The organism is Segatella oris (genome assembly GCF_900637655.1).
Taxonomy (GTDB): Bacteria; Bacteroidota; Bacteroidia; order Bacteroidales; family Bacteroidaceae; genus Prevotella; species Prevotella oris.
Map to the genome: position 1 here is coordinate 1,211,103 of NZ_LR134384.1, position 115,343 is coordinate 1,326,445.

General features: G+C 43.4%; 84 protein-coding genes, 6 tRNA genes, 3 rRNA genes and 1 pseudogene (2 of these 94 cut by a window edge). 63 read left to right on the top strand and 31 right to left on the bottom strand.

Annotated elements, in window-relative coordinates; translation table 11 throughout:
- From EL210_RS04890 to EL210_RS04905, 4 genes are all read right to left on the bottom strand, one after another.
- A protein-coding gene (locus EL210_RS04890; protein ID WP_018919837.1) for a hypothetical protein crosses the window boundary here: on the bottom strand, window positions 1-30 show its start. It extends 369 nt beyond the left edge of the window; the window shows 30 of its 399 coding nt (coding positions 1-30); it begins with the start codon at window positions 28-30; the stop codon falls past the left edge of the window.
- A gap of 61 nt (window positions 31-91) precedes the next feature.
- Window positions 92-910, bottom strand: coding sequence for a Cof-type HAD-IIB family hydrolase (locus EL210_RS04895; protein WP_025879616.1), 819 nt, complete (start codon window positions 908-910; stop codon window positions 92-94).
- 479 nt (window positions 911-1,389) lie between these two features.
- Window positions 1,390-1,623 carry a hypothetical protein gene (locus EL210_RS04900; protein ID WP_018919834.1) on the bottom strand — a complete coding sequence of 78 codons (234 nt, stop codon included), beginning with the start codon at window positions 1,621-1,623 and terminating at the stop codon, window positions 1,390-1,392.
- Between the two features lie 9 nt (window positions 1,624-1,632).
- The gene (locus EL210_RS04905) at window positions 1,633-1,869 is read right to left on the bottom strand and encodes a DUF3791 domain-containing protein (RefSeq protein WP_025879617.1); all 237 of its coding nucleotides are present in this window, start codon (window positions 1,867-1,869) and stop codon (window positions 1,633-1,635) included.
- 251 nt (window positions 1,870-2,120) lie between these two features.
- Between EL210_RS04905 and EL210_RS04910 the strand changes: the two genes are divergently transcribed.
- Window positions 2,121-3,302: a M12 family metallopeptidase gene (locus EL210_RS04910; RefSeq protein ID WP_018919832.1), complete on the top strand. Its 1,182-nt coding sequence runs from the start codon at window positions 2,121-2,123 to the stop codon at window positions 3,300-3,302.
- A gap of 6 nt (window positions 3,303-3,308) precedes the next feature.
- Complete coding sequence (locus EL210_RS04915; RefSeq protein WP_004371324.1) at window positions 3,309-3,665, top strand: DUF4377 domain-containing protein; 357 nt, start codon at window positions 3,309-3,311, stop codon at window positions 3,663-3,665.
- A 207-nt stretch (window positions 3,666-3,872) separates the two neighbouring features.
- Here the strand turns inward: EL210_RS04915 and EL210_RS04920 are convergent, their stop codons facing one another.
- From EL210_RS04920 to EL210_RS04945, 6 genes are all read right to left on the bottom strand, one after another.
- On the bottom strand, window positions 3,873-6,227 hold the full coding sequence (locus EL210_RS04920; protein ID WP_018919830.1) for a beta-galactosidase: 2,355 nt from the start codon (window positions 6,225-6,227) through the stop codon (window positions 3,873-3,875).
- Between the two features lie 2 nt (window positions 6,228-6,229).
- Window positions 6,230-7,789, bottom strand: coding sequence for a glycoside hydrolase (locus EL210_RS04925; RefSeq protein WP_018919829.1), 1,560 nt, complete (start codon window positions 7,787-7,789; stop codon window positions 6,230-6,232).
- A complete protein-coding gene (locus tag EL210_RS04930; protein ID WP_018919828.1) occupies window positions 7,786-9,531 on the bottom strand; it encodes a glycoside hydrolase in 1,746 nt (581 codons plus the stop codon). Before EL210_RS04930 ends, EL210_RS04925 begins: the two co-directional genes overlap by 4 nt.
- Before the next feature lie 109 nt (window positions 9,532-9,640).
- The gene (locus EL210_RS04935) at window positions 9,641-11,236 is read right to left on the bottom strand and encodes a RagB/SusD family nutrient uptake outer membrane protein (RefSeq protein ID WP_018919827.1); all 1,596 of its coding nucleotides are present in this window, start codon (window positions 11,234-11,236) and stop codon (window positions 9,641-9,643) included.
- Window positions 11,237-11,260: 24 nt separating this feature from the next.
- Window positions 11,261-14,284: a SusC/RagA family TonB-linked outer membrane protein gene (locus EL210_RS04940; protein ID WP_026285903.1), complete on the bottom strand. Its 3,024-nt coding sequence runs from the start codon at window positions 14,282-14,284 to the stop codon at window positions 11,261-11,263.
- Between the two features lie 32 nt (window positions 14,285-14,316).
- On the bottom strand, window positions 14,317-15,774 hold the full coding sequence (locus tag EL210_RS04945; protein WP_025879618.1) for a hypothetical protein: 1,458 nt from the start codon (window positions 15,772-15,774) through the stop codon (window positions 14,317-14,319).
- A 420-nt stretch (window positions 15,775-16,194) separates the two neighbouring features.
- On the opposite strand from EL210_RS04945, the gene EL210_RS04950 reads away from it, so the two are divergent.
- Window positions 16,195-20,217, top strand: a complete 4,023-nt coding sequence (locus EL210_RS04950) for a hybrid sensor histidine kinase/response regulator transcription factor (protein ID WP_018919824.1) — start codon at window positions 16,195-16,197, stop codon at window positions 20,215-20,217.
- A 33-nt stretch (window positions 20,218-20,250) separates the two neighbouring features.
- Here the strand turns inward: EL210_RS04950 and EL210_RS04955 are convergent, their stop codons facing one another.
- The 8 genes from EL210_RS04955 to EL210_RS04990 form a co-directional block, all read right to left on the bottom strand.
- Complete coding sequence (locus tag EL210_RS04955; RefSeq protein WP_018919823.1) at window positions 20,251-20,952, bottom strand: SIMPL domain-containing protein; 702 nt, start codon at window positions 20,950-20,952, stop codon at window positions 20,251-20,253.
- Window positions 20,953-21,147: 195 nt separating this feature from the next.
- Complete coding sequence (locus tag EL210_RS04960; protein ID WP_018919822.1) at window positions 21,148-22,035, bottom strand: DMT family transporter; 888 nt, start codon at window positions 22,033-22,035, stop codon at window positions 21,148-21,150.
- 24 nt (window positions 22,036-22,059) lie between these two features.
- Window positions 22,060-23,262: a hypothetical protein gene (locus EL210_RS04965; RefSeq protein ID WP_018919821.1), complete on the bottom strand. Its 1,203-nt coding sequence runs from the start codon at window positions 23,260-23,262 to the stop codon at window positions 22,060-22,062.
- Window positions 23,259-23,906, bottom strand: coding sequence for an ATP-binding cassette domain-containing protein (locus EL210_RS04970; protein WP_018919820.1), 648 nt, complete (start codon window positions 23,904-23,906; stop codon window positions 23,259-23,261). Before EL210_RS04970 ends, EL210_RS04965 begins: the two co-directional genes overlap by 4 nt.
- 5 nt (window positions 23,907-23,911) lie before the next feature.
- Window positions 23,912-25,255: a DUF4836 family protein gene (locus tag EL210_RS04975; RefSeq protein WP_018919819.1), complete on the bottom strand. Its 1,344-nt coding sequence runs from the start codon at window positions 25,253-25,255 to the stop codon at window positions 23,912-23,914.
- Window positions 25,252-25,974, bottom strand: coding sequence for a 16S rRNA (uracil(1498)-N(3))-methyltransferase (locus tag EL210_RS04980; RefSeq protein ID WP_018919818.1), 723 nt, complete (start codon window positions 25,972-25,974; stop codon window positions 25,252-25,254). Before EL210_RS04980 ends, EL210_RS04975 begins: the two co-directional genes overlap by 4 nt.
- Window positions 25,971-26,522 carry a bifunctional nuclease domain-containing protein gene (locus tag EL210_RS04985; RefSeq protein WP_018919817.1) on the bottom strand — a complete coding sequence of 184 codons (552 nt, stop codon included), beginning with the start codon at window positions 26,520-26,522 and terminating at the stop codon, window positions 25,971-25,973. Before EL210_RS04985 ends, EL210_RS04980 begins: the two co-directional genes overlap by 4 nt.
- On the bottom strand, window positions 26,522-27,766 hold the full coding sequence (locus tag EL210_RS04990; protein WP_018919816.1) for an MFS transporter: 1,245 nt from the start codon (window positions 27,764-27,766) through the stop codon (window positions 26,522-26,524). The genes EL210_RS04985 and EL210_RS04990 overlap by 1 nt, the downstream gene beginning before the upstream one ends.
- Window positions 27,767-28,654: 888 nt before the next feature.
- Here EL210_RS04990 and EL210_RS05000 point away from each other — a divergent pair.
- The 4 genes from EL210_RS05000 (at window position 28,655) to EL210_RS05015 (ending at window position 33,161) form a co-directional block, all read left to right on the top strand.
- A complete protein-coding gene (locus tag EL210_RS05000) occupies window positions 28,655-30,349 on the top strand; it encodes a sigma-70 family RNA polymerase sigma factor (protein WP_018919815.1) in 1,695 nt (564 codons plus the stop codon).
- A gap of 95 nt (window positions 30,350-30,444) precedes the next feature.
- Complete coding sequence (locus EL210_RS05005) at window positions 30,445-31,512, top strand: radical SAM protein (RefSeq protein WP_018919814.1); 1,068 nt, start codon at window positions 30,445-30,447, stop codon at window positions 31,510-31,512.
- 5 nt (window positions 31,513-31,517) lie between these two features.
- Window positions 31,518-32,582: a Gfo/Idh/MocA family protein gene (locus EL210_RS05010; protein WP_018919813.1), complete on the top strand. Its 1,065-nt coding sequence runs from the start codon at window positions 31,518-31,520 to the stop codon at window positions 32,580-32,582.
- Window positions 32,583-32,630: 48 nt separating this feature from the next.
- Window positions 32,631-33,161, top strand: a complete 531-nt coding sequence (locus tag EL210_RS05015) for a hypothetical protein (protein WP_025879619.1) — start codon at window positions 32,631-32,633, stop codon at window positions 33,159-33,161.
- A 70-nt stretch (window positions 33,162-33,231) separates the two neighbouring features.
- On the opposite strand, the pseudogene EL210_RS13765 reads toward EL210_RS05015, so the two are convergent.
- Both EL210_RS13765 and EL210_RS13535 read right to left on the bottom strand, forming a co-directional pair.
- A pseudogene (locus EL210_RS13765) lies at window positions 33,232-33,348 on the bottom strand (DNA-binding protein); the annotation flags it as partial.
- Between the two features lie 346 nt (window positions 33,349-33,694).
- A complete protein-coding gene (locus EL210_RS13535; protein ID WP_018919811.1) occupies window positions 33,695-33,844 on the bottom strand; it encodes a hypothetical protein in 150 nt (49 codons plus the stop codon).
- A gap of 500 nt (window positions 33,845-34,344) precedes the next feature.
- Between EL210_RS13535 and EL210_RS05035 the strand changes: the two genes are divergently transcribed.
- From EL210_RS05035 to rrf, 5 genes are all read left to right on the top strand, one after another.
- Window positions 34,345-35,876 (top strand): 16S ribosomal RNA (locus EL210_RS05035).
- 288 nt (window positions 35,877-36,164) lie between these two features.
- Window positions 36,165-36,238 (top strand) — tRNA-Ile (locus EL210_RS05040).
- Between the two features lie 150 nt (window positions 36,239-36,388).
- A tRNA-Ala gene (locus tag EL210_RS05045) sits at window positions 36,389-36,462 on the top strand.
- A 229-nt stretch (window positions 36,463-36,691) separates the two neighbouring features.
- Window positions 36,692-39,593 (top strand): 23S ribosomal RNA (locus EL210_RS05050).
- A 272-nt stretch (window positions 39,594-39,865) separates the two neighbouring features.
- A 5S ribosomal RNA gene (rrf, locus tag EL210_RS05055) occupies window positions 39,866-39,978 on the top strand.
- Together the 16S, 23S and 5S rRNA genes with 2 tRNA genes alongside form the textbook arrangement of a ribosomal RNA operon.
- Window positions 39,979-40,193: 215 nt before the next feature.
- On the opposite strand, the gene EL210_RS05060 is transcribed toward rrf, so the two are convergent.
- Window positions 40,194-40,613 carry a hypothetical protein gene (locus tag EL210_RS05060; protein ID WP_018920789.1) on the bottom strand — a complete coding sequence of 140 codons (420 nt, stop codon included), beginning with the start codon at window positions 40,611-40,613 and terminating at the stop codon, window positions 40,194-40,196.
- Window positions 40,614-40,750: 137 nt separating this feature from the next.
- Between EL210_RS05060 and EL210_RS05065 the strand changes: the two genes are divergently transcribed.
- Window positions 40,751-42,415: a glycosyltransferase gene (locus EL210_RS05065; protein ID WP_018920788.1), complete on the top strand. Its 1,665-nt coding sequence runs from the start codon at window positions 40,751-40,753 to the stop codon at window positions 42,413-42,415.
- Window positions 42,416-42,443: 28 nt separating this feature from the next.
- Window positions 42,444-45,005: an alpha-glucan family phosphorylase gene (gene glgP, locus EL210_RS05070; protein WP_018920787.1), complete on the top strand. Its 2,562-nt coding sequence runs from the start codon at window positions 42,444-42,446 to the stop codon at window positions 45,003-45,005.
- A gap of 664 nt (window positions 45,006-45,669) precedes the next feature.
- Here the strand turns inward: glgP and EL210_RS05075 are convergent.
- A complete protein-coding gene (locus EL210_RS05075) occupies window positions 45,670-46,608 on the bottom strand; it encodes a ribose-phosphate pyrophosphokinase (RefSeq protein ID WP_004378568.1) in 939 nt (312 codons plus the stop codon).
- Between the two features lie 342 nt (window positions 46,609-46,950).
- On the opposite strand from EL210_RS05075, the gene nspC reads away from it, so the two are divergent.
- The 9 genes from nspC (at window position 46,951) to EL210_RS05120 (ending at window position 51,659) form a co-directional block, all read left to right on the top strand.
- Window positions 46,951-48,114: a carboxynorspermidine decarboxylase gene (gene nspC, locus EL210_RS05080; protein WP_026285981.1), complete on the top strand. Its 1,164-nt coding sequence runs from the start codon at window positions 46,951-46,953 to the stop codon at window positions 48,112-48,114.
- Between the two features lie 111 nt (window positions 48,115-48,225).
- Window positions 48,226-48,298: transfer RNA gene (locus tag EL210_RS05085), tRNA-Gly, on the top strand.
- Window positions 48,299-48,342: 44 nt separating this feature from the next.
- Window positions 48,343-48,424 (top strand) — tRNA-Leu (locus EL210_RS05090).
- 27 nt (window positions 48,425-48,451) lie between these two features.
- Window positions 48,452-48,535 (top strand) — tRNA-Leu (locus EL210_RS05095).
- 28 nt (window positions 48,536-48,563) lie between these two features.
- Window positions 48,564-48,636 (top strand) — tRNA-Gly (locus EL210_RS05100).
- 28 nt (window positions 48,637-48,664) lie between these two features.
- Window positions 48,665-49,210 carry a hypothetical protein gene (locus EL210_RS05105; protein ID WP_004374058.1) on the top strand — a complete coding sequence of 182 codons (546 nt, stop codon included), beginning with the start codon at window positions 48,665-48,667 and terminating at the stop codon, window positions 49,208-49,210.
- A 52-nt stretch (window positions 49,211-49,262) separates the two neighbouring features.
- Entirely contained in the window at window positions 49,263-49,700 is a 438-nt protein-coding gene (locus tag EL210_RS05110) for a single-stranded DNA-binding protein (protein WP_018920785.1), read from the top strand.
- 95 nt (window positions 49,701-49,795) lie between these two features.
- A complete protein-coding gene (gene gldE / locus EL210_RS05115; RefSeq protein WP_018920784.1) occupies window positions 49,796-51,043 on the top strand; it encodes a gliding motility-associated protein GldE in 1,248 nt (415 codons plus the stop codon).
- Window positions 51,024-51,659: a 4'-phosphopantetheinyl transferase family protein gene (locus EL210_RS05120; protein WP_018920783.1), complete on the top strand. Its 636-nt coding sequence runs from the start codon at window positions 51,024-51,026 to the stop codon at window positions 51,657-51,659. The genes gldE and EL210_RS05120 overlap by 20 nt, the downstream gene beginning before the upstream one ends.
- 591 nt (window positions 51,660-52,250) lie before the next feature.
- Here EL210_RS05120 and EL210_RS05125 read toward each other — a convergent pair.
- Window positions 52,251-53,093 (bottom strand): patatin-like phospholipase family protein, encoded by an 843-nt coding sequence (locus EL210_RS05125; protein WP_018920782.1) that lies wholly within the window; start codon window positions 53,091-53,093, stop codon window positions 52,251-52,253.
- 105 nt (window positions 53,094-53,198) lie between these two features.
- Here EL210_RS05125 and EL210_RS05130 point away from each other — a divergent pair, with 105 nt between their 5' ends.
- The 4 genes from EL210_RS05130 (at window position 53,199) to EL210_RS05145 (ending at window position 59,678) form a co-directional block, all read left to right on the top strand.
- Window positions 53,199-54,599 carry an aminopeptidase P family protein gene (locus tag EL210_RS05130; protein ID WP_018920781.1) on the top strand — a complete coding sequence of 467 codons (1,401 nt, stop codon included), beginning with the start codon at window positions 53,199-53,201 and terminating at the stop codon, window positions 54,597-54,599.
- A 44-nt stretch (window positions 54,600-54,643) separates the two neighbouring features.
- Window positions 54,644-55,849 (top strand): C1 family peptidase, encoded by a 1,206-nt coding sequence (locus tag EL210_RS05135; RefSeq protein ID WP_026285980.1) that lies wholly within the window; start codon window positions 54,644-54,646, stop codon window positions 55,847-55,849.
- Between the two features lie 172 nt (window positions 55,850-56,021).
- Entirely contained in the window at window positions 56,022-57,776 is a 1,755-nt protein-coding gene (recJ, locus tag EL210_RS05140) for a single-stranded-DNA-specific exonuclease RecJ (RefSeq protein WP_018920779.1), read from the top strand.
- A 6-nt stretch (window positions 57,777-57,782) separates the two neighbouring features.
- Window positions 57,783-59,678, top strand: a complete 1,896-nt coding sequence (locus EL210_RS05145; RefSeq protein WP_018920778.1) for a RecQ family ATP-dependent DNA helicase — start codon at window positions 57,783-57,785, stop codon at window positions 59,676-59,678.
- A gap of 746 nt (window positions 59,679-60,424) precedes the next feature.
- Here the strand turns inward: EL210_RS05145 and EL210_RS05150 are convergent.
- The 4 genes from EL210_RS05150 to radA form a co-directional block, all read right to left on the bottom strand.
- The gene (locus tag EL210_RS05150) at window positions 60,425-61,972 is read right to left on the bottom strand and encodes a Gfo/Idh/MocA family protein (RefSeq protein WP_018920777.1); all 1,548 of its coding nucleotides are present in this window, start codon (window positions 61,970-61,972) and stop codon (window positions 60,425-60,427) included.
- A gap of 294 nt (window positions 61,973-62,266) precedes the next feature.
- Window positions 62,267-63,517: a phosphoglycerate kinase gene (locus EL210_RS05155; protein ID WP_004378557.1), complete on the bottom strand. Its 1,251-nt coding sequence runs from the start codon at window positions 63,515-63,517 to the stop codon at window positions 62,267-62,269.
- Between the two features lie 177 nt (window positions 63,518-63,694).
- A complete protein-coding gene (gene queC / locus EL210_RS05160) occupies window positions 63,695-64,348 on the bottom strand; it encodes a 7-cyano-7-deazaguanine synthase QueC (protein WP_018920774.1) in 654 nt (217 codons plus the stop codon).
- A gap of 17 nt (window positions 64,349-64,365) precedes the next feature.
- Window positions 64,366-65,748: a DNA repair protein RadA gene (gene radA / locus EL210_RS05165; protein ID WP_018920773.1), complete on the bottom strand. Its 1,383-nt coding sequence runs from the start codon at window positions 65,746-65,748 to the stop codon at window positions 64,366-64,368.
- A gap of 114 nt (window positions 65,749-65,862) precedes the next feature.
- Here radA and EL210_RS05170 point away from each other — a divergent pair, with 114 nt between their 5' ends.
- The 36 genes from EL210_RS05170 (at window position 65,863) to EL210_RS05350 (ending at window position 110,927) form a co-directional block, all read left to right on the top strand.
- Complete coding sequence (locus EL210_RS05170) at window positions 65,863-66,777, top strand: ABC transporter substrate-binding protein (protein ID WP_026285979.1); 915 nt, start codon at window positions 65,863-65,865, stop codon at window positions 66,775-66,777.
- A gap of 9 nt (window positions 66,778-66,786) precedes the next feature.
- A complete protein-coding gene (locus EL210_RS05175) occupies window positions 66,787-69,114 on the top strand; it encodes a tetratricopeptide repeat protein (protein WP_018920771.1) in 2,328 nt (775 codons plus the stop codon).
- 106 nt (window positions 69,115-69,220) lie between these two features.
- The gene (locus tag EL210_RS05180; protein ID WP_018920770.1) at window positions 69,221-69,718 is read left to right on the top strand and encodes a hypothetical protein; all 498 of its coding nucleotides are present in this window, start codon (window positions 69,221-69,223) and stop codon (window positions 69,716-69,718) included.
- 550 nt (window positions 69,719-70,268) lie between these two features.
- Window positions 70,269-72,083 carry an LTA synthase family protein gene (locus EL210_RS05185; protein WP_025879628.1) on the top strand — a complete coding sequence of 605 codons (1,815 nt, stop codon included), beginning with the start codon at window positions 70,269-70,271 and terminating at the stop codon, window positions 72,081-72,083.
- Window positions 72,080-72,757 (top strand): phosphatase PAP2 family protein, encoded by a 678-nt coding sequence (locus tag EL210_RS05190; protein WP_018920768.1) that lies wholly within the window; start codon window positions 72,080-72,082, stop codon window positions 72,755-72,757. Before EL210_RS05185 ends, EL210_RS05190 begins: the two co-directional genes overlap by 4 nt.
- Window positions 72,758-72,819: 62 nt before the next feature.
- Complete coding sequence (gene tsaA, locus EL210_RS05195) at window positions 72,820-73,503, top strand: tRNA (N6-threonylcarbamoyladenosine(37)-N6)-methyltransferase TrmO (RefSeq protein WP_018920767.1); 684 nt, start codon at window positions 72,820-72,822, stop codon at window positions 73,501-73,503.
- Between the two features lie 262 nt (window positions 73,504-73,765).
- Window positions 73,766-74,494, top strand: a complete 729-nt coding sequence (gene fabG / locus EL210_RS05200) for a 3-oxoacyl-ACP reductase FabG (protein ID WP_018920766.1) — start codon at window positions 73,766-73,768, stop codon at window positions 74,492-74,494.
- 55 nt (window positions 74,495-74,549) lie between these two features.
- Window positions 74,550-75,779, top strand: a complete 1,230-nt coding sequence (locus EL210_RS05205) for a beta-ketoacyl-[acyl-carrier-protein] synthase family protein (protein ID WP_018920765.1) — start codon at window positions 74,550-74,552, stop codon at window positions 75,777-75,779.
- A gap of 52 nt (window positions 75,780-75,831) precedes the next feature.
- Entirely contained in the window at window positions 75,832-76,395 is a 564-nt protein-coding gene (locus EL210_RS05210; protein ID WP_025879629.1) for a DUF4410 domain-containing protein, read from the top strand.
- 112 nt (window positions 76,396-76,507) lie between these two features.
- Window positions 76,508-76,957 (top strand): hypothetical protein, encoded by a 450-nt coding sequence (locus tag EL210_RS05215; RefSeq protein WP_018920763.1) that lies wholly within the window; start codon window positions 76,508-76,510, stop codon window positions 76,955-76,957.
- A gap of 2 nt (window positions 76,958-76,959) precedes the next feature.
- Complete coding sequence (locus EL210_RS05220; RefSeq protein ID WP_018920762.1) at window positions 76,960-78,054, top strand: methyltransferase; 1,095 nt, start codon at window positions 76,960-76,962, stop codon at window positions 78,052-78,054.
- 10 nt (window positions 78,055-78,064) lie between these two features.
- Window positions 78,065-78,307 carry an acyl carrier protein gene (locus EL210_RS05225; protein ID WP_018920761.1) on the top strand — a complete coding sequence of 81 codons (243 nt, stop codon included), beginning with the start codon at window positions 78,065-78,067 and terminating at the stop codon, window positions 78,305-78,307.
- Between the two features lie 22 nt (window positions 78,308-78,329).
- The gene (locus EL210_RS05230; protein ID WP_025879631.1) at window positions 78,330-79,169 is read left to right on the top strand and encodes an LpxL/LpxP family acyltransferase; all 840 of its coding nucleotides are present in this window, start codon (window positions 78,330-78,332) and stop codon (window positions 79,167-79,169) included.
- A gap of 7 nt (window positions 79,170-79,176) precedes the next feature.
- Window positions 79,177-79,650, top strand: a complete 474-nt coding sequence (locus EL210_RS05235; protein WP_018920759.1) for a pseudouridylate synthase — start codon at window positions 79,177-79,179, stop codon at window positions 79,648-79,650.
- A 37-nt stretch (window positions 79,651-79,687) separates the two neighbouring features.
- The gene (locus EL210_RS05240; protein ID WP_025879633.1) at window positions 79,688-80,119 is read left to right on the top strand and encodes an acyl-CoA thioesterase; all 432 of its coding nucleotides are present in this window, start codon (window positions 79,688-79,690) and stop codon (window positions 80,117-80,119) included.
- 23 nt (window positions 80,120-80,142) lie between these two features.
- Window positions 80,143-81,873, top strand: a complete 1,731-nt coding sequence (locus tag EL210_RS05245) for a beta-ketoacyl synthase N-terminal-like domain-containing protein (protein WP_018920757.1) — start codon at window positions 80,143-80,145, stop codon at window positions 81,871-81,873.
- 54 nt (window positions 81,874-81,927) lie between these two features.
- Complete coding sequence (locus EL210_RS05250; protein WP_004374107.1) at window positions 81,928-82,188, top strand: phosphopantetheine-binding protein; 261 nt, start codon at window positions 81,928-81,930, stop codon at window positions 82,186-82,188.
- A gap of 33 nt (window positions 82,189-82,221) precedes the next feature.
- Complete coding sequence (locus tag EL210_RS05255) at window positions 82,222-84,000, top strand: beta-ketoacyl-[acyl-carrier-protein] synthase family protein (protein ID WP_018920755.1); 1,779 nt, start codon at window positions 82,222-82,224, stop codon at window positions 83,998-84,000.
- Window positions 83,988-84,341 (top strand): EamA family transporter, encoded by a 354-nt coding sequence (locus tag EL210_RS05260; RefSeq protein WP_004378536.1) that lies wholly within the window; start codon window positions 83,988-83,990, stop codon window positions 84,339-84,341. The genes EL210_RS05255 and EL210_RS05260 overlap by 13 nt, the downstream gene beginning before the upstream one ends.
- 10 nt (window positions 84,342-84,351) lie before the next feature.
- Window positions 84,352-84,969 (top strand): LolA family protein, encoded by a 618-nt coding sequence (locus EL210_RS05265; RefSeq protein WP_025879634.1) that lies wholly within the window; start codon window positions 84,352-84,354, stop codon window positions 84,967-84,969.
- Window positions 84,944-85,423, top strand: a complete 480-nt coding sequence (locus EL210_RS05270) for a hypothetical protein (protein ID WP_004378534.1) — start codon at window positions 84,944-84,946, stop codon at window positions 85,421-85,423. Before EL210_RS05265 ends, EL210_RS05270 begins: the two co-directional genes overlap by 26 nt.
- On the top strand, window positions 85,407-85,802 hold the full coding sequence (locus EL210_RS05275) for a hotdog family protein (RefSeq protein ID WP_018920752.1): 396 nt from the start codon (window positions 85,407-85,409) through the stop codon (window positions 85,800-85,802). Before EL210_RS05270 ends, EL210_RS05275 begins: the two co-directional genes overlap by 17 nt.
- A 351-nt stretch (window positions 85,803-86,153) precedes the next feature.
- Window positions 86,154-87,731 (top strand): 1-acyl-sn-glycerol-3-phosphate acyltransferase, encoded by a 1,578-nt coding sequence (locus EL210_RS05285; protein WP_018920750.1) that lies wholly within the window; start codon window positions 86,154-86,156, stop codon window positions 87,729-87,731.
- Entirely contained in the window at window positions 87,728-89,209 is a 1,482-nt protein-coding gene (locus EL210_RS05290) for a phytoene desaturase family protein (RefSeq protein WP_018920749.1), read from the top strand. Before EL210_RS05285 ends, EL210_RS05290 begins: the two co-directional genes overlap by 4 nt.
- A gap of 17 nt (window positions 89,210-89,226) precedes the next feature.
- The gene (locus EL210_RS05295; RefSeq protein WP_018920748.1) at window positions 89,227-90,729 is read left to right on the top strand and encodes a phytoene desaturase family protein; all 1,503 of its coding nucleotides are present in this window, start codon (window positions 89,227-89,229) and stop codon (window positions 90,727-90,729) included.
- Window positions 90,722-91,609 carry an alpha/beta hydrolase gene (locus EL210_RS05300; protein ID WP_025879636.1) on the top strand — a complete coding sequence of 296 codons (888 nt, stop codon included), beginning with the start codon at window positions 90,722-90,724 and terminating at the stop codon, window positions 91,607-91,609. Before EL210_RS05295 ends, EL210_RS05300 begins: the two co-directional genes overlap by 8 nt.
- A 271-nt stretch (window positions 91,610-91,880) precedes the next feature.
- A complete protein-coding gene (locus EL210_RS13770) occupies window positions 91,881-92,252 on the top strand; it encodes a hypothetical protein (protein WP_018920745.1) in 372 nt (123 codons plus the stop codon).
- Window positions 92,253-92,370: 118 nt separating this feature from the next.
- Window positions 92,371-93,495, top strand: a complete 1,125-nt coding sequence (locus tag EL210_RS05310; protein WP_018920744.1) for a 1-acyl-sn-glycerol-3-phosphate acyltransferase — start codon at window positions 92,371-92,373, stop codon at window positions 93,493-93,495.
- Window position 93,496: 1 nt separating this feature from the next.
- Entirely contained in the window at window positions 93,497-97,021 is a 3,525-nt protein-coding gene (locus EL210_RS05315; protein WP_018920743.1) for an MMPL family transporter, read from the top strand.
- Between the two features lie 39 nt (window positions 97,022-97,060).
- Window positions 97,061-97,291, top strand: a complete 231-nt coding sequence (locus EL210_RS05320; RefSeq protein WP_018920742.1) for a phosphopantetheine-binding protein — start codon at window positions 97,061-97,063, stop codon at window positions 97,289-97,291.
- Window positions 97,281-98,630 (top strand): class I adenylate-forming enzyme family protein, encoded by a 1,350-nt coding sequence (locus tag EL210_RS05325; protein WP_018920741.1) that lies wholly within the window; start codon window positions 97,281-97,283, stop codon window positions 98,628-98,630. Before EL210_RS05320 ends, EL210_RS05325 begins: the two co-directional genes overlap by 11 nt.
- Window positions 98,631-99,097: 467 nt before the next feature.
- Window positions 99,098-103,045 carry a hybrid sensor histidine kinase/response regulator transcription factor gene (locus EL210_RS05330; protein ID WP_036889378.1) on the top strand — a complete coding sequence of 1,316 codons (3,948 nt, stop codon included), beginning with the start codon at window positions 99,098-99,100 and terminating at the stop codon, window positions 103,043-103,045.
- Between the two features lie 190 nt (window positions 103,046-103,235).
- Entirely contained in the window at window positions 103,236-106,334 is a 3,099-nt protein-coding gene (locus EL210_RS05335) for a SusC/RagA family TonB-linked outer membrane protein (protein WP_018920739.1), read from the top strand.
- 10 nt (window positions 106,335-106,344) lie between these two features.
- Window positions 106,345-108,012, top strand: coding sequence for a RagB/SusD family nutrient uptake outer membrane protein (locus tag EL210_RS05340; RefSeq protein WP_025879638.1), 1,668 nt, complete (start codon window positions 106,345-106,347; stop codon window positions 108,010-108,012).
- A gap of 27 nt (window positions 108,013-108,039) precedes the next feature.
- The gene (locus EL210_RS05345; RefSeq protein WP_025879639.1) at window positions 108,040-109,521 is read left to right on the top strand and encodes a hypothetical protein; all 1,482 of its coding nucleotides are present in this window, start codon (window positions 108,040-108,042) and stop codon (window positions 109,519-109,521) included.
- Window positions 109,522-109,529: 8 nt separating this feature from the next.
- Window positions 109,530-110,927 (top strand): aryl-sulfate sulfotransferase, encoded by a 1,398-nt coding sequence (locus EL210_RS05350; protein ID WP_025879640.1) that lies wholly within the window; start codon window positions 109,530-109,532, stop codon window positions 110,925-110,927.
- Between the two features lie 695 nt (window positions 110,928-111,622).
- Here the strand turns inward: EL210_RS05350 and EL210_RS05355 are convergent.
- From EL210_RS05355 to rpsA, 4 genes are all read right to left on the bottom strand, one after another.
- On the bottom strand, window positions 111,623-112,381 hold the full coding sequence (locus tag EL210_RS05355; protein ID WP_004374130.1) for an MBL fold metallo-hydrolase: 759 nt from the start codon (window positions 112,379-112,381) through the stop codon (window positions 111,623-111,625).
- Complete coding sequence (locus tag EL210_RS05360) at window positions 112,378-112,629, bottom strand: hypothetical protein (RefSeq protein WP_025879641.1); 252 nt, start codon at window positions 112,627-112,629, stop codon at window positions 112,378-112,380. Before EL210_RS05360 ends, EL210_RS05355 begins: the two co-directional genes overlap by 4 nt.
- A 231-nt stretch (window positions 112,630-112,860) precedes the next feature.
- Window positions 112,861-114,810 (bottom strand): transcription termination factor Rho, encoded by a 1,950-nt coding sequence (gene rho, locus EL210_RS05365; protein WP_004374132.1) that lies wholly within the window; start codon window positions 114,808-114,810, stop codon window positions 112,861-112,863.
- 161 nt (window positions 114,811-114,971) lie between these two features.
- Window positions 114,972-115,343: the final stretch of a 30S ribosomal protein S1 gene (gene rpsA, locus EL210_RS05370; RefSeq protein ID WP_004374133.1), read on the bottom strand. The gene runs 1,410 nt beyond the window's last position; the window shows 372 of its 1,782 coding nt (coding positions 1,411-1,782); its start codon lies off the right edge, out of view; the stop codon is at window positions 114,972-114,974.

The window sequence follows — 115,343 nt, forward strand, 5'->3', positions numbered from 1 at the left end:
GATTGCTGCGAGGATAATACTCTTCTTCATATGTTATCTTTTTAATGTTTATTTGACAAAAGTAGAAAATCCCCTTGATGTTTCCAAGCATTTAAGCCTTTTTTGCATCTCCTTTGATAATGCCATGGGCGATAAGGGCATTGCGTATGCCGTCATCATCAACAGAAGTGGTTACGTCATCAGCCACGTTTTTCACGCTTTCCCGGGCGTTTCCCATGGCTACGCCAATGCCGGCTTGTCGGATAATACTGATGTCGTTGCCTCCGTCACCAAAGGCCATGGTCTCGCTGATAGCCAATCCTTCATGGGCTGCTATGGCCAAAAGACCTTGTCCTTTGTCGGCTTTCACGTGTGTGATATCAGTGAAATCATCACACCACCGCCCTGAAATGCAGTGCTTTACCTTCGGCATAAGTTCTGCTTCCTGTGCTTCAGAGATGAAAGGAGTAAGCTGAAGTATGGGGTTCGCGAGTAACTCTTCTGCGGGTTTGTCGTAGTCAATGGTGTTGACTCCAAGCCCCTTTCGAAACACTTTGTCTACGATATCCTTGTAGTTGTAGATAGCAATGTCGTCAATTCCTACGACAACCACCGGCCGTTCCCAACGTAAGGCTGCATCAAGAATCTGTCGGACTTCGGGCATAGGGATATCATGACAGCAGACAACCTTGCGTTCTCCGTCGCGGTTGATGAAGCAAAAGGCGCCGTTGGCCGTGATATATCCGTCGATGAGATGGCTGATAGCACCGATGTTTGTGATAATCGAGACAGGGCGTCCTGTAGAGATATAGATGTTGATGCCCCTGGCTTTTGCCTCCGTGAGCGCATCAATGGTCGATTGGGGTATCGTGTGTGTGCGAAACGAAACCAATGTTCCGTCAACATCAAAGAATAGAGCTTTTATCATCATCAGTGCTTGAATGTTCACTGCAAAGATAGTGAAAGTTTCCTAAACCCATGATGATTGCCCTGTGAAATTATCCCTTAGGCGCATCAGTTTCTTTCTTTCAATCTCCCCATTCGACTCTTCTTTCGCGAAATCCCATGGCCCGGCACCACTGACAGTGTCTCTTTATGCCATGTAAATCCTAACGTGTTGAAAATCAACAGTATAGTACTTGTGTTCTCATTTGGGTCATTTCATCGTGCAATCTCAGTCACTTTGCCTTGTAATCTCAGTCAGATTACCGTGTAATATGAGGCATATTGCAAACCGTTCTCATAGCACTTTCATGGCTTTCTCAAAAAGACTGTTCATCATGAGGCTTGAAAGCATGAGAAAAGGAAACGTTTAATAGGATTTTCCTGCATACAGAAATAATCATTTTCCGTAGCTGATATGGATTTAATACAGGATATATTGCCAGACAGAGAGTTGCTGGAGAGTGGTTAACGGCGGTAGTCTCCGGTTGTCAATTCCTGCTGGAGATAGGAGTACACGTAGCCTGCACTCTGATAGAATAAGCCTGTTTGTTCGTCTTGAAGCCTGTTGAACGTGTCAGAGTTGTACAGTATGTCCACGGCTTCTTGTTGTGAAAAGTGCCAGTTTTGCATCAACAGACAGATGAGTTTGGCGCTTATGTCTTCTTTCATTATCTCTATTTGTCCTTCAGTCAGTGTCATGATAGAGTATCATTGTCTGTAGTTTTGCAGTCTTCCACCATTGCGCAGGCAGATAATGGATATATCGTGAATGGCGTCTTCGAATGATTGCGTGTGCAAGACATCATAGAATGAATAGAGATAATCCAGTCCTTTAAAGCGTTTCAGATAGTTGAAAGCCTGCTTTTGTCCAAGATTAAACTTCCTGGCAAACTCGCTAATGAAGGCTATGACGTATCTAATCTGATTTAATTCTTCCCTTGATATGGTTGCTTCTTTGTGTACTATTGGCAAATATAATGCTTTATTTTTTATGTAGCAAGCATTTGTATATTAAACTTTTGAAACCCGAATTTAGGAGTTACTGATTACTACAAGCTACTGTTTTAGTTATAGAAGTTCCTTGCATTTCAACTTATTTAAATTAACGTTAAAACATCTTTTTTTAACAAAAAAGTTTGCTTTAATCGTTTTTTTTGTATAATTTTGTATTGTTAATAATCTAAAATGAAAATAATATGAAGAAGCTGTTGATTTTATTCTTAGGAATAGTGATGTTCTGTTCTTGTAATAATGAGCAAGATTTTGCCACTCCTACAGTAGAGAAAACAAATTTCTACTCAGAGGGATATGTTCCAAAAGGAACTGTTTCCACCATTACGCTTAATAATGGGTTAAAGGTTTTTATGGATCAAGATAGTACATTTTTTGTAAATGATATCGTATTCCCAAGGAATTTAATAGACTCCCTCATGAACCATAAGGGAACAAGATCTTCTGTCATAGGCGACTATTTACATTTCTGGCCATATAATAAAGTCCCTTATGAAATTGAAGGTAACCTTGATAATTTAGATTTATCTATGATAAATGATGCTATGCAAACTATATCAGAAAACTGCTATATAACTTTTGTGAGAGCCTCTTCAAAAGATAGGCACAAAATAGTTATTAGAGTTGATAATGCTGCTGGCCTATATTCAGACTATATAGGAATGAACCCTAATGGATTTAATAGAATTCATTTAGAAAAATATAGATATATTAAAGGTAATGTAATTCATGAATTAATGCATTGTTTGGGTTTTTATCACGAGCAATGTAGAATGGATAGGGATGACTATATAACTATCCTTTGGGAAAATATGATTCCTACTTCGAATATTAGATACCAATACAAAAAGCGTGATAAAAATGGGTATGATTTGGGGACTTTGGATACGGAATCAATTATGATGTATGATAGTAAAGATGGAAGTAAAGATGGTAGTGATGTTATGTTATTAAAAAATGGGAAGTATATTGAAAAGCAAAGAGACCATCTTTCTGCAGGTGATATAGCAGGATTAAACTTTTTATATGGTCCTATAATAAATCTATCTGTGAAAATATCAAATGCAGATGATCCAAATAATGAAAGTCCTACTGATCATTATTATTGCTATACAAATACAATTTCATTTACATCAAAAGACGGTTTGACTCTAAAATTGAAATATCCGCGTCTCGTAGTTGCGAGATTTAATACAGAGAATCAAACAACAACGTCTGGTCCATTAAATACTGGGAGTGAACTTAAATATATCATAATTCCTGCAGATATAGATTATTATAAATTAGAAGACACATTTGAATCTATATCTTCAAGCCAAGCAGGAATAGAGCGACTTGAGCGTACGTGGTATTCAATTCTAAATTAAAAAAGTATGAAAAAATATTATTCCTTAGTATTGCTTTCGGTGATGATAGCTTTATTGTCAAGTGCATGTTCGTCTGATGACGAAGAAAAACAAGTTTTTACTGTGGCATCAAAGACTGTAGTTCTGCCCTATGGCGAGGGACAACCAACAAGGTTGTACTATGTAAAAACACCTTCAGGCAGCACTTGGAGTCCCACTTTCATTGAAAATCTGGACTATGAACCAGGTTATGAGTATGTTATTGAGGTGAAGGAAACTGGTTTCCGCACAGACTATATGGGCTATATCTGCCTGCGTGTGCTGTCGAAAACCAAGAAAGAATCAGAAGGATTGCCCAATATAATGCCGAAGAAGACCAACTGAGGAAACCATGATGTTAAGAAGGGAGATTGCAAAAGAGGCAGCTATTTCCCAGTCTTTGCACTTCGGTTGATATGAAAAGAGACTGGCTGATGACGGTTACCGTATGACCATTCTTTATAAACCAAAGGCAGGGTTGGCGTGGATGCGCCGACCCTGCCTTATCTGTAGGAAATCCTATAAGGGGCATATTACAGCCCAACTTGCTTGCTAATATACATAAATCTTATATCCTTTCATTGCTCCCGGAGTTTCTTTTTCGGTGCGAGAGAGGATTTGTAGCCCCGTGAGCGTTTGCACTTCACCAAGATCTATGACGAGCAAATGGGGGAAAGAGCTGCCTTCTTGTGTCTTCCAATACGTTGTTTCCTGTTGGTCAAAAGCCTTATCTCCCGTGTGATTACCGTCTTCTTCTTCACTGTCTGCATATTTTACAGACCACGAATCGCGTGAGATGCGGTAGTCTTCAGCATTGAGGGCGTAGAGTTCGGCTATGGCGACATAGTCTTTGTTGCCATGAACGTTCTGACATTCTATGGCGATGTAGCGGCCTTTGGCAGGGCAATCGAATTGTACGGTCTGGCAGAGGTCAGTAGCAACGAGTTCTCCTTGTGCCACAGGTTGGGCCGAGTTGAGGTCTGGGCGGTCACCTTGATTATTGTGTTTGTTGGTCTTTTCCAACTGCAGTTTATTCAGTTCAGGTTGGTCTTGTCCCCAAACAACGGGCGCTTTCGGGCCGACAATATCCATGACGATGATTTCATTGCGTCCTTTCTTCAGCCAGCAACCTGGAAGGTAGAGTGTCTGTTGAGGCCCGATACGCCAGAAGCGACCGAGCGCATGACCATTGACATAGACCTGACCTTTGCCCCATTGTTCAAGATTTAGGAACGTGTCGCCCACCTTTTTCAGGTCGAAGTAACCGCGATAATAGCCGATAGACTGCGAGGAAAAGTTGATAGGACTGAAGCAACGATAGGTTTCATTCAGTTTATCGAATGCATGTTGTGCGTTTTGATAGCTGTCGGGAATAGGTGCAATAACCCAGTTTTTGAGATTATAGGTTAGTTCGTGCCCATTCATTTCAGTGTGGATAGTCACACTTTCAGTGATACCCTTAAAGTCTTTTACGGCCCGTCCGAAGTTGATGCGCCCCATAGCTTCGATAAGAATGGTTAGTTTTGTCCCCTTTTTTACGGGTGGAAGCATGATGCTTTTCTCATTCTTGGTGCGGTCTATGGTACCGATGAGTTTGTTATCAATAAAGATTTGTGTATAATCGTGTGCTTCGTTGAGAGACAACCGACTTGACTTTTCAATTTGAGGAAGTTTGGTTTCGTAGAACATTGCCCCCCAACCAAGATTCATTTCCTCAAAACTCTTGATGTCATGGCTCATTGTTGGCATACTCATCCCTAAGTCAAGCGGGCAGAATTCGGTCAGTGTCATCTTCGGAATCGTGATGATTAGTGCTGCCGGTTTAGGCACCTTGGGAAGCGGTTTGCCTCCGTTGTACTTCTGCATTGTCTTGCGTAGTTCCCAAAACTTAGGCGTAGCATGGCCATATTCGTTGATAGGGGCATCGTAATCATAGGACGTAACGTCGGGTGCAAAGCCCGGACTGTTGGCTCCTGCCCAATGACCGAAGGAGGTTCCTCCGTGAGTCATGTAGAGCGAAAAGGAGATATTCTTGCTCAACATCTCGTCAATGCCTTCTACCATTGCCTTTGCCGGGCGCGTTTCATGACGTGCTCCCCACTTGTCAAACCAGCCACTCCAGAATTCAGAACACATCAGTGGGGCATCGGGGCGTAGCTCTTTGAGGCGCTTAAACTGTGCATCAATGTTTGAACCTGTGCCGAAATTCATCGTCCAGACCAAGTTGTCGAGTCCGTTGTTCTCGAAGTTGCTGGCCCAATCGCATTGAAACAGCGTTACTTTGTCGAAGCCCGAAGCCTTCACGATGTCGCGAATTTGGCTCACATATTTCTTGTTTACGCCGTAGGAACCATATTCATTCTCTACTTGCACCATGATGATTGGTCCACCATTTTGTATGGTCAGCGGGGCCAACTGGCGCCCCACTTCTGCCTCGAAAGCCTTTACACGTGCCATGAAATAAGGGTCGTCTTCGCGCAGTCGGATGTCTTTTTTCTTCAAGAGCCACCAGGGAAGTCCTCCCATTTCCCATTCAGCACACACGTAAGGACCAGGGCGCACGATGACATACATGCCGTTTTTCTGAGCTATACGACAGAAAGCAGCCACGTCATTGTTGCCCGTGAAGTCGAATTGTCCCTCTTGTTGTTCGTGGATATTCCAGAAGACATAGAGGCAAACGGTGTTCATGCCGAGCGATTTGCACATTTTAATGCGCTGTTCCCAGTAGGGACGCGAGATGCGGGGATAGTGAAGCTCGGCTGCTTTGACCACAAAAGGCTGCCCATTAAGCAGGAATGTGTTCTTGCCGACCGTGAAATCGCCACCGCGAGCCTGTGCCGTTAGCGTGGCAAGGCTTAGAACCAATGTGGCAATGATAGTTTTGATGTGAAACTTTCTGTTCATGTCTATGGTGTGATGAATGTCGTTATGGATTGCGGTTCGAGGGTGATATGGCCATTGGTGACACCTACAGGACGAAGATTTTCGCCTGTTACGTCTGATGTGCGATATTGTTTCCACGCAGGTTTTCTTTCGGGTAAGGGTAGGTTTATCGTGCGAGTGCCTTCTGAATAGTTGATAGCTACAACGACCCAACTGCCGTCTTGGTTCTTGTAGGCCGACAGCATAAGTCCGTAAGGTTCGGTGTCACCGTCCTTGATGAGGCTACCTTGTGTATCGAAAACCTGCATGTCGTAGCGTCTGGCACTAGGTCTGATGAAGCGGCTGTAGTTTCCCAAGGCCCAAAGAAGTTTGGAGTCAATGGCTTTTCCACTTTTCCAGCCGTCGTTGCTCAATACCCGAATGAGTCCGTCGCGATAGTCGCCACCGAGTGCTCTCCACCAAGACCAGCTCTCGGCATTGCCATAAACGAGGTCGTGATGAATGACACGAGCCACATAGAGCGCTGTGCGCATGGAATAATCAAAGTAATGTCCGCCACCTATTTCTTCGTCATTGTTCATGATACAAAGTTCTGTTTGCCAGTAGCGTAGTCCATAATGACGCAGTGTGTCACGTAATTCTTCACGAATACGGCGCATCTCTTTGACAGGTGTATTGGTCCAATAGCTGTGTGCCATGATAACATTTGGAATGCCATAGCAATCTCCGAGATAGGTTCGTGTACTGTCTTTTGAGAAGAAAGTGCGGATTTGATAGCCACGTTGCCAATCTGTTTCGTGCGTTCTCAAAAGGCATAAGAGGTTACTGCTTTCGTTGACCATAATCTTTGTTTGCAGGCGTTGACGTTTGAATTCCTTGCTGATTGCTTTGGCTAAACGTGCTACTTCGGCATTCGTGGCAGGTGAGCCTTCTTGCTTAGGTCCTATCCAATTCCAGTGTCCATCGGGTTCGTTGACAGGGCAAAGGTAGTCAAAATGGATGCTGTCATGCTGTTCAATACCTCGCATGACGTTAGCCGTGAAGCGTGCAACCTTGTTATATGCATCATCACGCAGATTGATAGTGCCCCCTCGCCCTGTGTTTGTGGCCCAACCGTTTTTCGTGAAATAAACAGGAACAGAGTTCATGAAAGCCAAGAAATGGGGTACACCACGCTCCTTGGCTAACTTGAGGAAGTTGCGTTGTCCCTGTTGTTTGGTCCAGTCATAAGTACCGTCAGGGCGTAGGAAACACTCCGTCCGTGTCGGTAGATTGATGTGTGAACTGTCACCTTGTTCCTCACTTCCTGCGCCAAGATTGAAGCGCCAGACTGACAATCCAATGCCACGTGGCTGACCGTTGGCATCATTTTGGGTACTGAAAAGCCAGTCGGCAATCTGTTCCTGCTGCTGTTTGGGCCACAATCCTACGTATTTCATGCTCCATGCGTCAGATGCTCCGAAGTGCATAATGGTCTGTTCGGGCCTGTCGGTCATGATACGATAGGTGGAAGTTTGCGCTGAAACTGCTTCATAAATACACAGGCTCAAAGTCCCTGCAAATATAAGTTTATGGATTTTCATTTGGAGATTTTTGTGCCGTTAATGATATATATGCCTTCGGGAAGTTTGTCAATATCGGCTGAAGAGTTTGCCGCCTTCTGACCACAGAGATTAAAAATGCCTTCCTGTTGAGCGGACTTGTCAGCTTGGATAGCTTTGACATTCATAGGAACTGACAGGTTGAATACTAATGTTACAACACTTCGAGGTTTGATAATATTGCGTGTCGTCAGATTGGTAAACGACAGGTCGGGCGTCAGGTTGTTGTCTTTGTCGGTGATGTATGCCTTGACAGAGCTGACATTCTGCACGAAGCTGTCGTTGTTCATCTTGATACCTTTGGCCACATTCTTCATGTTGACAAACACTGCAATTACTTCTTTGCCATTGGGAGAAAGGTAAGCACTGCCCATCAGGGAATTGATATCATCGGCTCCTGCAAGTGAGATACGGCGGTAACCTGGGCGGATGAAACGGCTGAAGTTGCCTAAAACCCACAGGTTAGGGGTTGCGGTGACAGTGCCACCATTCTTGATGTCACCGTAGCTTTCATATCCGTTATCGCCTGTAGCGTTGAGGCGAAGCAGTTCAAAACGGTTTTTCTGTGAGTAGCGTGATTGTGCCATGGCGGTCCAGTATGACCATGAAATCATGTTACCTTGTGTGAGTCCGATGTGTATCAGTTTACCCATAAAGAGGGCAATATCCATGTCTGAGGCAGCATCATATGACGAAGGGAAGCCTGTTTCTGTAGAAGGTTCGCGATCAAGCATACTCCATTCGGTCTGCATCAGCTGTAAACCATATTTTTGTGCAGCGGTCAAAGCCTTGGTTCGTGTCGTTATTAAAGCGTTGTTACTCCCAAAAGTCCAGTAGTCATGACCTGCAACAATTTTGGCAACATGGCTGAGATTGCCGATATAAGTATCGGCGTTGGCAGGATTCCAAAAGGCTTCTATCTGATTGGAAGCACGTCCGCCATAGTCGTTGGCGTGTTGATAAGTGCGGTTCCAAGAACTTGCTTCTGGAGTCATGATTAGTGTAGAGAGGTTGTGGTTTGAGAGTGATTTGTCGAGTTCACGTACCAACTTGCTGATTTCTTTGTTCTGCCAGGGCGAACCTTCCTGGCCATCTGTCCAGTTGAAAGCCGGCTCATTGACGGGTGAAATGTAAGTAATGGGATAACCTTTTGCGGTGAAATGCTCAGCACAAGTGGCCAGGAACTCGGCGAATTTATTATAGGCATCATCCTTCAGATTGGCGTTGGAAGCATTGTTCTTGTTGTTGGCGAGTCCATTCTTTGTCATGTATACGGGAGCGGAATTGGAGAAAAGTACGAAATGCTCGACATCATATTGCTTGGCCTGTTGCATGAAAAACTGCTGCCCTTGGGCCTTATTCCAATTGTAAGTACCATCGCTGTTGAGGTAACATTCAACACGTCTGCTCTCATCGGCAATATTACTTGCTACACCTTGTTCGGCACTTCCTGCACCAAGATTTATACGCCAGGCTGATAAGCCGATGCCTTTGGGTTTACCATCACTTTCAATATCTTTGCTGAAAAGCCATTCGGCAGCTTGTTTTTTCTGGATATCATTGAAATAACGTCCTACATATTCAGCAGTCCAACAATCGGATGCACCGAAGTCCGCAATAGTTTGATACTTTGTATTAGGGTTGATAGCAATGTTAAAAGTGGATTGAGCGTAGGATGATGTGATACAAGCCAGCGTTAAGGCATATAGATAGCATCTTCTCATATCTGTATTGTTTGGGTCTTAAAGACCTCTTCCAGCCCCTTGAAAGAGTTGTAATCATTATCTCTTTTTAAAAGGTAGGAAGAGGTATTTGGGATGAATTCGTTTATTCTTAGTTATATCCTGGGTTCTGCTTGATACTTCCTCCAGAAAGGATTATCTCTGAGTTTGGAATAGGGAAGAGTTCATCGCGCCCCTCTGTGAAGGCAGAACCTTCGCTGCTTGACTCATTCTGATTACTCTTTTCGTATTGATCGGTGCTGGTTTTCGTGTTGTAGATAACCCATGATCCGTTAGGTCCCATGACATTACAAATAGCTGCTTTACCATTATCATCTTTCCAGCGGCGCAGGTCGTAGAGTCGGTTGTTTTCGAAAGCTAATTCTAATCGGCGTTCTTTCCGAATAGCATCACGCAACAGTTTGCCTGTGGTAGTGACGTTAGCGAGGTTCACACGCTTGCGCACTTGGTTGAGTGCTTGCTGCGCTTCTGTGTCTTTGCCTAACTGATTCTCTACTTCTGCATACATCAACAGAATGTCGGCATAGCGTAACAGACGGTAGTTGAGGGCGACATGTGGTGCATCATAAGGTTTCACACGCTTTGCCATTGGAATGTAAAGCTTCATATTACAACGTGCACTCTTATGCTTTGAAGGTGTTATAATGTAGGGATTTGTAGCACTCCAAGTATTGTCATTGGGGACGTAAGTCTGATTATGATGCAGAATAGTCCACAGCAGACGGATATCGTCACCCTCATCTTTGAAAGCTTTTTCAAGATAACTTGAAGGCAATCCCCATGACCATCCTGAGTCATCACGTGAGCCTACAACAACTGAATAGCGTTGACCGAGATTGTAAGATATTTCGCCAGAGGTCTGGATTTCAAACAAAGACTCCTCGCTATTGTTATGATCCATGCTCCAAACATCACCGAAGTTAGGCAGCAACTTATATTCATTGCTGTTGATAACTGCCTGTAATTGGGCTTCCGCTTCCTTATACTTTTCCTGATAGAGATAGACTTTTGCTAATAAACCCTGGGCTGCTCCTTTGGTGGCACGCCCTATATCAGCACTGCTTTGAGCAGACCGTAGAGGTAGAACTGCTATGGCATCAAGCAGATCCTGCTCAATCATGGCATAGCTATCCGCTACAGATGCACGGGTAATTCCCTTGATTTCATTTGGCATCTTGAGTTCTTTTATCAATGGAACACCACCGAAATTGCGCACCAATTCAAAATATTGATAGGCACGGAGGAACTTGGCTTCGCCGAGGAGACGTTGTTTATAAGTCTCGTTGTTAAAGGTGAGTCCCGGTATCTTCTGAATGGCAATATTACATTGCAGGATGCCCTTATAACGGTATTGCCAGAAGTTTTGGCAGGCATTTCCTGCCTCAATGGTGTTGCCAGTGTACATGGTAAGGTGACGATAGTCGCCTGCATCTTGAGTTGTATTGCCCATCCATGCATCATCGGTACACATTTCAGAAGCATTGTAGAACTTGTAGATTTGCCACCAGTCGTCACAAGCGATACCCTGATAGCAGCCAATAACCTGCTTGGCACATTCTTCTTCAGTAGTGAAGTAATTGTCCATACCCTGCTGACCAAGGATCGGTTCTTCTAAAAAATCAGAGCAACTGGAAAGTGAAAAGGCACAGGCTGTTGCAAAAGTCAGCTCTAATATATATCTTTTCATATTGATTTCAATTTGTGTTAAAGGTTAGAAGTTCATGTTAATACCAATGAGGAAGGTACGCGGGTTGGGATAACCGGTCCAGTCTATACCTGCTTCGGTTACGCCACCCATAGAGGCTGTCTCTGGATCTGCACCTGTATACTTTGTCAATGTGAAGAGGTTCTGTGCACTTAATGTAACGCGCATTGTTACGTTCTTTATCACATTCTTGGGCAGTGTGTAGCCAATTTGTAGGAGTTTGCAGCGGAAATAAGAACCGTTTTCTACGAAGAAAGTTGATGGTTTGGTAAAGTTACCGTTGCTATCGTTGACACTTAGACGTGGAAACTCCGTGCTTGTGCCCTCACCATGCCATGCTTTGTCGAGTGTTCCGGCATAAACATTGGTGCCGTTTGTGCCGAAATAGCGCTCACGGTTGAGGTTATAGATGTCGTTTCCTAAGGTTCCATAGAATTGAGCGAGGATGTCGAAGCCCTTATATGCAGCATTGAGATTAAGACCAATCATTAAATCAGGGAATGGATTACCGATATATTGCTTGTCTTTCTCATTAATCTTGCCATCGTGGTTGATGTCTTTATAGCGAAAATCTCCAGGCTGTGCATTGGGTTGCATCGGTGTTCCGTGCTCGTCAGTGTAGGAAGTTACCTCGGTTTTGTTTTGGAAAATGCCATCAACGATATAGCCATAGAACTGTGAAATCAATTTCCCCTCTTCATTACGAATAACGAAGTCTCCATTTCTTCCACCTGTATAGATGTAGTTCCCATTCAAGTTAATGGCCTTGTTGCGCGTAGAACTGAGGTTCAAACCGACACCATAGTTGAGATCAGCCACCTGGTCTTGCCAGTTGATACCAAGTTCCCAACCCGTTGCTTTCATTGAACCGATATTCTCCCACATTTGCCCATTCCACATAGGATAGCCCAGAATAAGCAAGTTGTCTTTTTTCATGAGCATGTCATGACTCTTCTTGGTAAACCAGTCGGCAGTCACTTTAAGTCGGTTGTTGAGTAAAGACATGTCGAGACCGATGTTGTAATCTTCAACAGTTTCCCATTTCACATTGGCATTGCCGATAGAACCGATAGTAGAACCTATGGCGGTTGCTGCGTCACGTCCAAAGACATAGCGCGTCGTAGCAATGGAACTTGTATAGGCAGAATTGGATATATTCTGATTTCCAACCTTACCCCAACCGAGACGAAGCTTTAGGTCATCGAAGATATGCTGTTGTTTCATGAACTCCTCACCTGTTATGCGCCATGCTACGCTGACAGCTGGGAAGGTGGCATATTTGTTGCCAGTGGGAAATTTAGATGAACCATCACGACGCAGGGAAGCTGTCAGATAGTAGCGCTCATCGTAGTTATACATCACACGGCCAAGATATGAAATGAGTGAAGAATAAGCGTTGTTACCACTCACTTGCATATTGCTTGTACCTGCACTAACATAGCGCATGGTGGCTGTATTGGATGGAATTTCATCACGACTACCATCAAGATAGTAGTCTTGGAAACGTTCCATCGTGTAGCCCACCATGACATTGAGGTTGTGAACCTTGTTGAATGTCTTCATGTAAGTGAGCGTGTTGGTCCAGTTCCAATCTACCCAATTTTCCATTTTACGGCTTGCTTTGCTCTTTTCGGCTTGCTCAAGGTTGTCTATGAAGAAGTTCGGGGTATAGTTGTCGCTAAGACGAAAACGTGCATTTACACCGAACTGTGTCCGATAAGTAAGCCCTTCAATAGGACAGATTTGAAGATATGGTGTTGCTAATAGACCGTATTCATCAGAGTGAGCATCGAGTCTGTTCATCGAAGCTACAGGATTCCATTCCTGATTGTTGTTCGAACGGGCGTAGTTGCTATAGGGATTTGAGGTCCATGTGCTTTGCTCTCGCATGACAGGAGTAGTTGGATCCATGGCCATGATAGCTCCCATTAGATTTGGTGTGTCTATCCAATTCTCGTATTTTGGAGTGAAGTCTACGCCTGCTCTTACAATGTTATTAAACTTGTATTCCATAGAGAAGCGGGCAGTAAGTTTCTGCCATTCCCCCACTTTATACTGTGAGTTCTGACGGAAATAGCCGATACTTGCAGAATAAAGCAGTTTGTCATTACCACCTGTAAAGTCGACATTATAGTTCTGTTGAAGGGCTACATTGCGCAGTGTCTCATCCCACCAATCAGTACCTTGAGCGTCGGTGATATTTTCAATGCCATGATAATTTGCCGTTTGACCATCGTTGGTATAGCGGGTTTTGAATACCTTTTCAAATTCTGAGGCTTTTGCAATATCAGGCTTGCTCAGTGTCTGAAAACCTATTGTTGCAGATGCCGTGAACTTGGTTTCGCCCTTTGCTCCCTTCTTGGTGGTAATCAAAACGACACCGTTACTGGCACGTGTTCCATAGATAGCTGCCGCAGAAGCATCTTTCAATACCTGCATACTCTCAATGTCATTTTGGTTAAGAAAGTTGATATTCGTACCTACAGGCATGCCGTCAACAACGTAAAGAGGATCAGAACCATTAATCGTGCTGACACCACGAATAATAACACGAGGTGAAGCTCCAGGCGCTCCGGAGTTGCTAATCTGCACACCGTTGACCTGACCTTGCAGGGCATTCATCACATTACCTGTGCTCAGCTTCTCTAATTTGTCACCTTTTATAGCAGAAATACTGCTGGTGAGGTCGCCTTTTTTCACTGCACCGTAACCGATAACGACCACTTCGTTCAGGTCAGAGACAGCGTCTTTTAGCGTAATGTTCAGCGATGTGCGGCCGCCGAGAGCAATCTTTTGAGTGTTATACCCCACCATAGTAACTTCAATGGTGGCATTCTTATCGGCTGTTATAGCAAAGTTTCCGTCAATATCGGTAACTGCTCCGATAGATGTACCAGGTACTTTGACATAAGCACCAATCAGTGGTTCGTTGTCAGCAGAGGACATTACCTTGCCCGTAATCTTTACACTTTGAGCATGAAGGCTAAGTGCAAAGAGACTAACCAATAATATAAAGAAAGATCTTTTCATAAATTATAAACTGTGTTATTAGGTGTTTCGTTTTATTTCACGAGTGTGATACGGCTGCGCAGCAGGGCATAGTCGAACTCGAAGAGATAGGTTCCATCTTGTTTTGCAATAACGGCTTTCATGTTGTCACCGCCGTTCAGGACGTTTTTCTCATTCATTCCAGAGTTGTCAAAACGCCAGTATGGTTCGGGCCACCAGCCCCACCAGTGTGTCTGGGTAATGGTGAAGGCTATCTTTGTGCCTTTCTTGAGCTTCATTTCTGCATAGAGACGATAAGGATTGCCCTTGTCCTGCTTCAGTAAGAAGACGCCTGTGTTAGGATTAGTCACCCAATTCCCTACACCTGGAAGCCCTTCTCCTGCTAAACAAATCTGTGCCGGTTGTTCACCGGAACCGTCACCAAAGTCAACTTTCTTGCTGCCATCAAGCACCATGCTCGCTGTTGTTGGTGTCCAAGAATGGATGTCATAGTCTCCCGTAACGGTGTTGAAAGTAATCTCAATATAGCCCGTCTTGTCGAGAATGATAGGTTTTGCTACTGAAGGATTACTGGTCAGCAGTCCTGTTGCCGGGTCTTCACCGAAGCAGATAGGTTGGAAATCAGTCTTTTGTGGAATGAAACGGATAGGTGTTCCGACCTTACTATTATAATAATGTGCTTTATACTGATACTTTCCTGTGTGCTCAATGAGCATGGGAACACCATAGAGTGCAGTGCTGAGGTCGGCTGCATCATTCACATCGGCAAGGTAGAGTTTCTCGAAATCGGGTAGGTCACTCACCTTGATTTTGCTTGTTGTCGTAGTGGTATTACCCTCAGCATCTCCCACGGTAAGCGTCATGTCATAGCTTGCTTCATTTGCAGGAATATTGTATTCCTTCTGCAACTGATAGCTTTTTCCACTTATAGGAATGCTGTCATGAATGCTGAGTCCGGGAATAGAAACAAGGATGTAGCCCAAGTTCTTGTTGTCACTGACAGTGGTGTTTAACGACAACTTAGGATTTTGCAGCAGTACGGTCAGTTCTGAAGAAGGTACCGAAGTGAAGACCGGATTACTGAAGTCGCCGTTTGTGGTGACAGTCACGGTCTGCGTGGTAGTTCTTCCTCCCACGTCTTCTACGGTGATTTCAATGGGGAACGTGTCGTTTTCGCTCCATGCTTCATTGCCTGGATAGGCATAGCTGAGCTGGTATTCATGGAGCAAGGTGTCGGGATAGTAGGTCAGAAAGTCAATCGTCTTGTCGAGATAAAGGCTTTTGTTGACCAATCTGATAGATTTCAATCCGTCGGCATCATTAGCCACTCCCTTGATTGTGAAGCTGCGTCCGGGTTCGGTTTTAATACTTGTGGGATTTAATGTTAATGTTGGTGCTTTGCCGTCAACAGTAGGATAGTCGTCATCACTGCTGCAAGAGGTGAGACAAAGACCGGCAAATACCGTCAACATTGTTAGCAAAAGCCAACGTACACGAAATTTTGTTGTCATAGATAATAGGTTTGTTTTGATGGTTTATGTTATTATCTGCAAATTTAATCTTTTGTAACATATTTGCTATTCTCTAATCGTTCAAAATGATGTTCAAATCGTTCAATGGTGTATTTGAGTATCTTTTTGAACGTTTTCTTCTGTTCCAAGTGTAAAATAGATTATGTTGAACTTTTGTAGTTTGTGTCATTTTACCTCGTGATTTGACTCAGATTGCGTTATAACTTGACGCAGATTACGTCGTCATTTGACTCAGATTACAGCGTGATATGACGCAAATGAGAAACAAGAGTGAATGCCGTGGTGTTTCACTCTTTCTTTAGAGCAGGATTGAGGACAGGCTTTTTGCATGTATATCTGTTTTATTCTATGCTTGTTTTCATAAAAAAGTCATACCTTTGTTGCGCAATCCAATCTTCTATGATGAAAAGAACAATCTTATTTACCCTGTTGGTTTCATGCTTTTGGACTCACGCTTTGGCCCAGCGTTTCATGGTGAAATCACTTGATGTGACCAACGGACTCTCAAGCGACTACGTGATGCAGATGGCCATGGACAAGTATGGTTTCATCTGGGTTGCCACAGAAGAGGGGTTGAACCGCTTTGACGGATCGCGCTTTTTCAGTTATTATCATGTGAAAGATCGCAACAGCATCACGGCAAACGAATTGAACTGTCTGCTTGATGACCCACAGGAAAACAAGATGTGGATAGGGACTCAGCGTGAAGGACTTAATGTCTTCGACTACGACCGCGATGAGTTTTCATGCTATCAGCATCGTGCCAACGATCCTCATAGCCTTATCACAAACGACATTACTTCGCTATCGTTGGCCAAAGATAATAACCTTTGGCTCACAACTTATTGGGCAGGACTCGAATATTTCGACCGAAAAAGAGAGCGTTTCCACCATTTCAATCAGAAAACCGTACGAGGACTGGTTTCCAATCAGATGTGGACAGCTTTCGATGCAGGTAACGGAATGGTCTATGTGGGGCATGTGTATGATGGCCTTTCTGTCATTGATGTGAAGAGCCGTGCAGCCTATAATTATCGGCATGATGACCGAAATCCGCAGAGCATATCGGGCAATGAGGTGCATTGTGTCTTTCGGAGTGCAAACGGATTGATATGGGTGGGCACCAATAAGGGACTCGATCTTTTCGATCCGCTGCAGGGAAAATTCCACCATGTTGCCGATCCTCGTGGCACCACACGTCCCGTTTTCCAGATAAAGCAGATGTCGGACGGACGACTTTGGTTGGCTACCGAGTTGGGTGGTGTGGTCATTGTAGACATTCGCCAGTCGCTCGGTCAGTCGTTTGGAAACTTCAAGTTTGACTATATTTCAGAAGGAGAGGGTAACGGACATCTTGGTGGAAGCAGTGTGCGCTGCATGCTTGAAGACAGTTATCACAATGTGTGGTTAGGTCTTTATGGGGCCGGTATCGACTTCATCAGCCGAGAACAGCCTTTGTTTAAATTGGTCACTTACGGTCAGGTAGACCCTGTTTATCATCTTTCTACAAAGTCGGTAATGGGGCTGGCGGTTGATCATCACGGCTTGTTATGGGCAGGAACGGATGGTGACGGCCTGAACTTGTTTGATAAAGACATGGCGCGTGTGGCTGCTCCGATAGAACTTCCCGGTCGTTCGATACAGACAATCCATTGCGACAGCAGAGGAAATATATGGATAGGAGCCTTTTCTGACAATGCCTATGTCAAGAGTTCAGGTGGCAGTATGCGGAAAGTCTTTGATGAAATGCAGGATGTCCGCTGTTTCTTTGAAGACGGAATGCATATGTGGATAGGCACAAGCAAGGGACTTTATGTTGTTGATATCAACACGCAGAAAGTGATAAAGCATTATAATCTGAAGAATAATTTAGTTCGTTCTGTAGTCAAGGATCGTCTGGGACGTATGTGGATAGGTACTTTTGGCAGTGGACTGTTGGTCTATGACAGTCGGATGAGGCTCATCAGACAGCTGACGAAACCCAAGGGCTTCCCATCGAACACAGTGAATGCCGTTATTGCTGACCGACGCGGATGCATTTGGTGTGCTACGGGTGAGGGGCTTGTTTCCTTTCCTAAAGGTGATGTTCGTGCTTTCACTACCTATGCTGCGGCAAGCCGTTTGAACAATCTTCATATTCGGGCTGTTGCAGAAGATGAGCAGGGAAACCTTTGGGTGAGCACGAATAAGGGTATCAGTTGCATGAAACGGGGCAAGGATTATTTCGTCAACTATGACTACCGCGACAATGTAGCCATGGGAAACTACAATCCGGGGAGCGTAGCTGTCAGTGCTTCGGGCATGCTCTATTTCGGCAGTACGAAGGGACTCACCTGCTTTAATCCGCGGAATGTACTGGTCAGGCGACAGGCCCCGGAGGTGTTTGTGACTGCTGTGGATATCCCGTATGATGCAACTTTCATGAAAGACAGTACGCTGAACCTCATTGGAAAGCAGGAGGTAAGTCTGCAAAGTGACGAAAACACATTTACCGTACATTTCAATGTGCGCAACTATGCCTTGCTCGGGCGCATTGAATATGGCTATCGGCTCGTAGGATTGCAGAGCGAATGGCAGATTACGGAAGATAATAATATCACGTTCAGCGACCTTCCATATGGCAGCTATCGCCTTGAGGTGAAATGCCGATTGCACAATCAGGAGTGGGGACAGCAGTTGACTTCGTTAGAATTGACCGTCAATCCACCGCTTTGGCTCACATGGTGGGCAAAGCTCGTTTATGCGATGTTGGCGCTTATTCTTCTGTTCTTGGGCTTTCGTTTCTATATGCGGAAAATGCGACTCGAATATCTGCTTGCAGCCGAAAAGAAGAAACATGAGCATGAACAGGAACTCAATGATGAGCGTCTGCGCTTCTTTACGAACATCACACATGAACTCCGAACGCCGCTGACTCTGATTATCGGCCCTCTCGAAGACTTTGCCCGAAACAGCGAACTTAGCGATGGAATGCGGCATAAACTGCAAGTGATTGGCAACAGTGCACATCGATTACAGAAACTCATTGGTCAGATCCTGGAATTCAGGAAAACAGAGACTGACAACCGAAGGCTCTGTGTTGTCAGAGATGATATCGTCAGAACGGTGCATGAAGTGGAACTGAAATACGAGGAGTTGAATAGAAAGAATGCTGTGAAAATCCGTTTTGAAGCTCATGATAATTCCATTCTTGTTTATCATGATAAGGAGGTTGTAAACATCATTGTAGACAACTTGGTGTCGAATGCCATAAAATATACCGATCAAGGACGTATCACAGTGTCAGTAGATCGCGTGGAAACAGAGGGGAAGAAATATGTAGAAATTGGGGTTCATGACACTGGACACGGTATTTCGAAAGCTGCCTTGCCCCGCATCTTTGACCGTTTCTATCAGGAGAACGGTGCTCATCAAGCTTCAGGAACGGGCATAGGATTGGCTTTGGTGAAGAACCTTGTGGCCTTGCATGAAGCAGAGATCCTTGTGGATAGTGAAGTTGATAAAGGTTCTTCGTTTATCGTGCGTCTTCAGGAAGATGAAGTTTATCCGAATGCTTTGCATGGTGAAGTGCAGAAAGCGCCTCTTTCGGATGTTGAACCGAAAGAGGTTGCACAGCATGACGGGCGCGAAATCCTGCTTGTCGTTGAGGATAATCCTGACATCAGAACTTATATTGCCGATGTGTTTGCCAATGATTTCGATGTAAGGCAAGCTGCTGATGGGCAAGAGGGATTGCAGATGGCGTTGGAGATTATCCCTGATATGATTATTTCTGACGTCATGATGCCGAATATGGATGGTAACGAACTCTGTCGAAAAGTAAAGGAAAACGTGCGTACAAGTCATGTGCCAATCATCCTGCTTACGGCAAAAGACGGCAATGAGGCAAAGGAAGAAGGCTATGAGTCGGGGGCCGATTCTTACTTGACGAAGCCTTTCAGCAGTTCTTTATTAAGGACTCGTGTGCATAATTTGGTTGAGCAGCGGCAACGGCTGTTGGCTGTTTTCCGTGCTAAACCTGTAGCCGGGACTGACAGCCTGCAACAGAAACATGAACTTCTGATGCAGGCGATGGGAGAGAAAGACCGCGCTTTCCTTGACCGATTGAACCGACTGCTCGATGAGCACATCGGCGATGACCTTGATATCAGTCTTCTGACAGATGCTCTTAACATGAGCACTTCAACGCTTTATCGCAAGATGAAAGGTCTCACGGGAATTGGTACAAACGAGTATATCCGTCATTACCGAATGGAATATGCCGAACGTTTACTGCTCAATGAGAACTGTTCGGTAAGCGATGCAGCTTTCCGCGTTGGCATGAACAGTGTGAGTTATTTCCGAAAGAGTTTCAAGGAAGTGTTTGGAGACTACCCGACAGCGTATCTGAAGAAAATTAAAAAAGCCCCTCCGTTGAGTTGAAAACAAAAAGGAGAGACTGGAGTAAAGGGGCGTTTAGTCCTTCAGCGAATAGGTCACGGTGGTCACCACTCTCACTTTCTTGATATAAGGAGTGTTTGAATCGCGGTCTTCAATACTGAATTGGCCTTGGTCTGCACTCACGATTTTATCGAGTTTTGAATGGCTGTTCTTGGCAAATTGCTGCGCTGTAGTCTCTGCATTGGCGATAGCTTCCTGCATCATGCGGGGCTTCATGGCTTTGAACGAAACATATTCGTAGCTGATGTTGGTGTCGTAGTCGCCTGCAACAATGGCGATGCCCTGCTTCAACAGTTCGCCTTGACGCGCAATAATACCTCTTACGAGGTTCACATTGCGCGATGTAACCGTGATGACCAATGTTACATTATAGCGGTAGGGACGGTCGTTACTCGAATACTGTTCGGCGCTGAGGTCTATTACTTTTGGGGCATTGACCGTGATTTCTTCAGACCGTATACCATGACCGATGAGGAATTTCTTGATTTTCTGCTGTTTCATGGCTATGCGGTTATACAGTTCCGGCAGATCATCGCCAAGTTCTTTCGACACGATAGGCCATGTCACTTTATCTGCTGCAACTTCGCGTTCGGCCAATCCTTTCACACTCACCTTGCGGTCTTTATTAGCATAGTTGTCGATACCGCCTTTGATGAAAAGCCCCAATGCCATGATGCCCAAGGCAAGAATGGCTGCTGAAATAATTTTTGTTTTCATGTGATTGTAATCTTTAAAGATTGAGTTCTGAACTTTAATGTCTATGGTTAGTATGCTATTAAAACGTTGAGGAAGGAGCTTTTAGTATTTGAAGATTGAGATTTGAATATTGATTTTTATAATATGTGTTATTGCAGTGGAAGGATAGTAATCACCAAACTTCAATATTCAAACCTCAAAGTTCAAAGGAAAACATCAGATTCCTTTTGCTTGGTTGGATACATATACGCCCACAAGAATGAGCGCACTGCCCACGTAGGCCATGATTGTCATCGGCTCATCGAGGAATATTGCGCTGGCAATGACTGTCGTTATTGGGTTGAGATAGATGTAGTTGGAGGCTTTCATGGCTCCGATTTTGCGGATAACCCAGCTCCAAAGTGCAAAGCAGACGAATGATGCCACAAAGCCCAAGAAAAGCAGATTGAGCCAGATGGTGGGCTTAAGGAAATCGTGGAAAGGGAATGTCCATGGCTCTATGGCAAACATGGGAAGTATTGTTATGAGTCCATAGAAGAAAACTTTCCGCGTGATGAATACGGCACCATAGCGTGAGGAAGCCCGCTTCATCAGCAGACTATAGACCGCCCAGGCTATAGCAGACAACAAGGCAAGCAGGTCGCCAAGTGGATTGAGGTGGAGAACAAACTGGCCATTGAAGATAACTATGCCCACTCCGGCAAGTGCAATCAATGAACCCAGAACGAGCCGAGTGTCAGCTTTGACGCTTTTCACCATTGCGATAGCCATGCAGGTGGTGATAAGTGGTGCCGTGCAGCCAATGAATGACACGTTCGTTGTATAGCTCAGGGCCACAGCCATGTTTTCGGCTTGGAAGAAAAGTGAACCTCCTGTGATGCCGATAAGCACCATGAGGGCCTCGTCTTTCCAATGATTGCAGAACAAACGACGGGGAGAAATAAACCAAATACAGATGTAGGCAATAAGGAAACGCAAAAAGAATATCTCATGAGGTTTCAGACCTCCCATGATAAGATATTTCGTATTGATGAATGTGCCGCCCCAGCATAGTACGGTGATGATGCCGACAATATGTCCCCAAATCATTTTCTTGTCATTCATTTCTTTGTTGTTTAGATGATAGGTTTATTCTTTACGTTTCCAGATTTTCACAATTTTGTTGCGTATGACCACGAGGTTGCACAGACTTACAAGAACAAGAAGTGCAACGCCCAAGCCGAAAGCCGGGAGCATAGAGCCGTCTTCAATGTCGGGGAAGAGGGTTTCGATGATATCCATATAATAGTTGCGGACAAAGAAAAGCACGAGAAGCGCAATGAGCAGCACGGCAATGTTCAGGATGACAGTCAGCAGCTGATAGGGACGGGCCACCTGCGTGGGCTTATAACCAATGAGCAAGAGATTTTCAAGTTTGCTCGAGTTTTTCTGCACAAGCAGATAGATGCTAAGCATGAGAATATAGAAACTCAAGACAGAGATAATCAGTCCGACAATCATCACCATGGTTACCATCATACGAAGAAAGTAGGTTGTCTTCTCGGTATTCAGCTTGTCGTTCTCGATTTCATAGCCCTTACGGTCGAGATATTTCATAAACTGCCGGTCACCGGGATTGCTCATGTCTATGATCAGGCGTGTGGGGGCATGGACATCTCCTGGTGCATAGACCTCATTACTCCAGTCCATGAACGCTTGGGGGACAAGAATTGAACTCAATCGGTTGGAAAAACCGATGACTTTTCCTTTGAACTGCCCTTCCTTGTTGTGCCCATGAATGAATATCCGGAAGTCAATCATGCCCACAAGTCCCTCGCTGATTTTGGGCAGTGAATGGCTCTGGGCGAACCCAAAGTTATACATGGTCAAGTAAATGCGTGGCAGAATAATCGGCACAGTCCTGTCACCGGGGTTGTATTGCCAGTTGCTCAGTTTCGTGTCTACAAAAGCATTGGGAATGCTTTCGAAGCTGATTTCGCCGTTGTTGAGCACCGAAGTGCCGTTCACGCTCATGTTAGCATCAACCTTGTAGGCTGTTCCCGTGAACTTTCCCACACTGCTGACAAACGGTTGTTGGCTCAAATCATCAATCTCTTCATCCGTGAATGTGTTGCTGCGACCGCTGATAGTACTCGCTGTGCCTATCTTCTTGTTGACAATCAGAAAGTCGCTCTTCATGAAACTGTCTTCAGCGGTGAACACAGGAGCCACATCATTGTAGAACTGATAGCCTAACAGAACAATCAACATGCCGAAAAGATTGGCAAAGAAGAAGCCTGCAAACTGTGGAATGCTGATATGCTGACGCAGTAATTTCCAAACTAAAATCATAGCTTAAACGTCTTTTCGTATTCAAGGTTCATGTGTTTGCCGATGCTGGTCACAATCACTCCGGCTCCTTGCGCCTTGGCTTCGCGCATCATGATGTCGGCCATGATGCCGGCATTGGTGTCGTCAAGGTGGCTGATAGGCTCGTCGACAAGAATGAAATCAAAGGGTTGCACGAGTGCACGAAGCATGGCCACACGTTGCTGTTGACCAAACGACATGTGACCAATTTGGGCATTCAGCTTGTCGCCAATGCCCAACATGTCGAACCATTCCACAATCTGTTCTCGACTCTTGAAGCCTGTTATCTTGTTCTTAATCTCCACATTCTCCAATGCTGTGAGTTCAGGGAAGAGGCGAAGTTCCTGAAAGAGGTGGCTGATGTGGCGCTGGCGCAGCTCTACCCAGTCTCTCACTTTGAAGTTCATCGTGTCGTTTTCATCAAATATCACACGTCCGCTGTAGTCACGGCGATAGCCAATAACATAGCTGCAAAAGGTACTCTTGCCTTTTCCGGAGTCTGCTTCAACGAGGTAAAGATGTCCTTTTTTGAAGATAGCTTCCGTATTCCAGATCTCTGAATTCAGTTGATTGGCAAGCGAAGCAAATACCTTTGGAACAACAGAATTAAATCTTATGGTTTCCAATTTCTCTATTTTAAGGTATAAACAATCGTATTGATATTGCCGAAGACTGGCTTCAGCATTGTAGTTACGGCGCCTGCCTTGCCCTCTGACATGGCAGCCATGTTGATAATCATCACAAGTTTTTGACCTTTCACTTCTTTCTGAATGGCAGCATCAAGTTGCTCTTTGGCGGGGTAAATGGATCTCTCTGCCTCTTCCTTATCACTCCCGCTGAAGAACTGTTTGTCATTGCTGACGCCGAAGAAGAAAGTGGTTTTGTCGCTCGTATAATACCAGGCATTGGGTTTCCAATCAAGGATTCTCCCACCGGCAGGGCAACTTTGTTTCCAATAGTCAATGTCCTTGGTCCAGTTGGTGTCGGCCAATTGTGCCGTCATACTCATGGAAAGCCTGTCCGAACTATACGTAGGCGTGATGATTGCCATTTCACCGTTGATGCTTCGAATAATATTATCCATGTCAATGGCCGTGTTTATGCCTGTCAACAGTGCCTGAATGCCTTTGTTGGACTGCATGAGAGGCAGGAATTTCTGACCGTCGACATTGAGAAACATGCCCATCATGGCATCGCGAGGCATGGCTGAAATGTATTTGCCTTGAATGGGACGGTAAATCTTATGGGCAGCTTTCAAGGCTTCGTTCACACGGGAATTAAACGAGAAAGTCTCGCCATTGATGTGCATCACCTGTGCTTTGATATTCATTTCTGCAGCAATCAGCACCTGCGAAGCATCTGCTCCTTTGGGTGCTCCGAGTGTGAAAGGGGCAACAAACTGCTCGGGAAGTGCTGCAGCCTGGGCCACCATGCTCATCGGCGCATCAATAGAATCGAGCTTGGCATATAGTCTGCTGCTCATGATTCCTTCATTTTCGTCTTGTTTCAGATATTGAGATATCTGCTGTTGCAGGGCAGCCTGTGCGTCAGCTGTGGCAGGTCCCATTACGAGGAAAGCCTGGTCGCTCCAGCCTGCCACCCATGTGTCTTTCAAAACCGTGAAATGAAAGCCTCTTCTTTTCACCGGATTAGGACACAAGTCCTTAGCGGCGAGGCCTTTGAATGTCTCATCCAGTTCGTCAGCATCCTTTACTTTGGCACAGAGACCAAGGTTCCCGTCGGGCGATTCGAAAAGAAAAATCCTGTGACTGACATCAATACCGCTCTTGTTGGTATTCGTCATGTAGAGTAAAGTCTTGAGCACGGCCACATTGTTTACGCTACTCATTCGGGCAGGATCCATCGAAATAAGGGCTGTACTCTCGCCGGGAATGGCGTTCAGATAGCTGTTGTCGGTGCAGGCTGACAAGCAAATCAGCAACAGACCGACAAGCATATAACTTAGTTTCTTCATAATCTTAAAGAGATTTGTGCCATGGTGACGGCCATGAGTCCTGCCGTTTCAGTGCGCAGTCGGCTTTCTCCAAGCGAAATGCTTTCGTAGCCTTGCGCCATGGCTAATCGCACTTCGTCAATCGAAAAGTCACCTTCCGGCCCAACAAGCACTGTTATCTGCTCGTTCTTTTGGTCGTCTATGATTTCGTTGAAGAAGTCTTTCTTCTCTATTTCTTCATAGCAGTGGGCAATGAACTTGCGTCCTTCGCGTGGTCTTGTTATAAAATCCTTGAAGCTCTCAAGTGCATTCACCTGTGGCATCCACGGCTTGCGACTCTGCTTAGCCGCTGAAACGACAATCTTTTCGATGCGGTCAGCATGCAGCACTTTACGTTCAGAAAAGGCGCAATGCAGGAAACTCAACTCGTCAAAGCCTATTTCCGTGGCCTTTTCTGCAAGCCATTCCATGCGGTCTATGTTTTTGGTTGGGGCAATGGCCAAGTGGATATGTCCGCGCCAAGTCTTCTGTTGAGGCAGGTTCTCTTTGATAGTGTAGAGGCATTTCTTGTGGGTAGCCAGGCTCACTTCAGCATGATAGAAGTTTCCCTGGCCGTCCATCAGATACATGTCATCGCCATTTTGCAGTCTAAGCACGCGCAGAGCGTGGGTTGCCTCCTCTGCAGGAAGTTCATTTGTTGAGGCTGCATCGGGCACATAAAAATATCTTTCCTCTTTCATGCTTCCTTACTTTTGCGGCGTTTCAGCTCCTCGTTCAGGTATTCGGCCATTTTATAGTCCTCGTCTTTGATGCTCTTGTCGAGTGCCATTTGCAGCATCTCATCGGTCAGGGCATTGATAGGCAGTGACATTCGGTTGGTCTTTGCCGTGTCAAAGGGGGTAGACTGACTATTCATCAAGGCTTCGTCGATATAGATAGGCAGGTCGTTGGCCAATGCCATGAGCACGCCGTCACTGGCTCTGACGTTTGTCACGGCCTTGGTTTCATTGTCTATCAGCAATGTACGATATTGCCCATCAGTCAGGTTGAAGATATATACTTCAAGCATGTGTCCGGTCTCTTTCAGCAGTTTTCCCGTTGCTTCGGCAAGTAGTTTGTCTACTCCCGGGGCGTGGGCCATGCGAAGACCGAACGCTCTTATCATGTCTTCATCGCATGTGATGGAGATTTGGCGCGTCAAAGCCTCGTCGGTCAGCACGATAACCCCAATGCCCATCGTGCCGACTATTTCGGAAATATTGTTGAATTTCAGTCTGATTTTCCCCATTATTCTTTTGATTTAGTGCCCGGACGGAACATCAGTGCGAAGCTGACGCATACCAGAAGGGCATAGCTGGCAAAGGTGAACCAGCAGCTGGGCCACGTGGTTATGCCGGCAGTGGTGTGGCTATCGACGACCGCCTGTGCAGCAAATGAACCTACAGTTGCACCGATACCATTCGTCATGAGCATGAAAAGTCCTTGTGCACTGGAACGTATTGACGGGTCGGTAGCCTTGTCAACGAAGAGCGAACCAGAGATGTTGAAGAAGTCGAATGCCACGCCATAGATAATCATTGAAGTGATGAACATCCATACTCCACCGCCGGGATTGCCTAATCCGAGCAGTCCGAAACGCAGCACCCAAGCAAACATGGCGATGAGCATGACGTTCTTGATGCCATAACGCTTCATGAAGAACGGAATCATCAGAATGCAGAGGGTTTCGCTGATCTGTGAGATAGAGTAGAGGATGACGGGATATTTCACGCCGAACGTACCTGCATATTCAGGTATGCTCTTGAAACTTTCAATGAATGGAGTGGCAAAGCCATTGGTAATCTGCAGACTGACACCGAGCAACATGGAGAAGATGAAGAAGATAGCCATCTTCTTTTGCTTGAAAAGTGCAAAGGCCTTGAGGCCGAAAGCATCGACAAGACTCTTCTTCTGTCCTGTCTTGCAGACAGCGCATTTGGGCAGCGTGAAAGAGTAGAGAAACAACAGTATGCTCAGCACACCGCTCACAACGAATTGCATCTGCGTGCTCTTATAGCCCATGATGTCAACGAACCACATCGTGCAGATGAAGCCGATGGTTCCGAAAACGCGTATCGGAGGAAAGGCTTTCACGGTGTCGAGGCCTGCTTGGGTAAGTGCAGAGTAAGCCACAGAATTGGTCAATGCCAATGTAGGCATATAGAAAGCGACGCTCAAGGAATAGAGCAGGAACAGCGTGGTGAAGTTGGCATTGTGGCCGGCTTGATAGCCATACCAGGCTGTGCCAAACATGAATAGGCCGGCAAGCAGGTGGCAGAAGCCCATCAAGCGTTGTGCCTGTATCCATCGGTCGGCTATAATTCCCATAACAGCAGGCATAAATATAGAGACGATGCCTTGCACGGCATAGAATGTTCCGATATGCGTACCCATGCCAATGTTGCCCAAATAAATTCCCATGCAGGTAAGATAGGCTCCCCAGACGGCAAATTCCAGGAAGTTCATCACGGTTAGTCTGATTTTAAGATTCATCTTTTTCGGTTTTATTTTTGATTGCAAAGATAAGGTAAACGCGTGGAATAGCAAAACAAAAGGCTATTTTTCTTTGGTGTTCTCATTTGTCCGTCTTTCGCCTTTGATATCTTGCTGATGCTTCACGGCTTATGTTTGGAATTCCCGTCAGAGGTCTTCCCTGTTTGATGTCATTGCGGGTGGTTGTGTCTCCCGCTACTCCTTGGTTTTTAATCAGTTGCAGATTACATTGTAACTTGATGCAGATTGCGTTGTAACTTGATGCAGATTATCACGCAATCTGACGCAGATGACACGATAACTTGATGCAGATGACACGCTGTTTTGACGCAGGTTGCAATGCCCCTGCAGGTCAGTGGTGCTGGCAGTCCTTTTACTCTTATCGATTGTCGTGTGCCGTTTTCTGGATATGGGTAATCTTGTTATCGGCGAACTCCCTCCTTCAGGGGTATGATCTCAAAGTGTGTTTTTCATCAATGGACGATTGCAAGGCTATACCCCACTCTGTCCGCTTCCAATCATTATAGTCCTGTCTTTTCAGTTTGATAGCACAGAAGCTGTCTGTTCAGAAAGTACGTCTGTACATAACTATATTAAAGGATGATACGGTGAAAGAAGAAAATGTACTTTAGTTAATAAGAGGAAATTCCTGCTACTACTTAAAAACTACATATTACTTCTTTTTATAATCTTTCAATAAAAGCATACTATTTGTTATTATATTCGTATCTTTGTAAGGTGATTTTTAAAGTAGCGTAATGTGTCTGCATGTTTCTTCTTAAAGTTACTAAAGGTTAAAATAGAGAAAACCAATAAAAATAAGTGCAGTCTTTTAGAGTAAACAGACTCCTTTTAATAAAAAGGAGATGTTCCTTTGCTTAAAATAATATGATACAGATTGACGCTTGTAAAAATGGGGATAAGGAAGCCCTGGGAGAACTCTATACGACATACGCTAATAGACTTTTAGGCGTATGTCGGCATTATGTAAAAGATGATAATTCGGCTCACGATATTTTGCATGATGCATTTATTATAATCTTCATGTCTATCCAAGATTTGAAAGATGAATCAAAATTGGAAGGTTGGATGATAACAATCGTAAGAAATCTATCCTTAAAATATCTCCAAAACACAGAAAAAGAAGCCATACCCTTATCTTGCTTGAATATAGAAATTCAGGAAGCAGCATGTGAGGAACAGAAAAAGATAGAGTTGGAGCTATTGTTGTCAGCGATAGAGTCCTTACCAGAAGGGAATCGTGAAGTTTTCAAGCTCTCAGTCTTGGAAGGTCTTTCCCACAAGGAGATAGGAGAACAGCTCGGCATCAATCCGCACAGTTCTTCTTCCCAGTTGTTCAGGGCAAAGAAAACATTGCGTGCAATGTTGATTAACTATTGGATGCTCTTCTTGCTTCCAATTCTTATACCAGTTTATATATATATCGCTACGAGAGATAAAACTGTTGAGACTTCCGATAACGAACCTACTGCTACAAACACTCATAAGAATCAATCAAAATATGTTCAAAAAGGATTAGGAACTCTGAAGAAAGAAGAGTCAAGATATTCTACCTCGCCAAGTACCGCCAATAATGCAGGAAGAGGTTCTGCCAGTGAGATTGTCCCTGAAGGAAATATTGCTTGGCAAGTATCAACAGACAGTGCTATAACGGAACAACGAGCATTACCTTTTAATGTGGATTCCCTGCAAAAACATTTGGCTATAGGTATCGGAACAAACGATTCTTTATACTGCATTCCACAGATACCACAAGATAAGATGATAGCATCGAATGAAAGAATGAACTTCAACGTCTGCAATAAGAAGAAATATCCGTGGACATTCAATTTGGGTTATTCATCCAATGCAGGTGCAAATAGAGCCGTGTCGAATTTGGATTATCTGTCACTTGTAGATTACGCCAACGGTGGTGCGACAGCCAAACTTTACACTTGGGCTGATTTAGAGGATTATTATGCCCGGAATAATGCTTTGATGGATTCTGTCGAGAGAGCGAGAATGTCCTTGATACTGCGTGAACATCCAACAGATGACAACGGTTCATTGGGAGAGGTCGCACATCATTGTCGCCCTAAGACCTTTGGTCTTTCCATTAATAAGCAATTAAGTCCAAAATGGACTTTCGGGACAGGCATAACTTACACCAGACTAAAATCTGAATTTGAAAGTGAGTATAACAAGGCAAGACTGGTGAAAACCCAGAAAATAGATTATGTTGGCATACCATTGAAACTGACCTATCAAGTATGGTCAAAAGGACGGTTCAATGCATATATGACAGGTGGTATGGCATTTGAAATGCCTGTCCACAGTTCGCTTGAAAAGAAGTACATCATAACAGCCGACTCGTCGTACACGTTGAAGAGGGACATCAAGCCACGTTATCAGTGGTCTGTAAACTTAGGTGTCGGTGTGCAGTACAAGCTATTTAAGCCTTTCAGTCTATATCTGGAACCAAACATGTTCTACTATTTCAGAAATAGCAGTAACCTTGAGACTTACCGCACAGAGCATCCGTTCATCATAACGGTACCATTCGGATTGCGGCTTACTTGGTAAATGGAGATAATGAGTAAATAAAAAGTCATGAATACAGTGCAGTCTTTTAGTAGTTTTCTACTCTTAACAATAAAAGACAAAACTCAAAAGAAAGAATGTACAGTATTTATGACTACATCCACAATGGAATTGTATTTGTCAATAATGTAGTACGCAGACAGCACAAGGAACTCACATCCCTGATGATATATTCCACAACAAACTGTCAGTCTCGTTGCAAGCACTGTTCCATTTGGAAGAAACCTATAGAAAATCTCAGCTTAGATGACATCATCAAAATAATGAACAGCAAATGTGTAACAAAACGCACGATGGTCGGCTTGGAAGGGGGTGAGTTTATCCTCCATCCCGAAGCAGACAAGATATTAGGATGGTTTGATACTAACCACCCTAACTATACATTGCTGTCCAATTGCCTTGCAGTAGACAAGGTAATTTCTTCCGTAAAGAATCATCATCCCAAACATCTATACATATCACTTGACGGCAATAGAGAAACCTATCGCTATATGCGTGGGAGAGATGGATATGACAAGGTGATTAAGGTTATAGAAACATGTAAAGACATCGTACCAATCTCCCTAATGTTTTGTCTTTCTCCATGGAACTCGTTTGAGGATATGAGGCATGTCATAGATTGTGCCAAACAATATAACATTGATGTACGTATTGGCATTTACAGCACAATGTCATTCTTTGATACAACCAAAGATTTAATGGAATCCAATGATGCTGATTTCATCAGCCAGATACCCTCTTCCATACATCAAACATATGAGAACTTTGACTTTGTAGCTTTGTATGACGAGTGGAAGAATAATAGACTGAGACTGCGGTGTCATAGTATTTTCAGTGAATTGGTCATCCATTCTAATGGAGACGTTCCCTTGTGCCAAAACCTGGATGTGATATTAGGAAATATACATGAGAACACGTTTGACGAGATATTCAACTCAAAAGAGAGCTGCGAAGTCCAGTGTCAATACTCTAAAGCGTGTAATCAATGCTGGATTAACTATCATCGTAAATACGATATTATCCTGTTGAGAAATTTAGAAAGAATAATCCCCAAACGGCTGATAGAGTTGTTTTATGGGAAGTATCAATGGACTAGCAATAGGCAAACCACCTATAAGAAACATTTCAAGCAAATAAAAGCATAGCTAAAATGGGATATTTAGATAACATTATAGACAGATATAGGCGCATACGCAGCATGAGAGAACTGCAATATACCTACACACAGCAGTATGCTCTTGTGGGGTTTGGCAATCATTGTGCAAACAACCTGCTGCCCGTTATACAGTATCTTCAGCTGCCACTGAAATATATCTGCTGTACCTCTGAAAAGAAAGCTGAACTGATTTCTCAAAAGTACAAAGGAGTCAAAGGTACAACTTCTTTACAGGACATCCTGCTTGATGATACTATTTCGGGAGTCTTCGTGGCAGCTAATCCACATTCACATTTCCAGATTGCAACCGAAGTTATAAAAGCAGGTAAATCCTTATTTATAGAGAAACCACCCTGTGAGGATAAAAGAGAACTAAAGGCTTTGACCGATACTATCAAACTATATGGCTCACAACATATCGTTGTCGGACTGCAAAGACGTTTTGCCCCTGCCACTCAAATTCTGAAAAAGCGATTGAAAGGTGATAGCAAACGACATTACTATTATAGCTATCTGACTGGATTATATCCTGAAGGAGATACTTTGCTCGACCTGTTCATCCATCCTCTTGACTATGTAATATTCCTTTTTGGAGAGGCAAAGATAAAGAGTTTGGATGTCATTCGCAGTAGAGATGGTGCCCAAACTTTATTTCTTGTATTGGAGCACCAAGATATAACAGGCATGTTGGAACTATCAACAGATTATTCTTGGCAAGAAGCACAGGAACAGCTAAATGTCAGTACAGATAAAGGATTTTATGTGTTGGAAAAAATGGAGCGACTTGGTTTCACGCCGAGACGCTCTGCGGTGTTAGGGATTCCGTTGGAGAAAGTCTTTCCAAACAATGGAGCGACAATTTGTCTCTACGGAAGAAACAACTTTGTCCCAACTATTGGGAATAACCAAATCGTTTCACAAGGCTTCTTCTCTGAAATCAAGACTTTTGCCGACATGATTGAAAACAAACATGAGGCTAATTATGCTTTGGGCTTGGAAAGTGTTAATCATGTTTATTCGTTAATGACAGAAATACATAAATACACAAGCAAGAAATAATAGAAAATCACGTCTATATAAATAATAACATACTAAATCCATGTAATTATGAAAAAAATATTTTATAGTCTTCTGTGCATCATTGGACTGTCTGCATGTTCAACAGAGAATGCCATCCTTGATTCATTAAGAGTTTATGATATAGCAAATTCTACTTGCAAGTTAAGTCTCTCTCCAACAGAAACACGTCCTGATTTCTATGCAGAAAATAATGCTATGCCAGCAATATTAGGTATAGAGTTGGATAAAGACGGTATTGCCCAATGTATGTTGGAAGATGTGAAAGCTAACTGTGCCGTAAAAAATATTTATGTGAATATTGCTAATCAAGATAATCAAATTATCCTTGTCGTGTACCATAATATCCTTGATGCACTAGCCGATTGTATTTGCAAATACGATGTTCGTTTTAAGATGAGCAAATTGCCTCCTGGTAATTATAAACTAAAGGTTTACTATGCTAGACCAAATATGAAATATGATGAATCTAATATTGCATATAATGGACAAGTAAATATTGTTCAGAATAGAAAAGTCTCTGTAAAATTCAATCTAGAACCAGGTTTACCAGAGAATTAAAGCTGTAGGTATCTATTCAAAACATGGCACTTGGACTGGTATATATCAGATCAAGTGCCATGTAGTATTGTCAATATTCCAACCTCATTTTATCTTTTTCCCTGTAGCTCTTTTTTAGTATTCTCTCTAAATCCGACTCCTTATAGAGTATCTTTCCTGCAAACTGCGTGTAGGGGATAATACACCGATAAAAGATTATTATCTACTCAAAAATAACCTCCAGCGGCATCTTTTGGTCAAAAATATTCATTCTTCTAAAAGTTTATGGGAGAAAATTGAGAGGGTGGTAGGTTTTGCAGAGGTCTCATAATCATGTTTTTAACGGCTTAAGTGAATATTGTGGGACTCTGCCGTCGGGCATCGTCCCGTTAACAACTTTCTTCTATGTGCTGTTTTTACCTCTCTATTAGAGGTGTTTCTGGGTTCTATTGGCATCCATTGGAAGCCCTACTTAGAGTCCTTTTGTATTCCTATTGGGAAAGGTCGGGTATTCTCACTGGGAATACAACTGTCTTCCTGTTGAAAATGCTGTTTCAAGCCTCCCGTGGCTTATAGCTTACAATGCCTCGCTCGTTCTCGTTGTCTCCCTTGTCGAAAAATCCGTCCTTGGCTTGTCCGCCATCGCCAGGGTCTCCGTCTTGGTCGATGGGAAGAGATAGGCCGATGAAGTATTCAGACTTCATTTCCAATAAGCTGATGATGAGGTGGATTTATATTTGCTTTTTATTATATAATAATAAGGTATAAAAACTTTTAGTGTTGAGATTTGTAAGACAAAGTGAAATAAATTGAAGTTATTTCAAACATTTCTTTAAAAACATTTGGTGGTGAATGTTTTTTATGTTACCTTTGCACTCGCTTTTGAGAACTACGGTTCTCTCAGGCTTAGAAGAAGCGTTCTTTGAAAGGATTTACATAAACAGAGAAGTAGTACAAGAAGCAAGGCATGTAGTGATATGTGTCTTGGGTAGAATAAACGAACCGATCAATTCGAACAGTGAAGTGATAGGGAACGGGACAGTGAGTGATTGCTTTCTTGGTCCGTTGCTTTCTTGCTTTCAATTTGTTTTTTTACTATTAAATCAGGGAGATTCGTTCTGAACAGATTATTTAGGGTATGAGCTTGAAGCCGAGACAGTTCTGCTGTCTTTTCTTTTTGCTTTTTACCTGTCAAGCTTACTTTACAATGGAGAGTTTGATCCTGGCTCAGGATGAACGCTGGCTACAGGCTTAACACATGCAAGTCGAGGGGAAACGACGGGGAAGCTTGCTTCCCCGGGCGTCGACCGGCGCACGGGTGAGTAACGCGTATCCAACCTGCCTCTGACTGAGGGATAACCCGTCGAAAGTCGGCCTAATACCTCATGGCATCGTCTGCGGGCATCCAACGACGATTAAAGATTTCATCGGTCAGGGATGGGGATGCGTCTGATTAGCTTGTTGGCGGGGTAACGGCCCACCAAGGCGACGATCAGTAGGGGTTCTGAGAGGAAGGTCCCCCACATTGGAACTGAGACACGGTCCAAACTCCTACGGGAGGCAGCAGTGAGGAATATTGGTCAATGGGCGGAAGCCTGAACCAGCCAAGTAGCGTGCAGGAAGACGGCCCTATGGGTTGTAAACTGCTTTTATGCGGGGATAAAGTGAGGGACGTGTCCTTCATTGCAGGTACCGCATGAATAAGGACCGGCTAATTCCGTGCCAGCAGCCGCGGTAATACGGAAGGTCCGGGCGTTATCCGGATTTATTGGGTTTAAAGGGAGCGTAGGCCGTGGATTAAGCGTGTTGTGAAATGCAGGTGCTCAACGTCTGCACTGCAGCGCGAACTGGTCCACTTGAGTGTGCGCAACGCAGGCGGAATTCGTCGTGTAGCGGTGAAATGCTTAGATATGACGAAGAACTCCGATTGCGAAGGCAGCTTGCGGGAGCACAACTGACGCTGAAGCTCGAAAGTGCGGGTATCGAACAGGATTAGATACCCTGGTAGTCCGCACGGTAAACGATGGATGCCCGTTGTCAGGCTGTTTCAGCCTGGTGACCAAGCGAAAGCATTAAGCATCCCACCTGGGGAGTACGCCGGCAACGGTGAAACTCAAAGGAATTGACGGGGGCCCGCACAAGCGGAGGAACATGTGGTTTAATTCGATGATACGCGAGGAACCTTACCCGGGCTTGAATTGCAGACGAACGATTCAGAGATGATGAGGCCCTTCGGGGCGTCTGTGAAGGTGCTGCATGGTTGTCGTCAGCTCGTGCCGTGAGGTGTCGGCTTAAGTGCCATAACGAGCGCAACCCCTTTCTTCAGTTGCCATCAGGTGATGCTGGGCACTCTGGAGACACTGCCACCGCAAGGTGTGAGGAAGGTGGGGATGACGTCAAATCAGCACGGCCCTTACGTCCGGGGCTACACACGTGTTACAATGGCCGGTACAGAGAGTTGATTTTGTGCAAACACGATCTAATCCTTAAATCCGGTCCCAGTTCGGACTGGGGTCTGCAACCCGACCCCACGAAGCTGGATTCGCTAGTAATCGCGCATCAGCCATGGCGCGGTGAATACGTTCCCGGGCCTTGTACACACCGCCCGTCAAGCCATGAAAGCCGGGGGTGCCTGAAGTCTGTGACCGCAAGGAACGGCCTAGGGCAAAACCGGTGATTGGGGCTAAGTCGTAACAAGGTAGCCGTACCGGAAGGTGCGGCTGGAACACCTCCTTTCTGGAGACGGATTTCCTGCTGGTTGACGAGTTGACAGTAAACAAGTTGACGAGTTAACGGGTTACAAGTTGACAAGTCGACAAGTCAATAGTAATGACAATAGGGATAAATAAAAGAGAGATAGGCAAGGAATTCTGCCGTTCTTCTTGTACTGCCGCACCTGTTTTTTGATATAGAGAAAAAGGAAGCCGGGCTATCCAAGCCCAGGTCTTGGACAGCAGCCAACCGGGATTCATGAGCATGAGCATGGAAATGATAATTATGCATTGTGCATCATGAACAGACCACAGTCCTATAGCTCAGTTGGTCAGAGCGCCACACTGATAATGTGGAGGTCGGCAGTTCAAGTCTGCCTGGGACTACTTCTTTAATTCATAATTCATAATTAATAATGCATAATCCAAACTAAAATTTGAGTTTTGCTTATTAATGGAACCTTGAATGATGAACACTCCAATCAAATGGTAATCATAATTATGCATCATGCATTAATCATTATGAATTACTACCTTGGGGGATTAGCTCAGCTGGCTAGAGCACCTGCTTTGCAAGCAGGGGGTCAACGGTTCGAATCCGTTATTCTCCACAGATGGACATCACCGTGCATGCTGAAGCGTGCATTCTGAGGTTTCCATACGATCTTTGACATATTGACACAAGCAAAAACTGTAAAGTAAACTAAGTTCAGTCTTAGAAATCAAATCGCAAGATGCGATTTCACTTGACAGCTGAAAGTATGAGCTTCAGAAGGTGAAGCCGGAGGAAGGCAGAGCAATGTATGTTGCTTCTTGTATCCCCGCTTTATCCTTCATAAGAAGAAAGTAAGAAAGGGCGTATGGCGGATGCCTAGGCTCACAGAGGCGACGAAGGACGTGATAAGCTGCGATAAGCCCCGGGTAGATGCAAATAATCTCTGATCCGGGGATTTCCGAATGGGACAACCCGGCCGTCTGAAGGACGGTCACTCACGCTGAGCGTGGGAGCTAACGCAGGGAACTGAAACATCTTAGTACCTGCAGGAAAAGAAAATAAACAATGATTCCCCCAGTAGTGGCGAGCGAACGGGGAAGAGCCCAAACCGTGACTGTGGCAACGCAGCTGCGGGGTAGTAGGACCGCGACATTGTATGGATCGAGTGAAAAGAATCTTCTGGAAAGAAGAACCACAGAGGGTGAAAGTCCTGTATTTGAAGCAAGATTCGGCATAGCGGTATCCTGAGTAACGCGGAACACGAGTAATTCTGCGCGAATCCGCCGGGACCATCCGGTAAGGCTAAATACTCCTGTGAGACCGATAGTGAACCAGTACCGTGAGGGAAAGGTGAAAAGCACTTCGACAAGAAGAGTGAAACAGTTCCTGAAACCATACGCCTACAAGCGGTCGGAGCCGGTATATCCGGTGACGGCGTGCCTTTTGCATAATGAACCTACGAGTTACCATCTCTGGCAAGGTTAAGAGTAATGATGCTCCCAGCCGCAGTGAAAGCGAGCCTGAATAGGGCGTTTAAGTCAGAGGGGGTAGACGCGAAACCAAGTGATCTACACTTGACCAGGTTGAAGTTCCGGTAACACGGAATGGAGGACCGCACCGATAAGCGTTGAAAAGCTTCCGGATGAGTTGAGTGTAGGAGTGAAAGGCCAATCAAACTTGGAGATAGCTCGTACTCCCCGAAAGGCATTTAGGTGCCGCGTGTGGCGATCTCCGTGAGAGGTAGAGCGACCGATAGGTCAAGAGGGCTTCACCGCCTATCGAGACCTGACGAACTCCGAATGCTCACGGACTGCAGCCATGCAGTAAGGGGGCGGGTGCTAAGGTCCGTCCCCGAGAGGAGAAGAATCCAGACCGCCGTCTAAGGCCCCGAAATTCTGTCTGAGTTAGTCTAACGAAGTCCGGTCCCCATGACAGCTAGGATGTTGGCTTGGAAGCAGCCATTCATTCAAAGAGTGCGTAACAGCTCACTAGTCGAGGGTCCGGGCATGGATAATAATCGGGTATAAGTCAGATGCCGAAGGCGCGGGATAGCAATGTATATTGAAAGTATCGGTAGGGGAGCATACCATGTGCGCAGAATGGTGATGATGACAGATCCTGGAGCGCATGGTAAAGCAAATGTAGGTATAAGTAACGACAAGAGGGGTAAGATTCCCCTCCGCCGTAAGTCTAAGGTTTCCCGGGCAATGCCAATCATCCCGGGGTAAGTCGGGTCCTAAGTCTCAGCCGAATGGCGAGGGCGATGGCAGAAACGGTCAACATTCCGTTACTACCTTCAGGAGCGACGTGGAGACGGAGCAGTGACACTGCCGCGGGGCGACGGAAGTCCCCGTTGAAGAGCGTAGGCGTTGATCGGAGCAGGCAAATCCACTCCGAGAGCCGACCTTGACAGTACGGCCTCCCCCTCGGGGGAAGCTGACAGCGCAGGTAACCATACTCCCGAGAAAATCCGCTAAGCTTTATCCTGTAGGTACCCGTACCGCAATCCGACACAGGTAGACGGGTAGAACATACTGAGGCGTTGAGAGATTCATGGTTAAGGAACTAGGCAAACTGACCCCGTAACTTCGGGATAAGGGGTCCTCATAGCAATATGAGGCGCAGAGAATAGGTCCAGGCAACTGTTTAACAAAAACACAGGGCTGTGCAAACTCGAAAGATGACGTATACAGCCTGACACCTGCCCGGTGCCGGAAGGTTAAGAGGAGAGCTCATCCTTTAAGGTGAAGGTTTGAATTGAAGCCCCGGTAAACGGCGGCCGTAACTATAACGGTCCTAAGGTAGCGAAATTCCTTGTCGGGTAAGTTCCGACCTGCACGAATGGTGTAATGATCCGGACGCTGTCTCAACCATGATCTCAGTGAAATTGTAGTATCGGTGAAGATGCCGATTACCCGCGATGGGACGAAAAGACCCCGTGAACCTTTACTACAGCTTAGCATTGACCTCGGTCATCCGATGTGTAGGATAGGCCGGAGGCTTGAAGCGTGCGCCAGCATCTGTGGAGCCATCCTTGAAATACGGCCCTTTGGCTGTCTGAGGTCTAACCCGCGCGATTGCGGGGACACTGCTTGGTGGGTAGTTTGACTGGGGTGGTCGCCTCCAAAAGCGTAACGGAGGCTTCCAAAGGTGCCCTCGGGCCGATTGGTAACCGGCCTTACAGAGTGCAATGGCATAAGGGCGCTTGACTGGGAGGGAGACATCCCGAGCAGGCAGGAAACTGGGGCATAGTGATCCGGCGGACGTGTATGGAAACTCCGTCGCTCAAAGGATAAAAGGTACTCCGGGGATAACAGGCTGATCCCCCCCAAGAGCTCATATCGACGGGGTGGTTTGGCACCTCGATGTCGGCTCGTCACATCCTGGGGCTGGAGAAGGTCCCAAGGGTTGGGCTGTTCGCCCATTAAAGTGGCACGCGAGCTGGGTTCAGAACGTCGTGAGACAGTTCGGTCTCTATCTATCGTGGGCGCAGGAGTTTTGCGTGGTGCCGTCACTAGTACGAGAGGACCGTGACGGACAGACCTCCGGTTTACCGGTTGTGCCGCCAGGTGCACCGCCGGGTATCTGCGTCTGGACTGGATAAGCGCTGAAAGCATCTAAGTGCGAAGCCAGCCGCAAGATTAGAACTCCATTGAGGGTCGTTGCAGACGACGACGTTGATAGGGTGCAGGTGTAAAGACGGCGACGTCAAAGCCGAGCACTACTAATTGCCCGAGACTTTCTTCTTTCAGGCTCACGCTTTGAGCCGTTCAAGGCAATGGACTGAGAACATAGTCCTTTACAGCTTTGCTTGTGGAGATATTGTTAGTCAGTTAACAAGTAGACAGTGGACGAGTAAACGAGTTGATAGTTAATAGTTAACAAGTAGACGGTAGACGAGTAAACGAGTTGCTTGATAAAATATAGAAGCAATGGATAATAAGCAAGACAAATAACTTGTCAACCAGTCAACAGTCAACGCGTCAACTGAAACAGACTTGTCAACTGAAAACGAGACATCAGGTGGTTATTGCGGTGGGGTCCCACCTCTTCCCATTCCGAACAGAGAAGTTAAGCCCACTTGCGCCGATGGTACTGCAATGCAATGCGGGAGAGTAGGTAGCCGCCTCCTTTCAGCCGGAGCCCCGAGGATACAATATTCTCGGGGCTCCTTTTTTTGTGCCTGCCCCATTTTCCTGTAACTTTGTACCCTTATGTTTTCTCGATGTTCTTCATGTGAGAGGGAAGATCTATCCATGTCGTAAAGCCTTGCAATCTGCGTCAAGTTGCATGCTGTTCTGACGCAGATTGGAGTGTGATTTGACGCAGATTACATGGTGAAATCAGTTATTTTTTCTTCAGGATGAGGTGCTTAGGTATCTTCACCCACTTTCGGTTTACTGCAATTTTAATCGTACTTCCCTCTTTCTGCTGTAATTCATAGGTGCCGTCAGGGAGTTTCTTGAGGATAGCTTCAAGGTCTTCACTGCCATAGTCGTTGGTAATAGCGAGTTTGGCCGTGGTAGAATCTTTCAGTTCTGCACTTGTGAAAAGCCATTTTCGCACATCACGCTTTGCACCAAAGTAACCAGGAAGTTCGCCAAAAATCTCTTGACCAGGAACTTTGATGTTATTGTGATAAAAGTCCATCTCTATATATACCTGATACTCATCGTTATACAGATATCCTTTGAAAATGCTGTCTTTTTGAGCTTTTATTGTGAGAGCCGACAATAGGGTAAAAGCTATAATCAATGTCTTCTTCATATTTGTTCTTATGTTTGTTTTTTGCAAAGATATATTGTTTCATCAAGAAAAGCCTATATTTTTGCAAATATGAGCATGAATACTTGCTTTTTTTGGAATTTTATATTATCTTTGCCCTGCTATTATTAGTCTTTGTAATGGGTAAGAAGATGAAAGTTCCCAATTATATATTTGAATCAAGTTGGGAAGTATGTAACAAGGTTGGTGGTATTTACACCGTGTTATCAACACGCGCAAAAACTTTGCAGAACGAGATGAAGGATCATGTGATTTTCATTGGTCCGGATTGTTGGGGAAAGGCCAACAGTCCTTATTTTATAGAAGATTTGACTTTATTTTCAGATTGGCGCATAAAGGCCCAGGCTGAAGATGGATTGAAAGTGAAAGTTGGCCGTTGGGATATTCCGGGTCAGCCGATTGCTATTTTGGTTGATTTTCAATCTTATTTTGCCGTCAAAGACCAGATTTATGGTCAGTTGTGGGAGGACTTTAAGGTTGACAGTCTTCATGCCTATGGCGATTATGACGAAGCCAATATGTTCTCATATGCTGCAGCCAAGGTGGTAGAAAGCTTTTATCACCGCAACATAGACAAAGCGGCCAAGGTCATTTATCATGGTAATGAATGGATGACATGTCTTGGTTTACTCTATATCAGGAAACATGTTCCAGAGATTGCTACTATTTTTACGACTCATGCAACGAGCATAGGGCGTAGCATAGCAGGCAATAACAAGCCGCTTTATGAATATCTGTGGGCCTATAATGGTGACCAGATGGCAGCTGAACTCAATATGCAGAGCAAGCATTCCATTGAAAAGCAGGCCGCACATTTCGTAGACTGCTTTACTACTGTGAGTGATATTACGGCACGAGAATGCAAGGAACTTCTTGACAAACCTGTAGACTTTGTTCTTCCAAATGGTTTTGAGAACAACTTTGTGCCCAAGGGAGCTACTTTCACTGCTAAGCGTAAGCAGGCAAGAAAGACTTTGCTTCGCGTAGCTAATGCCTTGACTGGCGACCATTTTGATGACGAAACGCTGATTATTTCAACCAGCGGGCGTTATGAATTCCGCAACAAAGGCATTGATGTTTTTATAGAAGCTATGAATCAGTTGCGGTTTGCAGAAAGCCTCGATAAGCAGGTTGTTGCTTTCATAGAGGTGCCGGGCTGGGTGGCCGGGCCACGTGAAGACCTGCAGGAACGGCTGAAGAGTGGCCGTAACTTTGACAGTCCACTCCCTAATCCCATCTATACGCATGGGCTGCATGACCTTGACAGCGACCGCGTGCTGTGTATGATGAATGCTCTCGGTATGCACAATGAGAAGACCGACCGTGTGAAAATAATCTTCATCCCCTGCTATCTCACGGGCCAAGACGGTATTCTCAATCTTTCTTATTATGACGTTGTGTTAGGTAATGACCTTTGTGTCTATCCCTCTTATTATGAGCCGTGGGGCTATACTCCATTGGAGGCTGTGGCTTTCAAGGTTCCATGTATCACGACAGACCTTGCAGGATTTGGTCTTTGGGCCAATCAGGTGAAAGGCAGTTATAGTGAAATTGAAGATGGTGTGAAGGTCATTCATCGCACGGACTATAATTATCAGGAGGTGGCTGCAGCCATCAAAGATACTGTTGTCAAATATGCATCGCTCACGGATAAAGAAGTGAAATCTTGCCGAAGTCATGCCGACAACCTCTCTCGAAAAGCTTTATGGAGCAAGTTTATTGCTTATTATCATGAAGCTTATGATTTTGCTTTGCGTCATGCCGAAGCACGAATGGATAAATAATTTTTGAGATTTAAATAAATTGAGATTTATGAAAATTAAAGCTGATTACGTGAATACTCCTCAATGGAAGGAGTTGACTGTGAAGTCTCGACTTCCAGAGCAGTTGAAATGTCTCGACGAACTGGCACACAATCTATGGTGGGCTTGGGACTATGAGGCAAGAGATCTCTTCAAGAGTCTTGACGAAACTCTTTACGAAGAAGTGCTTCACAACCCTGTTGTGCTTCTTGAACGCTTGAGCTATGACCGCAAGGAAGCTATCGTAAAAGATAAGGCAATCATGAAGAAGGTAAAGGATGTCTATGCAAAGTTCCGCGCCTATATGGATGTGAAGCCCGATAAGAAACGTGCTTCTGTAGCCTATTTCTGTATGGAATTCGGTCTGAGTCAGGTGCTCAAGATTTATTCCGGTGGTCTTGGTATGCTTGCCGGTGACTATCTTAAAGAAGCTTCAGACAGCAATGTCGACATGTGTGCCGTAGGTTTCCTCTATCGTTATGGCTATTTCACCCAGAGCTTGAGCATGGATGGTCAGCAGATTGCAAAATATGATGCACAGAACTTCAACTCACTTCCTATAGAGCGTGTGCTTGATGAAAACGGTAATCCGGTGATTGTTGATGTTCCCTATACCAATTATCAGGTTCATGCTTATGTATGGCGTGCCAATGTCGGTCGTATCAGTCTTTATCTGTTGGATACCGATAACGAACTCAACTCTGAATTTGATAGGCCAATCACTCACAGCCTTTATGGTGGTGACTGGGAAAACCGACTGAAGCAGGAGATACTTCTCGGTATCGGAGGTATCCTGACTTTGAAGAAGTTGGGTATCAAGAAGGATATATATCATTGCAATGAGGGCCATGCTGCACTCTGCAACTTGCAGCGACTCTGTGACTATGTAGAGGGAGGACTCTCTTTCAATCAGGCTATGGAGCTTGTGCGTGCATCTTCACTCTACACGGTTCATACGCCGGTTCCTGCCGGTCATGATTATTTTGATGAGGCTCTTTTTGGTAAGTATATGGGTGGTTATCCTGAAAAACTCGGTATTTCTTGGGATGAACTCGTGGGTATGGGACGTCAGAACCCAGACGATCATGGTGAGCGTTTCTGCATGAGTACATTTGCTTGTAACACCTGTCAGGAGGTGAATGGTGTGAGCAAATTGCATGGTTGGGTCAGCCAGAAGATGTTTGCGCCATTGTGGAAAGGCTATTTCCCAGAGGAAAACCACGTTGGCTATGTGACCAATGGTGTACACTTCCCAACATGGGCAGCTACAGAATGGCGTCATATCTATGACAAGTATTTCGACAAGAACTTCATGAATGACCAGAGCAATGAAGAAATCTGGCATGCCATCAACAATGTTCCTGATGATGAAATCTGGGAAACACGTATGGCATTGAAGAAGAAGTTGGTTAACTATATCCGCGAGAAGTTCACTGAGTCATGGCTTCGCAATCAGGGAGATCCTGCTCGTGTGGTCTCACTCTTGCAGCGCATCAACCCCAATGCATTGATGATTGGTTTCTGCCGTCGCTTTGCAACCTATAAGCGTGCACATCTGTTGTTCACGGATATTGACCGTTTAGCAAAGATTGTCAATGATCCGGAACATCCGGTTCTGTTCTTCTTCTCAGGTAAAGCTCACCCTGCTGATGGTGCAGGTCAGGGCTTGATCAAGAAGATTTATGAAATCAGTCAGCGTCCGGAATTCCTTGGCAAGATTATCTTCCTTGAGGACTATGACATGCAGCTTGCGCGTCGTTTGGTTTCCGGTGTTGATATCTGGATGAATACTCCCACACGTCCGCTTGAGGCTTCTGGTACATCCGGTGAGAAAGCCGAGATGAATGGGGTTGTCAATCTCTCTGTACTTGACGGTTGGTGGGTTGAAGGATATCGTGAGGGTGCTGGTTGGGCATTGCCTGAAAAGCGCACTTATGAGAACCAGGCTTACCAGGATCAGCTTGATGCTGCTACTATCTATGGCCTGTTGGAGAACGATATCATCCCATTGTACTATAACCGTAACAAGAAAGGTTATAGCGAAGATTGGATCAAGGTGGTTAAGAACTCAATCTCAACCATTGCACCTCATTATACAATGAAGCGCCAGTTGGATGACTACTATGATAAGTTCTACAACAAGCAGGCACTCCGTTTCAAGAAACTTGCAGAGAAGGATTGCCGCTTGGCAAAGGATATTGCACAGTGGAAAGAAACTGTTGCTGAGCGTTGGGATGCAATCCATGTGGTCAGCAGGGATACTTCGCTGATTGATAATGGCGGGGAAACAGGAAAGAAGTACACAATGACCTATGTCATTGATGAGCAGGGACTCGATGATGCAGTCGGACTGGAGTTGGTTGTACTGAAGAACAATCTCGCCGGTGACGATCATGAGGTATATGCAGTTCATCCGTTCAAGATGAAGAGTCATGAGGGTAACCTCTATACTTTTGCAGCAACGATTGAACCGGATGAAGCAGGTGCATTCAGAAGCTGCGTGCGCATGTATCCGAAGAATGTCAACTTGGCTCATCGTCAAGACTTCTGCTATGTAAAGTGGCTTGACTGATTTGATTTGAAATCAGAATAAATTGTAACGGGAACAGGCTTATTGCCAGTTCCCGTTTTTTGCTGATATGATAGTCATAAAATGTAAATGAAATCCATATCCATGGTTTTATTTCCGAGAGGGAGGATTGAATTCTTCAGTATAATCAAATGTTTCAATGTGGAATTTATCCTTTGCCAAAATTAACTATAATTGCTCTCATGAAATTTATACATTTGCAATGATACACTTTCGAGCTCTAAATATTCAGTGTGTCTTTCGTAACTGTAATATATTGATGGTCATCGTGTTATATAGTTTGAAATGAACTGTGTTTCATTTTCATGTTGGAGGTGTTGCAACTTGGGTTGAATGAGCGTGTAATTAGCGTCATATTAGCGTGTAATCAGCGTCATAATGCGCGGTAAAGTGACTGAGATTGCAATGCGAGAAGATAGAAGCAGAGATGCTGATGTTGTGAAATGATATTGACATTTATCATAAATGAGGCTTTCTATCACTGGTGTTCATATTGTGAACAGATGAGACAGAAGTATTATGTTTGCAATAAAAAGTTTGGTCTTCAGTCGTAAATATGAAGTTAATTCAATTCTGATGAAAACGAATAAAGCGGGCAATTGCAATGCCTGCATTTGCCCGCTTGGTTTATTTTCTGTTCTCTTTTTTATACCAGATACTGTGATGAGATGCTCTCGTTATCCACTACACGACGGATAGTTTCGGCAAACATGTCGGCAACCGACAGCTGCTTGACCTTTGCACTGCGGTGAGAGTAGGGGATGGAATCTGTGAAAATGATTTCTTCGAGAGCCGAAGCTTGCACGCGTTCTGAAGCGGGACCACTCATGACACAGTGTGATGCGCAGGCCCGAACAGTCTTTGCACCAGCCTCTTTCATGATATCGGCAGCCTTGGTAATGGTGCCCGCTGTGTCAACCATATCGTCGATAATCACTACATTCTTGTCCTTTACGTCACCGATAATCTGCATGGTGGCTACAACGTTTGCACGGGCACGCGTCTTGTTGCAAAGCACAAGTGGGCATCCTAAATATTTAGCGTAGGTGTTGGCACGCTTCGAACCGCCTACATCAGGCGATGCAATCACGAGGTCTTTCAGGTGAAGACTCTGCAGATAAGGCAGGAGAACGCCTGAAGCATAGAGGTGGTCAACGGGAACATCAAAGAACCCTTGGATCTGATCGGCATGGAGATCCATCGTGATCAGTCGGTCGATGCCTGCCACACTCAGCAGGTCGGCAACGAGTTTAGCGCCAATGCTTACTCTCGGTTTGTCTTTACGATCTTGGCGTGCCCAGCCAAAATAAGGAACAACGGCGATGATGTGGCGTGCAGAAGCACGTTTGGCAGCATCTATCATCAATAAGAGTTCCATGAGATTGTCGGAATTTGGGAATGTACTCTGAACGAGGAATACGTCGCGTCCGCGGATAGATTCCTCATAAGATACGGCAAACTCTCCGTCGGAGAACTTGGTTACAACCAGATTTCCTAATGGACAGTCCAAACTGGCACAAATCTTTTCTGCAAGGTATCGTGTGTTTGTACCTGAGAAAACCAAAAAAGAGTTCTTTTCACTCATTTCTAATAGTGTTTTATATTGATATGTTAACGTCTGTCAGATAAGACCTGATGTGAGTAATTACTTCTTATGGGATTGATTTCGAAGCGTAATAATGAGTGCTGACATGTTGGGAATAAAGCAGACAAGACTGTTTTCTGAAGATGCAGAAAGCCAAATTCCTCGTAGGAAAGTGAGGACGGTCTTTTGTCTTTATTCACGTGGAATGCAGATTTCATCAACATGATTAGCTTCATTGCGTTTCGACTTTGATGCTGCAAATGTATGAAAATTCTGCCAAACAAGCAATTATATCATCGTAAAAAGTTACCTTTGCACCTGGAATTTTAATTTTAATCAATGATGAAATTGAACCTCGAAACGTTTTCAGGCATCAGCCAACCGATATATATTCTTGAGGAGGCACGGCTGCGTCGCAATCTTAATCTCATTGCAAATGTAGCACGTGAGGCTGATGTGGAGATTATCCTTGCGTTCAAGGCTTATGCACTTTGGAAGACTTTCCCCATTTTCCGCGAGTATATTCATGCTACAACGGCAAGTTCTCTCTCTGAGGCTCGGTTGGCACTTGAGGAATTTGGCAGTAAGGCGCACACGTTCTCACCTGCTTATACCGATGATGAAATTGACGAGATAGCCCGCTGTTCGAGTCATTTGCAGTTCAATTCGCTTACTCAATATGCGCGTTATCATGAGCGTGCACGCAAGGTGAACCCTACGATTAGTTATGGGCTGCGTGTCAACCCCGAGTATTCGGAAGTGGGAACCGACCTTTATAATCCCTGTGCTCCGGGTACAAGGTTTGGTATCAGTGCCGATAAAATGCCCGAAATGCTGCCTGATGACATTGAAGGTTTCCATTGTCATTGCCATTGTGAGAGTGGAGCTGACGTGTTTGAGCGTACATTAAGGCATATAGAAAATAAGTTCTCGCGTTGGTTTCCACAACTGAAATGGATTAATTTTGGTGGTGGCCATCTGATGACACGTCATGACTATGACACGCCGTTGCTCGTAGATACATTGCAGAAATTCCATATGCGCTATCCTTGGTTGAAAGTGATTTTAGAGCCGGGAAGTGCTTTTGCCTGGCAGACGGGACCCTTGGTGAGCCAAGTTGTAGATGTAGTTGAAGATCATGGTATCAAGACCGCCATTCTGAATGTCAGCTTCACATGCCATATGCCCGACTGCTTGGAGATGCCTTATAACCCAGCTGTGCGTGGAAGTGAATATATAGAAGCTGACGACAAGAGTTCTCCTTATATATATAGGCTTGGAGGAAACTCGTGTCTCAGTGGTGATTTCATGGGTTATTGGAAGTTTGATCATGCCTTGCAGGTAGGAGAAAACGTGATTTTCGAAGACATGTTGCATTACACAACAGTAAAAACCAATATGTTTAACGGTATCTCTCATCCCGCCATTGGACTTGCCAAACTTGATGGAACACTTGAGGTGTTGCGTAAATATGGTTATGAAGACTATCGTGATAGAATGGATTGAACGTGAAATCTGATTTTTTCTTCAAAAAAACAAAGCAAAAGTTTGCAGGTTAAAAAAAAAGCCTTACCTTTGCAACCGCATTTAGCGAAATGTTCCTTGCAAAGGATAATTGCGGAAATAGCTCAGTTGGTAGAGCACAACCTTGCCAAGGTTGGGGTCGCGGGTCCGAGTCCCGTTTTCCGCTCAACATTCTGAATACACCATTAAGAAGGTTTTTTTCCTTCGCTTGCCCAGGTGGCGGAATTGGTAGACGCGCACGTTTCAGGTGCGTGTGTTTCACGACGTGCAGGTTCGAGTCCTGTTCTGGGCACTTTTATTCAGAATGCTTTTACATGTTGGAGAGGTGGCGGAATTGGTAGACGCGCTACTTTGAGGGGGTAGTGTCAATTGTGACGTGGGAGTTCGAGTCTCCTCCTCTTCACATCGTAATAAATGTTTTTTATTTCTCTGCGGAAATAGCTCAGTTGGTAGAGCACGACCTTGCCAAGGTCGGGGTCGCGGGTTCGAGTCCCGTTTTCCGCTCTTTCTTCTAAGGGAAACATACACATCAATGAATTTATATTTAAGATATTTTGATCGCGAGACGCTGGTTTCAAACGTGGAAGAGGCGCTTGATTTTCTGAGTTCTATTCCAGAGATAGGTCTGAATCCTGATTTGGAAGCAGATATTCGGGATTATGTTGCCAGTGATGTTTGCTATCCGAAGCGCTATAAAGTGCGTCAGCGTGTTTATTTTATTATCATCAAGACTATGGCTACCACCATGGAAGATTTCAAGGATAAGAAGGCTGTTCGTCAGATGTCTCCGGTTGTTGACAAGCATGATTTGGCTGCTTCGACGATGACACGGCTTACAGAAATGCAGCCCGGATGGTATGAAGGAACGCTCGATTTCAAGCGCGTTGTGATGATTCCTGCTACAGGTAAGCATGAATACAGAGATACTCATTTCGTTGCCCAGTGTAAAGCCAACTCCGGACAGGACTGCTATGCACGCATCGTTGAATATCTGCGCAGCCGTGTTGACGGTCGTTCTCAGTTCCCCTCTGCCAAGGGAAAGAATTTCCATTTCAAGTATCTTGGCATGTGGAAATAGGCTATAAGTATAGAGAGTATTGTATAATATCATCAATAATCCATTTTGAACGATGAATAAGGTAATGCTTATCGGCAATGTCGGGAAAGAACCTGATGTACGTTATTACGACCACGATCAGGCTGTAGCCCAGTTTCCATTGGCTACGACAGAGCGTGGTTATACGCTTCAGAATGGAACCAAAGTGCCTGATCATACCGATTGGCACACGATAATGGTGTGGCGTGGCTTGGCTAAGATAGTGGAGAAGTATGTTCATAAGGGCGACAAACTCTACATTGAAGGCCGTATCCGTTACCGCACTTATGACGACCAAAAAGGTCAGCGCCGTTATGTTACGGAGGTTTTGGCTGAAAATATAGAACTACTCACACCTAAGTCGGAAGGCAATGACAATGTTGCCACGTCGCAGTCTGCCCAGTCACAGACACAGAAGACAAATCAGTGTGAGACAACAGTAGCGGAGGAAGACGACGCCTTACCGTTTTAAGAAGTAAAAAACATCAACTTTTGGATATCACCTCTTTTATTGAAACTTTTTCAGATGTAAGTTTTCAATCGCCTTCGATTGGAGTCATCTTGTGCATGCTATTGGCGGCAGTATTGTTGTTACTGTCAGGTTTTGCCAGTGGTTCAGAAATCGCATTTTTCAGTCTTTCGCCTACAGACATTGCTGAACTCGACCCCGAGCACAATGCGAAAGACCAAAACATAGACCTTCTTTGCACTGACAGTGAGCGTACGCTTGCTACGATTTTGATTACCAACAACTTTGTCAATGTGACCATTATCATGCTGTGCAACTTCATTTTTGCTTCGATGATTAAGTTCGGTCCTAAGGCGGTATGGCTTGAATTCCTTAGTCTTACGGTGTTGTTGACATTCTTACTCTTGCTTTTCGGCGAGATTATGCCCAAGGTCTACAGTCGGCAAAATTCATTGAAGTTCTGTCGTTTCGCTGTCGGTGGTGTGCTTTTCCTGCGCAAACTGTTCTGGCCTTTTGAGACAGTGTTAATCAAGAGCGGTGTCTTTGCGGAGAAAGTAGTGCAGAAAAAGAACCGCCAGCTGAGTGTTGATGACCTTGAACAGGCGCTTGAACTTACCGACAAGGAAGATATCAAAGACGAGCAGAGCATGCTTCAAGGCATTATCCGCTTTGGTGATGAGACGGCCAAAGAGGTCATGACCTCGCGTCAAGACATTGTAAATCTTGACATTCGAAGCAGTTTTACAGAGGTTTTGAAGTGCGTAATTGATAATAATTACAGCCGAATACCTATCTATCAAGACAATACCGATAATATCCGAGGTATCCTTTACATCAAAGATTTGCTTCCTCATCTGTCGAAATCTGCTGCATTCCGCTGGCAGAGTCTCATCCGGGCACCTTATTTCGTGCCCGAAACCAAGAAGATAGACGACTTGTTGCGTGAGTTCCAGGAGAACAAGGTGCATATTGCCATTGTCGTAGATGAATATGGAGGCACAAGCGGATTGATTACCTTGGAAGATATTCTGGAAGAGATTGTCGGCGAAATCAACGATGAATATGATGAAGAAGAGAAGTTCTATTCGAAACTCAACTATAACACTTATGTCTTCAAGGGTAAGGTATTGCTGACTGATTTCTGTAAGATCCTCAATATTGACGATGATGAATTTGCCGATGTAGAGGGTGATGCTGACTCTCTGGCAGGTTTACTTTTAGAGTTGAAAGGCGATTTCCCGAGTGCTCATGAGAAGATAGAGTTCAAGAATTTCACGTTTGAAATTCTCTCTATTGAGGAGCGCCGCATTGCCAAGGTGAAAGTGATTGTTCATCCAAAATCTTGATTCCGTGCCACTGTTGTCTGTTAGAAATCTTGCGCCCGATGTTCGGTTGGGCATATGGAAGATAGAGGAAACCGTAGAAAATTTCCTCTCTTCATCGCCGCAGCTCATTGCCGTTTACCGACAGGAGATTGCTGCTTACAAGAGCCATACACGCCAGTTAGAAGAACTGGCGGTTTATTCTTTGTTGTGGAAAATGGCAGGTAGTCCGTTGACGATTACGCATAACGCGGTCGGAAAACCATTTGTGAATGGCTGGCACATCAGTATCAGTCATACGAAAGGCTATGCAGCCGTTATTATTTCGCCAACCGTAGAGGTGGCTATTGACATTGAGTATCGCAGCAATTGCGTCAACAGAGTTGCCAATCGCTTCATACGTTCAGATGAAGAAGCGCCAGACATTATCGGTCAGTTAATTAACTGGTGTGCCAAGGAAACGCTCTATAAATACTGTTCTACACAAAATCTCCAGTATTTTGAAATGAAAGTAGCATCTTCAGACCATCCTCCTTTGGTGCGTTATGTTGATAATTTGAGAGCTGCAACACGACATGAATTTGCTTATGAAGTAACAGAAGATTATGTGATGACCTATATTGTGGGAGAGAAAGAATAGGCTTCATAGGCTCTGATTTTAACAAAACTACTTGATATAATTCTACATAGTGAATTATAGTTTAATCCTTTTCAAATTTATTTATAATTGCCTTCAAAATACTCGTAAATTTGAAATGCAATCTTTCCTCACTCTAAATATGTACTGTTTTTTAATGGTTTGTAATGTGTTGGCTGTCAATATGTTATGAAATTCATGCTGAAAGATGACGTCGAATAACGTTGAGAAATCATGCGATTTGCGTCAAATTACGCTGCAATTTGCATCTGGTTACGCTGTGTTTTGATGCAAATAGTGCGATGATTAGCGTCAGATTGCAGTGGAAGATGATAAAAATGGAGGCATCGAAGCCATAAAATGGTTTTGCACAGGCGCGGAAAGCATGTTTTAATTTCTATTTGGTGGAGCCACGAAGTGTTAAAAACGACCAACAATTTTTACAGAAAGTTTGAGCTATGTTGTGCTTACATAGATATTCAGGCATGTTGTAAGGGAAAGAAATCTTATGATATACATTGTTTGTCATGGCTATTGGCAAGAGCTATAGACAAGCGTAAAACCTTTCAGGATCGGGTAGGGCAGGCATTTCTTTCAGCCATTCTCAACAGCAAACTTCTCTCCAATAGCAAATCCCTCTTCGTAAAGTCGCTCAAGTTTCTCGACATCATTCTCTATTCTTCCCACTTCCATGGGACGCATAGGACGGATGCAAGTGATTTTACCTTCGGCTTCCAACCGGTCGATGAGGTCTATCTGTTGGTTATAGACAACATGACGGTGGCTCAGTGCTACGCGTAATCGAGGGTAGTTCTTATAGATGAAGGCCGGCACTTTGCGGTCTTTGCCCGTGTCGCGCCAGCCCTTGTTACGCGTCAGGATAACGACATTGTGCTCGTGTCCGGTCTCTATAGCACGGTTAATCGGTATGCTGTCGATGATGCCTCCATCGAGCATGGGAATGCCGTCAACGGTAACAATCTTGCTCACGTATGGCAGGCTGCTTGATGCCCTGACGATATCGAGCGAGCGTTGGCGGTCAGAAGTTTCGCTGAGATACATGGCCTTGCCTGTCAGACAGTTGGTGGTGACCATCTCAAAGTCCTTGGCATGTTTGAAATATTCATCGAAATCAAACGGTAAGAGTTGGTTGGGAAACTTGTCATAAAGCAGCTCACGGTCGAAAATGCAGCCTTGAGTGACGAGGTGGCGTATGCCAATATACTTGTAACGGGCCAGATAATCAATGTTGGAAATACGTGCGCGACGTGGCTGTCTGCTCACATAGCTCATGCCATTGCAGGCTCCGGCCGACACAGCTACGATGTATCTGAAATAGAGGTCATGCTTCATGAAGGCATCAAGCACACCACTTGTGAACACCCCACGCATGCCTCCGCCTTCAAGAACAAGTCCCGTTTTGCCATTAATTTTCATGTTTTACTGATAATTTTTCACCAAATTGCTTAATTTTCTTGCAAAGATAGCGTTTTTTAATCAGAAATATGTAACTTTGTAGGCAAATTAGAAACAAAACAGAATATGTTTGATACAGCTACATATATACGTCGCCGCAATGAACTTAAGAAGCTCGTTAAGGAAGGTATTATTATCTTGTTTGGAAATAATGAGTCGCCGGCCAACTTTCCTAACAACGGATATTATCCTTTCCGTCAAGACTCCTCGTTCCTGTATTACTTTGGACTTCAACGGGATGGTCTTGTCGGTATCATTGATATTGACAATGATAAGGACATCTTGGTTGGCAATGATATCGACATTGAAGACATCGTATGGTACGGCTCAGTGGAGAGTATGACAGAAATGATGCAGCGGTGTGGTGCGCAGGAAACGCTGCCGATGAAAGCCTTGAAGACCATTTGTAACGAGGCATTGAGCAAGCATCGCAAGATACATTTCCTACCGCCATATCGTCATGACATCAAAATTCAGGTGTTTGACCTGTTGGGTGTTCATCCTATCCAGCAGAAAGAAGCTGCCAGTATGGAACTAATCAAGGCTGTTGTCAAAATGCGTTCGGCGAAAGAACAGCAGGAAATCGAGGAACTCGAGCGTGCTGCCGTCATCGGTTATAAGATGCATACTACGGCAATGCGACTGACAAAGCCCGGTGTAACTGAGAAGTTTGTAAGCGGACAAGTTGACGGTATAGCGCATTCCTATGGTGCTATGGTCAGCTTCCCGACAATCTATACACAGCATGGAGAAATCCTTCATGGTGCACCTTCAATGAACAAGCTTGAAGAGGGACGTTTAGTGCTCTGCGATGCAGGCGGTGAAACCCTCAATAACTATTGTAGTGACAATACGCGTACGATGCCGGTCAACGGCAAGTTTACACAGCGTCAGCTTGAGATTTATTCTATTGTTGAGGCCTGCCATGACTATACTTTGGAGTTGGCTAAGCCCGGTGTGAAATATGCCGATGTGCATTTCGCCATTTGTAGACTGATGTTCGATCGCCTGAAAGAGCTGGGGCTTGCCAAGGGTAACACTGAAGAGGCGGTGAAAGCCGGTGCACATGCAATGTTCCTTCCTCATGGATTGGGCCACATGATGGGTATGGATGTCCACGATATGGAGAACCTTGACCAGATAAATGTGGGCTTTGATGAAGAAACAAGACCTAATTTGGAGCAGTTTGGAACAAATTGTCTGCGCATGGGACGCCGTTTGGAAGAAGGCTTTGTTGTTACGGATGAACCGGGAATTTATTTCATTCCGGCCCTTATTGATGAGTGGAAAGCAAAGAAACATTGTGCAGAATACCTCAATTTTGATAAGCTCGAAACCTATAAGGACTTTGGAGGTATCCGTATTGAAGACGATGTTTTGATAACGAAAGACGGCTGTCGATTTATTGGCAAAGACCGTATTCCATATCATCCGAAAGATGTAGAGGCTTTCATGGCCAACAATTGAGAATGTAAGAAAAGATAGTAGTAACAACATTATAATTGATTTAGATGAGAAAGTATTTAGTAATGGCGCTTCTTGCCGTGGTGGTATTAGGCGCTAATGCAGAAGAGAAGAAAGAACAGAAGAGTAATGCGAATAAGCCAGTGTTCACCACTGTAAAGGAGAATAAGATTACAAGTATAAAGAATCAGAGCCGTAGCGGTACATGCTGGGACTATTCTACACTGAGTTTTCTTGAGTCAGAAATCTTGAAGAAAACGGGTAAGACGTATGATTTGTGTGAGGCTTTCGTAGCAAATAAGACCTATCTTGACCGTGCCGTTCAAGTGGTACGCCTGCATGGTGACTGCCAGTTTGCGCAGGGAGGAAGTGCATATGATCCGATTTATTGTCTGAAGCATTATGGCATCTGCCCTGAAGATGCAATGCCACTGCCAGGTACACTCTATGGAGATTCACTCAATAACTTCAACGAGTTCTTTGATGTAATGACGCCATATGTACAAGCTATTGCCAAATCAAAGACCGATAAGCTTTCTACACAGTGGAAAGTGGCATTGCAGGGTATCCTTGATGCCTATCTCGGTAAATGCCCGGAGAAGTTCACCTATCAGGGAAAGACCTATACTCCGCAAACCTTTGCACAGAGTCTCGGCATTGATGCAGATGATTATGTAAGTTTCACCAGTTATACTCACCACCCATTCTGGACTTCATTTGCTGTTGAAGTGCAGGATAACTGGCGTAATCCACTCACATGGAATGTTCCACTTGACGACATGATGCGCATTATTGATAATGCCATTATGAATGGTTATACGGTAGCATGGGGTGGGGATGTTTCAGAAGAGGGCTTCACTCGCACGGGTTTGGCTTATTCCGTTGACGCTAAGAAAGCACAAAGTCTGAGCGGTAGTGATATGGCTCGCTGGTTGAAACTCACCAAGACAGAGAAGAAGAACGTGCTTGATTCATTAGGTTGCAAGGTTCCTGAGGTTCAGGCAACACAGAAATTGCGTCAGGAACGCTTTGATAATTGGGAGTTGACCGATGATCATGGAATGCTCATTTATGGTATTGCCAAGGATCAGAACGGCAAGGAATATTATATGGTAAAGAACTCTTGGGGGGAGACTGGCGACTACAAAGGTATCTGGTATATGACAAAGAACTTTATTGCCAATAACACAATGGACTTTGTTGTCAATAAAAATGCTGTCCCAAAAGACATTCGTAAAAAGCTCGGTATCTAAGTTTTAGAACCGCTCAAATATGAAAGCACAATCAGAAAAAAAACTTCTGGTTGTGCTTTTTTATTGTTTTTATTTTGTATCTTTGGGCACGGATTGTTGTAACCAAGCATGAAAAATCCGCTCGTATGCGTTTTCGCATACCGGAACTCAGAAGAAAATAAAAATGATATAAATGCATTTTAAATGGAATTACGAACCACCTACACCAGAAGAAAGGCAAGCAGCAGATGAGCTTGGAGGCAAGTTGGCGATCAATCCCATACTTGCACAACTGCTTATTCGGCGTGGCATAAAGACCGAGTCGGCTGCCAAGCGGTTCTTCCGTCCGCAATTAGCCGATCTCATTAATCCGTTCTTGATGAAAGATATGGATGTTGCTGTAGATCGACTCAATGATGCTATGGGGCGCAAGGAGCGTATCTTGGTTTATGGAGATTATGATGTCGATGGCTGTACGGCCGTGGCTTTGGTGTATAAGTTTCTTCAACAGTTCTATTCAAACATTGACTATTATATCCCTGATCGTTATGATGAAGGCTACGGGGTGAGTGAGAAAGGAATAGGATATGCGAAGCAAACGGGTGTCAAACTCATTATTATCCTTGATTGTGGCATTAAAGCTATCAAGGAAATAGAACTTGCCAAGTCGCTTGGTATAGACTTTATTATCTGCGATCATCATGTTCCTGATGAGCAGATGCCGCCGGCTGTGGCCATTCTTAATCCCAAACGGGAAGATGACAGCTTCCCTTTCAAGCATCTTTGTGGCTGTGGTGTAGGCTTCAAGTTCATGCAGGGGTGGGCCAAGAACAATGGCATTCCGTTCTCACGGCTTATTCCCTTACTTGATTTCTGTGCGGTTTCCATTGCTGCAGACCTTGTTCCTGTGACCGAAGAGAACCGTATTCTTGCCTTCCATGGACTGAAACAGCTCAATCAGAACCCAAGTATTGGCCTGAAAGCTATTATTGATATCTGTGGTCTGAATGGTCGGGATTTGTCGATGAGTGACATCATTTTCAAGATAGGGCCACGCATCAATGCATCCGGTCGTATGGAGAATGGCAAGGAAAGTGTTGACTTATTGGTAGAAAAAGACTATAATATAGCACTTCGCAAGGCCAAGCATATTGACGAATACAATGAGCAACGCAAGGATATTGATAAGCAGATGACCGAGGAAGCCAATGTTATCGTGGCGAAACTCGAAAGCCAGAAGTATCATTCCAGCATTGTGTTGTATGATGAAAACTGGAAAAAGGGAGTTATTGGCATTGTGGCTTCTCGTCTCACTGAAATCTATTTTCGCCCTACAGTGGTGCTTACACGTGATGGAGATCTTGCAACCGGTTCGGCCCGTAGCGTCACAGGCTTTGATGTCTACGCTGCTATCAAACACTGTCGTGACCTATTGATGAACTTCGGAGGCCACACTTATGCAGCCGGTCTGACGCTCCGTTGGGATGATATTCCTCTGTTTCGTAAGAGGTTTCAGCAGTATGTGGAAGACCATATAGCGCCCGAACAGACAGAAGCCACTATTCATCTTGATGCCCAACTTGATTTCAAAGACATTACCAAGAAGCTTTATAACGACTTGAAACGCTTTGCTCCCTTTGGACCTGAATGCACAAAACCGCTCTTTTTCACACAAGGTGTCTATGATTATGGCACGAGTAAGGTTGTCGGTCGTGAGCAGGAGCATATCAAACTTGAGCTTGTTGACTCTAAATCCAGCAATGTTGTCAATGGCATAGCCTTTGGTCAGAGTGCTTCTGCGCGTTATATCAAGAGCAAACGCTCGTTTGATATCGCTTATACTATTGAAGCCAATGTGTTCAAGCACAATCAGGTGCAGTTGCAGATTGAGGATATCCGTCCCGGGGAAGAGCATGAAAGCAAGGGCTTGGTGACAGAAGAAGAATAAGCAAGCATGGAATATCGGCAGATATTACAGCAATATTGGGGGTATCCCGACTTTCGTGGTATTCAGGAAAACATCATCAGGAGTATCGGCGAAGGTAGGGATACACTTGGTCTGATGCCGACCGGTGGAGGAAAATCCATTACGTTCCAGGTGCCGGCTTTAGCCAAAGAAGGGGTCTGCATCGTAGTTACGCCATTGATTGCATTGATGAAAGACCAGGTAGATCACCTCTTGGAGCGGGGCATCAAGGCTGCTGCCATCTATTCTGGAATGACGCGTCAGGAGATTATCAAGACTTTGGAGAATGCTGTTTTCGGTGGTCTGAAACTGCTCTATATCTCTCCCGAACGCCTTTCCTCCGAACTGTTCATAGCAAAGTTCCGCCATATGAACGTGAGTTTCATCACAGTTGACGAGGCACATTGTATCAGTCAGTGGGGCTATGACTTTCGTCCTTCCTACCTTCATATTGCAGAAATCCGCAAACTTAAACCCGAAGTGCCCGTTCTTGCACTGACGGCTACGGCCACACTGAACGTGATTGATGATATTCAGGAGCGTCTGAATTTTAAGCAGAAAAACGTCTTTCGCATGAGTTTTGAGCGAAAGAACCTCAGTTATGTAGTCCGACAGGCTTCGGATAAGGAAGCAGAATTAGTGCACATTCTCAATATTGTCAAGGGCAGTGCCATTGTTTATGTGCGTAGCCGTAAGCGTACAAAGGAGGTTTCTCAACTGCTCAACAAGAACAATATCAAGGCAACTTATTATCATGCAGGCTTGGAACATTTCACGAAAGATATCCGTCAGCAGGAGTGGCAGCGTGATGAAATACGCGTAATGGTAGCAACAAACGCTTTCGGAATGGGCATAGACAAGCCTGACGTGCGTATGGTTGTCCACATGGACTGCCCTGATTCCCTCGAAGCCTACTTCCAGGAAGCGGGCCGCGGAGGTCGGGACGGGCAGAAATCCTATGCAGTTTTGCTCTATAATTCCTCTGATGCACGCAAACTTCACAAGCGTATTGGCGACAATTTCCCAGAGAAAGACTATATAAGGAAAGTCTACGACTCACTTGCTTACTTCTATCAGATAGGGGTAGGCAGCGGAGTTGGGCACACGTTTACATTCAATATCGTAGATTTTTGCAGTGCCTTTCATCTTTCGATGATGTTGGTTGATGCTGCACTTCATATTATTGAACGCCTCGGTTATATCGTTTATGAGAATGATCCCAACAACAGTGCGCGGCTGATGTTCCTGCTGTCACGCAGTCAGCTCTATCTGCTCGACAATTTGAGTCCGATGGAAGATGTTGTCATTGATACCTTGTTGCGTCTTTATGGAGGGCTGTTCAACGATTATGTCTATATTGATGAACAACTCATTGCATATAAGGCCGATCTCACGCAGCAGCAGGTTTATTTGGTATTGAAGAACCTCAGTGCACGCCATATCCTGCATTTCATCCCACAACGTAAGATGCCTTATGTCAGTTTTCTGCGTGACCGTGTCGATGGGGAACTGTTGGTTATCAGTCGGGAGGTCTACGAAGACCGTAAAACGGAATTTGAAAAGCGCATTCAATCCGTTGTCTCCTATGCTGAAAATGATAGGATTTGCCGTAGTCGTCAACTGCTCCGTTACTTCGGTGAAAAGGATTCTGAAGATTGTCGGCATTGTGATGTGTGCCTCGAAAAGACTACAGATCAGACCCATGAGGGTAGAGTGGAACCTTGCAGACAGGCTGTTCTCGATTTCTTGGCAGACAGGAAAAGACACCTCCTTGCTGAACTTGATACGCTGAATTTGCCTGAAAGACAATTAGATGAGGCGCTTGAATATCTTATTCAGGAGGAAGAAATAAGATTAGAAGGCAGTTATATCTGGAAAGAATAATTCACATGTCCGTTCCAAATGATGTTGAAGATTAGTTTGCTTGTCGCTACTTTGTTTTTGTTGATGAACATTACAGGATATCAAGAGAAACCAACGGTATTCACAATCATACCATTTTAGGATGTAATCTCCGTTTTGCTTTTTAACAATAGGTCTTAAACTGGCTACATATAGTGGCATATATTAAACTATAATCTCACTTTTCAGAAAATACATTACAATTGCTTTCTCAAAACTCGCGTATTTGAAATATCTTCTCGCTCGGCTCAAAATAAGTGCTGTTTTAGGGTAGTTTGTAATTCGTTGTTAGTCAGATAGTTGTGAAATTTGCTTCGAAATTCATTGCAAAATGACATGAAAAAATGATGTGAAATGCCTTATTTCAGCCCGTTGTTTGTATGATTTCACCATGCGTTTTCATGCAGTTTATCGTGTAAAGTGCCTCATATTAGAAGCTGAGATGTCTCAAATTGCCAATAAAAATGGTTGAAATTGTGAATTTACTTCTATTTCGTGGGAGTTTTTTCTCCAGAAGGTGAACTTTTGAGAAGTTAAATTCAGGGTAGCAATCTTTACAGGACAGGAGTGTCGTATTTCTCTATTTATTTACGAACTTCCTGTGACTTTGGTTTGTTGATGGGATTATCTCTTTATGTTTGGAGAAGCAGTGCATCAATCTATGGACTGATTATTGATACACTGCTCATATCCTTTTATGGAGGAGAACCCATGCGAAGTTCTGCTTATTACTTCTTCTTTGCAGTCTTGTCAAACTTCGCCCAGAATTTCTTTCCTTGTTCTTTAAGTTTCAGTGTGAATGCTGCTGCATCTTCAGCTGCTTGCTTTTCGTCTTCTGCATTAGCATATGCGTGACGGAAACCATGCGTCTTGTTCCACTCACCACGCGTGAAGTCGGGCACTTCCACGGGGATGTTTCCATTGTCCATAGATATAGTTCCCAATTCAGCCAAGCAGCACCATTCTGCCAAGTCATAGACATCAATATCCAATGGCAGACCATTTTGCAGACAATAGACCAAGCGTGAATCCATGATGAAGTCCATACCGCCATGTCCACCGACTTCTTTAGCCTCTTTTTCATACTTGAGGACAATCGGACTTTCATATTTTTCGACCAGCGCCTGCGCGTCTTTTTTTGAAAGATATGAGTGTCCGGAGAGGTCATCTGCAGATGGGGTGACTCCTGCATTTGAGAGTTCTTTGGATGAAAGTGCAAAGCCTTCGAAGGGATATTTGTTGGCAAAGCCCTTGGTTCCCGTAAGTTGATACATTCGGTTATAAGGCTGCGGAGTCATTACGTTGTGGATGATTTCAATGACTTTTCCATTCTCTGTGCTGATGAGTGTGGTTGTCTGGTCACCATTACGAAAGTCTTTACATTCTTCTCCTGACATCTTTTCAACATGTTTCTTGCCGTTTACCGACTTGGTATCCATGGCAATAAGGGTTTTCATTCGGTCTCCTCTGTGGATATCCAACACTTGAGCTACCGGGCCTAAACCATGAGTAGCATAGAGGTCTCCACGGAATTTCTGGTTGTATTCCAATCTCCAACCTAATTTATCTTGGTCATTTTGTTTCCAATAAGCTTTCCAGAAAGGCGTCAGGTCGTGACGATATGCCCCCTGAACATAAAGGATTTCACCGAAAACTCCCTTTTGTGCCATGTTCAAGGCGTTGAGTTCAAAGAAGTCATAACAGCAGTTTTCCAACATCATGCAGTGTAGACGCTTCTGTTCAGAAAGGTCGATGAGCTGCCAAATCTCTGACATATTCATGGCTGCGGGAACTTCAATGGCCACATGTTTACCATTGGTCATGGCTTCGCGTGCTACCAGAAAATGATGTTTCCAGTCGGGAGCTATATAAACAAGGTCTATGTCCTTGCGCTTGCACAGCTGCTTATAGCCATCTTCACCCGCGTAGATTTCAGCTGCCGGCATGCTCGCTTTGCGCAGATACTCCTGGCATCTCTCGGCTCTGTTGCGTTCATGATCGCACAGTGCAACGACCTGAATACCTGGTATATGCGTCCAACGTTCGACGGCATCATGGCCTCGCATGCCCAAGCCTACAAAGGCAACGCGCACAACTTTCATCTTTGGAGTAGTAAGGTGAAGTGCACTTTGCTGTCCGGGTAGGCGATTTGGAACTTCTGTTACGGCCTTTCCATTCTTGATTTTGTATGGCCAATTGAATTGAGCTGATACAGTTGAGGGGTAGATTACACTGCCAAGCAGACAGACAGTCGTTAATAATGTTTTGAAATTCATGTTTTTTCGATATTTGTTTACAGTTAACTTTGGGTTTCCCAATGAAATGGTTATGTTTTTGAATATAGGTTTTCTCACTATAATGATAAGTCTGATGAGAGTTGGGCAGAATGCCCTATAACACTTATACAAGTCTGTTTATAGCTTATAGATTATTGAAGCTTAAACAAAAAGAACTATACCTAACGCTGTTCTTGAGTGTTGATATAGTTCTTTTTGCGTATTTCTAAGGGCTGAAAACAACTGAAAAGTGGTTCCAAACCCTCTGATAATGATTTCGTTTTCGGTTCAGGATTATTCGCCTTCAATAGCTGCTACGCCGGGAAGAACCTTGCCTTCGATAGCTTCAAGCAGGGCACCGCCACCGGTAGAAATATACGAAACCTGGTCGGCCAAGCCAAACTTATTGACACAAGCAACGGAGTCGCCGCCACCAATCAAAGAGAATGCACCCTCTTTGGTTGCTGCTGCAACAGCTTCAGCAATAGCCTTTGAACCACCAGTGAAGTTATCAAACTCGAATACTCCGGCCGGGCCATTCCATAAAATGGTCTTAGAACCCTTGATAGCATCCGCGAAAGCCTTGCGTGTTTCAGGGCCTGCGTCCATGCCTTCCCAGCCATCTGGAATGTCATTGGATGGGCAAACCTTCTGGTTGGCATCGTTCTTGAAGTCGTCTGCAATAATAGAATCCGTACCAAGAACTAACTTTACATTGTTTTCCTTGGCTTTCTTGATAACGTCTAAAGCAACATCAAGTTTGTCATCTTCACAGATACTCTTGCCAATCTTGCCACCTTGTGCCTTGGCAAATGTATAGGTCATGCCACCACATAGAATGAGATTGTCGACTTTGCCAAGCAAGTTTTCGATGATACCAATCTTGGTAGAAACCTTAGAACCACCCATGATGGCAGTGAAAGGACGCTTAATATTATTGAGAACAGCATCAACAGCCTTTACTTCTTTCTCCATCAAGTAGCCCAACATCTTGTGATCTTTATCAAAGAAATCAGCGATAACAGCAGTTGAAGCGTGCTTGCGGTGAGCCGTACCGAAGGCATCCATCACGTAGCAGTCAGCGTAAGAAGCCAACTTCTTGGCAAATTCTTTCTGACGAACTTTCATTTCTTTCTTGGCTTCATCATATTCAGGAGTGCCCTTTTCTACGCCTACTGGTTTGCCTTCCTCTTCAGGATAGAAGCGTAGATTCTCTAACAACAGAGCTTCACCCGGCTTCAGTGCTGCAACTTCTGCATCTGCATTGGCACAGTCTTTGGCAAATTTAACGTCTACACCTAATGCGTCAGAAACGTTCTTTACAATCTGAGAGAGTGAGAGTTCCGGCTTTACTTTGCCTTTAGGTTTCCCCATGTGACTCATCATGATGAGTGCGCCACCGTCGGCTAATACCTTCTTCAAAGTAGGAAGGGCACCACGGATGCGGGTGTCATCTGTTACGTTACCTTTCTCATCCAAAGGGACATTGAAGTCCACACGAACGATTGCCTTCTTGCCGGCAAAGTTGAATTGTTCGATTGTCATTTTGTCTTTATGTTTTAAGTTAATATTGTTTATCTTTCTTTCTACAAAGATACACTTTTCCATGCACAACAGAAAATCATTCATGAAGAATTAAGAGATTTTCGTACATGATATGCCTGAACTGCTATATGCAGTTGACAATTTCCTTTATTCAAAGGACTTTAGCGCAGGAGAAGACTATTCTTCGTACTCCGTTGCATCTTTAATACCTGCTTCTGCCAAGGCTTCTTTGCGTTCGACACATGTCCCACATTTGCCACAATGCTTGTCACCACCTTTGTAGCAGCTCCATGTTTCGGTATAGTCGAGGCCAAGCTTCTTGCCGATACGGGCGATATCGCCTTTTGTGATATTGGTATAAGGTGCTTCAACATGGGCATTGACAAAGGTGCCGGCATAGGCCGCAGCATCTATGGCCTTGATGAATTCGGGGCGACAGTCAGGATAAATAGTGTGATCTCCGCCGTGATTGGCTATTAAAACCTTTTTAAGATTGTTGCTTTCTGCAATGCCAATGGCGATAGAAAGCATGATACCGTTGCGGAAAGGAACTACTGTTGACTTCATGTTGTCATCGGCATAGTGTCCTTCGGGAATGGCTTCAGCACCTTCAAGCAGTGAACTTTTGAAATATCGGTGCATGAAATCAAGATTAATCGTGATGTGTTTGATGCCTAACCGCCTGCAATGCATTTCGGCAAGTGGTATCTCTTTGGCGTTATGATTACTGCCGTAGTCGAAACTGATGCCGAGCGCTATCTCGTCTTTCTTGTCATAAAGCAGCGTGATGCTGTCCATACCGCCACTGACAATGATTACAGAATCTTTCATTTCTATTTGTTTTTATATTATCCGAATAATGTTCTCAAGGCCTCTTCTACCTTTCTTACAGGGTGGAGTTCTATCTTGTATTTGCGTTTGTCGAAACCTTTGAGGTTATGAGCTGGTATAATCATGTGGGCAAAACCTAACTTCTCGGCCTCTGCAATGCGCTGTTCTATACGGTTGACAGGGCGCACTTCGCCGCTTAGTCCTACTTCTCCCGCCATACACCAGCCTGCTTCAATAGCCGTATCAACATTGCTTGACAACACTGCTGCTATCACACTGAGGTCCATGGCAAGGTCGGTGACGCGTAGTCCTCCTGCAATATTGATGAAAACATCCTTTTGCATGAGTTTGAACCCTACGCGTTTTTCAAGTACGGCAAGCAGCATGTTGAGGCGCCGTTGGTCAAATCCTGTGGCCGAACGCTGTGGAGTTCCATAGGCCGCTGAAGACACCAAGGCTTGTGTTTCAACCAAGAAAGGACGCACTCCTTCTATGGCAGAAGAGATGGCTACACCTGAAAGTCCTTCATGATCTTGGCTTAACAACAGTTCTGAAGGATTGGAAACCTGACGCAATCCATTCTGTTGCATCTCATAGATACCAAGTTCCGAAGTGCTTCCAAAACGGTTCTTGATAGACCGAAGAATACGATACATGTAGTGTTGGTCACCTTCAAATTGGATAACGGTATCGACAATATGTTCCAATATCTTTGGCCCTGCCAGCGTTCCTTCCTTATTAATGTGCCCAATTAGAATGACGGGAATACCACTTGTCTTTGCAAAACGCAGCAAGGCAGCAGCACATTCGCGCACTTGAGTAATGCTTCCGGGAGAACTTTCAACGTCCGAAGTGGAAATGGTCTGTATGGAATCGATGACAACTAATTCGGGTTTTACCTCTTTTATATTGTCAAAGATGCTTTCAAGTGAGGTTTCACAGAGTATCATTACCTCACTGTTGCCCCCGATACGCTCTGCTCTCATCTTGATTTGGTGGGCACTTTCTTCACCGCTTACATAGAGAATGCGGCGTTCGTTCATGTGAAGAATGGTCTGAAGAGTAAGCGTACTCTTGCCTATTCCTGGCTCACCGCCTAATAGAACGATGCTTCCCGGCACTAATCCACCACCGAGAACACGGTTCAATTCGTCATCGTGCATGTCGATTCGTGGCTCATCTTTGGCCGATATCTCATGCAGGAAGAGAGGCTTGTTCTTATTCGTTATGCTGCTTCTGACGGCATGTGCTGCATTTTTTGCAGCCATAGAACCCGTGTCATTGGCAATACGTATCTCCTTAAAAGTGTTCCATTGGCCGCAACTTGGACATTTCCCAATCCATTTGGCAGACTCTTGTCCACAGTTACTACATACATATGCAATTTTATCTTTGGCCATTTCTTGGTTTGATTTTATCTGATAACCCTACAAAAGTAGTAATAAATTCTATAGTTACAAAATTATTTGTTACTTTTGCATGGTTTAGAAACGGATAGAAAATGCGGTTGAATAATGAGATTTCCGAATTATAAAGTACTTCTTTTCGCCTTGTTTTTGCTCGTTGTTGCCTGTGGACGGTCTTACGAAGAGCAAAGAAGAATGTCACGTGCAGAGCGCTATCGTCTCTTTCGTGAAGACTCCTTGGCTTTGAAAATAGCTGTGATGCCCACGCTTGATTGTCTTCCTTTGTATTTGATGAAAGACCATCAGCTTTATGATACAGCGCAATTGGATTTGCGTTTGAAGTTCTTTACGGCACAAATGGACTGTGACACCGCTCTGCTGAACAGGCGCGTAGAGGGTTCAATCAGCGACCTTGTGCGTACTGAACGCATGAAGAAACGCGGCCTACAGCTTGATTATCTCACGGCCACCAATGCCTATTGGCAACTTTATTCCAATCGGAAAGCCCGTTTAAAACATCTCAATCAACTTGGTGATAAGATGATAGCCATGACGCGTTTCTCGGCAACCGATTATCTAACCGACCTCACCCTTGATACTGTCAAGACGCGGGCACGGGTCTATCGGGTACAACTCAATAATGTCTTTATACGTCTTGACATGCTGCTCAACAATGAGATTGATGCCCTTTGGCTCACGGAACCTCAGGCCACAAAAGCCCGAATACTCGATAATCCGATGTTACGCGACAGCCGAGATTTCAGGCTTTCGCTCGGTGTATTGGCCTTGCGACATGCTGGAGTGGCTGATAAACGGCGCAAAATGCAGTTGAATGCGTTTGTCAAGGCTTACAATGCAGCTTGCGATTCTATCAATCAGAACGGCCTACAGCATTATGCTGATTTGTTGAGGAAGTATTGCAAGGCCGACGATAAGACCATTACAGCATTACCGAAATTGCGTTTCCAACACATCACTGCACCGAAACCGAGTGATATCCGTGCAGCAAAATCTTTCGAATAACCCCTCATCATGCATCCAACCTCACCTGAACTACAGCCTGTCTGGTCACAGCTTCTCGAACAGCAGAACCTGCCTTTGGCATTGAAGACACTTCGGCAATTCCTCAATGAAAAGGGAATACCGCAGTTTGATGCCCGTCTTGATGATATCATGTCAAGCTATCAGCTCATGAAAGACTATATGTTGCGTGGCTATCAAGACCCTATGCGCCCACAACTTTATCATTCCATGTTGCAGCAGCTCTATGCGGTGGCTTTTGATGTGCGGCTTCGTTTGGCTGTTATCAAAGGGGGCTATCATGGTCTGGCAGAGTTAAGTGCACGCAGAATTGATTTGAGCAATAAAGAGGTAAGGCTGCAACTTGAGGGGTATGTGCAGGATTTGGCGATGCTTTCTTTGGAGCCTGAGGGCATACGTAAGGAGAAAGAGCATTATCTCCGCCGTCAGCACCAACACTATCTATCCTCTGTTTTCGATGCCATTGTGGTTTCCTACTATTGGAACGAGGCTGTCTATGATGCCTTGTTGAAGTTGTTTTGCAGTCCGATGGTTGACACCTTTGATAGCCAGACACTGCTTTCTGCCGTGACACTCAGTGGCATGAACGGTTTTGATCCGTTGCGTTTCAAACTCTTGTTAGAGGTGTGGCAACAGACCGAAGCCGATGAAGAACTGCGCCAACGTGCATTCGTGGGGTGGGTGTTGTTGGCTTCTTCTGATGGAATGCAGCTTTTCGAAACCTCTGCCAAGCTATTGAAAGAGACGGTTGAGGCCCCGGATGCTGATGCTTTGCGTCGCAACCTGTATGCACTGCAATGCCAGATATTCTTTTGCAGCAACGCGCGACGCGACAATGAAAAGATGCAGAAAGACATCATTCCCACGCTGATGAAAGGGCAACAGCTGCATTTCAACCGCTTTGGAATAGAGGAAAAAGAGGAAGATACCTTAGAGGATATTCTGCATCCCGACAAGGCAGAGCAGGAAATGGAGCGTGCAGAAGAGAGCATAAACCGCATGATGGAAATGCAGAAGCAAGGTGCCGACATCTATTTCGGCGGTTTTTCACAGATGAAACGCTTTCCTTTCTTCTCGTCGGTCAGCAATTGGTTTGTGCCTTTCTCCAAGCAGAACCCTGACATGGAAGCAGTGTTAAACCAATTGGGCAACGCTAAAATCGTTGATATCATGCTCAACGGGAGTCCTTTCTGCAATTCTGATAAATATTCCTTTGGCTTTGCAATCAAGTCTGTCTACGCCCAGTTGCCTGCCAATGTGCGTGAGATGATGAATTCGGCCGATGGCATGATGTTGCGTCCAAGCTATGAAGATGCGGACAAACCTGCCTATAAGCGCTTGCAATATCTGCAAGACCTTTATCGGTTTTTCGAACTGAATGCTTATCGTGAAGAATTTAGAAATCCCTTTTGGAACGATTGTTCTGCAGAGCAAAATGACCAGTTCTTCCTGCATAGAGCCCTTTCTTTCTCAGCTTTCCACAAGGAAATCATCGCGTTGATGGCCTTTGCCGTGAAACGGAAAGAATGGAAATTCTTGCGTCAGTTGTATGAACGTTACCCTTTGTCGGAGACCGAGATACACCAGATGTTGGCTTCAGACAGTGAACGCCTGTTGCGCTATTACCGTCTGCAATACACGCTTTTCAATCATTTCCACGAAGAAAAGAAGGCTTTTGCCGCAAGCCGTACGGTGATTGTTGTCGGCCTGTTACGCCATGAAGAAAGCGGAGTGGGGGTGGAAAGTCTGGAGTTTGACGATGAAACAGGCCTGCCCACGCTATCCGACAAGCTTCTGAAATTGGATAATGCCAACGAGAAAGAACTGCGCAGTTACGCAGCTTCAGCATTGCGCTACGGTAGGTTTGATGAGGCTAACCGGGCCTATCAGTATCTCTATGCCATGAAAGATGACAAGCGTTTCCTTTGGTATCAGTCATTGGCTTTAATGAACATGGGGCAGTTGGACGATGCGCTTAAGCTGCTCTATCCCCTCGATATGGAGGACGAGAATGTGTCGGTGAAGCGTACGATAGCCTGGATTTTGTTGTTGCAATGCAAGCCCATGCAGGCCGAACGCTATTATGATGCTATTCTTTCCACACAGGAAGTTATTGATGAAGACTATGTGAATGCAGGTTACAGCAAATGGTTACAGAACAAAAACAATGAGGCAGTGATTCTCTTCAAGAGCTGGGTTTCACGTCATTCTGACGAGAAAATCTCCTCTGTTTTCGTGCAAGACCGTCAGTTGTTGATGGATAATGGCATCACGGCGATTGACAGAATGCTGATGGAAGACATGGTTGAAACCTCGTGATGTGTAGGTATTCGCTTCCCTTGTTATCGTTTTTTATCGTGCTTTCCACTTGATTTTTCAGTAAGAAATCTCTGTAAAAAGTAATTTCAATCCATCGTATTCATACATGAAAAGACTCACTGACTTTTATCATAGCCTGCCTATTGTAAGGAATAATAAGGGAAACAGGAGCACTTCGCATGCCTACTTCAACTTTGAAGGAAAGCGATATACGATTGCCATAGACAGCAGTTCGGTGCAACCGCTTATTACGTTGAAAGCTCATCTGTCTGAAGAAACCTTCTATAGGATACTTTGTGACAATGATTTATTGATTGACAACAATCCTTATGGCATAGAATATTATGGCTATGAGCCGGTATTTAAGGCCGAAAAGAAAGATTACAGGAGTGGTGATGTGCACTATATTCTTATTCAAAATCTTGTGTTTATTGTCACGTTTGGTAAGGAAATGCTGCATGTAGAAAGTGTTTATCGCTTGGCTGATGACGAGATGCCAGCCCCCGAAGATAATCGGAAAATCTGGCAGAAAACCATAGCTTTCCTCATAATCATGTGCATGGTATATCTCTTTCTGCATTATTTGACAGCGCATTTCTGGTAGAATGGAAGAATAGTTCTTTGGTAAGCAATTCTCAATAAAGCGTATGAAACAGGGAGCCTGTTGTGCATTTTAGTTTGACAACGTACAGTTCTTTGGAGTCAGCCAGCATTCTTTTTCCCCTGTTTTTCTGTGAGGTTCCAACTTGTTTTGTCCTTAATGGTTATCTGTTTTGACGAGACTTGTTTTCTTTTTTCAAAACCATTGGGAATGGCTTTGTAATTCGTTGAATGACAACAGATTGGAAGTGTGTTTCTGACTTGCGTCAGATGAGCGTGTGATTAGCGTCAGAATGCGGGCTGATCTGCGTCAAGTTACACGCTCATCTGACGCAAGTGAAAAGCATGTTTGCAGCATGTTGAAAAGCAATGTGAATAGCGTGGTGATTTCCTCCTTGTTCAGACAGCGTTTCGGTTGTGGCTGTTCAGCTCTGCTGCAGCATGGGGAAACGGCAATGTTAATCTATATAAAAAAGCAGCCCGCAACGTGTTATGTTTGTCATTTTATGTATCTTTGCACATCAAACTTATGGAATATTGTTGTCTGAAAGGTGATGCTTCTAAATAGTTTAAGATTTTTTGCAGTCTACATATTATGGGCACTGTTGTTCGTTTTACAGAAACCGTGCTTTATGTTGTACCACCATGCGTTGTTCAAGCAAAGCAGTTTGGCTGACTTTTGGCAAGTGATGGTGCATGGTTTACCCCTTGATTTCTCTGTGGCCGGCTATTTCTCAGCCTTTCCCGGCATATTGATATTGACAGAGATTTGGTATCGGGGACGCATCATAAAGTGGTTTTATAAAGGCTATACAGCCGTGGCTGCACTGATTTTCTCCATGACATTTGGCCTCAATCTCGTGCTTTACGGCTATTGGGGCTTCCCGCTTGACTCCACACCGATATATTATTTCTTCTCCTCTCCGGCCAGTGCTTTGGCCAGTGTCAGCATGTGGATAGTCATCGGGGGCGTGCTCGTTGTCTTGCTTCTTGCTGTGGGCATCTATCTGTTGATGCAGCGAATGGAGAAGAAATTGAATTCACTTTCTGCGCCAAATCATCATCGCATCTGGAGCACATTTTGTCAGGTTGTTCTGTTAGGCCTGTTGTTTATCCCCATTCGTGGGGGCATAAAGGTATCGACAATGAATGTCGGTGAGGCTTATTTCAGTAAGGACATGCGGTTGAACCATGCTGCGGTGAACCCCGTTTTCAGTTTGATAGAGAGCTTCTCCAAGCAGGTTGATTTTGCTTCTCAATACCGTTTTATGAGCGAAAAAGAAGCAGCAGAGGTGGTTGGTCCAATGCTTTACACGGAGAGTGACAGCGTCATGCAGTTGATAACCACGAAGCATCCCGATGTGTATATTGTCATTCTGGAAAGTTTCTCGCGTGAGCTGATGAAGACAAATGCTGTCCCGAATATGAACAGATTAGCCAAGGAAGGCGTTTTCTTCAATCATTTCTATGCCAATAGTTTCCGTACAGACCGTGGCACACTGGCAATATTGAGTGGCTATCCCGCCCAACCGACGACAAGTTTGATGAAGTTAACCCGAAAAACCAATCATCTCCCGTCGATTGCAGGCATGCTGAACAAGAGCGGATATGGGTTGAAATACTACTACGGTGGAGACATTGACTTCACTAATCTGCGTGGTTATCTGATGGGAATGGGCTTCACCGACCATGTGTCTGATGAGGATTTTCCACATGAAGACCGTCGGAGCAAATGGGGAGTACCCGATCATCTGTTGTTTGAAAAGGTGCAGAACGACCTGAAAGAAAAGCCTGGAAAGCCGATGATGCGCATCATACAGACGAGCAGTTCGCATGAACCTTTCGATGTGCCTTACCACCACTTGCAGGATAAAGTGCTGAATGCTTTTGCCTATACTGATGCTTGTGTGGGGCGTTTTGTAGATTATCTGAAACGCAGTGGGCGCTGGAAACGCTCGTTGATTATCCTGATACCCGACCATTTGGGCTGTTATCCTGAGGATATAAGTGAGTTCAAAGTGGAACGTTATCAAATTCCAATGATTTGGTTAGGCGGTGTAGTGAAGGCTCCTTATGTCGTAGAAAGCTATGGCTCTCAGCACGATTTGGCTGCTACATTGTTGGGGCAGTTGGGGATATCTCATGCCTCTTTCATCTTCAGTAAGGACATGCTTGACAGTCGGGCACCTCATTTTGCTTTCTTTACTTACCCTGATTTATGGGGAATGGCAACCGAAGAGCAACAGATGATTTATGATAATGTTGCCGGAAAGACGGTACTTAGTCGTGGAAAACGCGGGCGCTCGACCATGGAAAAACAGGGAAAGGCGTATCTTCAGGAACTCTATAATGATATAGCCCGCCGATGATGACCGAACTGACTGATTTACTTTCTATGCTGAAAGCCATGGACACCATGGCGTTTCTGACAGTGAACAGTCATCATAATGCCTATTTCGACAGTGTGATGTGGTTGGTCAGTGGAAAGCTGATATGGGTTCCCATGTATGTTTCTCTGTTTTTTGTGCTCCTGAAGAATTATTCCTACAAGGTGGTTTTCGCTATTCTTCTGGCCATAGGAGTTGTTATCTTGTTCACGGATAGCTTCACTGCGCAGGTTATTCGGCCGTGGGTGTGTCGACTTCGACCAAGTAATTTGGATAATCCTATGTCGAGTATGGTACATATTGTGGATGGTTATCGGGGAGGAGCTTATGGTTTTCCGTCCAATCATGCAAGCAACACATGGGGCTTGGCATTCTTTATCACCTTCCTGTTCAGACGCTATAAGCTGACGTTTTTCTTCTTCCTATGGGCATTGTTGGTATGTTACAGCCGAATGTACTTAGGTGTTCATTACTTTGGCGACCTTTTGATTGGAGGGCTGTTGGCTTTGGCAGGAGCTTCTACTGTTTTCTATGTGTTCAGAAAAGTGAGTGGAGACACTCGACTTCAAAAGGTGAAATTCATTTATTGGCCAGTGTGGATAGGAGTTGCAACCTTTTTAGTTATCATGGTTTCTTCCATATTTTATCGTGTATGACGGTAGGGAAGATAGTCAGATATCGACAGTTCGGATTTGTTTTTAAACGTTAGTTTCAGCCTATGAAGATAGAACCAATAGCAGTTTTTCATTCCCCTTTCAATTCCAAGTTTGGCATTCCGAAGCAGAGCGGTATTGTGGAGGCATTGAAAGGCGAGATAGTTTTTCTTCCAGCCTACCGCAATCCAGATGCCTTGCGCGGATTAGAGGCGTTTGATTATCTATGGCTTATCTGGGAATTCAGTGCCAACAGGCATCATGCCAACAGTCTGATGGTGCGTCCGCCACGCTTGGGAGGCAATGAGAAAGTAGGCGTGTTTGCGAGTAGGAGTCCGTTTCGTCCCAATGGTCTTGGTCTCTCTTCGGTCAAGATAGAAACGATAGAATGGGAGACAAGTCGTGGCCCGATAATCCATGTTTTGGGTGCAGATCTCATGGATGCCACCCCGATTTACGATATCAAGCCTTATATCACTTATGCTGATGCCCATGTTGATGCATGCTGTGGCTTTGTAGATAGGTACCAATGGAAGCGGTTAGACGTGGTCATTGGTAGCGAAGCACAGGATTTCCTCTTGTCACATGGTTTTGATGCAGCACGTATTGATGAACTCAAAAGCATCTTGGCAGAAGATCCGCGCCCCCAGTATCAAGATGATCCGGATAAGATCTATGGAATGCCTTTCGCAGGGATAGACGTTCATTTCCAAGTAAAAGGCAATGTCTTGACAGTTTTAGCCGTGTGAAATACTGTTGTTTGGTTATTGCAACCTTGATGTTTTCCAATGGTATTAAGTGAAGGTGAATTACTGTCCTATGATAAAAAGTAATGTAGTAAAATTCAAAAGGCTATCTCAATACGTTCCTCTAAATAATAAAATAGGTGTAGAGGGGTGTCTTTTTTCTTTCGCTTATCCGTGTTTTAAAAAATATTTTATATCTTTGCAAGATAATAACGGTTGCTACATTCCGTTAAACTGATTTGACTAATTATTTACTCCAATTAATATGAAATATGCGTTAATAACAGGAGCCTCACGGGGAATAGGCCGTGCAGTTGCTTTACATTTGGCAAGGAACTACTCTGTTATTATTAACTACCAATCAAATACAGCATGCGCTCAGGAAGTGAAACAAGAAATAGAAGCCCACGGAGGGCGGGCTGAACTCCTGCCTTTTGATGTTTCAGATCCTAAAGCTATTGAAGCTGCCATAGACCAATGGGAGACGGCACATCCTGAAGAATTCATTTCGGTTTTGGTGAACAATGCCGGTATTCGGCGGGACAATGTGATGTTTATGATGTCGAATGACGACTGGCATAGCGTGCTTGACACAAATATGAATGGCTTCTTTTATATCACCCGCAGGCTTCTGAAGCACATGATGCCCCGCAAACACGGTGGAAGAATCATCAATATGGCTTCGCTTTCGGGATTGAAGGGAATGCCCGGCCAAGTGAATTACAGTGCTGCCAAGGCTGCATTGATAGGGGCAACAAAGGCTTTGGCGCAGGAAGTTGCACCGCGTAAGATTACGGTTAATGCTGTTGCGCCTGGTTTTATACAGACAGATATGACCAAGGAATTGCCGGAAGACGAACTGAAAAAACTTGTTCCTGTTGGCCGTTTTGGTAAGCCGGAAGAGGTTGCTGCCGTTGTGGGCTTCCTTGCTTCGGATGAAGCTGCATACATAACAGGTGAGGTCATCAGTGTGAATGGTGGACTCTATACGTAATTTTATTTTATGATAAGAAACCATTTTATCGGATCAAGATACAATATATAAAGGAATGGAAAGAAGAGTTGTTGTAACGGGCATGGGAATTTGGTCATGTCTCGGCACAGATATAGAAACAGTAAAACAATCACTATACGAAGGAAAATCGGGCATCGGCATACAGCCAGAACGTTTGGAATATGGCTATCGTTCGGCCTTGACAGGTATTGTTGAAGAACCTGTTATTACGAAAAAGATGCTTGATCGTCACACTCGTGCCGGTATGCCAGAGGAAGCAAGATATGCTTATATGTCAAGTTTGCAGGCTTTTGCCCAGGCAAATATCTCTGATGAATATCTTCGTGAGCATGAAGTAGGCTGTATCTTTGGTAATGATTCCTCTGCTCAACCAGTTATTGAAGCTTCGAAGATTATGGATGAAAAGCATGATTCTGCCATGTTGGGTTATGGACTTATCTTCCAGTCGATGAATTCTACGGTGAATATGAACCTCAGCACAATCTTTCATTTGCGTGGTGTGAATTTCACAATCAGTGCAGCTTGCGCCAGCGGTAGTCATTCCATAGGATTGGGCTTTATGTTGATAAAGCAAGGTTTGCAGGACATGGTGCTGTGTGGTGGTGCTCAGGAAACAAATTATTATTCCATGGCTTCATTCGATGCTTTAGGGGCTTTCTCTATTCGAATGGACGAACCCACCAAGGCGAGTAGACCGTTTGACAGAGACCGTGACGGCTTGATACCGAGTGGTGGTGCTGCTTCATTGGTGTTGGAAGACTATGAACATGCAAAGGCACGTGGTGCAAACATCCTTGCCGAAGTTGTCGGTTACGGTTTCTCAAGCAATGGAGGTGGCATCAGTCAACCTTCAGATGACGGCAGTGTTATAGCCATGACACGTGCATTGGAGATGTCGGATGTGGAAGCCGATGATATTGATTACATCAATGCACATGCTACAAGTACTCATCAAGGTGACATGTATGAGGCCATGGCCCTTAATCGAATGTTTGAAGGTAAGCATGCCCTTATCTCTTCAACCAAGAGTATGACAGGACATGAATGCTGGATGGCTGGTGCTTCTGAAGCTGTATATAGTATTCTGATGATGCAGAATAATTTCGTTGCTCCGAATATTAACTTTGAAAATCCCGATGAATATTCTGAGAAGATGAACCTTGCTACGGCAACCGTAGAGACTGAAGTAAACACGGTGTTGAGTAACAGTTTCGGTTTTGGTGGAACGAATTCAGCTTTGGTTTTGAAGAAATTCAAAGGGTAGAAATTGAGAAAAGTATTTTTAAAATAAAGTATTAACTAATAATTCTTGTATTATGAAAAGAATAGTATTGCTTCTTTCTTTTGTGATGTTCTGCGTAGTAAGTATGTTTGCAAAGGCTGATGTGACATTGCAGAGTGGTTCACTTTCCAAGCTTAAGGCCTCTAAAGCCAAGGTTTATGTGGTTTGGGATTATACGCATGCAACTTTGGAAGGCAAGAATGTGAAGGAGTTCTTGAAAGAAAAAGGAGCTGATTGGGAGCGGGATTATAAAGCGGAACTTCAGCGTGCTGAAAAGAATTTTATGGATCGTTTCAATGAAAAAACCAAGAGTGTAACTGTTACTGATAAGAAAAGTGAAGCAGAATACACAGTTGTCATTGAGGTGAAAGACTTCCATTACGGTAGTACGGGCGTTTCTGTTATGATAGGTTTTGGTGCAGGTGATGCGCATATGAATGCCTTGATGAATTTCTATGAAAAAAGCGTTAAGGAACCATTCGCTGTCATTGATGTAGACGGTGTTGCCGGTGCAGGCTATGGCAATGAGAAGCGTCGTGTAGAAACTTATCGGGAATTGGCAGAACAGGTCACTAAACTGATTAAGAAAGCTAAGTAAGCACAAGGTCTTTTTTGAGTAAAAAGAAGATAGAAAAGAAATTAATTGAAATCTCGGCAGTATGAAAAAGTACATAATTGTCTTATGTTGTCTGGTGTTTTCACTATCAACAATGGCTCAGAAGCTTGAGCAAGGTTCTCTTGCTTTGTTGAATAATGTGGGAAAAGCGAATTTCCAGATAGAGTTTCTTTCTATCCATGGAATGACAGAAAACGATTTTAGCAAGTATGAGGCAGACTGGGAAACCGATAAACTTACAGTTGTTGCCATTTTTACTGATTATGCAAACCGAAAGTTAAAGGGAAAATTGCTCTTGGGTAATTTCCCTAAAGAAAAATATACAGTAAAAGCAATCGTGAATGAGATTAATCAGAAAGGCAATTATGATTGTGACATTGTAGTCCTTGGTTCTAATAAGCAGGTGATTGCTAAGATTACCGGTGTTCGTGCAAAAGGTGGTGTTTGGGGAACCAAACTCAACTTGATAAAGGATGGTGCAGAGAATACAGGAAAGAAGTTTGGAGAGATACTCAAGTCAGAATTGGCAAAATCAAAGAAATAACAATGAACCTTTTTCAATCAGAAAGTGACAGGTATACTCAAGAACAGCTATCTGCTCGGGAAGCACAACGTCTTGCCGAGTATATAGCTTGGGGACCTGTTATCTTTCAGGTATCTCGTCTTATGGTTAAGTGGGGGATACTGGAGGCATTGCGTGACAGTATAGAGGGCTTGACTTTGAAGGAATTGAAAAAGCAGACAGCTCTTTCAGAGTATGCTTTGAAAATATTGTTGGAAGCATCGTTGAGTGCTGGTACGGTATTGATAAATAAAGATACAAACCGCTATACGATATCCAAGACAGGGTGGTTTCTGCTCAATGATCCTGCCACTCGCGTCAATATGGATTTCAACCATGATGTAAACTATCGTGGTATGTTCTATCTTGAGGAAGCACTTAACGAGGGGAAACCTGCAGGTCTGAAGACTCTCGGTGATTGGCCGACTATTTATGAAGGCCTGTCAAAGTTGGATAAGCAGGTGCAAGACAGTTGGTTTGGCTTTGACCATTTTTATAGTGATCATTCTTTTGACGAAGCATTGGATATAGTCTTCAGTAAGAAACCGAAAAGCCTAATGGATGTTGGTGGAAACACAGGGCGTTTTGCATTGCGTTGTGTGGGATATAATCCTAAAGTAAATGTCACGATAGTGGATCTTCCAGGTCAGATAGGTATGATGCAGAAGAATATAGAGGGGAAAGAAGGAGCAGACCGTATCTGTGGATTCCCAACGGATATTCTTGATAAACACTCTGGCTTACCACAAGGGACTTGGGATGCAATTTGGATGAGCCAGTTCTTGGATTGTTTCTCAGAAAAGGAAATTTATAGTATTCTCTCCCGTGCAGCAAAGGTGATGAATGTAGGCACGACGCTGTATATCATGGAAACATTCTGGGATCGACAGAAGTATGAACCGGCATCCCTTTGTCTTACTATGACGAGTGTTTACTTTACGGCCATGGCAAATGGGAATAGCAAGATGTATCACTCTGATGATATGATTAAGCAAATTGACCGTGCAGGACTGAAAGTTGTTGCCACTCATGATAGTATAGGCCAAGGACATACGATATTAGAAGTAAAATTAAAATAAATTAATAGTAATGGAAAGAAAAGAAATTGAAGAGAAAGTAAGAAACTTCCTCATTGAGGATTTGGAAATTGAGGAAGAAAATATTGCCCCAGAAGCAAAGTTGAAGGACGATTTAGGTATTGATAGCCTCGACTTTGTGGATATAGTAGTTATCGTAGAGAAGAATTTTGGCTTTAAGATTAAGCCAGAAGAAATGCAGGGTATCGTTACTTTGTCACAGTTCTGCGATTATATCGAGAGTAAGATTGGCTAATACAACTTTTGGCACAGGTTGGATGCATAGATCATTAATTTGGTCTTTGCGGTGGATAGACGTGCGATTACTTTATGTGTTTACTTCACTATTCGTAATGCCAGTTTGTCTGCTGTTGAATACCAACCATAGCCGAACACATGCTTATCGTTATTTTCATCATCGATTAGGATATGGAAGGTTGCGTGCTGCATGGAATACATACATCAATCATTGTCTGTTCAGTCAGATAGTTGTTGATCGTTTTGCTGTCTTTGCAGGCAAACATTTCAAAGTAGAGATAGAAGGGTATGATCAGTTTCTTCGTTTAGAAGCGCAGGAGAAAGGCTTTTTAGTCTTTAGTTCTCATGTGGGATGTTATGAAGTCGCAGGCTATTCTTTGACTTCAAAACTCAAGCGTTTCAATGCTTTAGTGTTTGGGGGAGAGAAAGCTGCAGTCATGGAGGGACGTCAGGAGGTCTTGGAACAGCATAATATCCGAATGATTCCTGTAAAAGAAGATATGAGTCATCTCTTTTTAGTGAATGAAGCCATTGATAATAATGAGATTGTCAGCATGCCCGCAGACCGTATTGTTGGTTCAACGAAAGCTGTAACATCTTGTTTTTTAGGTGCACCAGCACGATTTCCTGCTGGTCCGCTTTCCGTTGCGACGATGAAAGGTTTAGATGTCTTGGCGGTCAATGTGGTGAAGGTTGCTTCAAAGCGCTATAAAGTGGTTGCCACAACACTGTCATACGATAAGGATGCTCCGCGAAAGGAACAGATGCAGCAACTATCAGATAGTTATGTGGCTGAACTTGAAAGAATCGTTCGTCGATATCCTTCACAATGGTTTAATTTCTATGACTTTTGGTCATAGATGAAGCATGAACGCTATGATTAAATTTGATGTAGAAAACCCGTCTGAGACTGATCTCCGTGCAATAGATATACATGAACTCTTGCCACAGCAGGAGCCTTTTGTCATGATTGGCTCATTGGTGTATTTCGACAAGACATTAATAGTTACAGAGACAAAGGTTCAACGTGATAATATCTTTGTGGATGGAAATCGTTTCTCGGCTTCTGGTTTAATGGAGAATATTGCTCAAACTTGTGCTGCTCGTATTGGATATGTCAATAAGTTTATCTTAAAGAAAGGCATTCAGTTAGGGTTTATTGGAGGGGTGCGTAATTTTGAAGTGATAGCATTACCTATTATCGGCGATGTAATAACAACTCGAGTTGAAGTGAAGGAAGAGGTTTTTGGCATGACCTTGGCAGAAGCTACGATTGTGTGTGGTGACAAGGTGTTGGTGACATCAGAGATAAAAATAGCCATAAAAGAGCATAATGAATAGAAAAGTTGAATAAAGTTGTAAAATATCCAGCATTAAGATGATAGAATTAAGGGCATCGAAAGAGTTTACAATCCGGTTCAGTGAGGTTGATTCCATGAATGTAGTATGGCATGGTTCTTATCCACTTTATTTCGAAGATGCACGTGAAGTCTTTGGAAAGAAATACGGATTGGAATATATGAGCTTTTTCGATAATGGATATTTTGCTCCTTTGGTAGAACTCACATTTCATTACAAGAAGCCTATAAAATATGGTATGACACCACGTATAGATATTATCTATCGTCCAACGGAGGCTGCAAAAATAGTTTTTGATTATGAGATACATGATACGGAAGATGATAGCTTGATAGCAACAGGCCATTCTGTACAAGTCTTTATGGATCTTAACTATCAATTAGTTTGGGATAATCCTCCTTTCTATCAGCAGTGGAAAGAGCGGTGGAAACAAGTGGAGGCAAGGAAATGAGAGCTAAAATGAAACAAAACGTAATGGTTTCCGTGTTAGCAGATAATGTCATTTCTCCATTGGGCGAGACATCAGAGGAGAATTATCAGGCTGTGAAAGAGGGGAAGTCTGCTATCCATGCTTATGCTCCTATGACTGCAGGTATACCTAATGGTTTTGTTGCATCTTTATTATCTTCAGACTTTGAAGAGCTTGCTTTTCGATCTGCACAAAAAGCAATAGATGCTTCTGGAATAAATATAAGTAGTACGCGCACTGTTTTTATTCTGAGTTCTACGAAAGGATCAATAGAGAAATTAGGTCAGACAGATGACGATAAACTTTATCTTGGTAATATTGCGCAACGCATTGCTACACGATTAGGTATACAGTTGAGTCCTATTGTCGTGTGTAATGCATGTATATCAGGGTTGGCAGCAATGATTTTAGCTTCGCGTCTATTGGTCTCTAAAAAATATGATTATGCGGTCGTTTGCGGAGGAGATTGTCCTGGTCGTTTTATTATTTCAGGTTTTCAGTCATTGAATGCTATGTCTGCTTTTTCTTGCCAGCCATTTGATATTGAGCGGCAAGGACTTAATTTAGGTGAAGCTGCAGCAACCGTTGTTTTGGGGCGTGAGATTACAACAAAGTCGGTCAATAATGGTTGCAGAAGGCAAGTGTGGCAGATAGGTCATGGCTACATCAAGAATGATGCATATCATATCAGTGCTCCGTCAAAGACTGCAGAGGGGTTGTATGAAGCATTACTGGAAACAAAGAATGGAATTGATAAAAGGAATATTGCTTTTATCAATGCACACGGTACGGCTACATTGTTCAATGACCAGATGGAGGCTATTGCCATTCATCGGGCAGAATTACAGGATATCCCAGTCAATGCATTGAAAGGTTATGTAGGCCATACGTTAGGTGCAGCTGGTATAATGGAAACCATTCTTTGTATGAAGTCTATTGATGACCATACTATTCTTGGTACACGAGGGTATGAGGAAATGGGAGTCTCCGGTAAAGTACAACTATCTTCGAAACATCAACCAACAAACAAAACATCTTTTATCAAGCTGTTGTCGGGGTTTGGCGGTTGTAATGCTGCGCTCTATGCCCAGTCTGTAGGAATAAAACCTCAAGAGTTTAGTGATAGTAAAACGAATGGTGGTGGGTCTGCTAATATTTCATATAGTGTAAAGAAGAAACATCGGGTGCATATTACTCCACAAGGTATATGGCTTGATAATAAAGAGTTTATAATTGATAAAGAAATCACTCAGAATGGTTTACTTACTGCGCTTTATAAGCAGATAATAGGTAACTATCCAAAATATTATAAAATGGATGGGCTTTGCCGTTTAGGTTTTGTTGCTTCAGAATTATTGTTAAAAGCAGAAAGGGATAAAGGCTCATTTACTGAAGATACAAACAAGACGAGAGCAATAGTTTTTTTCAATCGTTCGTCATCAATAGCTTCAGATAAGAAATATTTGGCTTCAATAGTAGAGAAAGATAATTATTTTCCCAGTCCTTCTGTTTTTGTTTATACATTACCGAATATTGTTACAGGTGAGATTGCTATCCGTAATGGTTATCATGGAGAAACCTCTTTTTATATTCTGCCTCATAAGAATGAGCTCTTGATGCAAGATATTATAGAAACAACTTTTATGGACGAACAGACCACTTCTGTATTGACGGGTTGGCTTGATTATGAAGATAGTGAACATTTTGAAGCAGATTTGTACATTGCTTATAAATAAAATGTTTAAGACTGAAATAAGATTAAAAAAATAATATTGCATAAAATAATAGTTATGATGGAAGAGTTAATTAAAGAACTAAAGGAAGAGATTATCAAGGTATTAAATCTCGAAGAGATGACACCGGAAGATATTGATGAAAATGATGCTCTCTTCGGTGATGGCTTGGGCTTGGATTCAATTGATGCATTAGAATTAATTGTCCTTATGGAGAAGAAATATGGTATTAAATTGGCTAATCCAGCAGAAGGAAAGAAGATCTTTACGAGCATTGCAACTATTGCTGATTTTGTGAGCAAGAACAGAAAGAAATAATATCTTTTCTTTATTAAAGTGTGAACGGATAAGATGAACATAGCAATCACAGGAGAAGGCATTATCTCTGCTATTGGTCTGAACAAGCAAGAGGTGCTACAATCATTGCTTGAGAAGCGGAGTGGGATAGGAGAAATGAAGTTTCTTCAATCAACTCATCATGAATTGCCTGTTGGAGAAGTTGGTCTGTCAAATGAACAGATGAAAGGAATACTTGGTATTCCTGTGTCTCAGATGATGAGCCGTACAGCTCTGATGGGTATCATTGCCATACAACAGGCTTTAGAGGATGCTGATATTAAGATTGCTGACATCTTAGAAAGGAAAAAGAATGGTTCTCCTTTACGTATTGTCCTCATCTCTGGTACAACAGTAGGAGGTATGGATCTTACAGAACTTTGTTTTGATGATCTTGATAAAGCAGATTTAGAATTCTTAAAGCATCATGACAGTGGAAGCTGTACAAACTTTATGGCTGATTACTTTGGAATCTTTACTGAAGTAACAACGCTGTCTACTGCGTGCTCATCGGCTGCCAATGCCATAATGTTTGGTGCGCGACTCCTGAAAGCTGGGGCTGCAGATATTGTCGTTGCAGGAGGAACTGAAGCTTTAACTCGTTTTCATCTCAATGGCTTTAATTCTTTGATGATACTCGATCATCATCGTTGTCGTCCGTTTGATAATACACGAGAGGGACTGAATTTAGGCGAAGGAGCAGCCTTTGTAGTTTTAGAATCTCAGGAGATGGCTACTCGTAGAGGAGTGGTTCCACATGCTTATCTAACAGGGTATGGGAATGCCTGCGATGCTTTCCATCAAACGGCCTCGTCAAATGACGGAGAAGGCGCGGTACTTTCAATGGAGTTAGCCTTAGAAATGACGCATTTGACTCCCAAAGATATCCAATATGTAAACGCGCATGGCACTGGAACGCCTAATAATGATGAGAGTGAGAGCGTTGCATTACAGAGAGTTTTCGGTGAGAATATGCCGTTGGTGTCCAGCACAAAGTCATTTACCGGTCATACAACAAGTGCATCTGGCGGTATAGAGACCGTTATTTGTATCTTAGCAATGCAACATAATTTTGTTCCAGCAAACTTGGGTTGGAACTGTCAGATGGCAAATGGCATTACTCCTACACTCGGAGTAGAGAATATCCACTTAGAACATATACTCTGTAATTCGTTTGGTTTTGGAGGCAATGATACCTCTTTGGTGATTTCAGCACATCCTGTTGAGGAAACTTCTGAACGAGAAGGCTGCGGAAAAGAGATTAAAGTTCTCTCTCATGTAGAAATGACCTCAGAGGCAGAGCTTGAAAATATTCGCAAATATGTTAAGCCTTTGGAAGCCCGTCGCTTAGGAAAAATCATGAAGGGCTCGCTTCTTGCATCTTTAGAGGCATTGGCTCAGGCTGGTATTGAAAAGCCAGATGCTATTATTACTGGTACGACGTATGGGTGTCTGGAGAATAGTGAACGGCTGTTAGAACAGTTAAAAGAAGAGGGAGAAGTTATGCTGAAACCCACCTATTTCATGCAAAGTACTCATAATACGATAGGAAGTAATATCGCTATCAAGACTCATTGTCATGGTTATAATGCTACATATACTCAAGGGATGCAATCTTTGAAATGGGCAATGCGTGATGCAGAATTACTCTTACAGAGTGGGAAGGTGAAAACCGTTCTTGTTGGTTGTCATGATGAGAGTACACCTCTTTTTAATTCTTTATTAAAGCGTATCGGACTTGCAGCAGAGCCTGCCATACATTCAATTGCAACGGTTTTGTCATGTGGAGAGTAATCATATTAGCAATCATCCAAAGTTCACTTTTGGCAGGAGGACAGGTGTTCTTGAAGTTTGCACTTCAGAAGATGCTTCCCTTTGGTTGGACACGAGCGTTTTGGTTTAGCTTACTGCTTAACTGGCAATTTGCATGTAGTGGTTTGTTTTTCGGGGCGAGTTCTATCCTTTGGATGTATATAGTGAAGCATTATCCATTGAGCGTAGCTTATCCGATGATTAGTTTGAGTTATGTGTTTGGGCTTATAGCAGCAATACTCTTTTTCCATGAGTCTGTATCAATGATGAAGTGGGTGGGAGTAAGCCTTATTATTTTAGGTTGCTGTTTAATAGCCAAGTAAAAGATGTAAAATGAAAAAGTTATTGTTATTTTTTATGGTTTTGTGTATAGCTAATGCCAATGCACAAAGTTTTAATGAGACTACTGTCAGGCAGCAGATAGAGAACGCTGCTGCAAATATGAAGACAATGCAATGTGATTTTGTGCAGACGAAGACACTCCGCATGCTTAATGATAAAATGGTGTCACGAGGCAAAATGTATTACCAACAAAGTGATAAACTTCGTTGGGAATATACTTCTCCTTATTCATACACCTTTATATTGAATGATTCAAAGGTCCTTATAAGTAAAGGTAAACGTAATGATGTCATTAATGTAGAGCAAAGCAAGTTTTTCAAGGAGATTGCGCGCATCATGATGAATAGCGTCGTAGGCAAATGCTTGAATGATAAGAAAGATTTTAAGGTAAGTCTTTCTGCAACACCGACAGAATACATTGCAACACTTTTTCCACAACAGAAACAGATGCAACAGATGTTTCAGAAGATAATCCTTCATTTTAACAGACAGCGAGCTATGGTTGCAAAGGTTGAACTTGTTGAGAAGCGTGGTGACCATACTGTTATTGAGATGAAAAACGTAAAAGTTAACAGTCCAATTAATGCAAAGGTTTTTACTATCAATTAGTATTCTCCTACTCTCTCTATCTTCTATGGTAGTGAGGGCACAGGAGTTTGTTGCGTCAGATCAGCAACCTTTACGGGATAGTATAGGTTGTAAGATGAAATATGCTACTACCATAGAGATGTCAAAGGGATATCTCAGTGGTATATCTGTGGTGGTAAGGGAAACTGATGTGTATCGTGGTGTGATATTTAATGAGTTTGGAATTACAGCATTAGAGTTTACATATCACCCTTCTGCAAAGAAAGTAAAGTTGGTGCAAGTTATAAAGATGCTTGACAAGTGGTATATCCGCCGCGTGCTCAAAAAAGATTTGCAGTGTGTGATAGAAAACTTACTGAAAGGAATTTCAACATATGAAGATGGGAAATACCATATTAAGTATGTGTTCTCATTGATGCATGACAGTGATAAACCTAAAGTAACGGAGGAAAACGCGAATGCAACTGAAGAATAATATCTATAAGATAATTGGTAAGGAAGACGAAAGCGGTGTCGTTGATTATACAATTCAACTCATTCCTTCTTGTTTTATCTATCAGGCTCATTTCCCTGGTGAACCTATCACTCCTGGTGTTTGTATTGTTCAGATTGGCAAAGAACTTATTGAAGAATTGTTGGCAGAACAAACATCAAAGCCTCAGACGTTGGAAATTATCAAGGTGAAGAATGTGAAATTTCTTTCTGTGATTTCTCCAAATGAAACGAAACAACTTGTTTATCAAGTTAAGAAAATGGACTTGTCAGAGGATGGAACGAAGGTTGAAGCGCAGGTGGTAGTACTTTCTGAGCACAAAACGATGGCTAAGATTTCTTTAGTGATGCAATGCGTATGATGAATGTGGATATAAAAGAACTATTGCTGTCCGGTAAAAACAGATTGGATGTCTGCAATCCGTTTGTCTATAAGCAATACAAACACTTTTACTCTGTGGGGGCTTGCATTTCACCAAGTATTAAAAAATGGTATCATCGTCTCGTCTCGGCATTGGGAAATCTCGGAAAACGGAAAAATGGGGCTTCGGGGCATCCCGAAAGGTTGAAATTCAGAAAAACAATGTTTCGGGATGTCCCGACGAGTTGTTTTCTTGAAAAATGAGCTGTCGGGGAGTCCCGAAACTCGAAAAATCTGAAAAACAGGTTTTCGGGGAGTCCCGAAACATATTTATCACTTAAATTGCAGACTTATGGAAATCAGAACAATCCAAAAAGACAGGAAAGAGGGTGCGTCAAAGTTTAATCTTCGACATACCCTTTTATACGCGGGAAAGGGTTTGCCGGACAGCAATATAAAAGAACAGTTAAGGCGCAGGTCTATCTGTGTTGTTATTCCTACTTACAATAATGGGGGAACCATAAAAGCTGTAGTCGAGAAAACTCTTTGCTACTGCGATGATGTTATTGTTGTTGCAGATGGTTGTACGGATAATACCATGGATATACTACATGGAATTGCTCATATTACAATTGTTTCATATCCGCAAAATAAAGGTAAAGGCCATGCCTTGAAAATGGGATTTAGGAAAGCATTGGAGGCAGGATTTTCTTATGCAATTACTCTTGACGGAGATGGGCAGCATTATCCTGAAGATATCTTACTGTTCTTAAAAGCCAATCAGGAATTTCCTCAATCATTGATTATTGGCAATAGGCAGTTAGAAGGTGCGGATCGTTCTGGAGGAAGTAAGTTTGCAAATCAGTTCTCTAATTTTTGGTTTTATGTGCAAACGGGTAGGGCATTAAAAGATACGCAAACAGGATATCGTCTTTATCCTTTGCGAAAGTTGCATGGATTATCATTGCTCACTTCACGTTATGAGGCAGAGTTGGAGTTGCTTGTTTTTGCATCGTGGCACGGTGTGAAAATTGTTTCTGTTCCTGTTGGAGTTTATTATCCTCCGCGTGCAGAGCGCGTAAGTCATTTCAGACCGGGTGTGGACTTTGCGAGAATAAGTATGCTTAATACTGTATTATGCATTTTGGCTGTTGTTTATGGTATGCCTTTACGTTTAGGTAGACTGTTTATGTTATTCCTGCGAACGGCTTATTCCTTATTATTCTTTCTTTTTTTTACGTTGGTAATCTTTACGCCCTTTGTTTGGATTTACACGAGGTTTGGAAAGATGACCGAGAAGAAGAGGTATCGTCTTCACCTGCTTATTTATCATGCATCCCGATTTGTGATGATACATCATGGTATACCAGGAACAAAGTTTCACTACAAGATGCCTGATGGCTTGGATTTTAACACCCCCCGAATTATTATCTGTAATCATCAGTCTCATCTTGATTTGATGTGTCAGTTGGTTTTCACACCGAAAATAGTTTTCCTTACCAATGCCTGGGTTTGGAATAATCCATTTTATGGTTCTCTTATCCGCAATGCAGAATATCTGCCGGTTAAAGAGGGAATAGAAGAGATTATGCCTCATCTACGTTCGCTTATAGAGCGTGGTTACAGTATAGCAGTTTATCCGGAAGGCACGCGGTCTAAGGATTGCAGGATAGGGCGGTTTCATCAAGGAGCTTTCTATTTGGCAAAAGAGTTTAATTTAGAGGTCCTCCCAATGTATCTTTATGGACCAGGAAAAATACTTCCTAAGACAAGTTATCATTTACATAAAGGAACATTCTGTATAGAGGTGGATAAACCTTTAACACAGAATGAACTTTCTGCAATGGGTGATTTGAAGAAACAAGCTTCAACGATGCGTAGGCGATATATACAGAAATATGAAGAGATAGCTAACAGATTGGAACAATGATAAAGCAAGAGAAGGTTGTTATTATAGGTAGTGGTCTTGGCGGTTTATCGTCTGGTGTAATCTTGGCAAAGAACGGCTACGATGTAACTGTATTGGAACAAGGAAATCAGATTGGTGGATGCTTGCAGTGCTTTACACGTCATGGTGCAAAGTTTGAAACAGGCATGCATTTCATTGGAAGTGCTGCACCTGGCCAGACCTTGAATAAGTTGATGAAATATTTAGAGATAGATGAGGAAGTGACACTTTCACAACTTGATTCTCAAGGATATGATGTTGTGGCTTTAGGTGGGAAGCAATATCAGTTTGCTAATGGAAAAGAAGCTTTTGTTAAGAAGATGTCTGAATATTTTCCAGATCAACATGCCAACTTGGTGAAGTATTGTGATTTGGTTGAAGATATAGCCAATGCATCTTCCTTGCATTCCCTAAAGTATGCCGAGTCTGATGCAGCGCTTAATATGGAGTATCAGTTGCGGTCTATCAATGAAGTAATAGATGAGATTATCACCAATCCCACTTTAGCTAAAGTGCTGGTTGGAAATCTCCCTCTTTATGCAGCAGAGAAGGATAAGACTCCTTTCTCCACACATGCCTTTATCATGGATTTCTATAATCAGAGTGCGTTTCGGGTAAAGGGCGGTAGTGATAAGATTGCTTTTGCATTGACTGATACCATCAAGCGTTATGGTGGGGAAGTGCTAACGAGGAAGAAGGTAACTAAGATTATTTGTGATGAAAGTCATGCGGTTGGCGTTGAAGTGAGTAATGAAGAGGTCATACCTTGTAATATTGTCATTTCTGACACACATCCAATGCGTACATTGGAGATGCTTGATACAAAATTAATTCGTCCTGCTTTTCGTAAAAGAATCAATAATATTCCGCAAACCGTAGGAGGCTTTTCTGTTTATTTGCATTTCAAGGACAAGACTGTTCCTTATCTTAATTATAACTATTATGGTTATCAGTATGAAAGTCCTTGGGATTGTGAAAAGTATACAGAAGAGAGTTGGCCTAAGGGGTTTCTCTATATGCATTTTTGTCCAGACGATGATACACAATATGCTTCCACGGGCGTCATCCTTTCGTATATGCAGATGTCTGATGTAGAAAAATGGAGAGGAACTTCTGTTGGTAAGCGGGGGAAAGCGTATGAAGAATTTAAGAAAGCAAAAGCAGAAAAACTTCTAAGCGTGTTGGAGATGCATTTCCCTGGGATACGTTCAAAAATTCAAACCTATTACACTTCAACCCCTCTTACGTATCTTGATTATACAGGAACAGAAGGAGGCTCTATGTATGGTAATGCTAAGGATATCAACTTGGGGAGTGCCTGCAGGGTTCCACAACGGACAAAGGTTCCCAATGTTTATCTTACAGGGCAGAATATCAATTCGCATGGTATGTTAGGTGTCTTGGTGGGTGCAATTGTTACCTGTAGTGAATTATTGTCAGCAAAGACAATCTATGAATAGATAAAGGAGGCAAATAAATGAGAACAGCAGTAATCATAGGTGGCGGATTAGGTGGTTTATTTACTGGAGCAATACTGTCCAAAGAGGGTTTTAAGGTTACGGTCTTGGAGAAGAATACAACAGTAGGTGGCGGCCTGCAGAACTTCAAGCGTTTTGGCTTGAAATTCGATACAGGGATGCATGTTATTGGGGGAATGCGTCCTGGAGGCAACATCTATCGTATCTGTCAGTATTTAGGTATAGTAGACAAGGTGTCATTGATGAACGTCGATGACGAATGTACCGATAGTTTGTATTTCGCAGAAGATAAGCATACTTATCATATACAAAAGGGGAGGGAGGGATTTGTAAACTCTCTGGCAGAGCATTTCCCTAACGAAAAAGAAAATCTTAAAGCTTATGTAGATGCCGTATTTGGTCTTGTAGATGAGATAAGTCTATTTCATCTTCGTCCATCTTCTGACATGCTGACTACGCACTCGGATAATTTCATGATAGCGGCAGATGCTTTCATTGCAAAGTATATCAAAGATCCTAAACTTCGCAGTGTTGTTGCTTACATGAATCCCCTCTATGGTGGACGGGGAGATGAAAGTCCTGCCTTTGTCCATGCTATTATCAGTTCGCTTTATATGCAGGGGGCAAGTCGATTTGTTGGCGGGAGTGATAAGTTTGCCGACTTGTTGGTTTCTGTCATCGAGTCGGCTGGTGGAACAATCCATAAAAACGAAGGTGTTGAGTGGGGCGAAGTAAACAATCGTCATATAGATTTCGTAAGGACCAATAAGAATAATCAGTATCAAGCCGATTACTATATCTCGGCAATTCATCCATGTGCTTTGTTAAAGCTCTTGCCAGAGAGGGCTTTCCCAAAAGCTTATCGTACAAGGCTTGATTCTATTCCAAATTCTTATTCTGCTTTTTCTGTATATATCAAGTTGAAGCCCGATACCTTCCCCTATATCAATCACTCTGAATATTATATGACGAGGTATGATGAGATATGGAATTTTGGAAAGCCAGATAAACAATGGCCTTTAGGATTTCTCTTTATGACTCCTCCGGAAGAACATCAAGGCCCTTATAGCACCAAGGCTTTGATAACAGCTCCTATGTTGTACGAAGATGTGGCACAATGGGAGGATACTAAGGTGGGCAGGCGTGGTGCCGATTATGAAACTTGGAAAGAAGAGAAGTCTCAATTGCTGTTAAACAAAGTAGAAGAGTTTCATCCCGGTTTCAAAGCTTGTATTGATGAGATAAATACGGCTACACCTCTCACCATTCGTGACTTCTACGGAGCGAAAGAGGGCACGATGTGTGGCTTTAGTAAAGACTATAAGAACATGGTCGCCTCTCAGCTTCCTGTGGTTACAAAGGTTGATAATCTTTTGCTGACAGGGCAGAATAATAACCTTCCGGGCTTCTGTGGTGTTCCGCTCACAGCAATCAATACTGTTGAGGCAATCTTGGGAAGAAATTATATTGTGAATAAGATAAACGCTATAGTCAATGAATAGGAAACGTTATGTGATATTATTCTTTCTTTGTCTTAGGCTGTTGTTCGTTGATGCACAGAACAACGGCGTAAGTGTTAATATCTGGCAGGGGACAGGCATCAGAAAGGCTGTTCCACTGACTCCTTATTTGGCAGAGGGGAATAATAATGCTGCTGTCATTGTCTGCCCGGGAGGAAGTTATTTTTGGCATGACATGGAAGCCGAAGGAAGAACAGTAGGGAAATGGCTGCAGAAAAATGGCATTTCGGCTTTTGTCCTGCGTTATCGTACGGCCGGTTTCTGGGCTTATTTCACTCATTTCCGATATCTTTTCAGAGGAAACCGATATCCGGATGCATTGAATGACTTGCAGCAGGCAATGAAATATATACGGGCTCACGCTCGGGAATATGGTATTAATCCAAACCGAATTGGTGCAATGGGGTTCTCTGCAGGAGGCCATCTCGTGATGTCAGCGGCAGAACAACTGTCAGCGGCAGAGCGCCCGGCTTTCGTCGTACCTGTTTATCCTGTTGTAACAATGGTCGATAGATGTGTGCACAAGCGCTCTCGTCGGGCTTTGTTGGGCGACAGCCGAAAGAACAATCAACAGTTAAGAGAGAAGCTCTCGCTTGAACGGCATGTTCCTCAAGATTGTCCTCCCGTGTTCTTGGTTAATTGTAAGGACGATCCGATTGTGAAATATCGCAATTCCGAATTGCTCGATTCTGCTCTGACAAGCCGCAAAATACCTCATCGCTATATACAGTATAAAACGGGTGGACATGGCTTTGGGGCAACAGAACACAAGGGAACGGCTGAATGCAGGCAATGGAAAACAGAGTTTCTGAAATGGCTTACAGCGCTTAATATGAATAATTCAGACCATAATGATCCGTGAATTCGGCTTAAGCATTAAGTTCCGATGGAGCGGCGGAGGTAAAAAAAGGTTCGTCCGAGGCCTCGGACGAGCAGAAAACAAGATAAATTGGCTTTCCGAGGGCTCGGATGAGCAGGAAATAGGAAAAAACAGCTTTCCGAGGGCTCGGATGAGCAAGAAACAAGAAAAAATGGCTTTCCGAGGCCTCTGATGAGCAGAAAACAAGAAAAAATGGCATTCCGAGGGCTCGGATGAGCAGAAAACAAGAAAAATTGGCTTTCCGAGGGCTCGGATGAGCAGAAAACGGAGAAAATTGGCTTTCGGCCACGGCCGAAGAGTAAAAAACAACGAAAACAGCGTTTCGGCCATGGCCGAAAGCTTAAAAACGGAGAAAATTGACTTTCGGCCGCGGCCGAAGAGTAAAAAACAACAAAAACAGCGTTTCGGCTATGGCCGAAAGCTTAAAAATGGAGAAAACTACGTTTCGGCCACGGCCGAAACTGAAAAAACGCCTCAAACAGGCTTTCCAACCCCTTGGATGAGCAGAAAACAGGAAAAATGGCTTTCCAACCCCTTGGATGAGCTGAAAACTGAAGAAAATGGCTTTCCAACCCCTTGGATGAGCAAAAAACTGAAGAAATTGGCTTTCCAACCCCTTGGATGAGCTGAAAACTGAAGAAAATGGCTTTCCAACCCCTTGGATGAGCCGAAAATAGAAAAAACAGGCTTTCCAACCCCTTGGAAGCGGGAAGATAGACGCTTAAACAGAATTCATAATAACAATGGACAAGAAACAATTTGACGACATCAGACCTTATAATGCTGAGGAAATACCTGCGGCTATGGTACGCATTGCCAATAGCTCTTCATTTCCGATTTTGGCATCTTATGTTTATCCCAACGAACCGATTGAAGAGGTGCGGCAGCGTATTGCTGACTATAAGACCGTAAAAGAGTTCCAGACTGAAACCATGCGCATGGTCAATCAGCGTGTGATAGAACATAGTATTTCAGAGTTTACTTGTTCCGGTTTGGATAAGTTAAGTCCTGATGAGCATTATCTCTTTGTATCCAATCATCGTGATATCATGTTGGATTCCAGTTTACTTCAGTATTTCTTGGTAACGAGAGATTTTGATACTACAGAAATAACGTTCGGTGCAAACCTGATGATGAATCAGCTGGTAATTGATATCGGGAAAAGCAACAAGATGTTTAAGGTGGAACGTCCAAGCAATAACATAAAGGATTTCTACCGAAGTTCAAAGCATCTGTCAGAATATATCCGATATGTCATCACGGAGAAAGGACAGTCTGTTTGGATAGCTCAACGCAATGGACGGACAAAAGACGGAAATGATGCCACAGACCAAGGTATCATCAAAATGTTCTGCATGTCTTGTCCCGAAGATAAGATAAAAGCGATTGATCAGCTGCATATTGTGCCGGTGGCAGTTTCCTATGAGTGGGAACCTTGTGACATACTGAAGACACTCGAACTCTATGAGTCTCAATTCTCCAAATATACCAAAAAGCCGGGAGAAGACCTTAACAGTATTCTCACGGGAATAATACAGGATAAAGGCAGAGTGCATTTTGAACTTTGCGACCCTGTAGCCTATGTAGAATTGGCCAAGTTTGAAACATTGACAAACAATGAATATCACAAGTCTGTGGCTAAGCTTTTAGACAGTAGGATTAACACGGCTTATCGGCTTTATCCAAACAACTATATTGCCTATGACCTGCGCTATGGGACAACCAAGTATCAGGAATGTTACACGCAGGAACAGAAAACCGCATTTATGAATCATCTTAAGCGTCTGGAGCAATATGACACTTGTGATATAGAAAAGCTGATGGATATATTCTTGGGAATCTATTCCAACCCGGTAAAAAATAAATAGGATGACAGAAACAGTACAGAGGTTATATGATTATATGAAGGCGCATAGAATGCTCTGTGTGCTTTCTTTCGTGGTTGTGACTTTACTCTTGGTTATGTCGGTACTCCGTCTGAACTATAAGGAGGATATAGCCGACTTCCTGCCCGTTGACAGTGAACATCACAATGCATTGAAGGTTTATCAGGATATATCAGGAGCCAACAAGATATTCGCGGTTTTCCAATATCGTGACACAACTAAGGCCGACCCGGAGATGATGGTGGGGAGTATAGATGCTTTCGTTGAAGATATACAGAGAAGTGATACGGCCCATATGATATCTAATATCGTGTCGCAGGTGGATTTAGAGAAACTGTCTGAGGTAACCGACTTCGTTTATAACAATATTCCCTACTTTCTTACAGAGAAAGATTATGCGCGGATGGACAGTGTGCTCAATGCGCCCGATTACATGTCCGGACAGTTGCAGCAGGATAAGCAGATGCTGATGTTTCCTGCAGGAGGCATGCTTTCTGATAACATACAACGTGATCCTCTTAATCTTTTTACCCCTGTCGTACAGAAACTGCAGCATACAGACACAAGTCTTAAGTATGAGTTGTATGATGGTCATATCTTTTCTCCCGATATGCAGAAAGCCATTGTGATGATAAATTCTCCGTATGGAGCAAGTGAAACGGAGAACAACACGCAACTCATTTCATTGCTGCAGGCATGTAGCAAGAAGGTGATTTCTCACCATAAAAATCTTGATATCCATATTATCGGTGGCCCTGTTATAGCTGTGGGCAATGCTTCCCAAATCAAGTCCGACAGTATTTTGTCTGTCACCATAGCCGTAATACTCATCATGGCGCTGCTTCTTTTCACGCTGCGCAATCTACGTAATATCTTCTTGATAGCCCTATCCATAGCGTGGGGCTGGCTCTTTGCTATGGGAGGATTGGCTTTACTTCACGACAGTGTTTCTATCATCGTTATTGGAATAAGTTCAGTTATCTTGGGTATTGCTGTTAATTATCCATTGCATTTCATCGCTCATCTCTCTCATACGCCTGATAAGAAAAGAGCTTTGCGCGAGATTGTGATGCCTCTCCTTGTGGGCAATATCACGACCGTAGGTGCGTTCTTAGCATTGGTTCCATTGCAGTCAGTAGCTTTGAAAGACTTAGGTTTGTTCAGTTCTTTCCTATTAATAGGAACGATAGTCTTTGTTTTGATTTATCTCCCGCATGTTTCTAAGGAAACCAAGGAAGTGAAACATACGTTTTTAGATAGGATAAGTGATGTTTCTTTAGAAAACAAACCGGTTGTTGTTACGATAGTCGTTGTTTTGACTTTGGTTTTTGGGTATTTCAGTTTTCAGACAAAGTTTGATGCCAACATGTCTAATATCAACTATATGACAGAGGAGCAGAAGGCTGATATGGCTTATTTCCAACGCACTATGGCCACTAATGGTGAGTATCAAAAGGTTTATGCTGTGACTTCCGACTCAACGATGAATGGCGCATTGGATAAGAATCTCCGTTTACAGCCGACCCTTGACAAGTTGGTGAAGTTGAAGATGATTCATGATTACAGTTCTTGCAGTCAGTTTATTGTTTCTACAGCTGAACAAAAGCGTAGGCTGGCGCTATGGCAGGACTTCTTGCATCGCCATAAAGAGAAACTTACGTCTTCTTTGCGCTCTTCAATGCAAGCGGAAGGTTTTGCTGCAGAGAGTTTTGAAGACTTTTACGCGTTGTTAGACAAGACTTATCAGTTACAGCCCATTTCTTATTTCTCTCCGCTGACGAAATCTCTCTTTGCCGGTAATCTCAGCACAGACAGTATCGGTAAACGGTATAGCGTTGTAAATGTGCTTTCTGTAAAAGACAATGATGTCAAGAGAGTGAAAGACGCATTGTCTGATACCGATAGTTTCAGCTTTGATATTGTAAGCATGAACAGTGCCATAGCCAATCATTTGTCAAATGACTTCAACTATATTGGCTTGGCTTGTGGTTGCATTGTGTTCTTCTTCTTGTGGTTATCCTTTGGCAGTCTTGAGCTGGCGCTGCTGTCTTTTATCCCGATGGCAGTGAGCTGGTTGTGGATATTGGGCATTATGTCATTGTTTGGAATGCAGTTCAATATTGTCAATATCATTCTTGCCACGTTTATTTTTGGTCAGGGTGACGACTATACCATATTTATGACAGAAGGCTCGATGTATGAATATGCTTATCGGCGCAAGATGCTTGCATCTTACAAGCATTCAATTATCATTTCTGCCTTAATCATGTTTATCGGTATTGGCACTCTGATTGTGGCTCGCCACCCGGCACTACATTCTTTGGCAGAGGTGACAATTGCGGGAATGCTCTCGGTTGTTTTAATGGCTTATATTTTCCCTCCACTTATCTTTAAGTTTCTTGTGAAGTCATCAGGGAAATACAGACAACGTCCAATCTCCATTATCAACCTCGCTGTAATGGGACTCAGTGCATTGGTATTCTTTATCCAATTGTTTACGGTCTATCTGTTGGGAATTGTTCTTTTGGAGCTTTTGCCCCATTCCGAGAGACGTCGTTTGTGGCTCAGGCGTTATCAGCAGCGTCTGTTCTTGTTTGACTTAAAGCATATTCCGCGTGTGAAGTTTTCAGTGGAAGGCATTACAGATGAGACTTTCTCAACGTCTTCAATCATCATCAGTAATCATCAATCGATGCTCGATGCAGCCATATTCATGGCATTAAGTCCAAAGACAATTCTTGTTTCAAATGAGAAAGTAAGCTGTAATCCCATTATCAGGAGGATATTCAAATGGAATGGTTTTATAACGTTGTGCGATATGAATTCCATAGACGATAACCTCATCAAGAGCTATGTGGCTAATGGTTATAGTCTTGTTATCTTCCCCGAAGGCATACGCAATGCACATTCTTCGATACGCCGTTTCCATAAAGGTGCGTTCTTATTGGCTGAACGATATCAGCTTGATATTCAGCCGTTCATCATTCATGGATTGAATATGGTACTTCCAAGGAATAGCATCCAGGTGTTCCCTGGTCAGATGACGATAAGGGCTTATGGGCGGATGAATCACAAAGGGAAAACACCTTATGCAGAACTTACGTCTCAGTTACATGACTTCTACAAGAAGGAGTATGCCCAGATAGCCCGTCAGACAGAGACGGCATCTTACTTTTCGCCTCTTGTTTTGGATCGCTATCGCTATAAGGGTGAGGAGATTTTCCGCGCAGTGTGTAGGAAACTGAAGAACAATAATAATTATACACAATACGTTGACTCTATGGATGAACCTCCTGTTGTCCTTGTTAAGAACGGTGGATACGGTGAGTTTGCCTTGCTTTATGCATTGGTACATAAACAAACAAAGGTGCTGGTTTATGAAACGGATGAAAACAGAAAGGCTTTACTGACTTATTGTGCCAAGGATTTGGTTGATAATCTGGAGGTAATAGAATGTTTGGATGTTGAAAAGGAAGGGCATAACGACCTAAAAGTCTTTTCTTTATAACTCCATTTTACATATAATTAAACGAAAATAAACATAGATATGAAAGAAGATATTCGCAGAAAGTTAGAAGAAATCTTACCAATAGTTGATTTCGATTCAGAATTCCTTTTCCAGGAACTTGACTCGTTGGGAATAACGACAATCTTGATGGTTCTCTCTGAAATGTATGGTATAGAGTTGAGCCATTCAGATGTAACGCCAAGAAACTTCAAGACACTTGATAGTCTGGTTGAATTGGTGAAACGAAAGCTGAACAAAGATGATGATTGAAGATAAGCTGCGTGAGAATGCCGAACTTCATCCTGATAAGCTTGCGCTTCTGTGCAATGGCGAGTCTTACACCTATGGCCACTTGTATCAATTGGTTTTAGATAAGGCTGCTTCAATGAAGGGAATGAGGGGGCAACTCATTCCGATGATCGCCACTTCAACGGCTGATTTTCTCATCTCTTACTTTGCAATCCATCTTTCGGGAGCTGTTGCCGTTCCTTTACATAAGGATATTCCTGCACAGAAGTATAATGAATATTCCCGCTTGTTGTCGCAGCAGACGGCTCCACATGATGTAGCAGATATTCTTTATACCACGGGAACTACTGGCAATGCAAAGGCTGTGATGATCAGTCATCAAGCGATTTGGGCGAATGCAGAGAACCTTGTGCATGCTCAAGGGTTTAGTTCTGATCTGACGTTTATCATCAATGGGCCGCTAAATCATATAGGCAGCTTGTCGAAGGTTTATCCAACGATTTACGTGGGGGGCACTATTTGCATTATTGAAGGAATGAAAGATATCCATAAATTCTTTAATGCTATTGAGGATGCACCCACAAAAGTGGCGACATTCTTGGTTCCATCGGCAATCCGAATGCTTATAACATTGTGGAAGAAAGAGCTGAAAGCCAGTGCGGATAAAATTGATTTTATAGAAACAGGAGCTGCACCAATGGCTGCCTCTGATATGAAGTTGTTCTGTGAGTTGCTGCCCCATAGCCGATTATACAATACTTATGCTTCTACCGAAACGGGTATTATCTCTACATACGACTATAATGATGACGAGTGTCTTGCCGGCTGTTTAGGCCTTCCGATGAAGCATTCCTCGTTCTTTATCACCGAAGATGGGCATGTTGCCTGCAAGGGAAAGACCCTCATGTCGGGCTATTGGAATGATGATGAGGCAACGGCGATGGTGCTGCGTGACGGAGTTATCAAGACTGCCGACTTGGGGTATGTTGATGAAAAAGGTCGCCTGCGATTGCAGGGGAGGGGTGATGATACGATAAATATTGGTGGATATAAGGTCGCTCCGACAGAAGTTGAAGATGCTGTGCTGGCTTTTCCTGCAGTGAAAGATTGTGTTTGCGTTTGTGCTATGCATCCTGTCATAGGCAATGTCTTAAAGCTTTTCGTTGTTCCTCGTCATGATTATGATAGGAAAGAACTCATCGCTTTTCTCAAAACAAGACTCGAAACCTATAAAATTCCGGTTCTTTATGAGGAAACTGACAGCATTCATCGAACCTTCAATGGTAAGATTGACAGAAAGACTTACCAAAAGAAACCGCAGGAAAATATATCTATTCAAGTGTTGGAAAAGAAGAAATAAAAAGGAAAGGAAAAAGAGAAGGGGGAGAGGAGTATTATATATTTCTAAAGATAGTCTTTTAGATTGCAATATATTGATTGTCAGTTTATTATGATGTTTGATGCAAAGAGGAGAGGAAGTCCACATGAGAATGCGGTGTAATCTCTATTGAATCACCATGCAATCTGCGTCAAGTTATCACGTGTTTTGACTCAAACTGCGGTGTGTTTTGCATCAAATTACAACGCATCCCAAAAGGATATGAATAATAAAGTCTTCAAAATCGAATTATGACTTCTTTTTGTTTAGTGCATTTTGCGTATGAATTGGCGAAAGACATAATGCTGACTTTCTCTTTTAGTTCCTTGTCTTTCTTGATATTCATAGTTGTTTTCTCGTGCTGATATTATATTTTTGTATTAACCATTGTGATAAGTCGAAAAATTTATGTAAGTTTGTAGACGTTTCAACCAATGTTTTCATAAACCTTGATTTTTAAATTACGATCACTTTATACCATTATCTTTGGTTGGCTTTGTTGGCTATCAGTAGTGCAGGCTGAGGCTGCTGACTATTATTTCAAGCGCTTTTCGATTGAACATGGTCTGTCGCATGCCACGGTCAATACTATACTTCGGGACCACCGTGGAACTTTATGGGTGGGCACTCCTTTAGGATTGAATCAGATTAATCGTGGCAGTATCAAGAAATATTTCTATCCTTCGGTGGAACATCCGTTGTCGCAAACTGGCGCTGTTGTTCGTCTGTTCGAAGGTCGCGACCATCAACTTTGGGCCATTACCAATCATGGACTCTACTGTTACGAGCCTGCCAAAGATGATTTTTCTGTTAGAATAGAACGGCCTATTCAGTCTGTTTGCGAGGTGGGTGGCGGTGTTCTTTTCGGTGGCTATTCAGCTCTCTATCGATGGAATTATAAATCTCGCGAGCTTACTCGGTTACCTTTTCTTAAAAAGGACTTACCTACAGGCGATTATTTGATTACTTTTCTAAGGCAGATTAACCGTAATACTATCTTGGTGGGTACAGAGAGCAATGGCATCTACACTTATTCGTTGGCTGATTTTCGGCTCCGTCCACTTATTGTCAAAGGCGAAATGGTGCTCAATGCAATATATTGGGATAGCAGTAGGCATGAATTGTGGCTCTCGCTTTATGATCAAGGGTTGTTTTGTTATAGTCAATCTGGTAGGCTGCTTCACCACTATGATACCGGCAATAGTGCGTTGACCAATAATATAGTATTGACCATCTTGAAACATCAAGGACGGCTATGGGTGGGCACAGATGGTGGTGGCATCTCTGTCATAGATCAACGGACGGGTGCATTTACAAATATCCGTCATATTCCCGGTGATGGTAATTCACTGCCGGTTAATTCCATTAAGACACTCTATGAAGACACTTATGGTAATCTGTGGGCGGGTACGGTGCGTGATGGTTTGTTTGAATTTAAGGAAACATATATCCGAACCTACACCGATTGTGCTTTAGGTAAAGGGAACGGATTGAGTGATCGTGTGGTGAATTGCATATTTAGAGGTGCTGACGGCAAGCTATGGATTGGTACCGATGGTGGCGGAATCAATGAATTGAATCCTGTTACAGGTGTTTTCACTCATCATTTGAATACCTATAATGATAAAATAGTTTCCATTACAGATTTGTCTGCTGTAGATTTATTAGTCTCTCGTTATGGGCATGGATTGTCCGTTTATCACACGCAGAGCCGTACGTATAGTCCTTTCCCAATAGTCAATGCATCTGTGAATATCGAGGAATGCCGCTCGGGTTTTGTACCCACAGCTTATCGTATCTCTAAAAATATGCTTTTGATATTGGCGCGCAATGTTTATATTTATGAAACCGATAGCCATCGTTTCTCAAGGTTGCGGTTCGCCCATGGCACAAAGCCCCGACTGTCACTCCAAATGATGCTTGCTGATGGCCTTACGCTGCTTTCAAAGGATAACTGTTTGTATCGTATTGATACTTTAGGCAATATTCGCTTGTTATCTGCATTGAAAGACGATTTACAAATTACAGCTGTGTGTCGCAAACAAGCAACGGACCGCTTGTGGATTGCAACTTCAGATGGGCTTTATACGGGACTGATGTCGCATCCGCAGGGTATACGTAAAGTGGCAGGCAATCTTTTTGGACGTATATCTGCGATGCAATTAGATAATCGAAACCACCTTTGGATTAACTCTTCTAATATGCTTTTCTCCTATGATATCCTTAATGGGCGGTGTATGATGTGGGATGACACTGATGGCTTTCTGCCTAATGATATCCTTACTCATTCCATCACGTTTCGTGATTCCCCCTATATCTATATGGGAGGTATTAACGGACTGGTGAAAATTGATAAGTCTATTTCGGGGGGAAAAAACGATGCAATGATGATTTATTTGCAAGCAGTGGACTGCAATGGCAAACGTTATACGGCAAAAACTTTTCCACATGAGATTTCGCAGAACTTTAACTCATTGCACATTCACATTGCAGTTAATGAGAATGATGTTTTTCGGCATGTGCTCTTTCGCTATCGTATACGGGGTGAACAGCAAAATTCTGTCACCGAGTCCTATCGCTCAGAATTCAGTATTCCCTCGTTGACTCCAGGTGATTACACCGTTTCTGTAGCTTGCATGACAAAGAATGGGAGCTGGACTCCAGAGAAATCACTTGTTGTCTTTCGCGTATTGCCGCCTTGGTATCGTCGTCCATGGTTTTTAATCTTGGCATTTTTAGTGTTGGTAGGCATGGGCGCATTAGCAATAGGGTGGACCATTCGGCGTAATCAACAGCGCATGAAATGGAAGATGGCACTTCATCAACAGGCACTCCATGAAGACAAGATAGAGTTTCTTACCAATGTCAGTCATGAGTTGCGTACACCACTGACATTGATTTATGCCCCACTCAAGCGCTTATTGACAGGTAGCGATACTTTGTTTTCCGAACCTCAACGTCAGCAGCTTGAGCAGGTGTTGAGGCAGGCGGGATATATGAAAAATATTATCAACTGGGTGTTGGAATACGACAAGACAACCTCGCAGTCGAGTTCTCTTACACTTACTTTTACTGACATTAACCATTTGTTGGAAGAAGTTGTGGAAGATTTTGCGCAGGAGTTTGCAGAGAAACATATTCTTATGGAGTTTGATTTGGATGATACGTTGCGGCCGCTTGAAATGGATCGAGCGAAAATTCGGGTCGTAGTATCAAACTTATTGATGAATGCGCTTAAATTCAGTCGTGAAGAAACTAATGTGATACTTCGAACATCACTGCATGAAGGTTGGCTTCGTGTACAGGTTGAAGACCATGGTGTGGGCTTTGGACATCTTGATAGGGAACAGCTCTTTACACGATTCTATCGGGGACGAATCTTGAAGCCGGGCAGTGGCATTGGGCTTGCTTATTGTCGTGAGATTATTGAGCAACATGGTGGACAGATAGGCGCTGAGGATAATCCTGGTGGCGGTGCTATCATGTTTTTTAGTCTGCCTTATAGACAGGCTGTTTCTGCGGAAGTAACCAATAGCCAAGCAGAAAATAAAGGTGAGGTTGTCTGCAAGACAATATCCCACATGCTCGATCTTTCGGCTTTCTCGGTATTAGTGGTCGATGATAATACTGATTTTTTAAGCTTTCTGCACACCTCTCTGCAAGCATATTTCAGGCGAGTTTTTCGTGCTCATGACGGAAAAGAGGCGTTGTGCTTGTTACGACAGCAACAACCTGACCTTGTAGTGAGCGATGTCATGATGCCTATCATGGATGGTTATCAACTTTGTCAGACAATCAAGGAAGATATTGAAATCAGCCATATTCCTGTGGTGTTGCTTACAGCAAAGAGTGATGCTGAGAGTCAGAAAATTGGTTATAAATTAGGTGCAGATGCCTATATAGCTAAGCCTTTCGATATAGAACTACTTTTATCGGTCATAGAGATGCAGCTACGTCGCAGAGAATTATTCAGACAGAAATATCAGTATAACCTACTGACACTTTCTCCCCAACAGACAACGATTAGCAATGCTGACGAACAGTTCATGTGCAAACTTCAAGCAGCTGTCAAAGAGGGGTATGCCGATGCAGCATTCGATACAGCTCAAGTTGTGGATATCCTCGCCATGAGTCGTGCATCGCTCTATAATAAAATGAAACAATTGACAGGCTTAGGTGTAAACGAGTTTATAAACAACTATCGTATCACTATTGCATCATCTATGCTCAAGGAAACAGATAAACCTATTGGAGATATTGCTTTTGAAACAGGTTTTGCATCATCTCGCTATTTTAGTACAGCTTTCAAAGCGGCTACGGGATATACGCCTACAGCTTATCGGAAACAGCATTATAAGGGTGATGATAGCTCTTCAACTTCTGAGCGGGAGGATTAATGGAAGAACTTCTTTCTGTTGTTATTCTATATAAAACCTTGAAATAAGTTGTTTTAGACAGAAACGGAATAACTTTAGACGTTTTTAGACTTTGGTTGAAAGACTTTTTTCTAACTTTGTGACGGAAAACCAAAAGCCATTTTCTATAAACCTAAAAAACATTTATTCAATCTATTTTATTTATTATGACATGAGAAAAGTTCTTCTGTTATTCATTTCCATCTTTTTTTGTTGTTCACTTTATGCGCAGCAGAAAAATCTTAGCGGAATCGTGAGTGAGGCGGAAAGCGGTGAACCTCTCACGGGTGTTTCTGTAAAAATCAAGGGAACAGGCAAAGGTACTGTTACTGATGGCAAGGGACAATATAAGATTGCCGTGGATGTAAATCAAGTATTAGAGTTTTCGTTTCTCGGTATGACAACACAACAGATCGTAGTGAAATCCTCTACGGCTGAGCGATTAAATATCGTGATGCGCCCCGACCAATTAGCGCTTGAAGATGTGGTTGTTGTCGGCTATGGCGTGACAAAGAAACGCGACTTGGCTGGTGCAATAATGTCGTTGAAACCTGATAATATTCAGGCCGGTGTGGTGAGTGATATGTCACAGTTTCTTAAAGGTAGGGCCTCTGGTGTACAGGTGAGACAAAACTCCCTCGAACCAGGTGGTAGTGTATCGGTGCGTGTACGTGGTGCTTCTTCGGTTAGTGCAGAGAACGAGCCTTTGTATGTTATTGATGGTTTTCAAACAGACAATATGACGCAACTTAATGTTGATGATATTGAATCAATTGAAATTCTCAAGGATGCCTCTACGACAGCAATCTATGGTGCACGAGGAGCTAATGGCGTTATTCTTATTACAACAAAGAAAGGAAAAGCCGGACAAATCCATGTGGAGTATTCTAATAGTTCTGCAGCCAAACTGATGTATGATCCATGGGATTTATTGGATGCAGGTGAAACAATAGCGTTAGAGCGTCGCTTGTATGAGCAGGATCCTACGATGACCAGTAGCCGTTGGACGGCAGAGCAAGCTAAGTTTCGTGGTAAAGGTACCGATTGGGTGAAAGAAACGACGCGTAACACAATCACCAATTTGCAGCAGTTGTCTGTCTCTGGAGGTAGTGATCGGATTACAGGTTATGCTTCGGCTAACTATCTTACAGAGCCGGGCATTCTTTATAATACGGATTATAAACGGTTCGGTGGCCGTACCAATCTGTCTTTTAAGCTCAGCGACCGCATACGAATAGGAGCGAATCTCAATTTTGCGCAGTCAAAAAAGAAGTTCCTTGATATGGGAACTATCTCGTCTGATAAGAATATAATGTATCGCATATTCAATCTTGAACCCTGGAAAAATACGGAGGGGTATGATGTGTTTGGCGTGAAAGCTCGTCGTCCAGGTGTATTCGATGAAATGAATGGAGCCTCTCTCAATCGTACTTTTACCACTGTTTATGCTATCATATTTGCAGAAGCAGATATTCTGCCAACGCTGACAGTTAGTGGTCGCTACACATATGCCTATGATCATTTGAAAACGCAAAAATATTACGATCGTTCTACAACCATAGGACAATCGTATGGTGGTCAGGCATTTGTTGGGCATGAAGAAAATGCAAAACACCAAATTGAAGAAGTTCTCACTTGGACACCAAACTTAGGTGCACAGCATTCATTGAAACTTATTGGTGGTACATCCTATATTCATCAAAAGGGGTGGGGCGATGAAGTGCAAGCCTATGGATTCGCCTCTGACGTGTTCCGTTATCGCAACATTGGTGCTGCAGAACATTTGGATTGGATAGGTTCTGGTGAGTCTGTATTGAAGAAAGCCTCATTCTTTGGACGTGCTGAATATATCTTTGCTGACAAGTATATAGTTAATGCATCTTTGCGTTCTGATGGTTCTTCGGTTTTTGGTGCTGATTATCGTTGGGGTGTTTTCCCTGCAGGTTCTTTTGCTTGGCATATCGGTGACGAACCTTTTATGGCATTTACGAAACCACTATTCTCGAAAATTAAATTGCGTACAAGTTACGGACTCAGTGGTAATGATGGTATTCGATTTGGACTTTCACAGTATCAGTACTCTGTTCGTGATGTACACATTAGTGGCAATGAAGCACAAAAGGGTATGTACCCATCTAATCCTTACAACCATAAACTGCGTTGGGAAACAACTCGACAGTGGAATATTGGCGCAGACTTGTTAATGTTTGACGGACGAATTGAAGCAAGTTTTGATTATTATATCAAGCGTACAAAAGACCTCTTAAGTCCTGATGCTATTCATCCTTCAGGTGGTTTCCCCAACTATACTAATCCAGATGGACGTCGTTTCGAATATACGGCAATGATGTTGAATGATGGTGAAATTGATAATCGCGGTTTCGAATTCTCAGTTAAGTCTACCAACATCAGTACAAAGGACTTCGTATGGACTTCTATGTTTAATCTTTCGACCAATCGTAGTAAAGTGTTGAGACTCAACAATGGACAAGCTCGTTTCCAGTATATTCGCCCTCATGGTTCATATGAAGAAAAAGAATATATCATATTAAAGGAAAACGAACCGTTGAGTGCTATCTATGGGTATGTTTTCGATGGTATTATCCAGCAGGGAGAACACTATAAGCCGCAACCCAATTCTGTAGCTGGTGATCCAAAGTTCAAAGATCTCAATAATGACGGAGTCATTGATGCACGTGACCGTAAGGTGTTGGGTACAGGCATTCCTAAAACAATCTTAGGTTTACAGAACACTTTAACTTATAGGGATTTTGATTTCTCTATGTTCTGGGAGGCTTCTTTGGGAGCAAAGATGCTTAACTTAACGCGTATTTATCTTGAAGATAATAATCGTATCAAGGAATCAATGGACCGTTGGACTCAAGGTGGACGTATTATGACCGATGCAAATGGAAAGACTTATACAACAGAGGGAAATCATTCTATCTCAGTTCCACGTAAAGGTTATACTCGAAAGGCCGAGGTACAATACGGATCGTATATCAATTCACGCTTCGTAGAGAATGCCAACTATTTGAAGTTACGTAATATCGAGTTGGGCTATACCCTAAAAGGAAGTTTGCTGAAGCTTAACTTTATCAAGACCGTACGATTATTTGTCGGTGCCCAAAATTTAGTAACAATAACCAAGTACAAAGGTTTTGATCCCGACATCAGTACTAATGGCAGTAGTGCAGTTTCACAAGGATTAGATCTTAATTCATATCCTGCATACCGAACATTTAATTTTGGTGGTAAAGTAACATTCTAACAATAAGATTATGAAGATTATTTGTCAAAATAAGATTGCGTGGATTATTTTATCTATTGTAATGATGGGCAGCTTGTGTGCCTGCAATTTAGATGAGGATCTGGCATCAGTGTACAATGCAGATAATGCCTATGTGACTGAGCAGAATGCCCAAGAAGGTGTAAATGGAATTTATCGCTATCTCAAGGAAGGTACGCATCCTGCAACGTTTTATCTCAATGATGTATCGACTGATGCGGCTTATAAGGCAGGATTGGACTATGAAATCATGAATGACAACAATCTTTCAGGGAACGTCGATGTTGCCCGTGCTTACAACGGCAACTGGCAGATGATAGGGTGTGCCAACTCTGCAATCGACAATATCACGCCAATGGCAGAGGATAAGTTTAAGATTGCCGCACATAAAAAGGAGCTTCTAGCCGAGGCTCATTTTATGCGGGCATTTGCTTATTATCAACTTACCAACGCTTTCTATCGAGTTCCATTGATTACGAATGGCTTTTATGATGCCGTTTCATCGCCAGTGCTGGCTTCTGTAGAGGAGCTTGATACACAGATAGAGCAAGATTTGTTGATTGCAGCATCTGGTTTACCCGACATATGGGATAAGAAAAATGTAGGTGGTGAAGGTGGAAGACCTACTTCGGGGGCTGCTTATGGCTATCTGATGCGATTATATATGCGTAAGGCAGGCTATCTGCGCGAACTGGGGAAAGATGCAACTGCAAGCTGGCAATTAGCACTAAATTATGCTAATCGTGTCATTGCAACTGGTCGGTATGCACTTCAACCCAAAATCTGGGATGTTTTTGATCCTACTTCTGAAAAGAGTTTGTACAACAATGAGATAATTTTTGCGGTGCGTTCCAGTGAGCGAGTTCCTTCGGGAAGCTCGGACATTGCTTTGTATTTCACACCATGGAGCTATAACTATGGGTGGGATATTTTTAGCATTCCTTTAGAATTGTATTGGAAATACGACATGTCCGATGAGCGCTTTTCCAAGCTCTTGGTAGGTGAATATACAGATGTGTATAATGCTAACAAAAAGTATAAAGTGCCAACTCGTACACAAGTGGGAACCCTCAACAATGAGAATAGTAGTCCTATTGTCGTGGAATTGGGACAGGCTTATACCAATAAATATTTTTATGAGAAAGCTGGAACCTATAATTATAATACGCCCAATAACTTGATTCTTTTACGTTATGCTGATGTTTTGTTATGCAAAGCCGAAATTTTGAACGAATTAAATGGGCTTAATCAGGCTTCTGTCGATTTGTTGAATCGTATTCGTGAACGTGCCTTCGGTAATACTGCCCATAATTATAGTTTGGCTGACTTTGCTACTCAGGCTGATTTTCGGTCGGTACTTTGCGACGAACGCTTGTTAGAATTCAATAATGAAGGATGTCGGCGTATTGATTTAATTCGAATGGGGCTATGGAAAGATAGAATGGATACTTATATGGATGCAATCAAAGCCAAGATTGAAACCAAAGAACATAATATGGGATTGGCTTCAGGAGCATTGAGTGCAGAGTGGTCTATCTATCCCAAGTTCTCAACAACGCCACTTAAACGTTTCGATAAACGGCGCTATTATCCTATTCCTAAGGTATACAGCAGCAAGTATCCTGATTTGCAGAACAATCGCAATTTTAAAGAAGAATAAGTGTTAATGTTGTAAAGATTAAAGCATATGATGAATTATAAAACTAACATCTTTTTGATGTCTGTGATGTTATTGCTTGCCGCATGTAGCAGTGAAGGCAAAGATAGTCGTTTCACAGAGAATCCTGTCAGCCATGTAACGGCTCCCGAAGTTGGCGAGTTGGTGAAGGAAAAGCAGACACTTTGGAATTTCGATACCATGAAAGATTGGGTGGTTGCCAATCAAGGTAGCGACCAGGTTAATCATGCATCGATTGAGAATAACGCAGGATGTAAAGACGGAAAGGCGCTCAAGATATACACTGCTGCCAATACGCAGCAGCGAAAGAAAGTACGTACCGTGCAGCAATATGGTTCTGGACTTTATACTTGGCGCACTTATATATCCGACTTGGGCGAAGTAGAGCGCACAAGTATCGGCTCATGGTTATGGCATGACGACAAGCACGAGCTTGATTTCGAAGTGGGATCAGGCACGGCTGCCGAGCGAACGGCACTCGGACTTGCCTCTGATGAGGTGGTTGCTTATATCACAAGTCAGGATAATCCATGGTTGCAACAAAAGGTTGGTATAAAGAAAAATGCTTGGCATGAATTTCAGATTGATTTGAAATTGGTAGGCAATAAGTATTTTGCGACTTGGCTTATCGATGGACATTCTTATGCAATTCAGCAATTATCGTATGGTGAAGAGGTTCCTTTCTACATCTTTTGTAGTACAGAAAACTTGAAGTTTATAGGCGATACATGGCCCTATCAAACTAATTATGGATTGTGGGACTATGTTTCCTATGTTCCTTACAGTTATTCTGCTGCTGCAGTTACTCCCGAAAAGCCTGTTGAACCTATAGATCCGGCACCCGAACCCGATGAAGGAGAGGTGAAGAGGTGGACTTTTGACAGTATGCCTGTAGGTTGGAATGTGTGGACAAATGTAGGTGCTGACGGTGTGGGCTATTATGGTGTAAGCGACGGTCACTTGGTACTTTCGAACGATAGTTACTGCATTACATCGAAGATAGAATACTCTGCGCCCGTAGGTTTCGGTAAGTATGTGTGGCGATTGCGCTTCCCCAAATTGGCTGGAGCCGAGAAGTTCATGGCTGGTGGAACGCTATATACTGCTAATGAAGCTAAAGGTCCACACACACTGACTATTGTTGGCTGGTATGGCCCAGATACAGAACGAACCCGTTTGGGTGCCCAAGCTGGTGATTTATTACTGCGTATCTATTCTGAAATCCCTGCTTTGGATCGTTGTATAAAGGTATTGAAGCCTGATACCGACTACAAATTGAGTATAGAATTGAAGAAAGTGGGTGGAAAATATGTAATCGTATATGCTATTGACGATGAAGTAATTCAAACACTTCCTGCTAATTATGGTGCGGACTTAGTGAAGTTCCTGTTGATAGCATCTGCAGAATCCAATCGTGGATGGATGCCTGGAAATCCACTGACAGCAAAGTATGCCGCTAAGTTTGACTATATTGAATACACGGCTTATTAAGTTACATTATGAAAAAAATCCTATTATGGATGCTAACTGCTATATGTCTTCTCTCTGCTTGCCAGGGAGAAGACCGAAATAGCGGCGATAATACTTCCTTAGAAACATTTAGTGTGCAATTGAATCCCCAAAATACTTTGCGCGCTGATGTCGAAGTTAACATGAAGACTGCGACGACTTATCATATCGAGTATTGGGAAAAAGACGTCCCAAAGACCATACAAAAGACACTGCCTGTAGTTGGAAATGGATTTGTGAAACGTACGCTTGTTTTGCTGAAACCTCACACGCAGTATGCTTGTCGATTGGTTTGTGCCGACGGGAAACAGTCTGCTGTGCGTACATTTACAACGCAGGCTGCACCGGATGATATTGCTCATGCAACGTTATTAACCGACGACATGCCTCGCGAGTTGCCCGGCTATCTGTTAGTTTACATGCGTAAATCGCCTGGCTATATTTATTTGCTCAATGCCAAGGGAGTTCCTGTGTGGTACGAATCTATTAAGGAAGGTGTATTGGTGGCAAATTTCGAACCGCGTACTCATAGGCTTTATATGATTACTAAACCCGTACAGAACGATTTCAACGAGGCCTATACCGGGCGTGTTTTCAAAGTGATTGATCTGTGGGGAAATACTATCGTTGAGAAGGAGCTTGCAACATTACCCGAGATGGAAGGACGGAAAGCACATCATGAATGTCGCCCTCTACCTGATGGAAGCGCAGTCTTAGTGACAACTGTCGACCGCAAATTCGACTTACGGGCGCAGGGTGGTTCCGACTGTGAGACTGTAACAGGCGATGGTTACGTCGTCATTGATTTGAAAGGGCAGGTTGTAAAGCAGTGGGACTGTTTCGGGACACTTGATCCAAAGACAGATTTGCAAATCATGCAAACCAGAGAAGATTGGCTGCATGCTAACTCTATCAACTACGATAAAGAGGGGAATTATTACATGACCTTTAACCGTCGGAGTGAATTGTGGAAGATAAACCCCACAACGGGGCAGGTAATCTATCGAGTTGGTAAGGTGGGTACTATTGCACTCCCTGCCGAAGGATGGGCTGACGGCATGCACTGTGCTAATCCTGCTGCACCAGATGATGTGTTGGTTTTAGACAATGGACGCAATAATGTACATGGTTCGCGGGCATTACGTTATCAGGTAGATATGGCAACACGGCAGACTCGACTGTTGTTGAACTGTGAACTTCCTCGTCAATACAGCACTCCCAACCGTGGAAATGTGCAGCAAATCAGCTCCGATATGCTTTTATTTGGAATGAGTGTGAAGAATTTAATCGTCTTCACAGATTGTAGCCGACAGGCACATATCTATCGTATTCTGTCGCTTTCGCATCTGCCTTATCGTGTGGAGTATATTCCTGAACTTCAATATTAGTTCCCAATTGTCGGTGATAGCATAATATTATGAGTCTCTATAAAAACAGAATAAGGGAAGCCTCAGCTCAATAGTTGTATAAAAGAGAATAACAATAATAGCCATTCCATAAACGTGGGATGGCTATTATTATTCATCATGAATAATAATGTCGTTCAGAACAATCTGAATTTTGCTGCTTATAAAAAATGATTATATTCTCTTTCACTATACGTGAGTATTTCAAATGAGAAACAATCTCACTTCAAATAAGCACTGTGTTTTGATATTTTGCAAATTGTTGATTATCAGGAAGTTATTATATATTAAGTCAAAATGTGGAATAAGTCCACATGAGAATGCGGTGTAATCTCTATTGAATCACCATGCAATCTGCGTCAAGTTATCACGTGTTTTGACTCAAACGGCGGTGTGTTTTGCATCAAATTACAACGCATTCTGAATTGAATTGCGTGATGAAGTTGTTAGAGTTGAAGAATACACCTTATATTTTCGCTTCTTTTCTTCTATTTGGTAGTGTCTTGAAAAGTTGAGTTTCAACCAACAATTTTTACAAAAAGGGTCATGATGTACGTGCTGAACAGCAGATATTTATATAGAAAAGGGAACTTTGCATGTTGTAGGTATCGCTTTTCATTGTTTGCAAATGACGATTGATAAATGTAGTTTAATAGAGAGTTTCAAGTTTCCTTTGTTTATCGTATATCTATAGTTTCCCCTTCATGTGCTATGGACCAAAAGACTATTCCTTTCTCATCGGTAAATTCTTTCATGCGCCAAGCACTCTCAAATCCGCTGGCGACAAAGTGCATGGGGACGAAGATGCCAACATTGAAACGGTCAATGAACTGTCTGGCACCACGTGTATATCCATTGCCAATGCGTGCATCAACGGGAAACATTACAATATCAAAAGCGTCTGTAATCTTTCGAATATCTTTTAACTCACCGAGGAAACGTTTCTCATCTTGGCATGGATTAATCAGTCCGAATTCCTCAGAGACAATGGTTCCACTCTCATAATTGTCATTAAGGAAACGGGCATACCAGTTATTAAGGTCGCCCGCATGGAAGATTTTCCTGTCAGAAACCTCTACAACCCATGAGACTCCACTGTCGTTACTGCCGGTGGCATACACTTTAATATGCTCGTCGTTCCATATTCCTCCCTTTGCCAACCATACGTCAGCACTTGTCTTTTCGGTCCTTCTGTGCCTCAGAATATCCTTGGAGAGAATATAGGTAAAGGTGATTGAAGGATATTCATGCCGCCATTCCAAGATTTCTTTGGTGAAGTGATCTTCGTGGAAATGGCTTGCAAACACGTAGACAGGCTTTTGGGTAGAAAGGGTCTTGGGAATTACACCTGTAGGATCTAACCAGTAATCGAAGATGAGAATGCAGCTTTGGGTCTCAATGACAAAACCGCTGTGGAAGATATAGGTGAGTCTCATTTCTGTAATTCTTTGGGAACAAGTCTGCAGAGATGGTCTTCTCTGATGATTTTAGGAGCCGCCTTTCCTGCAAGTACTAATATTTTCTTACCGTTGCGGTAGATGTGCAATTGGCGCGAACGCACCACGGCCGTCAATCCTGTATCATTCTGCATGGCAATCCAAATGGCATGGTAAGTGCCATTTTCTTCGAATAGTTTCTCCCGGAGATGTGAGCAGAGATCAGCTGTATTTAGATTTATTGACATGCCTGTTTGTCTTTCTGAAAGGAGTATATTCATGAAATGGGCGTAGCTTCGTATTTCCCCTTTCATGCTTAGTTTCTTGTTTTAAAGCATTTCATCATTTGCAGAAATCAGAGTCTATAGGGCAAAAGGTCTTGATAACTTAGCATGATTTTAGCTGTTGATAAAGGAAAAGGCGCTAAGGGAAAAAGTATTACCTTAGCGCCTCTTTTCTCTCAATCTGCAATAAGTATCTTATGAATTCATTGATAGCAGGAACTCTTCATTATCGCGTGTGTGCGCCATTCGGTCGTGAATAGAGTTCATTGCCTCTATTGGATTCATGTCGCTGATATATTTGCGGAGAATCCACATGCGGTCGAGTGTTGTCTTATCCTGGAGCAAATCATCACGGCGTGTGCTTGAAGCCACAAGGTTAACAGCAGGGAATATACGCTTGTTGCTGAGCGAACGGTCGAGTTGAAGCTCCATATTACCAGTGCCTTTGAACTCTTCGAAAATCACTTCATCCATTTTGCTGCCTGTATCAATAAGTGCAGTTGCAATGATCGTCAATGAACCACCGCCCTCAATATTGCGGGCCGCACCGAAGAAACGCTTGGGTTTTTGCAGTGCGTTGGCATCGACACCACCCGTCAGAACCTTGCCACTGGCAGGACTTACGGTATTGTAAGCGCGGGCCAAGCGTGTGATAGAATCAAGGAAGATGACAACATCATGTCCACATTCAACCATGCGTTTTGCCTTCTCAAGTACGATGCCGGCTATCTTTACATGGCGTTCGGCCGGTTCATCAAAAGTTGACGCTATGACTTCTGCATTGACAGTACGAGCCATATCGGTAACTTCTTCCGGACGTTCATCAATGAGTAGCATCATCAGATAGGCCTCGGGATGATTAGCGGCAATGGCATTTGCTATGTCTTTCATCAAGATTGTCTTACCTGTTTTAGGCTGTGCTACGATGAGGGCACGCTGTCCTTTACCGATAGGAGAGAAGAGGTCGACGATGCGAGTCGATAGGTTTGTGGTGGCATGATCACCACAAAGCGTGAACTTCTCTTCAGGAAAGAGTGGTGTCAGATGTTCAAATGGAATGCGATCGCGCACTTCTGTTGGCTGACGGCCATTGATTTTGTCTATTGTTGTCAGTGGAAAATACTTCTCACCATCGTGAGGAGGACGCACATGACATTGAATGACATCACCCGTTTTGAGTCCATATTTCTTGATGATATTCGTGGCAACATAGATATCGTCGGGCGAAGAAAGATAGTTATAATCACTCGAACGAAGGAAACCATAGCCATCTGGCATTGCTTCGAGAACTCCGTTGGCTGTGATGAGGTCTGAAAAATCGAAACGTTCTACATTCTGCTGTGCAGGAACAGAGTGCTGATAGCCTCCTTGTTGAGGCATTACTCCTGTTGTCGGATTATCAAACATGTCGAAATTTGGAACGACTCCTTGATCTTCGATAGGTAGATCAACGACCGTGATGAAGTCTGTGCCGTCAGCGGGATCGCCTTCCCATACACCATTGATAGGAACCTTAGCTTCTTCAGTGTCCTTGTTATGGTCATTCATCTTGGCCTGAAGCTGTTCGAGGAGATTGTTCTTTTCTGTATCTTCCACAGCTGGAGAATTTGTAGAAAAGGCAGCTTCGGGAACGATTTCTTCCTGTTGATTGGTTGTTTCTGCCTCTTCTGTGGGCTGTTTGGGTGTTTCTGCCGTAGCTTCCGTACTTTCTGTAGCGGCTTCTTTTGCACGTGCAGCCTCGGCTGCTGCAATTAATTCAAGTTCTTTCTTCGACTTTCTGCCACGATGTTTCGGCATAGCAGCCAGAAGTTCTTCAGGGTTGGGAACTTCTTCCGAGGTAGGCTCTTCGTCCTTAAAAAGCGATTTCTGTTCAGCAGTTGCTGACTTGCTTTTCTTTGTATCGAGGTTCTCGCCCTCTTTACCTTTTACAGTATAGACACGATCGGTATCCTTTTTCACAATTCTTGTGCGTTTTCTTTTGGCGCTTAATGGATTTCTGTTACCTTCTTCTATGGCCTGTTTATCCAGAATAGCGTAAATGATATCTTCTTGACTATCTTTTTGGTTAAAGGTGACACCTAACTCGGAGGCAATCTTAGCCAGCTCGGTGACGTCCTTAGATAATAATTCGTCCTTGCTATACATACTAAGTATATGAAAAATATTGATTGAATAGAAGTGTGTTTCTCGAACGGAAACACAACTGTATTGATTTCACTGCAAAGGTAAGAAAAATATTTGTAAGTGCAAAAAAAGAGCCCGCTTTTTTCAAAGCAGGCTCTTGTTATTATTGGTTAAGGCATGAATTATTCGCCTTTTTCCATCTTAGCTTTCAGATCAGCAAGTACGTTGAGGTCGCCAAGAGAGGTACCTGCAGCTACATTGTTAATCTGGGCAGCAGCGTCAGACTTGTGAGCTGTGTGCTTACGAGCCGGCTTAGCTGCGACAACATCGTCCTTACCCTCTTCAAATGTACGGCTGTGAGAGAGGATGATGCGCTTGGTTTCTTTCACGAACTCAATCACCTTGAATGGGAGTTCCTCACCAAGCTGAGCCTGTGAACCATCTTCTTTTACAAGGTGCTTAGGTGTAGCAAAGCCTTCACCACCTTCGTTCAAGGTGATAACAGCACCCTTATCCATCATCTGAGTAATCTTACCTTCATGAACAGAACCTGG

Excerpts from the sequence above, each read along its gene's own strand:
- EL210_RS04895 (WP_025879616.1), bottom strand. The coding sequence starts at position 910 with ATGATGATAAAAGCTCTATTCTTTGATGTTGACGGAACATTGGTTTCG.
- EL210_RS04900 (WP_018919834.1), bottom strand. The coding sequence starts at position 1,623 with ATGACACTGACTGAAGGACAAATAGAGATAATGAAAGAAGACATAAGC.
- EL210_RS04910 (WP_018919832.1), top strand. The coding sequence starts at position 2,121 with ATGAAGAAGCTGTTGATTTTATTCTTAGGAATAGTGATGTTCTGTTCT.
- EL210_RS04915 (WP_004371324.1), top strand. The coding sequence starts at position 3,309 with ATGAAAAAATATTATTCCTTAGTATTGCTTTCGGTGATGATAGCTTTA.
- EL210_RS04920 (WP_018919830.1), bottom strand. The coding sequence starts at position 6,227 with ATGAACAGAAAGTTTCACATCAAAACTATCATTGCCACATTGGTTCTA.
- EL210_RS04925 (WP_018919829.1), bottom strand. The coding sequence starts at position 7,789 with ATGAAAATCCATAAACTTATATTTGCAGGGACTTTGAGCCTGTGTATT.
- EL210_RS04930 (WP_018919828.1), bottom strand. The coding sequence starts at position 9,531 with ATGAGAAGATGCTATCTATATGCCTTAACGCTGGCTTGTATCACATCA.
- EL210_RS04935 (WP_018919827.1), bottom strand. The coding sequence starts at position 11,236 with ATGAAAAGATATATATTAGAGCTGACTTTTGCAACAGCCTGTGCCTTT.
- EL210_RS04940 (WP_026285903.1), bottom strand. The coding sequence starts at position 14,284 with ATGAAAAGATCTTTCTTTATATTATTGGTTAGTCTCTTTGCACTTAGC.
- EL210_RS04945 (WP_025879618.1), bottom strand. The coding sequence starts at position 15,774 with ATGACAACAAAATTTCGTGTACGTTGGCTTTTGCTAACAATGTTGACG.
- EL210_RS04950 (WP_018919824.1), top strand. The coding sequence starts at position 16,195 with ATGATGAAAAGAACAATCTTATTTACCCTGTTGGTTTCATGCTTTTGG.
- EL210_RS04955 (WP_018919823.1), bottom strand. The coding sequence starts at position 20,952 with ATGAAAACAAAAATTATTTCAGCAGCCATTCTTGCCTTGGGCATCATG.
- EL210_RS04960 (WP_018919822.1), bottom strand. The coding sequence starts at position 22,035 with ATGAATGACAAGAAAATGATTTGGGGACATATTGTCGGCATCATCACC.
- EL210_RS04965 (WP_018919821.1), bottom strand. The coding sequence starts at position 23,262 with ATGATTTTAGTTTGGAAATTACTGCGTCAGCATATCAGCATTCCACAG.
- EL210_RS04975 (WP_018919819.1), bottom strand. The coding sequence starts at position 25,255 with ATGAAGAAACTAAGTTATATGCTTGTCGGTCTGTTGCTGATTTGCTTG.
- EL210_RS04980 (WP_018919818.1), bottom strand. The coding sequence starts at position 25,974 with ATGAAAGAGGAAAGATATTTTTATGTGCCCGATGCAGCCTCAACAAAT.
- EL210_RS04985 (WP_018919817.1), bottom strand. The coding sequence starts at position 26,522 with ATGGGGAAAATCAGACTGAAATTCAACAATATTTCCGAAATAGTCGGC.
- EL210_RS04990 (WP_018919816.1), bottom strand. The coding sequence starts at position 27,766 with ATGAATCTTAAAATCAGACTAACCGTGATGAACTTCCTGGAATTTGCC.
- EL210_RS05000 (WP_018919815.1), top strand. The coding sequence starts at position 28,655 with ATGATACAGATTGACGCTTGTAAAAATGGGGATAAGGAAGCCCTGGGA.
- EL210_RS05005 (WP_018919814.1), top strand. The coding sequence starts at position 30,445 with ATGTACAGTATTTATGACTACATCCACAATGGAATTGTATTTGTCAAT.
- EL210_RS05010 (WP_018919813.1), top strand. The coding sequence starts at position 31,518 with ATGGGATATTTAGATAACATTATAGACAGATATAGGCGCATACGCAGC.
- EL210_RS05015 (WP_025879619.1), top strand. The coding sequence starts at position 32,631 with ATGAAAAAAATATTTTATAGTCTTCTGTGCATCATTGGACTGTCTGCA.
- EL210_RS13535 (WP_018919811.1), bottom strand. The coding sequence starts at position 33,844 with ATGAAGTCTGAATACTTCATCGGCCTATCTCTTCCCATCGACCAAGAC.
- EL210_RS05060 (WP_018920789.1), bottom strand. The coding sequence starts at position 40,613 with ATGAAGAAGACATTGATTATAGCTTTTACCCTATTGTCGGCTCTCACA.
- EL210_RS05065 (WP_018920788.1), top strand. The coding sequence starts at position 40,751 with ATGGGTAAGAAGATGAAAGTTCCCAATTATATATTTGAATCAAGTTGG.
- glgP (WP_018920787.1), top strand. The coding sequence starts at position 42,444 with ATGAAAATTAAAGCTGATTACGTGAATACTCCTCAATGGAAGGAGTTG.
- EL210_RS05075 (WP_004378568.1), bottom strand. The coding sequence starts at position 46,608 with ATGAGTGAAAAGAACTCTTTTTTGGTTTTCTCAGGTACAAACACACGA.
- nspC (WP_026285981.1), top strand. The coding sequence starts at position 46,951 with ATGAAATTGAACCTCGAAACGTTTTCAGGCATCAGCCAACCGATATAT.
- EL210_RS05105 (WP_004374058.1), top strand. The coding sequence starts at position 48,665 with ATGAATTTATATTTAAGATATTTTGATCGCGAGACGCTGGTTTCAAAC.
- EL210_RS05110 (WP_018920785.1), top strand. The coding sequence starts at position 49,263 with ATGAATAAGGTAATGCTTATCGGCAATGTCGGGAAAGAACCTGATGTA.
- gldE (WP_018920784.1), top strand. The coding sequence starts at position 49,796 with ATGCTATTGGCGGCAGTATTGTTGTTACTGTCAGGTTTTGCCAGTGGT.
- EL210_RS05125 (WP_018920782.1), bottom strand. The coding sequence starts at position 53,093 with ATGAAAATTAATGGCAAAACGGGACTTGTTCTTGAAGGCGGAGGCATG.
- EL210_RS05130 (WP_018920781.1), top strand. The coding sequence starts at position 53,199 with ATGTTTGATACAGCTACATATATACGTCGCCGCAATGAACTTAAGAAG.
- EL210_RS05135 (WP_026285980.1), top strand. The coding sequence starts at position 54,644 with ATGAGAAAGTATTTAGTAATGGCGCTTCTTGCCGTGGTGGTATTAGGC.
- recJ (WP_018920779.1), top strand. The coding sequence starts at position 56,022 with ATGCATTTTAAATGGAATTACGAACCACCTACACCAGAAGAAAGGCAA.
- EL210_RS05145 (WP_018920778.1), top strand. The coding sequence starts at position 57,783 with ATGGAATATCGGCAGATATTACAGCAATATTGGGGGTATCCCGACTTT.
- EL210_RS05150 (WP_018920777.1), bottom strand. The coding sequence starts at position 61,972 with ATGAATTTCAAAACATTATTAACGACTGTCTGTCTGCTTGGCAGTGTA.
- EL210_RS05155 (WP_004378557.1), bottom strand. The coding sequence starts at position 63,517 with ATGACAATCGAACAATTCAACTTTGCCGGCAAGAAGGCAATCGTTCGT.
- queC (WP_018920774.1), bottom strand. The coding sequence starts at position 64,348 with ATGAAAGATTCTGTAATCATTGTCAGTGGCGGTATGGACAGCATCACG.
- radA (WP_018920773.1), bottom strand. The coding sequence starts at position 65,748 with ATGGCCAAAGATAAAATTGCATATGTATGTAGTAACTGTGGACAAGAG.
- EL210_RS05170 (WP_026285979.1), top strand. The coding sequence starts at position 65,863 with ATGAGATTTCCGAATTATAAAGTACTTCTTTTCGCCTTGTTTTTGCTC.
- EL210_RS05175 (WP_018920771.1), top strand. The coding sequence starts at position 66,787 with ATGCATCCAACCTCACCTGAACTACAGCCTGTCTGGTCACAGCTTCTC.
- EL210_RS05180 (WP_018920770.1), top strand. The coding sequence starts at position 69,221 with ATGAAAAGACTCACTGACTTTTATCATAGCCTGCCTATTGTAAGGAAT.
- EL210_RS05185 (WP_025879628.1), top strand. The coding sequence starts at position 70,269 with ATGCTTCTAAATAGTTTAAGATTTTTTGCAGTCTACATATTATGGGCA.
- EL210_RS05190 (WP_018920768.1), top strand. The coding sequence starts at position 72,080 with ATGATGACCGAACTGACTGATTTACTTTCTATGCTGAAAGCCATGGAC.
- tsaA (WP_018920767.1), top strand. The coding sequence starts at position 72,820 with ATGAAGATAGAACCAATAGCAGTTTTTCATTCCCCTTTCAATTCCAAG.
- fabG (WP_018920766.1), top strand. The coding sequence starts at position 73,766 with ATGAAATATGCGTTAATAACAGGAGCCTCACGGGGAATAGGCCGTGCA.
- EL210_RS05205 (WP_018920765.1), top strand. The coding sequence starts at position 74,550 with ATGGAAAGAAGAGTTGTTGTAACGGGCATGGGAATTTGGTCATGTCTC.
- EL210_RS05210 (WP_025879629.1), top strand. The coding sequence starts at position 75,832 with ATGAAAAGAATAGTATTGCTTCTTTCTTTTGTGATGTTCTGCGTAGTA.
- EL210_RS05215 (WP_018920763.1), top strand. The coding sequence starts at position 76,508 with ATGGCTCAGAAGCTTGAGCAAGGTTCTCTTGCTTTGTTGAATAATGTG.
- EL210_RS05220 (WP_018920762.1), top strand. The coding sequence starts at position 76,960 with ATGAACCTTTTTCAATCAGAAAGTGACAGGTATACTCAAGAACAGCTA.
- EL210_RS05225 (WP_018920761.1), top strand. The coding sequence starts at position 78,065 with ATGGAAAGAAAAGAAATTGAAGAGAAAGTAAGAAACTTCCTCATTGAG.
- EL210_RS05230 (WP_025879631.1), top strand. The coding sequence starts at position 78,330 with ATGCATAGATCATTAATTTGGTCTTTGCGGTGGATAGACGTGCGATTA.
- EL210_RS05235 (WP_018920759.1), top strand. The coding sequence starts at position 79,177 with ATGAACGCTATGATTAAATTTGATGTAGAAAACCCGTCTGAGACTGAT.
- EL210_RS05240 (WP_025879633.1), top strand. The coding sequence starts at position 79,688 with ATGATAGAATTAAGGGCATCGAAAGAGTTTACAATCCGGTTCAGTGAG.
- EL210_RS05245 (WP_018920757.1), top strand. The coding sequence starts at position 80,143 with ATGGTTTCCGTGTTAGCAGATAATGTCATTTCTCCATTGGGCGAGACA.
- EL210_RS05250 (WP_004374107.1), top strand. The coding sequence starts at position 81,928 with ATGATGGAAGAGTTAATTAAAGAACTAAAGGAAGAGATTATCAAGGTA.
- EL210_RS05255 (WP_018920755.1), top strand. The coding sequence starts at position 82,222 with ATGAACATAGCAATCACAGGAGAAGGCATTATCTCTGCTATTGGTCTG.
- EL210_RS05260 (WP_004378536.1), top strand. The coding sequence starts at position 83,988 with ATGTGGAGAGTAATCATATTAGCAATCATCCAAAGTTCACTTTTGGCA.
- EL210_RS05265 (WP_025879634.1), top strand. The coding sequence starts at position 84,352 with ATGAAAAAGTTATTGTTATTTTTTATGGTTTTGTGTATAGCTAATGCC.
- EL210_RS05270 (WP_004378534.1), top strand. The coding sequence starts at position 84,944 with ATGCAAAGGTTTTTACTATCAATTAGTATTCTCCTACTCTCTCTATCT.
- EL210_RS05275 (WP_018920752.1), top strand. The coding sequence starts at position 85,407 with ATGCAACTGAAGAATAATATCTATAAGATAATTGGTAAGGAAGACGAA.
- EL210_RS05285 (WP_018920750.1), top strand. The coding sequence starts at position 86,154 with ATGGAAATCAGAACAATCCAAAAAGACAGGAAAGAGGGTGCGTCAAAG.
- EL210_RS05290 (WP_018920749.1), top strand. The coding sequence starts at position 87,728 with ATGATAAAGCAAGAGAAGGTTGTTATTATAGGTAGTGGTCTTGGCGGT.
- EL210_RS05295 (WP_018920748.1), top strand. The coding sequence starts at position 89,227 with ATGAGAACAGCAGTAATCATAGGTGGCGGATTAGGTGGTTTATTTACT.
- EL210_RS05300 (WP_025879636.1), top strand. The coding sequence starts at position 90,722 with ATGAATAGGAAACGTTATGTGATATTATTCTTTCTTTGTCTTAGGCTG.
- EL210_RS13770 (WP_018920745.1), top strand. The coding sequence starts at position 91,881 with ATGAGCAGAAAACGGAGAAAATTGGCTTTCGGCCACGGCCGAAGAGTA.
- EL210_RS05310 (WP_018920744.1), top strand. The coding sequence starts at position 92,371 with ATGGACAAGAAACAATTTGACGACATCAGACCTTATAATGCTGAGGAA.
- EL210_RS05315 (WP_018920743.1), top strand. The coding sequence starts at position 93,497 with ATGACAGAAACAGTACAGAGGTTATATGATTATATGAAGGCGCATAGA.
- EL210_RS05320 (WP_018920742.1), top strand. The coding sequence starts at position 97,061 with ATGAAAGAAGATATTCGCAGAAAGTTAGAAGAAATCTTACCAATAGTT.
- EL210_RS05325 (WP_018920741.1), top strand. The coding sequence starts at position 97,281 with ATGATGATTGAAGATAAGCTGCGTGAGAATGCCGAACTTCATCCTGAT.
- EL210_RS05335 (WP_018920739.1), top strand. The coding sequence starts at position 103,236 with ATGAGAAAAGTTCTTCTGTTATTCATTTCCATCTTTTTTTGTTGTTCA.
- EL210_RS05340 (WP_025879638.1), top strand. The coding sequence starts at position 106,345 with ATGAAGATTATTTGTCAAAATAAGATTGCGTGGATTATTTTATCTATT.
- EL210_RS05345 (WP_025879639.1), top strand. The coding sequence starts at position 108,040 with ATGATGAATTATAAAACTAACATCTTTTTGATGTCTGTGATGTTATTG.
- EL210_RS05350 (WP_025879640.1), top strand. The coding sequence starts at position 109,530 with ATGAAAAAAATCCTATTATGGATGCTAACTGCTATATGTCTTCTCTCT.
- EL210_RS05355 (WP_004374130.1), bottom strand. The coding sequence starts at position 112,381 with ATGAGACTCACCTATATCTTCCACAGCGGTTTTGTCATTGAGACCCAA.
- EL210_RS05360 (WP_025879641.1), bottom strand. The coding sequence starts at position 112,629 with ATGTCAATAAATCTAAATACAGCTGATCTCTGCTCACATCTCCGGGAG.
- rho (WP_004374132.1), bottom strand. The coding sequence starts at position 114,810 with ATGTATAGCAAGGACGAATTATTATCTAAGGACGTCACCGAGCTGGCT.